The sequence below is a fragment of the Cyanobacterium aponinum PCC 10605 genome (genome assembly GCF_000317675.1).
Taxonomy (GTDB): domain Bacteria; phylum Cyanobacteriota; class Cyanobacteriia; order Cyanobacteriales; family Cyanobacteriaceae; genus PCC-10605.
Genome location: NC_019776.1, coordinates 1268771 through 1384113, shown reverse-complemented (window position 1 = coordinate 1384113; position 115343 = coordinate 1268771). Strand labels below are relative to the sequence as shown.

The 115343-nt window shown below is 34.1% G+C and carries 94 protein-coding genes and 1 tRNA gene (2 of these 95 running past the window's edge); 42 read left to right on the top strand and 53 right to left on the bottom strand.

Features of this window, described 5'->3' with window-relative positions; translation table 11 throughout:
• Positions 1-788 carry the 3' portion of an NAD-dependent epimerase gene (locus tag CYAN10605_RS05705; RefSeq protein ID WP_015218986.1) on the top strand. Its footprint begins 202 nt before the window's first position, so the window shows 788 of its 990 coding nt (coding positions 203-990); the start codon falls outside the window, past its left edge; it ends in the stop codon at positions 786-788.
• 140 nt (positions 789-928) lie between these two features.
• On the opposite strand, the gene cydB is transcribed toward CYAN10605_RS05705, so the two are convergent.
• The 7 genes from cydB to CYAN10605_RS05670 form a co-directional block, all read right to left on the bottom strand.
• A complete protein-coding gene (gene cydB, locus CYAN10605_RS05700) occupies positions 929-1930 on the bottom strand; it encodes a cytochrome d ubiquinol oxidase subunit II (RefSeq protein WP_015218985.1) in 1002 nt (333 codons plus the stop codon).
• Positions 1931-2216: 286 nt separating this feature from the next.
• The gene (locus tag CYAN10605_RS05695) at positions 2217-3647 is read right to left on the bottom strand and encodes a cytochrome ubiquinol oxidase subunit I (RefSeq protein WP_015218984.1); all 1431 of its coding nucleotides are present in this window, start codon (positions 3645-3647) and stop codon (positions 2217-2219) included.
• 152 nt (positions 3648-3799) lie between these two features.
• Positions 3800-4669: an ACP S-malonyltransferase gene (gene fabD / locus CYAN10605_RS05690; protein ID WP_015218983.1), complete on the bottom strand. Its 870-nt coding sequence runs from the start codon at positions 4667-4669 to the stop codon at positions 3800-3802.
• 143 nt (positions 4670-4812) lie between these two features.
• Positions 4813-5736 carry an ornithine carbamoyltransferase gene (gene argF / locus CYAN10605_RS05685; protein WP_015218982.1) on the bottom strand — a complete coding sequence of 308 codons (924 nt, stop codon included), beginning with the start codon at positions 5734-5736 and terminating at the stop codon, positions 4813-4815.
• 424 nt (positions 5737-6160) lie between these two features.
• Positions 6161-10333, bottom strand: coding sequence for a response regulator (locus CYAN10605_RS05680; protein WP_015218981.1), 4173 nt, complete (start codon positions 10331-10333; stop codon positions 6161-6163).
• Between the two features lie 246 nt (positions 10334-10579).
• Entirely contained in the window at positions 10580-12019 is a 1440-nt protein-coding gene (cysS, locus tag CYAN10605_RS05675) for a cysteine--tRNA ligase (protein WP_015218980.1), read from the bottom strand.
• Positions 12020-12414: 395 nt separating this feature from the next.
• Positions 12415-12876: a phosphate-starvation-inducible PsiE family protein gene (locus tag CYAN10605_RS05670; RefSeq protein WP_015218979.1), complete on the bottom strand. Its 462-nt coding sequence runs from the start codon at positions 12874-12876 to the stop codon at positions 12415-12417.
• A 617-nt stretch (positions 12877-13493) separates the two neighbouring features.
• Here CYAN10605_RS05670 and crtH point away from each other — a divergent pair.
• Both crtH and CYAN10605_RS05660 read left to right on the top strand, forming a co-directional pair.
• Positions 13494-14984, top strand: a complete 1491-nt coding sequence (gene crtH, locus CYAN10605_RS05665) for a carotenoid isomerase (protein WP_015218978.1) — start codon at positions 13494-13496, stop codon at positions 14982-14984.
• Between the two features lie 179 nt (positions 14985-15163).
• Positions 15164-16360, top strand: coding sequence for an ATP-grasp domain-containing protein (locus tag CYAN10605_RS05660; RefSeq protein WP_015218977.1), 1197 nt, complete (start codon positions 15164-15166; stop codon positions 16358-16360).
• 715 nt (positions 16361-17075) lie between these two features.
• On the opposite strand, the gene CYAN10605_RS05655 is transcribed toward CYAN10605_RS05660, so the two are convergent.
• Entirely contained in the window at positions 17076-18296 is a 1221-nt protein-coding gene (locus CYAN10605_RS05655; protein ID WP_015218976.1) for a GAF domain-containing sensor histidine kinase, read from the bottom strand.
• Between the two features lie 151 nt (positions 18297-18447).
• Here CYAN10605_RS05655 and CYAN10605_RS05650 point away from each other — a divergent pair, with 151 nt between their 5' ends.
• Positions 18448-19446 (top strand): beta-ketoacyl-ACP synthase III, encoded by a 999-nt coding sequence (locus CYAN10605_RS05650; protein WP_015218975.1) that lies wholly within the window; start codon positions 18448-18450, stop codon positions 19444-19446.
• Between the two features lie 220 nt (positions 19447-19666).
• Here CYAN10605_RS05650 and CYAN10605_RS05645 read toward each other — a convergent pair whose 3' ends face one another.
• Positions 19667-21133 carry a YcjF family protein gene (locus tag CYAN10605_RS05645; RefSeq protein WP_015218974.1) on the bottom strand — a complete coding sequence of 489 codons (1467 nt, stop codon included), beginning with the start codon at positions 21131-21133 and terminating at the stop codon, positions 19667-19669.
• 101 nt (positions 21134-21234) lie between these two features.
• Positions 21235-23094, bottom strand: coding sequence for a hypothetical protein (locus CYAN10605_RS05640; protein ID WP_015218973.1), 1860 nt, complete (start codon positions 23092-23094; stop codon positions 21235-21237).
• 400 nt (positions 23095-23494) lie between these two features.
• Here CYAN10605_RS05640 and CYAN10605_RS05635 point away from each other — a divergent pair, with 400 nt between their 5' ends.
• Complete coding sequence (locus tag CYAN10605_RS05635; RefSeq protein WP_015218972.1) at positions 23495-24133, top strand: response regulator transcription factor; 639 nt, start codon at positions 23495-23497, stop codon at positions 24131-24133.
• 233 nt (positions 24134-24366) lie between these two features.
• Here the strand turns inward: CYAN10605_RS05635 and cofH are convergent, their stop codons facing one another.
• Positions 24367-25473 (bottom strand): 7,8-didemethyl-8-hydroxy-5-deazariboflavin synthase subunit CofH, encoded by a 1107-nt coding sequence (gene cofH / locus CYAN10605_RS05630; protein WP_015218971.1) that lies wholly within the window; start codon positions 25471-25473, stop codon positions 24367-24369.
• A 554-nt stretch (positions 25474-26027) separates the two neighbouring features.
• Between cofH and CYAN10605_RS05625 the strand changes: the two genes are divergently transcribed.
• Positions 26028-27620: a PAS domain-containing protein gene (locus CYAN10605_RS05625; RefSeq protein ID WP_015218970.1), complete on the top strand. Its 1593-nt coding sequence runs from the start codon at positions 26028-26030 to the stop codon at positions 27618-27620.
• Positions 27621-27622: 2 nt separating this feature from the next.
• On the opposite strand, the gene tnpA is transcribed toward CYAN10605_RS05625, so the two are convergent.
• On the bottom strand, positions 27623-28051 hold the full coding sequence (gene tnpA, locus CYAN10605_RS05620; protein WP_015217945.1) for an IS200/IS605 family transposase: 429 nt from the start codon (positions 28049-28051) through the stop codon (positions 27623-27625).
• Positions 28052-28092: 41 nt separating this feature from the next.
• On the opposite strand from tnpA, the gene CYAN10605_RS05615 reads away from it, so the two are divergent.
• From CYAN10605_RS05615 to recA, 3 genes are all read left to right on the top strand, one after another.
• Positions 28093-29346, top strand: a complete 1254-nt coding sequence (locus tag CYAN10605_RS05615) for an RNA-guided endonuclease InsQ/TnpB family protein (protein WP_015217944.1) — start codon at positions 28093-28095, stop codon at positions 29344-29346.
• A gap of 20 nt (positions 29347-29366) precedes the next feature.
• On the top strand, positions 29367-32285 hold the full coding sequence (locus CYAN10605_RS17770) for a PAS domain S-box protein (RefSeq protein WP_015218969.1): 2919 nt from the start codon (positions 29367-29369) through the stop codon (positions 32283-32285).
• Positions 32286-32887: 602 nt separating this feature from the next.
• A complete protein-coding gene (gene recA / locus CYAN10605_RS05605) occupies positions 32888-33958 on the top strand; it encodes a recombinase RecA (protein WP_015218968.1) in 1071 nt (356 codons plus the stop codon).
• Between the two features lie 186 nt (positions 33959-34144).
• On the opposite strand, the gene CYAN10605_RS05600 is transcribed toward recA, so the two are convergent.
• The 7 genes from CYAN10605_RS05600 to CYAN10605_RS05570 form a co-directional block, all read right to left on the bottom strand.
• Positions 34145-35326 carry an RtcB family protein gene (locus tag CYAN10605_RS05600; RefSeq protein ID WP_015218967.1) on the bottom strand — a complete coding sequence of 394 codons (1182 nt, stop codon included), beginning with the start codon at positions 35324-35326 and terminating at the stop codon, positions 34145-34147.
• A 170-nt stretch (positions 35327-35496) separates the two neighbouring features.
• Complete coding sequence (locus tag CYAN10605_RS05595) at positions 35497-36135, bottom strand: histidine phosphatase family protein (RefSeq protein ID WP_015218966.1); 639 nt, start codon at positions 36133-36135, stop codon at positions 35497-35499.
• Between the two features lie 93 nt (positions 36136-36228).
• Positions 36229-37854 (bottom strand): chaperonin GroEL, encoded by a 1626-nt coding sequence (gene groL, locus CYAN10605_RS05590; RefSeq protein WP_015218965.1) that lies wholly within the window; start codon positions 37852-37854, stop codon positions 36229-36231.
• A 109-nt stretch (positions 37855-37963) separates the two neighbouring features.
• Entirely contained in the window at positions 37964-38275 is a 312-nt protein-coding gene (gene groES, locus CYAN10605_RS05585) for a co-chaperone GroES (RefSeq protein WP_015218964.1), read from the bottom strand.
• A gap of 155 nt (positions 38276-38430) precedes the next feature.
• Positions 38431-39810 carry a DUF1822 family protein gene (locus CYAN10605_RS05580; RefSeq protein WP_015218963.1) on the bottom strand — a complete coding sequence of 460 codons (1380 nt, stop codon included), beginning with the start codon at positions 39808-39810 and terminating at the stop codon, positions 38431-38433.
• Positions 39811-39812: 2 nt separating this feature from the next.
• Positions 39813-41246, bottom strand: coding sequence for a hypothetical protein (locus CYAN10605_RS05575; RefSeq protein ID WP_015218962.1), 1434 nt, complete (start codon positions 41244-41246; stop codon positions 39813-39815).
• A gap of 22 nt (positions 41247-41268) precedes the next feature.
• Positions 41269-41556 (bottom strand): hypothetical protein, encoded by a 288-nt coding sequence (locus CYAN10605_RS05570; protein ID WP_015218961.1) that lies wholly within the window; start codon positions 41554-41556, stop codon positions 41269-41271.
• 483 nt (positions 41557-42039) lie between these two features.
• On the opposite strand from CYAN10605_RS05570, the gene rpsB reads away from it, so the two are divergent.
• From rpsB to pth, 4 genes are all read left to right on the top strand, one after another.
• Positions 42040-42858 (top strand): 30S ribosomal protein S2, encoded by an 819-nt coding sequence (rpsB, locus tag CYAN10605_RS05565; protein WP_015218960.1) that lies wholly within the window; start codon positions 42040-42042, stop codon positions 42856-42858.
• 193 nt (positions 42859-43051) lie between these two features.
• Positions 43052-43711 carry a translation elongation factor Ts gene (gene tsf / locus CYAN10605_RS05560; protein WP_015218959.1) on the top strand — a complete coding sequence of 220 codons (660 nt, stop codon included), beginning with the start codon at positions 43052-43054 and terminating at the stop codon, positions 43709-43711.
• A 180-nt stretch (positions 43712-43891) separates the two neighbouring features.
• Entirely contained in the window at positions 43892-44800 is a 909-nt protein-coding gene (locus CYAN10605_RS05555; protein ID WP_015218958.1) for a hypothetical protein, read from the top strand.
• A 263-nt stretch (positions 44801-45063) separates the two neighbouring features.
• Complete coding sequence (gene pth / locus CYAN10605_RS05550) at positions 45064-45666, top strand: aminoacyl-tRNA hydrolase (RefSeq protein WP_015218957.1); 603 nt, start codon at positions 45064-45066, stop codon at positions 45664-45666.
• Between the two features lie 14 nt (positions 45667-45680).
• Here the strand turns inward: pth and CYAN10605_RS05545 are convergent, their stop codons facing one another.
• A complete protein-coding gene (locus tag CYAN10605_RS05545) occupies positions 45681-46049 on the bottom strand; it encodes a hypothetical protein (protein WP_015218956.1) in 369 nt (122 codons plus the stop codon).
• Between the two features lie 18 nt (positions 46050-46067).
• Positions 46068-46652, bottom strand: coding sequence for a Uma2 family endonuclease (locus tag CYAN10605_RS05540; protein ID WP_015218955.1), 585 nt, complete (start codon positions 46650-46652; stop codon positions 46068-46070).
• A gap of 475 nt (positions 46653-47127) precedes the next feature.
• Here CYAN10605_RS05540 and clpB point away from each other — a divergent pair, with 475 nt between their 5' ends.
• Complete coding sequence (gene clpB / locus CYAN10605_RS05535) at positions 47128-49749, top strand: ATP-dependent chaperone ClpB (RefSeq protein ID WP_015218954.1); 2622 nt, start codon at positions 47128-47130, stop codon at positions 49747-49749.
• A 180-nt stretch (positions 49750-49929) separates the two neighbouring features.
• Here clpB and CYAN10605_RS05530 read toward each other — a convergent pair whose 3' ends face one another.
• The gene (locus CYAN10605_RS05530) at positions 49930-50505 is read right to left on the bottom strand and encodes a Uma2 family endonuclease (RefSeq protein WP_015218952.1); all 576 of its coding nucleotides are present in this window, start codon (positions 50503-50505) and stop codon (positions 49930-49932) included.
• Positions 50506-50712: 207 nt separating this feature from the next.
• On the opposite strand from CYAN10605_RS05530, the gene CYAN10605_RS05525 reads away from it, so the two are divergent.
• Both CYAN10605_RS05525 and CYAN10605_RS05520 read left to right on the top strand, forming a co-directional pair.
• Positions 50713-51621 (top strand): PhzF family phenazine biosynthesis protein, encoded by a 909-nt coding sequence (locus CYAN10605_RS05525; RefSeq protein ID WP_015218951.1) that lies wholly within the window; start codon positions 50713-50715, stop codon positions 51619-51621.
• A gap of 30 nt (positions 51622-51651) precedes the next feature.
• A complete protein-coding gene (locus CYAN10605_RS05520) occupies positions 51652-52380 on the top strand; it encodes a Bax inhibitor-1/YccA family protein (RefSeq protein ID WP_015218950.1) in 729 nt (242 codons plus the stop codon).
• Between the two features lie 159 nt (positions 52381-52539).
• On the opposite strand, the gene rpmA is transcribed toward CYAN10605_RS05520, so the two are convergent.
• The 5 genes from rpmA to CYAN10605_RS05495 all read right to left on the bottom strand — a co-directional run bounded on the left by rpmA (position 52540) and on the right by CYAN10605_RS05495 (position 56041).
• On the bottom strand, positions 52540-52794 hold the full coding sequence (rpmA, locus tag CYAN10605_RS05515) for a 50S ribosomal protein L27 (RefSeq protein ID WP_015218949.1): 255 nt from the start codon (positions 52792-52794) through the stop codon (positions 52540-52542).
• Between the two features lie 65 nt (positions 52795-52859).
• Positions 52860-53243, bottom strand: a complete 384-nt coding sequence (gene rplU, locus CYAN10605_RS05510) for a 50S ribosomal protein L21 (protein ID WP_015218948.1) — start codon at positions 53241-53243, stop codon at positions 52860-52862.
• A gap of 183 nt (positions 53244-53426) precedes the next feature.
• On the bottom strand, positions 53427-54641 hold the full coding sequence (locus CYAN10605_RS05505; RefSeq protein ID WP_015218947.1) for a type II secretion system F family protein: 1215 nt from the start codon (positions 54639-54641) through the stop codon (positions 53427-53429).
• Between the two features lie 31 nt (positions 54642-54672).
• Positions 54673-55785, bottom strand: a complete 1113-nt coding sequence (locus CYAN10605_RS05500; RefSeq protein ID WP_015218946.1) for a type IV pilus twitching motility protein PilT — start codon at positions 55783-55785, stop codon at positions 54673-54675.
• 184 nt (positions 55786-55969) lie between these two features.
• Positions 55970-56041 (bottom strand) — tRNA-Cys (locus tag CYAN10605_RS05495).
• Positions 56042-56095: 54 nt separating this feature from the next.
• On the opposite strand from CYAN10605_RS05495, the gene CYAN10605_RS05490 reads away from it, so the two are divergent.
• Complete coding sequence (locus CYAN10605_RS05490; RefSeq protein WP_015218945.1) at positions 56096-56566, top strand: CYTH domain-containing protein; 471 nt, start codon at positions 56096-56098, stop codon at positions 56564-56566.
• A gap of 234 nt (positions 56567-56800) precedes the next feature.
• Positions 56801-57628: an urease accessory protein UreD gene (locus CYAN10605_RS05485; protein WP_015218944.1), complete on the top strand. Its 828-nt coding sequence runs from the start codon at positions 56801-56803 to the stop codon at positions 57626-57628.
• A gap of 252 nt (positions 57629-57880) precedes the next feature.
• Here the strand turns inward: CYAN10605_RS05485 and CYAN10605_RS05480 are convergent, their stop codons facing one another.
• Entirely contained in the window at positions 57881-58240 is a 360-nt protein-coding gene (locus tag CYAN10605_RS05480; protein WP_015218943.1) for a DUF3593 domain-containing protein, read from the bottom strand.
• 934 nt (positions 58241-59174) lie between these two features.
• Here CYAN10605_RS05480 and CYAN10605_RS05475 point away from each other — a divergent pair.
• Together CYAN10605_RS05475 and CYAN10605_RS05470 are read left to right on the top strand one after the other, a co-directional pair.
• Complete coding sequence (locus CYAN10605_RS05475) at positions 59175-60455, top strand: Glu/Leu/Phe/Val family dehydrogenase (protein ID WP_015218942.1); 1281 nt, start codon at positions 59175-59177, stop codon at positions 60453-60455.
• A 248-nt stretch (positions 60456-60703) separates the two neighbouring features.
• Positions 60704-61351: a phosphorylase family protein gene (locus tag CYAN10605_RS05470; RefSeq protein WP_015218941.1), complete on the top strand. Its 648-nt coding sequence runs from the start codon at positions 60704-60706 to the stop codon at positions 61349-61351.
• Positions 61352-61380: 29 nt separating this feature from the next.
• Here the strand turns inward: CYAN10605_RS05470 and CYAN10605_RS05465 are convergent, their stop codons facing one another.
• Together CYAN10605_RS05465 and CYAN10605_RS05460 are read right to left on the bottom strand one after the other, a co-directional pair.
• Entirely contained in the window at positions 61381-63657 is a 2277-nt protein-coding gene (locus CYAN10605_RS05465; RefSeq protein WP_015218940.1) for a GumC family protein, read from the bottom strand.
• 396 nt (positions 63658-64053) lie between these two features.
• Positions 64054-65973, bottom strand: a complete 1920-nt coding sequence (locus CYAN10605_RS05460) for a polysaccharide biosynthesis protein (RefSeq protein ID WP_051018102.1) — start codon at positions 65971-65973, stop codon at positions 64054-64056.
• A 573-nt stretch (positions 65974-66546) separates the two neighbouring features.
• On the opposite strand from CYAN10605_RS05460, the gene CYAN10605_RS05455 reads away from it, so the two are divergent.
• From CYAN10605_RS05455 to CYAN10605_RS05415, 9 genes are all read left to right on the top strand, one after another.
• Entirely contained in the window at positions 66547-68337 is a 1791-nt protein-coding gene (locus CYAN10605_RS05455; RefSeq protein WP_015218938.1) for an ABC transporter ATP-binding protein, read from the top strand.
• Between the two features lie 67 nt (positions 68338-68404).
• Positions 68405-69178, top strand: coding sequence for a sulfotransferase family 2 domain-containing protein (locus tag CYAN10605_RS05450; RefSeq protein ID WP_015218937.1), 774 nt, complete (start codon positions 68405-68407; stop codon positions 69176-69178).
• A gap of 27 nt (positions 69179-69205) precedes the next feature.
• Positions 69206-69916, top strand: a complete 711-nt coding sequence (locus CYAN10605_RS05445; RefSeq protein ID WP_015218936.1) for a sulfotransferase family protein — start codon at positions 69206-69208, stop codon at positions 69914-69916.
• 70 nt (positions 69917-69986) lie between these two features.
• On the top strand, positions 69987-70742 hold the full coding sequence (locus tag CYAN10605_RS05440) for a class I SAM-dependent methyltransferase (RefSeq protein ID WP_015218935.1): 756 nt from the start codon (positions 69987-69989) through the stop codon (positions 70740-70742).
• Between the two features lie 67 nt (positions 70743-70809).
• Entirely contained in the window at positions 70810-71955 is a 1146-nt protein-coding gene (locus tag CYAN10605_RS05435) for a glycosyltransferase family 4 protein (RefSeq protein ID WP_015218934.1), read from the top strand.
• Between the two features lie 35 nt (positions 71956-71990).
• Positions 71991-72776 carry a sulfotransferase domain-containing protein gene (locus CYAN10605_RS05430; protein ID WP_015218933.1) on the top strand — a complete coding sequence of 262 codons (786 nt, stop codon included), beginning with the start codon at positions 71991-71993 and terminating at the stop codon, positions 72774-72776.
• 21 nt (positions 72777-72797) lie between these two features.
• The gene (locus tag CYAN10605_RS05425; protein ID WP_015218932.1) at positions 72798-74261 is read left to right on the top strand and encodes an O-antigen polymerase; all 1464 of its coding nucleotides are present in this window, start codon (positions 72798-72800) and stop codon (positions 74259-74261) included.
• A 28-nt stretch (positions 74262-74289) separates the two neighbouring features.
• Positions 74290-75453 (top strand): glycosyltransferase family 4 protein, encoded by a 1164-nt coding sequence (locus tag CYAN10605_RS05420; protein WP_190275012.1) that lies wholly within the window; start codon positions 74290-74292, stop codon positions 75451-75453.
• A gap of 519 nt (positions 75454-75972) precedes the next feature.
• Entirely contained in the window at positions 75973-76722 is a 750-nt protein-coding gene (locus CYAN10605_RS05415) for a glycosyltransferase family 2 protein (protein ID WP_015218930.1), read from the top strand.
• Between the two features lie 800 nt (positions 76723-77522).
• On the opposite strand, the gene CYAN10605_RS05405 is transcribed toward CYAN10605_RS05415, so the two are convergent.
• On the bottom strand, positions 77523-78215 hold the full coding sequence (locus tag CYAN10605_RS05405) for a transposase family protein (RefSeq protein ID WP_015218929.1): 693 nt from the start codon (positions 78213-78215) through the stop codon (positions 77523-77525).
• A 5-nt stretch (positions 78216-78220) separates the two neighbouring features.
• Positions 78221-78895, bottom strand: a complete 675-nt coding sequence (locus tag CYAN10605_RS18790; protein ID WP_015218928.1) for a hypothetical protein — start codon at positions 78893-78895, stop codon at positions 78221-78223.
• 370 nt (positions 78896-79265) lie between these two features.
• Between CYAN10605_RS18790 and CYAN10605_RS05395 the strand changes: the two genes are divergently transcribed.
• Together CYAN10605_RS05395 and CYAN10605_RS05390 are read left to right on the top strand one after the other, a co-directional pair.
• Positions 79266-80237 carry a UDP-glucose 4-epimerase family protein gene (locus CYAN10605_RS05395; RefSeq protein WP_015218927.1) on the top strand — a complete coding sequence of 324 codons (972 nt, stop codon included), beginning with the start codon at positions 79266-79268 and terminating at the stop codon, positions 80235-80237.
• Positions 80227-81117, top strand: a complete 891-nt coding sequence (locus CYAN10605_RS05390) for a DUF2887 domain-containing protein (protein WP_015218926.1) — start codon at positions 80227-80229, stop codon at positions 81115-81117. Before CYAN10605_RS05395 ends, CYAN10605_RS05390 begins: the two co-directional genes overlap by 11 nt.
• 53 nt (positions 81118-81170) lie before the next feature.
• Here CYAN10605_RS05390 and CYAN10605_RS05385 read toward each other — a convergent pair whose 3' ends face one another.
• Positions 81171-81728, bottom strand: coding sequence for a manganese efflux pump MntP (locus CYAN10605_RS05385; protein ID WP_015218925.1), 558 nt, complete (start codon positions 81726-81728; stop codon positions 81171-81173).
• Between the two features lie 20 nt (positions 81729-81748).
• On the bottom strand, positions 81749-82528 hold the full coding sequence (locus CYAN10605_RS05380) for a photosystem II electron transport protein, Sll1252 family (RefSeq protein WP_015218924.1): 780 nt from the start codon (positions 82526-82528) through the stop codon (positions 81749-81751).
• 231 nt (positions 82529-82759) lie between these two features.
• On the opposite strand from CYAN10605_RS05380, the gene CYAN10605_RS05375 reads away from it, so the two are divergent.
• From CYAN10605_RS05375 to CYAN10605_RS05360, 4 genes are all read left to right on the top strand, one after another.
• Positions 82760-83785 (top strand): long-chain acyl-[acyl-carrier-protein] reductase, encoded by a 1026-nt coding sequence (locus CYAN10605_RS05375; protein ID WP_015218923.1) that lies wholly within the window; start codon positions 82760-82762, stop codon positions 83783-83785.
• A gap of 431 nt (positions 83786-84216) precedes the next feature.
• Positions 84217-85020 carry a carbohydrate ABC transporter permease gene (locus tag CYAN10605_RS05370; protein ID WP_015218922.1) on the top strand — a complete coding sequence of 268 codons (804 nt, stop codon included), beginning with the start codon at positions 84217-84219 and terminating at the stop codon, positions 85018-85020.
• 225 nt (positions 85021-85245) lie between these two features.
• Entirely contained in the window at positions 85246-86727 is a 1482-nt protein-coding gene (gene pap / locus CYAN10605_RS05365) for a polyphosphate:AMP phosphotransferase (RefSeq protein WP_015218921.1), read from the top strand.
• Between the two features lie 8 nt (positions 86728-86735).
• Positions 86736-87629: an NAD(P)-dependent oxidoreductase gene (locus CYAN10605_RS05360; protein WP_015218920.1), complete on the top strand. Its 894-nt coding sequence runs from the start codon at positions 86736-86738 to the stop codon at positions 87627-87629.
• Positions 87630-87805: 176 nt separating this feature from the next.
• Here CYAN10605_RS05360 and CYAN10605_RS05355 read toward each other — a convergent pair whose 3' ends face one another.
• Entirely contained in the window at positions 87806-89392 is a 1587-nt protein-coding gene (locus CYAN10605_RS05355) for an iron uptake porin (RefSeq protein ID WP_015218919.1), read from the bottom strand.
• A gap of 204 nt (positions 89393-89596) precedes the next feature.
• Between CYAN10605_RS05355 and def the strand changes: the two genes are divergently transcribed.
• Genes def through CYAN10605_RS05340 form a run of 3 tightly spaced genes read left to right on the top strand, consistent with a single transcriptional unit; the run spans position 89597 to position 91714 of the window.
• Positions 89597-90115 carry a peptide deformylase gene (def, locus tag CYAN10605_RS05350; protein WP_015218918.1) on the top strand — a complete coding sequence of 173 codons (519 nt, stop codon included), beginning with the start codon at positions 89597-89599 and terminating at the stop codon, positions 90113-90115.
• A 58-nt stretch (positions 90116-90173) separates the two neighbouring features.
• Positions 90174-91310: an LPS export ABC transporter periplasmic protein LptC gene (gene lptC, locus CYAN10605_RS05345; protein WP_015218917.1), complete on the top strand. Its 1137-nt coding sequence runs from the start codon at positions 90174-90176 to the stop codon at positions 91308-91310.
• A 32-nt stretch (positions 91311-91342) separates the two neighbouring features.
• Positions 91343-91714 carry a DUF4359 domain-containing protein gene (locus CYAN10605_RS05340; protein WP_015218916.1) on the top strand — a complete coding sequence of 124 codons (372 nt, stop codon included), beginning with the start codon at positions 91343-91345 and terminating at the stop codon, positions 91712-91714.
• Between the two features lie 311 nt (positions 91715-92025).
• On the opposite strand, the gene CYAN10605_RS05335 is transcribed toward CYAN10605_RS05340, so the two are convergent.
• Together CYAN10605_RS05335 and CYAN10605_RS05330 are read right to left on the bottom strand one after the other, a co-directional pair.
• The gene (locus CYAN10605_RS05335) at positions 92026-93495 is read right to left on the bottom strand and encodes a carotenoid oxygenase family protein (protein WP_015218915.1); all 1470 of its coding nucleotides are present in this window, start codon (positions 93493-93495) and stop codon (positions 92026-92028) included.
• Between the two features lie 402 nt (positions 93496-93897).
• Positions 93898-95040: a 5-(carboxyamino)imidazole ribonucleotide synthase gene (locus CYAN10605_RS05330; protein ID WP_370670893.1), complete on the bottom strand. Its 1143-nt coding sequence runs from the start codon at positions 95038-95040 to the stop codon at positions 93898-93900.
• 187 nt (positions 95041-95227) lie between these two features.
• Between CYAN10605_RS05330 and CYAN10605_RS05325 the strand changes: the two genes are divergently transcribed.
• Both CYAN10605_RS05325 and CYAN10605_RS05320 read left to right on the top strand, forming a co-directional pair.
• On the top strand, positions 95228-96661 hold the full coding sequence (locus CYAN10605_RS05325) for a MotA/TolQ/ExbB proton channel family protein (RefSeq protein ID WP_015218913.1): 1434 nt from the start codon (positions 95228-95230) through the stop codon (positions 96659-96661).
• A 67-nt stretch (positions 96662-96728) separates the two neighbouring features.
• Positions 96729-97181: a hypothetical protein gene (locus CYAN10605_RS05320; RefSeq protein WP_015218912.1), complete on the top strand. Its 453-nt coding sequence runs from the start codon at positions 96729-96731 to the stop codon at positions 97179-97181.
• A 392-nt stretch (positions 97182-97573) separates the two neighbouring features.
• On the opposite strand, the gene CYAN10605_RS05315 is transcribed toward CYAN10605_RS05320, so the two are convergent.
• Positions 97574-97843 carry a COG3415 family protein gene (locus tag CYAN10605_RS05315; protein ID WP_041922427.1) on the bottom strand — a complete coding sequence of 90 codons (270 nt, stop codon included), beginning with the start codon at positions 97841-97843 and terminating at the stop codon, positions 97574-97576.
• A gap of 159 nt (positions 97844-98002) precedes the next feature.
• On the opposite strand from CYAN10605_RS05315, the gene CYAN10605_RS05310 reads away from it, so the two are divergent.
• Complete coding sequence (locus tag CYAN10605_RS05310) at positions 98003-98221, top strand: hypothetical protein (protein ID WP_015218911.1); 219 nt, start codon at positions 98003-98005, stop codon at positions 98219-98221.
• Positions 98222-98499: 278 nt separating this feature from the next.
• Here the strand turns inward: CYAN10605_RS05310 and CYAN10605_RS05305 are convergent, their stop codons facing one another.
• From CYAN10605_RS05305 to CYAN10605_RS05235, 15 genes are all read right to left on the bottom strand, one after another.
• On the bottom strand, positions 98500-99429 hold the full coding sequence (locus CYAN10605_RS05305; protein WP_015218910.1) for a copper resistance protein B: 930 nt from the start codon (positions 99427-99429) through the stop codon (positions 98500-98502).
• Positions 99430-99575: 146 nt separating this feature from the next.
• The gene (locus tag CYAN10605_RS05300) at positions 99576-101426 is read right to left on the bottom strand and encodes a copper resistance system multicopper oxidase (RefSeq protein WP_015218909.1); all 1851 of its coding nucleotides are present in this window, start codon (positions 101424-101426) and stop codon (positions 99576-99578) included.
• A gap of 79 nt (positions 101427-101505) precedes the next feature.
• Positions 101506-101898 (bottom strand): type II toxin-antitoxin system death-on-curing family toxin, encoded by a 393-nt coding sequence (locus tag CYAN10605_RS05295; protein WP_015218908.1) that lies wholly within the window; start codon positions 101896-101898, stop codon positions 101506-101508.
• Entirely contained in the window at positions 101895-102119 is a 225-nt protein-coding gene (locus CYAN10605_RS05290) for an AbrB/MazE/SpoVT family DNA-binding domain-containing protein (protein WP_015218907.1), read from the bottom strand. Before CYAN10605_RS05290 ends, CYAN10605_RS05295 begins: the two co-directional genes overlap by 4 nt.
• A 54-nt stretch (positions 102120-102173) precedes the next feature.
• Positions 102174-103295 carry a quinone oxidoreductase family protein gene (locus CYAN10605_RS05285; protein WP_015218906.1) on the bottom strand — a complete coding sequence of 374 codons (1122 nt, stop codon included), beginning with the start codon at positions 103293-103295 and terminating at the stop codon, positions 102174-102176.
• Between the two features lie 206 nt (positions 103296-103501).
• A complete protein-coding gene (locus tag CYAN10605_RS05280) occupies positions 103502-105298 on the bottom strand; it encodes a hypothetical protein (RefSeq protein WP_015218905.1) in 1797 nt (598 codons plus the stop codon).
• A 35-nt stretch (positions 105299-105333) separates the two neighbouring features.
• On the bottom strand, positions 105334-107046 hold the full coding sequence (locus CYAN10605_RS17765; protein ID WP_015218904.1) for a 2OG-Fe(II) oxygenase: 1713 nt from the start codon (positions 107044-107046) through the stop codon (positions 105334-105336).
• A 31-nt stretch (positions 107047-107077) separates the two neighbouring features.
• On the bottom strand, positions 107078-107713 hold the full coding sequence (locus tag CYAN10605_RS05270; protein ID WP_015218903.1) for a 2OG-Fe(II) oxygenase: 636 nt from the start codon (positions 107711-107713) through the stop codon (positions 107078-107080).
• 13 nt (positions 107714-107726) lie between these two features.
• Entirely contained in the window at positions 107727-109187 is a 1461-nt protein-coding gene (locus tag CYAN10605_RS05265) for an MBL fold metallo-hydrolase (RefSeq protein WP_015218902.1), read from the bottom strand.
• A 156-nt stretch (positions 109188-109343) separates the two neighbouring features.
• Entirely contained in the window at positions 109344-109676 is a 333-nt protein-coding gene (locus CYAN10605_RS05260; RefSeq protein ID WP_015218901.1) for a Nif11-like leader peptide family natural product precursor, read from the bottom strand.
• A gap of 116 nt (positions 109677-109792) precedes the next feature.
• A complete protein-coding gene (locus CYAN10605_RS05255) occupies positions 109793-110131 on the bottom strand; it encodes a Nif11-like leader peptide family natural product precursor (RefSeq protein ID WP_015218900.1) in 339 nt (112 codons plus the stop codon).
• A gap of 126 nt (positions 110132-110257) precedes the next feature.
• On the bottom strand, positions 110258-110605 hold the full coding sequence (locus CYAN10605_RS05250) for a Nif11-like leader peptide family natural product precursor (RefSeq protein WP_015218899.1): 348 nt from the start codon (positions 110603-110605) through the stop codon (positions 110258-110260).
• A gap of 126 nt (positions 110606-110731) precedes the next feature.
• A complete protein-coding gene (locus tag CYAN10605_RS05245) occupies positions 110732-111082 on the bottom strand; it encodes a Nif11-like leader peptide family natural product precursor (RefSeq protein WP_015218898.1) in 351 nt (116 codons plus the stop codon).
• 128 nt (positions 111083-111210) lie between these two features.
• Positions 111211-111564: a Nif11-like leader peptide family natural product precursor gene (locus tag CYAN10605_RS05240; protein ID WP_015218897.1), complete on the bottom strand. Its 354-nt coding sequence runs from the start codon at positions 111562-111564 to the stop codon at positions 111211-111213.
• A gap of 403 nt (positions 111565-111967) precedes the next feature.
• On the bottom strand, positions 111968-112324 hold the full coding sequence (locus CYAN10605_RS05235; RefSeq protein WP_015218896.1) for a Nif11-like leader peptide family natural product precursor: 357 nt from the start codon (positions 112322-112324) through the stop codon (positions 111968-111970).
• Between the two features lie 508 nt (positions 112325-112832).
• Here CYAN10605_RS05235 and CYAN10605_RS05230 point away from each other — a divergent pair.
• On the top strand, positions 112833-115343 hold the 5' portion of the coding sequence (locus tag CYAN10605_RS05230) for a type 2 lanthipeptide synthetase LanM family protein (protein ID WP_015218895.1). It continues 846 nt past the right edge of the window; only the first 2511 of its 3357 coding nucleotides appear in the window; it begins with the start codon at positions 112833-112835; the stop codon falls past the right edge of the window.

Here is a 115343-nt window from a genome sequence, read left to right as displayed (position 1 = left end):
CTATAATGAACTTATTCAAGGAAAATAAAATTACCACTGTTGTCAATTTAGCCGCCCAAGCAGGAGTTAGATATTCTTTAGAAAATCCTCACGCTTATGTTGATAGTAACCTAATAGGCTTCGTTAACATCTTGGAAGCCTGTCGCCATCACAACATTCAACATCTAGTTTACGCTTCATCAAGTTCAGTTTATGGGGCAAATAAAAAAATTCCTTTTTCCACTCAAGATAATGTTGATAACCCTGTCAGCTTATACGCCGCCACGAAAAAAGCCAACGAGTTAATGGCACATACCTATAGTCATTTATACAACATACCCACAACAGGTTTAAGATTCTTTACGGTTTATGGTACTTATGGAAGACCAGATATGGCTTACTTTATTTTTACTAAAAATATTTTAGAAGGAAAAAAAATAAAAGTTTTTAACTATGGAGATATGCAAAGAGATTTTACTTATATCGATGACATTATTGAAGGAGTAGTTAGGGTTATGAAGCAAATTCCTACACCTCAAACAGATAATCCGAATAGTAAAGCACCTTATCGTCTGTATAACATTGGAAATAATAAACCCGTCAAACTCATTGATTTTATTACCACCATTGAAAAATCGTTAGGTGTCACCGCCGAGAAAGAATTTTTGCCAATTCAACCCGGAGATGTGCCTATAACTTATGCTGATGTTGATGACTTATATAAATCCGTTGGCTTTAAACCTTCTACTCCCATTGAAAAGGGTATTGATGAGTTTGTTAAATGGTATCGAGAATTTTATCAAAATTAAAAAAGGGCAAGGGGCAAGGGGCAAAGGAAAAATTAAGAATTAAAAATTAAAAATTAAATAACTCCTAACTCCTAACTCCTGCCACCTGAAACCTGAAACCTGAAACCTCTTTCCAAACTCAAACCTGATTACCATATCTTTTAATTACCTGTAATTTTGCCTCGAAAAACAAAGTAATTATAAACGTTATAAAACAGCATAATCGGAATTAAAAAACCGATAAAAGTCAACATAAAAACTAAAGAGCTAGGAGATGCTGCTGCATCAAAAATAGTTACACTTGGAGGGATTATGTAAGGAAATACAACTAAAGCTAATCCCACAAAAGTTAATAAGAAAATTAAAATTGTGTAAATAAATGGGGTAACTTCTCTTTTTTTAGCTAAACTCCTTAAAAGTAAAATCACCAGAATTACTCCTAAAATGGGAATGGCGCTAAATACATAAATAAAAGGTTTATCAAAGAGCCTATTTCTAGCAAAAATAGAGAATATAGGGGTTACAGTAGTAATTGCGATCGCACCGATAAGAGTAGTAATAGCGGCAATCTTAGCGGTTTTATAATGAGTTTCTTGAAGACTTCCCGTCGTTTTCATAATCAAATAACAAGAACCAATTAAAACATAACCCTGAATAAGAGTTAAAGCAACCACCACACTACGCCAGTTAAACCAATCCCAAGTCGAACCAATAAAATGTCCACTAGCATCCACATGAATACCCTCAATAACACCTGCAAGGGCGAAACCCTGCCCTAAAGTTGCCACAAAACTACCTATCCCAAAAGCCAAATTCCAGAATAACTTACGACGAGAATTTTCCCTAAATTCAAAAGAAACCGTACGCACCACTAACCCCAAAATCATAATCATAATCGGGATATAAAGAGCATTTAAAATGGTACTATAAGCGAGGGGAAACGAACCAAAAAGACTTCCCCCCATTAAGATTAACCATGTAGCATTGGCATCCCAGACATTACTTAAACTTGTCATTAAAACGCTACGCCTTTCTTCAGAAGAAGAGGTAAGAGAGAGAATCCCTACCCCTAAATCAAAACCATCCAACATCACATACATAAATAGAAATAAAGCAAGGATGGCAAACCATACCAATGGTAAAAGATAATTAAGTGATTCCATTTTTTTACTGTCTTAAGTGATTACAGATTTTTTACGATGTAGCTATAATAAGTGCGATCGCACCTTATAACTGAAGCTAATTAATAATTAGTAATTAGTAACAATGCACTTTAAGGGTGAGTTTCTCCCTAACACCCTAGGTAAGAGTCAAGAGGCAAAAGGCAAAAGGCAAAAGGCAAAAGTGTTTAATTAACTCCTAACTCGTTTCCCCTAATATCTCAATATCCCAACACCTGAAACCTGACACCTACCCTTACCCGATATTCTTAAACCAAACTGAGGTTAACTAAATAGGGCGACTATCAGGAATATGTTGAGCAGAATCTACTTCCACTGGTAAATCTTTATCATCTCCGGGTAGAGGTAAGTCAAATTTAGGTCCTTTAGCAATGATACGACTACCGAAATATAAAGCAGAAAAGAATAACACTGTATAGAGACAAATGAAAATAGTTAAAGAAGTTAAAACATCCCCGGCGGGTAAATTAGAAACCGCATCTGCCGTACGAATTTCACCATAAACAGTCCAAGGTTGTCTTCCTACGCAACGCACTATCCAACCAGACTCAACGGCTAAATACCCCAAAGGTGCGCACCACATCCAAGAAATCATTAACCATTTTTGTTGAATAATATTTTCCTCTGATAGTTTGCCTCTTAACCATTGAATGGCGCTCACAAGCATTACGCCTACTAAGACAAAGGCTATACCACTCATTAAACGGAATGAATAATAGATTAAACCCACCATGCGAGGACGATTTTCAGGAGTCCATTCTTTTAAACCTAACACAGGTTCACTCAAACGGGACTTAAACTCAAGAATGTAAGGAAAGGCATTGGGAATGGTAATTTCCCATTTATTATTCTCGGTTTTTTCATCGGGAAAAGCTAATAAACTCCAATCGGCTTTTTCCCCCGCAGGAATTGTTTCCCATTGTGCCTCCATTGCCGCTAATTTGGTAGGTTGATGATGATATACTTGTTCTGCACTTAAATGACCCACAAATATTTGTAAAGGTGTAATTGCGATCGCAACGGCTAATACTATTTTAAAAGATTTAGCAAAAAAAGCCTGATGACGCTTCTTGAGAATATACCATGCACTGATACCACCGATGACAAAAAGAGAAGTTTCAAGGGTAGCTAAAAACATATGAGATACACTCTTAAGCATAAAAGGATTAGCAATGGCCGCAAAATAATCTTTAACAATGAACTTGCCATCGACAAAATCACCCCCAGCAGGAGTTTGTAACCAAGAGTTAGCCGTTAAAATCCAGAAAGTAGATAGATTTGCACCAACTGCCACACAGATAGTAGCAATATAGTGAATTGTGGGGTTAACCCTTTGCCAACCAAATAGCATAATACCTAAAAATCCAGCTTCGAGCATAAATGCCATGGTTGCTTCAAAACCTAAAACACTACCGAAAAAATCTCCCACCGACTCAGAAAAAGGCGCCCAATTAGTGCCAAACTGAAACGCCATAGGCGATCCTGAAGCTACACCAATACCGAAGTTTAACACATATAACTTAGACCAAAAACGGGCATGATGGTAATAATCGGGGTTTTTCGTCTTTAACCATAAACCCTCGACAATCACTAAATAAATTGCCATACCTGTAGTTAAAACAGGCCATAACATATGAAAAATAGCAGTGAATGCAAATTGCATTCGAGAAAGAATGAGAGTGTCAGAAAGAAAATCCATAAAAAATAAAATTGTTGATTACATAGTTATATGGGATTATCTCTTTCATTCTATTGATGACTTCTCAACTTGGAAGATAATTAAAGAATAAATTAACAATAGGTCGAGTAAATAAAACCTTCAAACGTAGCACCCAATACCGTCAAACCCATTTAAAGATTTTCTAAGCCATTTATATTAACTAAACTTACATCTTTGACACTACGCTTAAATAAACCCGTTAACACCTTCCCCGGCCCAATTTCTATCACTTCTTGAACACCTAATGAGGGCATTTGTGCCATAATTTCACGCCATCGCACTCCCCCTGTCATTTGTTGTTTTAATCTTTCTTTAATTTCTTGTCCATCAATACTAGGATTGGGATCAACATTTGCTAAAACAGGTATTTGAGCGTCTTTAAACTCCGCTTCGTCTAAAACTTTGGCAAATTCTGCGGCGGCTATCGCCATTAAAGGAGAATGAAACGCCCCCGAAACTTTAAGAGGTACGGCCAATTTAGCTTTTACGGCTTCTACTACTTCATCAACGGCATTAGGTTCTCCAGAAATAACCACCTGACCATCGCTATTATCATTGGCTAAAACGACATTTTCTGTATTTTCTATGGTTTTCTCAAGGATTTCTCTGTTAAATTTCATTAAAGCTACCATTTTGCCTCCTTGGGCTTGATCCATAAACTGCGATCGCATCTTCACAAGATTTAAGCCTGTAGCAAAATCATACACATTGGCGGCATAAAGAGCCACATATTCCCCTAAACTATGTCCTGCGACAAAATCGGCATTTTTGCCTTTATCCTTCAATAAATCGACTAAAATTGCTTCTATGGTATATAAACACGGTTGGGTATAAAGAGTACGAGAAAGAGTTTCTTCATCTCCTTGACACCTCTGGATAATAGACCATCCCAATATTTCCTCTGCCTGTTTAAATTTATCCTGTGCCACTTCAATTAAATCCATCCCCATGCCTTGAGTTTGTGAACCCTGCCCGGGGAATACCCATGCTGTTTTAGTCATTTATGATACATTTTTCTAAAAGTTCCAAGTCGATATTATACTTTCAATCGTCGATAGTAAATAGATTTCAATTAGCAATTAATAATTAATTAAAACCTTCAAACTTGCAACCTGACACCCGAAACCTGACACCTGAAACCTCTTTAATCACTCAATCCCAACAAACAAGCCATTAATGCCTTTTGAGCGTGCATTCTATTTTCTGCCTCATCCCAAATGCGAGATTGATTACCCTCCATCACCTCTTCCGTAATTTCTTTCCCTCGGTAAGCAGGAAGACAATGTAAAACAATCGCCGACTTATCCGCAATACCTAATAATTCTTCATTAATTTGATAAGGCTGAAATATAGGCTCTCTAGTAGCGCTTTCTTCTTCTTGTCCCATACTAGCCCAGACATCAGTATATAAAACTTGAGTATTTTCCACTGCTTCTTTTGCATTATGAGTGATTACTACTTGCTCTGATTTTTTTGCCAAGGCTTGAGCCTGTTTAATAATGTCTTTATTGGGTTCATATCCTTCAGGAGTCGCAATTCTGACATTCATCCCCATCAAAACTCCCCCTAAAAGCAAAGAATGAGCAACATTATTTCCATCTCCTAAATAAGTCATTGTTATTCCTTCTAAACTACCAAAAGACTCCTCAATAGTTTGTAAATCCGCTAAAATTTGGCAGGGATGTTCTAAATCTGTCAGAGCATTAATAATAGGAATATCACTATAGTCAGCAAAAGTTTGTATATCTTCTTGAGCAAAAGTGCGAATGGCTAAAATATCCAAATAACGATCCAATACTCTCGCAGTATCTTGTAAAGGTTCTCCTCTACCCACTTGAGTGCGACTGGGATTTAAGTCAATAACATTACCCCCCAATTGATACATTGCCACACTAAAAGAAACCCTTGTGCGAGTGGATGCTTTATAAAATAATAGTCCTAAAGTTTTATTGGTTTGAAACTGTTTTTTTCCACTTTTTAAATCGGCGGCTAAATCTAAGATGGTTCTAATTTCTTGTTGATTTAAGTCAGCAATACTCAATAAATCTCTACCTTTTAAATTGACCATACTATATATTTTTATCTAAAAATGATTCCCATATCTTAACCCACTGTGTCAGAATCATAAATAGTGGAAAAGACATAATTTGCTCGATTTTGTTAGGATTTCCGCAAATAAGATGTTGGAGAAAAATGAGTAATGAATAATGAGTGTTCGGAGTTTTTAATTATTAAGGCTCTCTTACTACTCGTCGTGATAAATTGTTAGTTGGAAAGGGAAACCCCTCTGTATCTCCCCTCATCTCCTCATCATCCAAACACCTGCAACCTGCAACCTAACACCTAACCTTATCGGATATTCTTAAACCGAACTTAGGTTATTTATTATTAATTTGTCATAACTACTGTAGAAGAGCCATTCTTAATTCTTAACCTTTGCCCCTTGCCCTTTTTACTTTGCCCATTGTCCATCCTAAGCGACAATTTGATATTTAAGTCAGATTATTTAACTCTATTTTCATATATTTTTCTACCTCCTGATATTCTTTGACAATTGTCGGGATTAGTTGGGGTATTAACTCAAAATTTTCTTCTACCACCGACATTTCTAATTGCTTACATAATTGGGAAAAATGTTTTGCCCCTAAACTGGCACTACTAGATTTAAGACTATGGGCATTAATTTTGATTTGTTGGTAATTTTGATTTTCCAATCCATTCAGTAAGCCTTGAATCAAACTAGGACTTTCTTCTAAGTAAGTATGTACTAATTCAGCGAAGACTATGGGAAAATCATCTTCTCCTAACATTTCTTTTAGTTCATTAATTGCTTCTCTGTCTAGTTGCACCATATGATTTTGATCATTCTTTTTTGTTTCAATTTTAGGGTTAATTTCTGAATTAGGATAAGTTTTTCGTAAATTTTTCAGCTTTTCCATTAATTTTTCTACTCTCACGGGTTTAGATAAATAATCATCCATTCCTGCGGCTAGACAAATTTCTCGATCGCCCTCCATGGCATTAGCCGTCATTGCTATGATATAAGGGGGAATACCCTGAAAATTACTATTAGGAGAATTCCACAGGGTGCGAATCTGACGAGTAGCAGTCAAACCATCCATTTCTGGCATTTGCACGTCCATCAAGATTAAATCATAGGATTGACGATTCAAGGTTTCCATTACCTCCAAACCATTAGCCACCACATCTGCCCGATAACCTAGACGTTTGAGAATGTTAGTAATTACCTTTTGATTAACAATATTGTCCTCTGCTATAAGAATTTTTAATGGGGCAATACCAGCAATATCTTCAAAGGGAGAGGAAAAAGAAGAGGAAAATAAGCGGGGATAATTACGATTTTCTTGACAAACGTTAATAAAAATATCTTCTAACAGAGATTGTTTGATGGGTTTCGTGAGAGTTGCCGCCCAATCCACTTCTTGTAAAGACTTTTGTATCTCTGCACTACCGATGGAACTAAGTAAAATCAAGGGCAAATTCTGACAATGGGGCAGTAAGCGAATTTGTTTTGCTAAAGTTAAACCATCCATCCCCGGCATCTGCATATCTAACACCGCTAAATCAGGTTTTTGCTCATTTTTTAGGGCTAATAAAGCCTCTCTACCCGAAGCGGTAATAATGGTTTTCATGCCAAGATTGTGACACTGAATCATCAACACTTGACGATTAATTTCATTGTCATCAACAATTAAAATTACTTTATCCTGAAGAATATGGGAATAAGAGGGATTTTCTTGATTTACTAACCAACTAGATACTTTCGTATTGATGGTAAATGAAAATATAGATCCTAAATCACTTAATGAAGAATTGGGCTGATAACTTGAAGGAAAATCTCCGGCAATAACTCCTTTGCTTTCTACCCATATTTGTCCCCCCATCATTGTAACTAATCTATTACAAATAGCTAGTCCTAATCCAGTACCGCCATAATGTCGAGTAGTAGAAGCATCCACTTGGGAAAAAGGTTTAAATAATTTATTCATACGACTGCTAGGAATACCGATACCCGTATCTTTCACAGAAAAAATTAACTCGTATTCAAGGATATTTTCTTTAATGGATTGACGACTAACCCCTACAGAAACAACTATTTCTCCTTCGTTGGTAAACTTGACAGCATTATTTAATAAATTCACTAATATTTGTCTTAAACGAGTTACATCCCCCATGATGGTTTTAGGAATATCCGGGGCAATAAAATAAATTAACTCTATACCTTTATTAATTGCTTTTGGGGCTAATAAGTCTAGTGATTCTTCGATAACGTTGATAATGGATAGAGGTTGATATTCTAATTCCAATTTGCCTGATTCAATTTTGGAAAAATCTAAGATGTCATTGATAATAGTTAATAAACTATCGGCACTGGTGCGAATTATTTCTGCAAATTCTCTTTGCTCATTATTTAAAGGGGTGTCTAATAATAAACCAGTCATACCGATTACCGCATTCATAGGAGTGCGAATTTCATGACTCATAGTGGCTAAAAATTCACTTTTAGCTTGATTAGCTTTCTCAGCTTGTTCTTTTGCTAACTGTAACTCTTGCTCTGCCCTGATTTTATCACTTATATCTGTTATAGTTCCGACTAATCGATAAGCCTCTCCTTGTGCATCATTATCTCTTTTTCCTTTGGCTAAAACCCAAACATAATGCCCTTGTTTATGCCTTAAGCGATGGGTATTTTGATATAAGTTTGTTTCCTGATTCAAATAGGCGTGAATATCATGTAAATGTTTTTCTAAATCATCTTCATGAATGCGTTTGAGCCATGTTTCTAAGATTGGAGGTAGTGGTTCAGATTCATAACCAATTATACGCATCCAAGCGGGGGAATAATATACTTCATTAGTGTTTAAGTTCCAATCCCAAATACCGTCGTTTGTACCAGAAACGGCTAATTCATAACGTTCATCTTTTTCTCTAAGTAAAGATTCGATCGCCTTTTTTTCTTCTATTTTTGCTTCTAATTGTTGAGTTTTTATGGTTAATTCATTAGTTCTTTCTGTCACTTTTTTGGTCAAATTTTGTTCAGAATCTTTTAATTGAGCAAATTTTTCTTGTAAAGCACGAACCATTAACTTATAATTCTTTGTCAATATTTCTATTTCTGCAACATCTGTTTCCGGCCAAAAAATATCTTCATTGTTAAATATTTTATCGGGTAAATTTGTGGAAATTTTACCTAGTTTTTCTAATGGTTTAACTAATTTTTTACTAATACTGTCAGATATAAATAAGGCTATTATTGTAATAAAAAATAAAATTCCTAATGATTTTATGTATATTATGTTTAACCTTTCTATATAAGGAGTCGTGGATATTTTTACTAGTATTGTCCAAGGAGTTTCTTCGTTAATGGGGATTTCATAAATATAAAATGATTGACTCCATCTAGTCATTATAGGCATACCTGGATATATTGGTAGCCATTGAGAAAAACCATTTTCTAAATCGATAATTTCATAGTTACTTTCATTTATATTTTTAATATTTCCATTCCCAGTATTACTGGCAATTATTTTTTTATTTTCATCCAGAATTAAAATTTCAGAAATACTTTCTTTATTCATAAAAATTTCAGCAATGTCCTTATTTGTTATGGAAGAATATATAATTCCCTGAAATTGATTATCTTGATTGGTAAAAGGATAAACTAAAGAAACATGATTATTTAGAAAAACAAAGTCATAATGAATGTTAGTAAAATGAAAATTAGCTTGTTTTTGTGCTTTGATAAATTCTTCTGTGTTAGCTATGTTTGTTCCAATTAAGGGTTTTCCGTATTGATTTTTTATAGGGCTGGATGCAACGATATTTCCATTGCGATCGCTCACATATAATAAACCTATATCATCAATTATTGCTCTGGTATTATTGAGTTTTTCCGATAGCAAATTCAAGTCATTAAAAACAGATGAATTATTTGCTAAATTACTTACAGCTCTAACATGAATATTTTGCCAATAAATCAAATTATCTCGCCATTGATTGGCGGTAGTTTTTAAATCAGATATGATGATGCTCTCAATTTCATTAATGGAATTATAGCTATTAATAACAGAAATAATTAATGTCGGTATAAGAACAAAACTAACAAGTAAATTAAATAAATTTTGCCTGAAAAATAGATTATGATTTTTTTTGTTTATGTGGAAAAATTTGCTGGGTAAATAAATAGAATAACTATAAATAAGTGTGGCGATTAAAGCATTAAAAATTCCATTTATTGACTGTTTTAAAATAATTAAAATTGTTCCTGTCAAGGAAACATCAAGAATAAAACCATAAAAAAAAGCAATGAGAGGAATCCCAAGAAAAAGCCAATAAAGAATATTAATTAAGACCAAATTTCTATTATAACGACGATGGTAAAAATAATTAACGAAAATAGCCTCTATGGTAAAAATAACGATGGCGTAAGGGTGTCCCCATAAAAAATAGGTTTCAATACTACTAATAAAACCTGCAATAATTCCCTGCCGAAAACCATAAAAATAAGTAATTATCCAAACAAAAATGCTGCCAAAAATAAAATCCACCCCAAAAAACAAAGGCAATTTGAAATAATTACCTAAATAAGCCAATATCACAAGAAATATAAGGGCTATGTCAATAGTTTTTAGCTTTTTAAGCATGGTTTTATTAAAAGAGATTTAAAAGAATAAAATTAGGTAGCTAGTATCATTATTGAGTTTTTTAGTATGTCATTAAAATTCAAATTATTATTGTTCAATCTTGCTTAGTTTTAATTAATCAATTTTATCAGTTTTTTCTATCAGCTTTTTTTATTCCTCATTTCTCACTATTATCTTCACCTAAGTTAAAGATGAAATTTTCGGGGTAGATTAATCCTTAAAGAATTGACAATACCTTTGTCAAAATTAATCTCTATGCCATTTTGTCTCCCCTTTGCCCACATCTACAAGGGTAACTCCTTTCTCTTTCAGTAAATCTCGGATGCGATCGCTCTCTTGATAGTTTTTATTTTGACGTGCTATAGTTCTTTGAGAAATTAAATCTTCAATTTCTTGATCACTAATTTGAGAATAGACAGAAAGAGATTGATCAAACTTCGCTTCTAAACCCAGAACTTGAGCCAAATTAACTAAAGTATGCCATTTACGCTCCAAATCCTCTGAATTTTGACTTATTCTACCTTCATGACTTAATAAATTTCCCTCTTTGCGTAACTCCTTAGCTAACTCAAATAAGACGGCTAAACCCGAAGCAAAATTAAAATCTTGATCCACCGCCTGAGAAAAATCATCCTTTACAGAAGGGATTTCTTGAATATGTCCTTCTAATGTCCAATCTAAATCCTTGCCATACTTATAGCCAAAATTTAAACCTTCCATTAAAGTGTGCCAACCATTTGTTGCCGCTTCCATCGCCCCATCAGTAAAATCAAGAGGTTTACGATAATTCGCCTGAAGAATAAATAAACGCACCGCCATGGGGTCATATTTAGCCAATAAATCCCTAATAGTAATAAAATTACCCAAAGATTTAGACATTTTTTCTCCTTCCACCTTAACCATGCCATTATGTAGCCAATAACGAGCCAAAGGTTTACCTGTTACCGCCTCCGATTGGGCTATCTCATTTTCATGGTGAGGAAAAATTAAATCACTTCCCCCCACGTGAATATCAATAGTTTCACCTAAATTATCCCTAACCATCGCCGAACATTCAATATGCCACCCCGGGCGCCCCTTACCCCAAGGAGACTCGAAACTAGGCTCATCAGGTTTAGCACTTTTCCAGAGGGCAAAATCAGAAGACTCCTGCTTAATCTGATCTTGAATATTAACTCTACCACTTGCCCCCGCCTGTAAATCATCTAAGTTTCTCCCAGACAACTTACCATAACTTTGAAACTTACTTACTGAATAATAAACATCCCCTTGAGCCTCGTAAGCAAAACCTTTCTCCTCCAATTCCCAAATTAACCTTTTAATTCCATCAAGAGTATGAGTCGCACGAGGATAAGAATCCGCTTTTTGTACATTCAATTTTTCCATATCCTCAAAATAGGCTTGAATAAAACGTTCAGCCACCTCTTCCATAGTTGTATTTTCTGCCTTTGCTCGATTGAGAATTTTGTCATCAATATCCGTAAAGTTTTGAATGTATTTAACTTTATAACCTCTCCAAGTCAAATAACGTCTCACTACATCCCAAATGATACAAGTACGAGCATGACCTAAATGACAATAATCATAAGCGGTAATTCCACAGCAATACATCGTTACTCTTTCTGGATTAGAAGGCTTAAATTCTTCTTCTTGCTTGGTAAGGGTATTATATAAAGTTAAACTCATCGGTTACAAATTATTAATTAATATATATATAGTTAAGGGGTAAAAGTTGAATTTAATACTCAGTTTCTGGTCATTTGTTTACCTAGAAACCAGTAAATATTAAACAATAGACATCTCCAATAATAGACATTTTAAGGGCTGAAGCCCTTACTACGAGCCAACGAAAAATAATTTATGGAGAGGTCTAATATAAATTTAATTGCCAATAAAATTTGTCTAATGTTCTGAATATTTTGAACACATTGAAATCCCCATATAGACTAAATTCAATTATAAGGCAATGATGTATTGCTAACCTCAGTTCTTGAGCAATACCTTTCGATTTGGGTAGGTTTCAAGTTTAAGGTAATAGGTTTCAGATTTACAGCTATTTTCAGTTCAAACAACTAATAAATTTAAACTTTTCTTTTGTGAATATAACAAATTATTCCATAACTTAACGCTAAGCAAAGGGTTGCAAAACCAAGAGCTATTAGATCGACTTTATCATATTTGCTAGTATCAAAAATAATAATTTTTCTTGCCACTGCAATTAAGGCTGTTGTTAATACCAACTCCAACTGCACGACGTGCTTTCTTATATAAACAGTTATATTTTCTAATAATTCTAGAGCAATCAACACATTTAGAAAAAAGCCAAAAATTTCAATTAAAGTAACATTGAAAAAACCGACAGGCTCTTGCACAAATAAATCTTGAGATAGGACTAAAATTAAATCAAAAATAGAAACAAAGATAACTATTATTAAAGCAATAGAAAGAACCTTAGAGACTAAATTTTCGGTAATATGAATTAGCTTCATGAAATTTCTATCTTTGAAAAAATCATTTAGCCAAGAAATTATTTTATTTAACATTTGATGATTACTTATTCAAACTAATTTTGAGGAATATATAAACAATTTAAAATAGTATATATTGATTAAAGTTTATTAAAATCTAAGACAAAACTTATTTTACATGATTTATCTTTTATTTCCTTGTATTGATTGTTAAAAACTGTACTTTTTTGATGGTAAAGGATGGTAATTAGTTCAATTGACTGATAAATGTTCATCCAATATTTCCTCAAAACCTACCACCTGAAACTCGAAGCATCCCTAAAATAATATTTTGCTCAACAACTGAGGTTAATATAACCTGAGTTTGGGATAAATTTTTATCTATCCATAGAGTGATGACGAAAAGGGCAATCATTTGAGTTCAGAGTTAGTTAGGGGCGAATGGCCGTTCGCTCTTACAGAAGTTCGGAGTTAAGATAAAAAAGAAATTTCCCGTAAGATTTGAATATATTCAACCCCTACCACCTGAAACCTGACACCTAACCTTATTCGATATTCTTAAACCGAACTAAGGTTAATATTGTTTTTGAGAAGTGAGAATTTAGGGATAAATACGGCTTTTTTTGAGACCATAAACCGCTAAACTGGTAAAAGGGAGATTAGAGGGAAAGTTTTAAGATCGAACAGAAAGTATGAATCAGTATGATGTAATTGTAATTGGTTCGGGTATAGGTGGTTTAGTGACAGCCACTCAGTTAGCCGCAAAAGGAGTTAAAGTTCTGGTGTTAGAACGTTATCTCATTCCGGGAGGTAGTGCAGGGTATTTTGAGAGTCAGGGTTATCGCTTCGATGTTGGTGCTTCAATGATATTTGGTTTTGGCACTGAAGGCACAACAAATTTGTTAACTCGTGCTTTAGATGCTGTCAATATGAAAATGGAGACTATCCCTGATCCAGTTCAAATACACTATCATTTACCCAATAATCTCGATTTGAAAGTGCATCGGGACTATGATTTATTTTTAGAGGAATTATATAACTATTTTCCTGACGAAAAAGAAGGGATTAGAAAATTTTATGATGAGTGTTGGGCTGTTTTTAACGCTCTTAACTCCATGGAATTGCTTTCCTTAGAGGAAATTCGCTACTTAACTCGTGTTTTCTTCCAAAAACCCCTTGCTTGTTTAAGTTTAGTTAAATATTTACCTTTAAATGTCGGTGATGTTGCTCGCAAGTATATCAAAAATCCTGAGTTATTAAAATTTATTGATATGGAGTGTTATTGTTGGTCTGTTGTACCGGCTGACTTAACTCCGATGATAAATGCGGGAATGGTATTTTCTGATCGGCATTATGGTGGAATTAATTATCCTAAAGGTGGAGTAGGCAAAATCGGGGAAACTTTGGCAGAAGGTTTAGAAAAGCTAGGGGGAGAAATAAAATATCAGGCGAGAGTTACAGAAATCATTGTGGAAAACCATGAAGCCATTGGGGTGAGATTGGCAAATGGAAAAGAATATTATGCTCAAAGAATTGTATCTAATGCTACCCGTTGGGATACTTTTGAGAAGTTGATAGAGAATAAAAAACCGAAAAAAGAGGTTAAGTGGCAACAGAATTATCGTCAATCTCCTAGTTTTTTGAGTTTACACTTGGGAGTTGAAGCTAAAGTGTTAGAAAATAATCCTGAATGTCATCACATTATTTTAGAGGATTGGAACAACTTAGAAGCTGAACAGGGAACTATTTTTGTTTCTATTCCAACTCTCCTCGATCGCAGTTTAGCACCATCAGGCTACCATATCATTCATACTTTTACCCCCAGTTCGATGGATTATTGGCAAGGATTAACCCCGAAACAATATGAATTCAAGAAAGAAGAAGCGGCAGGGCGTTTAATTGAACGTTTAGAAAAGATTTTTCCCGGTTTAGATGCGGGGTTAGACTATATGGAAATTGGCACTCCTCGCACTCATAGACGCTTCTTAGGAAGAATAAACGGTACTTATGGGCCTATTCCTGCCCGTCGTCTTTTAGGTTTATTATCAATGCCTTTCAATCGTACTTCTATTAAAAATTTATATTGTGTGGGAGATAGTACATTTCCGGGGCAGGGTTTGAATGCGGTTGCGTTTTCTGGTTTCAGTTGCGCCCATCGTATTGCTGTGGATTTGGGATATTAGATTCAATTAGGAATTAGGAATTAAGACAAAGCAATTAGTGAATAGTGAATAGTGAATAGTTGATAATTACTCATTACTCATTACTTTCTTCTAAAACCTGAAACCTGAAACCTTTTTCCTAACCCCGAACCCAACTACTCGGGTTAAAATGAAACTATTTTCTATGGATTGTTTCTTTAATGGACTTATTAGAATATCAAGCTAAAGAATTATTTTCCCAAGTTGGTATCCCAGTATTACCTTCTCAGTCAATTGCTGACCCTAGTGAATTAAAAAATTTACATATTCATTACCCCATCGTCTTAAAATCTCAAGTTTTAGTTAGTGGTAGAGCTAAATTTGGGGGTGTACGTTTTGTTGAGAATACCATAGATGCGATCGCCGTTGCTCAATCTTTATTTAATTTATCCATAGAGGGAGAATATCCCAAGGTAATTTTGGCAGAGAGTCGCTATGATGTGGAAAACGAGATATTTTTGGGGATTATGTTTGATTATGTCCTTAAAAAACCTGTTTTAATGGGGTCTTCTCAGGGAGGGATTAATGTTGAAATTCTTTTAGATAATTTACAAACTTGTGTGATTGAAGAGGAGTTTTTGCCATTCCATGCCCGTCATTTAGTTATGAAAATGAATTTGAAAAAAAAAGCGATCGCACCAGTCACCGCCATCATTGAAAAAATGTATGATTTATTCATCCAAAATGATCTTGATATTATAGAAATTAATCCTCTTGGGGTGAAAAATAATGGTGAAGTAATGGCACTAGATGGCAAAATTAGAATTAACGATGATAGTTTAAACAGACATCCTAATTTATTAAAATATTTAAACAAAGATCAATTTTTATCCACAGTTTATTCTTGTTTAGAAATTAATAATAAAAGTGATATTGTCATTATTTCTGATAGTATTGATGAGGCTATTTTTATTTTAAATCACTTAGAAGGCAAAAATATTTTTACTCAAAAATTATATGTTCTAACTCATAAAAATCAACAATTTTGGACATCTAATATAAATCAAGTTTTTAGACAAATTATTGAAAATACATCGGTAAAAAAAATAATAATTACTCATTCCAATCAAGATAATTTTGTTGATGCTTTAATCGAGGAAATCAAAAAATCTCACCAAGAAGAAATTAACTATAAAGAGTTAATATCTCAAGATAGAGAAGAAAGACCAACGGGTACTCGCCTATGGAACGAAACACCAAAATCAAAACAAAAAACAAATAATTTGTATAGATGTATTCAATGGTCTATCAGAACCTTTTCTCCTCATTTATTGTCAGAGCAAGAATCCTTAAATTTACTACCAATTAAGATCGATAATAATTTAGATAAAATCTTACAAATAATCCTTAAAGATTAAAATAAACTGTTCTATCAGTTTGAGTATGTAAATTATTAGTTAGGGTAGGCTGAAAGGCAAACAGGGTTTTTTCATTCTCAAAAATATCAATTTTTGAAACTAACAAATAGTAACAGATACCTTAAGGGGGGACAATAACTCTAAAAACCTTATAGGTAGCAGGTAGCAGGTGTTAGGTGTTAGGTTTTGTCTCCACTAATATTTATCATTATCTCTATTTACTCAATGGTTCAAATAATAGGCAAAACTATTGGATTATCAACATTTTGAGATAATATGTCTGGCTATTTATTTCGTAAATACAAAATACTGCTCATGTATTTAAAACCTGCAACCTGAAACCTGAAACCTAAAACCTACCCTCACTGCAGTTTCATTGTCTCCCCGTCAGAACAGATACAGGAGTTTTTAAGTGTTAATTAATCAATTATTAAGAAAAAACGCTCCCCTCTACTGTGGGAGAGGGGTTGGGGGTGAGGGCAAGATAATTTTGCCCTGACTTTGAAAAAACCCTGAACAGGCAAGAGGCAATAGGGGATTATTAAATAATAATTTATAAACTTTTAGTTTTTATTTTACTATAAACACTATTCAATAAAGGTTATAGAAGTTATTTTCTCTTAATTTATCATAACCATTGTAGAAGAACCAAAATTATTTTTCCAGTTAAGCTAAGACCCATTAATTTAAATTTTTATTAATTCTTAAAAGAGCGTTAATTCAATGGAATAGTAAAAGAAAAAGTTGATCCCTGATTGATTTGAGATTCAACCCAAATTTGACCTCCATTTTTTTCGACGAACTCCTTACATAATAATAAGCCTAGTCCTGTGCCTATTTCTCCTGATGTTCCTTCCGTTGTTTGACAGCAATCAATTTTAAATAAATTTTCCAGTTGTTTTTCTGTCATTCCTACCCCATTATCAATAATATTTATCTGTATTTGAGATTCTTTTTCTTCCAATTCAATGGTAATTTGCCCTCCTGAAGGAGTAAATTTAATACCATTAGTTAATAAATTTTGGATAGTAGAAACTAACATATTATAGTCCCATTTCACTGTAAAATTATTAGTTGAAAAATTAGTGTTAATTTGAATATTTTTTTCCTTCGCCATTGGGTTAACAATTAATAAAACTTCCTCAATTAATTTATTAAGATTTAATATTTCGGGATTAATCTGCATTTTCCCTGTTTCTAACCTAGACCAGTGTAAAAGATTTTGTAATAATTTAAAGGCATTTTTCCCAGAATTATATATTTCCCCTGCCAATTCTTCTATCTCCTCTTTTGTAAGTTCTAAGGCATTATTTTTAAGAACCTCAGCGAATCCTAAAATTGTGTTAAAAGGGGATTTTAAATCATGAGCAATAATAGAAAAAAATTTATCTTTACTAGCATTTAATTCTTTTAATTCTTGAGAGTAATTCTGTAGAGTTTTCATTGCTAATCTTAACTCTAACTGGGTAACAACTTGTTTTGCGAGTATTCGTAGAGAATTTAATTGTTCCTCTGTTAAACAACGTGGTTGAGAATCAATGGCGCATAATGTCCCCAATGCAAACCCATCTGGTGTAATTAAAGGCGCTCCTGCATAAAAACGGATATGAGGAGGGTCTTCTAAAACTAAGGGATTATCGGCAAAGCGTTCATCTTGAGAGGCATCTTCAACAATAAATATTTCTGTATCGAGAATGGCGTGGGAGCAAAAGGCTATATTTCTGGGGGTTTCTCTTGGCTCTATGCCTTTTTTTGATTTGAACCACTGGCGATCGCCATCTATGAAACTAATCAAAGCGACAGGAGTGCCACAAATGGCGGCGGCTAATTGAGTAATCTCATCATAGGCTTTTTCAAATTCCGTGTCCAAAATATCGTATCTTAATAGGGCTTCAATTCGCTCAGACTCGTTGTTAGGTAAGGGAGCGATTTTCATTAGCTTTAACTTTTCCTAGTTATCAAAATCCATCTAAAACCATTTTATCGCTGTTGTGAAAGTAGGGTGGTATGATAGTCTAAATAATTAATATAAAACCATAATAATCGATAATTAATAATTAACATCATCGCAAAAAAGGAGAAAATCATTGGAGCAAATAAAACGAGGGGTAACGATCATCAGTAGCGGTTCAGCCACTAGCCCACAAATCCTAGATAATCACGATTTAAGCAAAATAGTTGATACTTCTGACGATTGGATTAAAACTCGTACAGGTATTCAAAAACGCCATATTTGTTCCTCTGAATCTCTTTGTGATTTAGCGGTGAAAGCCGGGGAAAAAGCTATTCTCAATGCGGGTTTAACCTCCGAAGACATTGATATGATTATATTAGCAACTTCAACTCCAGATGATCTGTTTGGTAGTGCTAGTAAAGTTCAAGGAATGTTAGGGGCTTCCCGTGCTGTTGCTTTTGATTTAACTGCCGCTTGTTCAGGATTTGTTTTTGCTTTAAATACTGCTTCCCAATTTTTACGCAATGGAGTTTATCAGAATATCCTTGTGGTGGGTGCTGATTGCTTATCTCGTTGGGTTGATTGGAGCGATCGCACTACTTGTGTCTTATTTGGTGATGGTGCTGGGGCAGTAGTCTGTCAAAGTAGCGAGGAAAAAGATAACCTGTTAGGCTTTGAAATGTGTAGTAACGGAACACTTAACGGTTGTCTGAATCTTGCCTTTACAGGAGAAACTCAAAAATTAGGTAATAATCATCAAGTTACTCAGGGAAAATATAACCCCATTACGATGAATGGAAGAGAAGTTTATCGTTTTGCCGTCAATAAAGTTCCCGAAGTCATAGAAAAAGCTCTTTACAAAGCAGACTTAACCACAGAAAAGATAGATTGGTTGATTCTTCATCAGGCAAACCAAAGAATACTCGATGCAGTAGCCGAAAGACTTAATATCCCCAAATGGAAAGTAATCTCAAATCTGAGCGAATATGGCAATACCTCCGCCGCATCTATTCCCATAGCTTTAGATGAAGCCGTTAGCAAAGGAAAAATTAGAACGGGGGACACCATCGTTACCTCTGGATTTGGTGCAGGTTTAACATGGGGAGCAACAGTTTTTCGCTGGGGATTTTAAATAGCTTCAGTGTTTGGAGTTCGGAGCTATAAAATAGGTTTCAGGTTTCAGGTTGCAGGTGTCAGGTGTTTTTTATTATTTATAATCAACTATAACCTATTTACCTTTGCCCTCCCCCCTCTCGAGGGGGGATAAAGGGGGGTTTGCCCTTTGCCCTTTGCCCTTTGCCCTTTTGGCAATCCTAAGTAAAACTAAGGTAATACCGAATATTTATTTGCCCTTATCCAATACTCTTAGGCTGAACTGAGGTTAGTAATAAAGATGTCTTTTTAACAAATTGATTCAAGAAATTATTTTCTTTATTCTGCTCAAAAATTAGTTGTATTTTCTCTTTTAATTTACTAATATTTATGTTGTCATTAACAGTAAAGTCCGCCACTTCATAATATTCAATTAAACTCAAAGCACAAACACGAGTTAGATAGGCGGCACTAATACCTTGAATTAATCCCCCTGCGACAAAGGTTATCATGTTGGTCTTCAAAATAGCACTAATGGTTTGACTAGAAATTTCCACAATGCCTAACTTAAGCATTACTTTAGCCAATGTTAAAGATATTTGTTGTGCTTGATTGAGAGATAGAGGATGTTGATAAATTTTACTTAAATCAACTATCATTTGAGCATTAATAGCCGCAGTTGCTAGTAAGTCTAAGCTCGAAACGGGATTTGCAAACGTAGCTGTTGCCGCAACCATTTGATATTTTTCCACCACTTTCAAACTTTTGTTTTTTCTGATAGCGTTTAATTCTTCTCTTATCTGTTTTTCTACGTTAATTGCTTGTCTGTAGGTTGTGGATAATGTTAATTTACCTAATTCTTTTTCCGTTAATATTAAGAGAGTTTCGATAAGTTTTTCATGATCTGCATTGAAAGTTTCTTCCCATTCTTTATAGGTACTATTTTCTTCATATCTTCTTACCTTGATAGTTTGTTTTTTACTGGATATGGGGATGATATATTTTTCTTCTATAACTGAATCAAGAGCTTTTTTAAGACTATTCAAAATTAGTTTCTTTTCTTCTTGTAAAGTGTAATTAATATCATCAAAAACTATAATTAAATTCTGTTGTTGGTTTTTACAGTAAGAAATTATTTCCTTTTGGGATTGGGTTAAATCTTCACTAATAATTAATAACAATAAATCATATTCCAAAACTAAGTTAGTTAAATTATTTGCGTTATTAAAAGTTTCTAAAACATCATTTATTCCATGAAAATTAACTAGAGTTTTAACTTTTTTCTCTATATCTTGAGACAGAGCAAAAGAATTAGTATTTTGACTTAAATTTAAAATGGCAATGTTAAGATTATTCCGAGGAAATGACTGTTGGATAGTATTTAATTGTTGCTGAAAATTGTTGATTTTTATATTAATTTTTGCGTCTTGATTATCCTTCTCTTCTATTTCATTTAGTTCACAATTTAAGGCTTCTATTTGATTTTTGATAGATGCTATTTTTGCGGTTAAATCATTGATGGTAATATCTAACAAATTAAGCTGATTAACTGATTTTTTCCGACCAATTTGTTGTAAAAAATAAGATAAACCACCAAGACAAATTAAGCTAAAAATACTGACATTCCCGATTTCATCCCAATAATTAGTCAATTTTTGTCCTATCCATAGTAGAAAGGAAAGACTAATGCCTGCAACTAAAATCGGTTTTTTGATTAAAATATTCATAATTTCTAGCTATTAATAAATAGTCGCCGATGGTTAATCATTGTATATATTACACGGAAAAAACCCTCAATAATGACTCTAATTGTTAAAAAAAATTAATCTTAGTAACTTGTTTCTTGTAAGGGAACTTCTTCAATATTAGAGGGATTTTCACCGTTAAAACCCGGAAATAAATTTCTTTTCCAAGTTTTGATTCGTTGTTGAGCTGTATTATAAGCAGGAGTGCCTCTCGGTATCATTTGGGCGATGTTTATAGCATCTTCTAAAGCCGACAGGGAGTAAGTTTCAGCAATTCTCATCGCATTATTAAGTAGTTGTTCTGACCATTGTTCAACTGCCTGACGACTTTGGTATCCCACAGAACTATTAGAGGGGATTCTACGGGCTATATTTATGGCTTGGAGTAAGGATTGAGGATCGCTGTTTTGTGCTATTTGATAAGCATTTTCTAAGTCTTCTTGGGCATTTATTTCTCGGCGCCAATTACGAATATTGGTTTGAGCCTCGGAATATAAAGCTCTGCCTCTACCTATACGACTGGCTACATTTATGGCTTGTTGATAGTTGTTGTTGCTACCAAGTGCGATCGCCTGATCTAGTATGGGACGATCTTCGACTCTTTCTATATTACGACGCCATTGACGAATTAGATCACTAGCTTCACTGTATAAGGCTCGATTGGATTTGATTTGAGTGGCTGTATTGATAGCATTTTGCCATGATTGAACATTGCCACCCTCAGCTATTTGTCTGGCTTGAATCAAAATAGGGCGATCTTGTATGACTTGTATTTCTCTTTGCCATTTATTTATTTCTCGCCTAGATTCTCGATAAAGGGGATTTTCTGAGCCAATTAACTCTGCTTTGGCGATCGCAGCGTTTAAATCTTCTATTTCTCCAGATCTCGCTATTTCTCTGGCACTAGCAAGATAAACCAAATCTTCTTTTTGGGCAATCCAATTTTGTATTAATTCTCGACTTTGAAGATATAGCTTACTATCGCTAGGAATTTGTTCGGCTTCGGCAATGGCTAATTCCATAGACGAAACTGTGCCAAGATTAGCATTTCTTCCTGCACTGGCTAAAATATTCCAATCTCTTGCCTGATTTTTAAGACGACTTTTTTCAGGAATTTGACTGGCTAGGTTACTGAGATTATTCCAATCGTTATCTACTAAATATTCTTCTACTATGACCACAATTTTATTTTCTGCTTCTTCGATTAACTTATTTGCTTCATTGTAGGAATAGCTAGTTGCTGGAATGATGGATGCTATTTCAATGGTTTTGAGCAGATTATCAACTCCTCCTTGTCTTAGGGCAACATATGCACCATCTAATTGTTTGCTTTCTTCTCTAGCAAGATTAATGGTTTTGACAATTTCTTGATACTTGGTGGTTTGCCAGTATTCGTTATCTACATTCAACAAGTTAACGGCTTCTAAGAATGCCTGATTCCACTGGGATTCTCTTAATTTTGCTTCTACATCTTCCTGGATTTTTTCCGCACTTTGCCAAATTTCACCCCATTCACTGATTTTTTCCTCTATCATGGTGCGATTTGCCACATCTTCGGGTATTTTACGGGCAATTGCGATCGCTTCTTCTAAATTTCCTTGATCAAATTTACTTTGTGCCAGAATCAAAATATCATTAGACCATTCACTAATGTGACGATTTATTTCATTTCTTAAAGGATGATCTTCCGATAGTACCTGCAAAAGTGCGATCGCATCTAATAAATCATCAACAGTATTTTTTTCCGCTTTCAATTGGGCACAGTAGATACGATTAGTAGCGGAACTAAAAAAAAGGGAAACCTTACTACAACTAGGATTAGTGGGCAATCGCAACAGTACAGAAGTAGCGGCGAAACCGATGCCTCCGAAAGTCAACGCTAAAATCAGGCTTAAAAATTGCCATGAGACTTTCCAGTTACTACCCTCAATTTTTGTAGTCATAATCAGTTCTTAAAGAATTAAGCTATTGATTGTTCAGCTTTTAATTTTCTTAGCACATCCTAACATGAAAACGAATGAGAGGAAATAGGGATAACAAATAGTTAACCTCAATTCGGTTTAAGAATATTGGATAAGGATAGATGTCAGGTTTCAGGTTGCAGGTTGCAGGTGTTAGGTTTAAGGGAGTAATGAGTAACGAGTAATTATCAACTATTCACCCCAACACTATTTACCTTTGCCCCTTGCCCTTTTTTCCATCATTCATAGATGAAAATTTATCCCTAACTCAGGTTAAAATGGTAAAAGAATATGTGTTTCATAAACATCCTTGGCCATTTTCAGACACATCACAACTTTGTCTTGAAGATACTAAAAATGAAGAAAACTGATTACGAAAATCATGAAAGACTCAGAAACTAAAAAATTACTCCTTATAGATGATGATCCTAACCTAATTCTATTAGTCAAAGACTATCTCGAATTTAATGGTTATGAAGTAATCACAGCTAATCATGGTAGAGAAGCAATAAAAATTCTTGAACAAGACACTCCAGATTTAATCATTTGTGACGTGATGATGCCTGAAATGGATGGTTATAACTTCGTTCAAGAAATCAGACAAAATCCGAGTTTAGAATGGTTACCTGTTATTTTTCTCTCAGCAAAAGGGCAAAGTAAAGACAGAATTAAAGGCTTAACTCAAGGGGCAGATGTTTATATGGTGAAGCCTTTTGAGCCTGATGAATTAGTCGCCCAAGTAAAGTCAACACTAAATCAAACAATGCGCTTAATGGGAAGCAGTCAGAAAAAAATTGACCCGGCTCTAAGAATTCAAGTACCAAAAAGTGTAGAATTAACCCCCACAGAAACTAGAGTTGTAAATCTGGTGGCTAGAGGTTTGTCTAATAAAGAAATCTCTCAAGAATTAGGTGTTAGTCAAAGAACTGTAGAAAGTCATGTGTCTAATATGTTAAACAAGACAGGTTTACATAATCGCACAGAATTATCTCGCTGGGCAATTCAAAATGAGTTAGTCTAATTTTTCTCACACCAAGGGCAAGAGGCAAAGGTGAATAGTGAATAATGAATAGTGAATAGTTGATAATCAAAAATTAAAAATTAAGAATTAAAAACTCTGAACAATCATTGCTCCTGTACGGGCGAATGGCCATTCGCCCCTACTTCCCCCTATCCCCTCATCCCTCCATCACCTACAACAACCTGACACTTCTTTCCTAACTCCGAACTTAGGTTCAATTAGATATTCTCCTTTCAAACTAAGGTATAAAGGGTATTTCTTTGACGGAAAGGGCGATTAATAGATGCGATCGCATCTTGTATTTCTTTAACTTCCAAACAAGTACCACCTTTTGCACCAGCCATAGTGGTAATATGCTCTTCCATAAGAGTACCACCAATATCATTACAACCCCATGAAAGAGCTTCTATTGCACCATGTAAACCTAATTTAACCCAACTGGGCTGATGATTGGGAATAATATCACCGAGAAATAAACGGGCAACGGCTGTTAATTTGAGAGTGGCCTCTAAATCAGGTTGAATTTTACCGACTCTTTTTCTTAGGGGTTGAGGAGCGTATTCCCCCACAAAGGGCAACAAAATAAACTCTGTAATTCTGGCAGGATAACCTTTTTCTAAAGCTAATTCTTGAAGCGATCGCACTTTTGTCAAATGTAACATTTCCTGCTCATAAGTTTCAATATGACCACATAACATTGTGCTAGTAGTGTATAATCCCCAACGATGGGCTTTAGAGATAATATCCATCCATGTCTGACTATCTATTTTTTCAGGACAAATAATTTTTCGCACAGTATCATCTAAAATTTCAGCCGCTGTACCGGGTAACGAATTGACTCCTCCATCACGTAAAGCAACAATTACATCATCATAAGTTAAACCATCCTCACGGGCGATAAACTGTATTTCTTGGGGTGAAAAAGCGTGTAAATGTAGTTGAGGAAAAGATTTTTTGATTGCACTAACAAGTTTTAAATAGTATTTCAAACTGCTACCATCAACCTTTGCCAAAGGATTTAAACCCCCTTGCATACAAATTTCCGTTGCTCCCTTTTCCACCGCTAACGTTGATTTAGCAATAATATCCTCAATTTCTAGCCAAAAAGCCCCCTTTTCTCCTTGATCACGTCGAAAAGCACAAAAACTACAATGTTGTTCACAAATATTCGTAAAATTAATATTACGATTAACTACATAGGTTACTGTATCTCCCACTTGTTGATGTCTCATTTCATCAGCAGTATTTTGTAACCACTGTTTATGCTCCTGAAGATTTGATTGAAGTAAATTAACACCCTCGGAAAAGGAAATAAAAGGAGAAACCGTCTTTAAAATCATAAACTTGATACCAGTGAAGATAAGCAATCAGATAAATCAATAGACTTCTTTCAGAAGTCAGGAAAGAAGAAACAGGGAACAGTGATAAGATTCACTATGAAAATGTCCACATTTTATTTTAATTTCTATTTTGCAAGAGGTCTAATAAGCTAGAACGCATCTAAGTCGTCAAGGGGTGGTAGGCTGATGAACAACACAGGTAACGAGCAACAGGCAACAGATAAGCGGTTGAATCATTTTAAGAATTAATAAAAATTGAAATTCATACTTCTTAGCCTACTCTCATAAAAATAAAGAGAAAAAACTTAACTGCCCAAATTATATACTTTTTTTGTCCATATTTTTTTATCTTAATTCTAACCCCTAATTAGGTATGATCATGTATTTTCATTGTTTGAAAAAATAGAAAATTAAGTTTTCTTTTCTGAATTATATTTTTAGATCACACCAAGACAATCCTACGTTATAGTTGTTCAACTTTTTACAATCAATCAAGTATCTACTATAATATAAATTAATGATAATCCATCAAAAAATCATGGAGCGAGAAGAGAATGATGGAGCAATTTTATTTGGTCATCCCAAATATTTCTTTTGAAAATTATAATTACTTTGAAGAGTTATTAGCTAATTTATCTTCTTTATTTTTAGCTCAAAATATCTCTATAATTATTACTCAACATGGTGCTTCTTCATTCTCATATGGTGATGGTTATGATTTAGATTCTTTTATAGACTGCAATAACTATCAGTTAGTCAAACCAACAACCTCTAACTCTATAGAAGTGGGCAGCATATACTTATTGTCCAATAATCATAAATACGTCGTTAAAGATGGTGTTTTAACAAGACTTAATGCGGAAGAAGCGATCGCACTTCCTTTTAATTTTCCCAATGATATTCTTTTAGATTCTTTCGCCCAAGAACAGGCTATTAACACTTTTGCCATAAAACTATCATCCCAAACCGAAGACGGCAAAAGGGGACTACAAATCCTTAAAAGTGCAGGAGGAATTATTTTTAATCCTTCCCAATCCCCTCAGCAAATAGCCACAGAAATTAAGCAAATTATAGAAAAGAAGCGATCGCCGTTTCCTCAAATATCCCAACAAAAACCGTTTAAATCCAAGAACAAAATATCTCGGAAATACTTTCAGGAGAATATTCTGCGAGACACAGATAACATCTTAATTGCAACAAATATCAATGGTATTATTACCGACTGGAATCATCGAGCCGAAGAAGTTTACGGCTACGGTAAAGATGAAGCTATCGGTCAACCAGTAGGTATTATCTACTATGACTCAGAAACACCAACAAAAGATATAATTCCCGTCTTACTGGAAAGAGGAAATCATCAACTAGAACTTGCCTGTCGCCATAAAAATGGTAATGTCGTTCACGTAGAATTACGTTTATCCGTAGTAAAAGACAAACAGGGTCAAGTTATCGGCTTATTGGGGGTGTCAAAAGATATTACCCAAAAAAAACAAATAGAATTAGAAAATCAAGAACTGAGAGAACGTCTTAAATTTATATTGGAGAACACTCCCGCCACAATTTATAGCTCACAAATTGAAGAAAACTATCAATATACTTATGTTAGTAAGGGCGTAGAAAATTTATTAGGCTATTCTCCTCAATATTTACTAGAGAAAAAAGATTTTTTACAGGAAAATATTAATCCCCACGACGCTTCAAGAGTCTTTGCAGAAATTACTGATTTATTTGAACATGGATACCTGAAACGAGAATATCGCTTACGTCACAGAGAAGGGCACTATGTTTGGGTTAGAGACGAATTAGTTTTAATTAGGGATGATTCTGGTAATCCAATGGAAGTTGTGGGCCACTTCACTGATATATCAGAAAGAAAAAGACAGGAGGCAGAAAAGACGAAGGTTATCGCAGATATTAAAGATCTTTATAATAACGCTCCTTGTGGTTATCATTCCCTAGATCGAGAAGGAAAATTTATTCGAGTTAATGACACAGAATTAACATGGCTTGGTTACAGTCGAGAAGAAATGATTGGACAACCTTTTACTTCTTTTCTGAGCGAAAAAAGTCGTATTATTTTTGAACGTCCGTTGCGGCAGTCCCCAATCTCAGCTGTAAGCGGATTGGGGAAGGATAGCAACACCTAATTTTATTTTCCCCCTTCCTGATTTTTTATATATTCTTTGAGCTTTTCGATAGTCGCACCACCCGTACTAGCTACGTAATAAGAACCAGACCAGAAAGACACTTTCCCCCAATAGTATTTTTTTACTTCTTGAGGAAATTCCTTTTTTAGCATTCTAGCCGTTGAGCTTTTTAGACAAGCGACGACTGTGGAGATAGCATTTTTAGGATGCAAGTCTAGCAAAATATGTACATGGTCTGGTTCACCGTTAAATTCTAAGATAAAGCAATCTAACTTTTTTGCTACTTGTTCTAACATTTCTCCTAGTCTTACAATCATTTCTTTTGTTAATACTTTTCTCCGATAATGAGTGACAAAAACTAGATGTAAGTGAACGCTAAAAACACTATGAGAGCTTTTTCTGGGTTTCAATACACAATCCCCCAACTGCATGATATAATAACGAATATCTTAGCAAAACTTTTTGATTATAGATGGCTATAAAAAGAGTTACATTTAGACTATATCCGAATAAAGCTCAAAACGAGAAAATGCACTATTGGCGGAGATTGCACAAGGATCTCTATAATGCGTGTATCACTCATCGCAGGGAGCAATATAAGCGATATGGTAGAAGTGTGACTTATTTTGAGCAACAAAATTCTTTACCTGAGTTTAAAGAAGTATGGATAGAATACAAGAAGCTAGGTTCTCATGCTCTCCAAGCAACGGTAAAGCGTGTTGACTTTGCCTTTCAGCGATTTTTTAAACTAAAGTCGGGTTATCCAAAGTACAAGTCTGCTAGACATTACAGAGGATGGACATATCCTTGTAAAGCAGGATGGAAGGCTCTAAGTAACGGAAAGCACGGTAGGCTTAAAATCTCAAATTTAGGAGAAATTAAGATGCGTGGACAAGCTAGAGATTGGGGTGAACCTAAAACCTGTACGATTCTGTACAAACAAGGAAAATGGTACGCATCAATCACGGTAGAGTGTATCCCTACTCGCTATCAAACGGATAAGGGAGTAATAGGGCTTGATTTTGGGGTAAATGATGCTATAGCAGATTCATCGGGGAATTTTATCGAAAATCCTCGATTTTTAAAAGAATCTCAACAAAAAATCAATAAAGTTGCAAAGAAAGCTAGGAAAAAAAGAAATCCCCGTAAAGGGATAAAAGCCTCTTGTAGATGGAAAAAGTCTGCTAAAGCCGTAGGTAAAATTCAAAGTAAAGTTGCTCGTCAACGGCACAATTGGCATCATCAAGTATCGGTAGAAATCGTTAGCCGTAATAGCTTCATCGGTACAGAGCAACTTAACATCAAGGGAATGACCAAAAAAGCTAAAAAAGGTAGTAAACGTAAAAAGCAAAAAACAGGACTTAATCGCTCTATCTTAGATGTAGGGATAGGAGAACTCAAGTCCATGATTGCTTATAAGGTAACAGAAGCAGGAGGAATGTACATAGAAATTCCTACTCGCAAAGTAAAACCCTCTCAGACTTGTCCTAAATGTGGACATCAAAAGAAAAAATCTTTATCTGAGAGGGTGCATAAGTGCGAAAACTGTGGATTTACTACTAATCGTGATACTGCTGCCGCTATGGTCATCGAAAATTACATCAGGGGTATGGAACGTGCCTCTTTAGACGCAGAGTCGTCAAGCTCTACCGAGTGTGGAAACATGAGGCAAATTGGGGCGAAGAAGCGTCAGAAACGCATTTCTCAGCGTAGCGGAAATGCGTAGTTCATAATATTTTCCGTCTAATGCAACAAAAAGAATGCTTAAACGACATCAAAGATACGGAATTGGAAATGATTATCAAAGATGGTACTATTCTGCCTGTTTCCATTAGCACTAAGATAATCACTGATGATAATGGTAACTATATTCGTAGTCGTAGCACCATTATTGATATTAGTGAACGCAAACGAGCAGAGCAAAAAATTATTGCCTTGAAAAAACGTTTTGCTTATCTTTTAAACTCCTGTCCTGCTGTTATTTACAGCACAAAACCCAATAATAATTATCAATGTACTTTTATTAGTGAAAGAGTTTCCCAAGTTTTAGGATATAGCCCCCTTGATTTTACTAATCACCCTACCCTTTGGCTAGATTTACTCCACCCTGAAGACAAAAACAGAGTTTTTGCTAATATTGAACAAGTATTTATTTCTAATTCTATGACCCACGAATATCGTTTGCGTCACAAGGATGGTCATTATGTTTGGATTTCAGATGAATTAATTGTTATTCGGGATAGCGAAGAAAAACCCATTGAAATCTTAGGTTACTTTACAGATATTAGCCAGAGAAAACAAACTGAACAAGAACTCTTTGACAGTGAGGCAAAATTACAAGCAATTCTCAATTATTCTCCTTCTGTTATTTATGTTAAAGACTTACAGGGAAAGCATATTTTAGTTAATCAAGCCTTTTTAGATTGTGCAAAATGTAAAGCTGATGATATTTTAGGCAAAACAGATAAGGCAATTTTTCCCCCAGAAATGGCGAATGTCATTATGGCAAATGATCAACAATTAATTGAGTCTGGTGGAAGGCTACAATTTGAAGAAACAGTATTATCTGATGGTGAAAAACGGCATTTTTTATCGAATAAGTTTGCCCTTCGGAATTTAGCGGGAGAAGTATATGGTATTTGCGGAATTTCGACAGATATTACAGATAGAATTAATACAGAAAAAGCTCTCCAAGAATCAAGAAATTTACTGGACACCATCTTAAAAACTTTACCCATTGGGGTTTTTTGGAAAGATAATCAGTTAGTTTATCAGGGAATGAATTCTGCGGCCGCACAGATTTTGGATATTGATAATCCTGAAATGATAATTGGTAAAACCGATGCAGATTTGCTCTGGGATGAAATTACTGTTCAAAAGATTCAAGAAGAAGATTTACAAGTGATCGGATCTGGAGATAGTTTTTTATTCAAATTACAGAATGTTTCTTTAGTTGATGACACGAATATTTGCTTAGAAACCAGTAAAGTACCTCTACGAAATCTTCAAGGACGATTAATTGGTGTTTTGGGTATTGTTCAAGATATTACTAAGCGTCTGAAAGCAGAAAATCAATTAAAAGATTTAACCCATCGCCTCCGTATAGCTCTGAAAGCAGGAGCTTATGGCATTTGGGAGCTAGATCTTAAAAGTTTTAGTTTACACTGGGATCAACAAATGTATGAAATTTTTGGCATGGGTGAGCGACAATCTTCTCTCACTTACGCTGATTTCATTGCCTGTGTGTATCACGAAGATATTTCCCTCGTCGAAAATAAATTTGCTTTGGTTTTACGAGAAAAAAGAGATTTTTCTGCCCAGTTTCGCATTCTTCGCCCTGATGGTGAAATTCGTTGGATAAAGGCGATCGCACAAATACAAAGGGATAGGGAAGGAAATCCTGCTACTCTGGTGGGGATTAATAGCGACATAACAGAAGAGAAAAAAGCTCAAGAAGAATTATGTCAAAAAAATGAAGAATTGCAAATAGCGACAGAAAAAGCAGAAATAGCTAATAGATCTAAAAGTGAGTTTTTAGCCAATATGAGTCATGAATTGCGAACTCCTCTCAATGCGATTTTAGGCATGACTGAAATTTTGCAAGATCAAGTATATGGTGAGATCAATCCTCGACAAAGTAAAGCACTTAAAACCATTGAAACCGCAGGTTCTCATTTACTTTCCTTAATTAATGATATTCTCGACCTTGCCAAAATTGAATCCAATCGAATGGAGCTAGACATAAAACCCTTGAATGTCAAACAAATATGCTCTTATAGTTTATCTTTCGTTAAACAACAAGCCCTGAAAAAAAATATCACAATTACTAGCCAGATTCCTGAAAATCTAACTCCTTTTATGGCAGATGAAAGACGTACAGGTCAAGTTTTAATTAATTTACTTAATAACGCTGTCAAATTCACTCCAGAAGGGGGAAAAGTTACTCTTAAAGTGTCAGTAATTTCAGAAGAAGATAAAGAGAGAACGAAAAACTATTTGCGTTTTGCCATTAAGGATACGGGAATTGGTATTAAAAAAGAACATATAGGTAAACTGTTTCAATCTTTTGTACAATTAGATGCTTCATTAAATCGTCAGTTTGAGGGTACAGGCTTAGGATTAGTTCTAGTGAAACAAATTCTTGATTTACATGGAGGAAAAGTAGGATTAAGCAGTGAGTTTGGGGTTGGTAGTTGCTTTATGGTCGATTTTCCCTATGAAATTAATCAACTCGATACTAATATTTCTTCGCAAAAATCAAAAGATTCCCTTTCACAAAACTCTCAAGGAGAAAATAATCAACAAATATCTATCTTATTAGTGGATGATAATTGTCCTAATCTGCTTACCACTTACAGTTATTTAGAAGCTAATGGATTTTCTTTAGTCTGTGCCAATAGCGGAGAAGAAGCCTTAAATATTCTCAATACTCACTATCCTGATTTAATCATTACAGACATTCAAATGCCAAATATTTCGGGCATAGAATTAATTAAAATCATTCGCCAAAATCCCCTTTTAGATCAATGTAAAATAATTGTGTTAACTGCCCTAGCCATGAAAGGAGATGAGCAAAAATGTTTAGAGGCAGGGGCAGATATGTATTTAAGTAAGCCGATTCGGCTAAAAGAATTAAATCTCAAAATTCGAGAATTATTAACTTAACTTCTGTTCGATATACCTGAGTTCGGGATAAATTTTCATCTATGAATGATGGAGAAAAAGGCAAAGGGCAAGGAGAAAATTTAAAAGGACAATGGGCGAAGGTAAATAGTGAATAGTTGATAATTAAGAATTAGGAATTAAAAACCCCGAACACTCATTATTTATTACTCATTACTCGTTACTTATTACTTTCTCTCAACACCTGCAACCTGCAACCTGAAACCTGACACCTACCCTTATCCAATATTCTTAAACCGAACTGAGGTCGATATGAAACTTTTGAGTTAAGGGACAAAGAAAAAAGGTCAAAGGGCAAGGGGCAAAGGTAAATAGTTTATAGTGAATAGTGAATAAATTTCAGTTAAAAATTGAGAGTTAAGAGTTAATTTCCTCCTCTCACCCTCTCCCCTCATCCCCCCATAACATCTAACTCAAAAAAAGAACCATAAAAATCTTTTGCTTGGGAAAAAATAAGCTAAGATAGAAGGACAATACCTATGTACCAAATAAGATAAAATTCAAAAATATTGAGACTGAAATAAAGGTCACATAGAGAAAAAAATTACATTATCATTGAGAGAGTTAGACAGCAGAAAAAACCTATGGCTACAAGTACAATGGCTCAAAACCCCGATAAGGAAAAAGCATTAAACCTCGTCCTCAATCAGATTGAGCGTAGTTTTGGCAAAGGCTCAATAATGCGTCTTGGAGATGCCGCAAAAATGAAGGTAGAAACCATCTCTAGCGGTGCTTTAACCTTGGATCTCGCCCTCGGTGGCGGTTTGCCTAAAGGTCGTATTATTGAAATCTATGGTCCTGAAAGCTCAGGTAAAACAACCCTTGCCCTTCATGCGATCGCAGAAGTTCAAAAAGCTGGTGGCATCGCCGCCTTTGTAGATGCAGAACACGCATTAGATCCTACTTACTCTGCCGCTTTAGGAGTGGACATTGACAATTTACTTGTAGCTCAACCTGACAACGGTGAATCTGCTTTAGAAATTGTCGATCAATTAGTACGTAGTTCCGCCGTAGATATTGTTGTAGTTGACTCCGTTGCCGCTCTTGTGCCTCGTGCAGAAATAGAAGGAGAAATGGGAGATTTACAAGTAGGCTTACAAGCTCGTTTGATGAGTAAGGCATTAAGAAAAGTTGCGGGAAATATTGGTAAATCTGGAGCAACAGTCATCTTTTTAAACCAACTACGTCAGAAAATCGGTATTAGCTACGGCAGTCCAGAAGTAACTACAGGAGGTACAGCTTTAAAATTTTATGCTTCTGTCCGTTTAGATATTCGTCGTATTCAAACCTTGAAAAAGGGTAGCGAAGGGGAATACGGAATTCGGGCAAAAGTAAAAGTGGCTAAAAATAAAGTTGCTCCACCTTTTCGCATAGCTGAATTTGACATTATTTTTGGGTCTGGTATTTCTCGTATTGGTTGTTTGTTAGACTTAGCCGAAAAAACCAACATTGTTAACCGAAAAGGGGCATGGTACAGCTATGAAGGTGATAACATTGCTCAAGGTCGAGATAATGCCGTCAAATACTTAGAGGAAAATCTCGAAATTGCCGAGGCCATTGAGGAAAAAGTCAAAGCTGAATTAGAGATTAATAACGTCAGTTTCGGAAGTTCAGGGGATGATTCCGATGATGATAATTTTGACATGGATGAGTAGTTGACAACTCTCTGGGCAAAGAGCAAAACCCCCTTTATCCCACTTATTTAGGGGGGAGGGCAAACCCCTCTGTGTCTCCCCTTTTAAGGGGAGAAGGGCAACTGACGTTAAATATATTCAACCCACACCACCCCAAAACCCTAAGCCCCGAACCCCGAACCCCGAACCCCGAACCCTGAACTCTGTTTATCCTTTAACACAAATAACTTGCTTTAAGGTAGCCACGATTTCCACTAAATCGGTTTGCTGATTCATTACTTCTTCAATGGGTTTGTAGGCACTAGGAATTTCATCAATAACCCCACTATCCTTACGGCACTCAATACCTTCAGTTTGTTGAATTAAATCGGCAACATCAAATTCTTTTTTTGCTTTCGCCCGAGACATTTTTCTTCCTGCCCCATGACTACAACTACAAAAACTGTCATGATTACTCTTACCTTTGACAATAAAGGACTTTGCTCCCATTGAACCAGGTATGATACCATAATCCTCTTGAGTTGCCCTTACAGCACCTTTGCGGGTAACATAAACATCTTCACCAAAATGAATTTCTTTTTCTGCATAGTTGTGATGACAATTAACCTTTAGTAAAGGTTTACAAGGTTTACCTCCTGCTAAGTATTTTTCAACAATACCTTTAAAGCGACTCATCATCACATCCCGATTAAAACGGGCATAGTTTTGAGCCCATTGTAAATCTCTCCAGTAAGCATCAAATTCGGGAGTATTCGCCACAAAATAAGCTAAATCAGGATCAGGAAGTTTTAAACCTGCTAATTTAGCCAACTCTTTCCCTGTATGAATATGACATTCTGCCAGTTTATTGCCAATATGACGAGAACCAGAATGTAACATTAACCATACTTGCTCATCGGTATCTAAGCATAATTCAATAAAGTGATTTCCTCCTCCTAAAGACCCCATTTGTTTAAGGGCTTTAGTTTCTAATCTTTGCACCCCTGAATGTAAATCACTAAAATTTCTCCATCCTTGCCAATTAGTTACTTTTGTTTCTACTTCCTTATTTTCATTAAAACCTACAGGGATAATTGCCTCTATTTCCTGACGAATTTTTTTTAATTTTCCTTCCAATTGATTTGCCTGAAAAGGTGTTTTAATCGCACACATTCCACAACCAATATCAACTCCCACCGCCGCAGGTATAATCGCATCTTTCGTGGCAATAACCGAACCCACTAAAGCCCCTTTTCCTAAATGTACATCAGGCATTAATGCAACGTGCTTGAAAACAAAAGGTAAAGAAGCCACATTTTTCGCCATTTGCATTTCTTGACTGGCTAAATCATGACCAGCCCATGACAAAACGGGTTTAGGAGTTGATAAAGTTAAAGGTTTATAAGCCATAATCGACCTATGATAAAAGTTATTTTTCTTTTATTGTAATGCTAGATTTAGTTTTTGATATTCAGTTCACTTCACTCCATTCGTTTAATAAACTGTACTATAGTCAAAAACCTATCTTCTTAAATCTCCTAAGCTCAAACTCTCAACTAAGCTCAAACTCTCAACTCTGATTAAGTTCCTTTTCTAGCGTGTAATTCTGGACGTAAATGGGTGCGATCGCACAAAGTATCTAAACGAGGACCTCGATCCGTTAAAGTCACCGTTGTCACAGAAGCCACAGGCATCGAGATGCGATCGCGATAACGTCCAATATCAATTCCTAAAAGAGAGCATAACATAATCCTAATAGTAGCTTTATGAGAAACAATTAACACATTACCAGTAGGGTAATTACGTTCAATTTCTTCTAACACTTCATTGCTACGACGAGCAATATCAATTCCTTTTTCACCCCCTGTCGGTGCATTCCAACCCGGATCTGCTAACCAACGCACATATTCGTCGTGATAGAGTTGATTAACCTCATCTGGGGTTTTTCCCTCCCAATTACCGTAAGCAATTTCCCTCAATCCATCCCGTTGTTGAATTCCCATACCGATAGTTTTAGCTAAAGGAGTAGCAGTTGCGATCGTCCTTGTGAGGGGACTAGAAAAAATACCCTGCCAAGGAATGCTTTTATAGGCTTTAGCAAAGTCTTCCGCCATAAGATAGCCTTCTGGAGTTAAATCTAAATCCAAAACACCACAATAACCCCCTGTCGTACTGGCAGTTGTTTCTCCGTGCCTCAAAAAATAAATAATTAAGCTCATCTCTCTGGTAGTAATTAATCATGATCTAACTTCATTTTAAGCATAAAAAAAGTGGGCAATGCCCACCTCAGACTTATTTAATTAAGTTAGATTTTAGTAGTCAAAGTCACCAGCACCAGCAGGAGCCGCAGGTTTGTCTTTTTCAGGTTTGTCAACTACGATACACTCGGTAGTTAATACCATACCAGCGATCGAAGCTGCGTTTTGAATAGCAGAGCGAGTTACTTTAGCAGGGTCAACAATACCAGCAGAGAACATATCCACATACTCATTGTTAGCGGCATCATAACCAGTGTTAAAGTCTTTTTCTTTAACTCTTTCAGCTACAACAGCACCATTTTGACCTGCGTTTTCCGCAATTCTTTTTAAAGGAGCGGTTAAAGCACGAGCTACGATTAAAGCACCAGTTAATTGTTCTGCGGTTAAATTAGCATTTGCCCATTCTTCGAGAGTAGGAGCTAAGTGTGCTAAGGTTGTACCACCACCGGGGACGATACCTTCTTCCACTGCGGCTTTAGTCGCATTGATAGCATCTTCTAAACGTAATTTACGATCTTTCATTTCGGTTTCGGTAGCCGCACCAACTTTGATTACTGCTACACCACCGCTTAATTTAGCGAGACGCTCTTGTAATTTTTCTTTGTCGTAGGAAGAGTCAGATTCTTCAATTTGACGACGGATTTGCTCACAACGAGCTTTTACTTCTTTTTCGTTTCCTTCGGCAACGATGGTGGTGTTGTCTTTGGTGATGCTGATACGACGAGCTTTACCTAATTGATCAATGGTGGTAGTATCAATTTTTAATCCTGCATCTTCGCTGATTAATTGTCCACCAGTTAAGATGGCAATATCTTCTAACATTTGCTTACGGCGATCGCCAAATCCGGGAGCTTTTACTGCCGCTACGTTTAAGACACCACGAAGACGGTTAACAACTAAGGTTGCAAGCGCTTCTTTTTCGATGTCTTCAGCAATAATCATTAAAGGTTTGCCTTGACGAGCAACTTGTTCTAAAACGGGTACTAAATCTTGAACTAAGGTGATTTTTTTGTCGGTTACTAAGATGTAAGGATCATCTAAAACACACTCCATGCGCTCGGTATCGGTTACGAAGTAAGGAGAGATGTAACCTTTGTCAAAACGCATACCCTCGGTGATTTCGAGTTCAGTTTCCATGGACTTACCTTCTTCGAGGGAGATAACTCCTTCTTGTCCAACTTTGTCCATTGCTTGAGCAATCATTTCACCGACTTCGGTATCGTTACCCGCAGAGATTGCACCTACTTGGGCAATAGCTTTGCTATCTTCTACTTTACGGGCGTGTTCAGCAATTTTAGCCACTAAATGTTCAGTAGCTTTGTCGATACCACGTTTTAAAGCGATGGGGTTAGCACCGGCGGCAACGTTACGTAAACCTTCTTTAACAATAGCATGAGCTAATACGGTTGCAGTGGTAGTACCGTCACCAGCTACATCGTTGGTTTTAGAAGCGGCTTGACGAATTAAAGAAACACCAGTATTTTCGATGTGATCTTCTAATTCGATTTCTTTAGCAATGGTTACACCGTCGTTAACGATTTGAGGTGCTCCAAATTTTTTCTCTAAAACAACGTTACGTCCTTTAGGACCAAGAGTTACAGCTACAGCTTCAGCTAATAAGTCAATGCCTTTTTCGAGAGCGCGACGGGCTTCTTCGTTGTAAATGATAGATTTTGCCATAATTGATTCTGTTTCGTTTCTAACTAATTTTTGTGTAATATTTGAAAATAAATAATGTTGGTACTTGATTGATTCTGAGATTCGTACCTTAACCTCATTTACGATAAAACTAGGAAACTACAGCGAGAATGTCTTTTTCGGAGAGTAAAACATAGTCATCGCCACCGAGTTTGATGTCAGTACCAGCGTATTTGGAGTAAAGTACTTTATCGCCTACTTTAACTTCCACAGGGGTACGTTCACCTTTATCATTTACTTTACCTTCCCCAACGGTAACAACTTCACCTACTTGGGGTTTTTCTTTGGCGTTGTCGGGTAAGTAGATACCACCAGCAGTTTTTTCTTCTGCTTCACTTACTTTGACAAAGACGCGATCGCCCAAAGGCTTAACAGTGGATACATTGATGGAAATAGCTGCCATAGATTGTTTACTCCAATTTCTCAAAGATTAGTTATTTTGAGGGTCAGAGCTTAGTTTTTAGCGCTCTCACCTTACGAGTGCTAATTTAACCGAAATTCATTAGAGATAGCAATAGGTTGTTTTGTACGGGTTTCCGAACGTATTTTTAATGACACTTATACCTTGAATGTATCTTCTATATAATTATTATTACAACTGACTTGAATCTTAAAAGTTTCTCCTTCATCTGCCCAAAATTTATACTGAATAGTATTATCGCCCTTTTCACTAATAATTGCTTGAAAAAGATCTTCATTTTCATCTAATATTTTCAAAGATAAACTTTCTGGTAAATTATCCTCATTACTTAAAACGGAAACTCTCACAAAAATACTAATTTGCCCAAAATTTCTGGGTAAAATATTAATTAATAAACCATAATTTTTATTTTCTTCATTGAAATTGATTAATTTTCCATATCCTTTAGAACATAAAGAATGATTTGCTTGTAAAGACTCTAAAGCGAAAACACTACTCCAAAGAATTTCTTCGTCATTAGTATTATTAATTAGGTCAACTAAAACCCTAATAAATTCCTGTTGTAAATTTTCCCTTATTTGCCAATTAGGAATAGTGTTTAAAATTTCTAATATTTGTCCATAATTATCATTTTTGACTAAGACATTTAAACCCTCTTGGGGTGAAATAGAGCGAAAAGCAGGAGACATCTTTAAATCGAAATCAGTCTCAAAATTATCTTTGATAAAATCTTGTAAACTTTGCCATCCTTTTCTCAAAATATTCTCTGTTTTGTTTTTCAATAAATCGCCTAAACTTATACTTTGACGATGGGAATATAATTTATAACGGGCATCAGCAATACTAACTAAACTCAACCAATCACTAAAATCAAGACTAAGACGTGGAAAGAAACTATTTTCCAACTCTGTAATTAAATTTTTTTGTATTTGAGGTGATAAACATTTTAATGGAGAAACTTGAGGGATATTTTCCCAACTATATTCATACTCCAGAGCCATTAAATTTAAGTCAGTTTCCAAACATTCATAGGGTAAATTAACTGTATGGTTTAAATTATCTGTTTCCCCATTTTCTTGCAAATTATCGTAGTTAATATAACCCCAAAAATCTAAATAATTTTCCTCTAAGTTAACTCCCACTATCACATAATAACTACCAACCCATTCAGGAATTTTTAACCATTCTTTAGGAATAGAAATACTAACTCTATCTTGGGTTTCCGTTGGTATTAAAACTAAGCGATTATTATTCACATTGATCGCATTACCATTAATAAACTCCCAAATAGTGATATAGTCAATTATGTTGTTTGTGTCTGTAATATTAATATTACAAACTAAATTTAGCCATTGAATAAAATATTTACGAGAAAGAAGATTAATATAACCACAATGACGATTAATTTCGGTACTTAAATTTTTAACCTCCTGCCATGTTTGACGTTTAATATTTTCATCTAAGGCAATTTTTAATTCATTGGCGTAGCAGTCGGAAATAAAGTTTATGATATTCATAATTAGTTAATTCTATTAAAATAATTTTCACAAAATTTTTGAATTTGCATATTGATGTTATTATCAATCATAGATATTTTAGGAATAAAAATATTTAACTTATTTGCCAGTTTTTTTCTAACATTATCGATGATAATTTCATTATTATGATTAAAGGAATTTTTATTTTTATTGCTATTTTTTGTTTCCTTAAAGTATTGTTGTTCTAAATATTTTTGCTGTTCCGAATTAAGATTTTTATAACATTGATCAATTAATGTAAAAATATCATCTTCTATATACTCTTGAATACAAGCATCTAAAAGAGAGATAAGAGGTTTGATTTCCTTCGCTGACGTTTGATTTTTAGGAAGATTTTTTATTTTTATAATTTCATCAATAATTGATTTTTTTATACTGTTAATTTTGCGAGATAACTGATATTGTTGTTTAATAAAATCAGGATAACTTTGATTGATTATTGTAATAATTTCTCCTTGAGTTAGATTTAAACTAAAAATGAAATATAAAATTGCTTGATTAATACTTTCTTGGTTTTGAAAACTATTAATGATTATATTTTTAATTTCCTGACTTTCCTTTTCTATTGCTAAATCATCAATATAATTATCAGAATTTGCTTCTATTAGAGAGTGGTCATTTTCTTCATACATAACAGTAATTGGATTTGTGGCTAATCTTGCCATTTCAATACAAAATTTGAGTTTTTGTTTTAATTCATCGGGAGTAATTTGTGTTTGATTAAGTTGTTTAATTTGTAAATTGTATTGTTGAACCATTAACTGTAAATGTGTCGAATTTGGCTCTGATAATACTTTATTTTTTCTTATGCCACAAGTTTGATAATTATCAAGATAGCATTGCCAAGCTAAAAGACATTCTTGCAATTTGTTATCTTTTAAACCTCCTTGAATTGTTAATATACTTTCTGCTCGTTTGATTCCTATTTTTGTCAATAAACCCCAGTCACTTAATAATTTCCATTGGCGATTACGATAAACAGTATCTTTAATAATAGTGTTTAATCTTGTTTGAGCATAAGTTGTGATTTTCGTCCCATATTTAACTTGATAATTTTTTAGTAATTTTTCTGGTTGAATTAATGCTAGATTCCCCGATGAAAAACATTCTTCTAAAGTGAGTAATTTTAATGTTAAGTATAGACGCTCATAAATTATTCTCGCACTCCATAAACAAGTTTCTTGTAGGTAAGCAGAAAGGTGATTTTGTTTGATTTTATCATGCTTATTTAAAATAGAAGATAAAAAAGAACGGGCTATCTTCTCACAAGATTGCTTTTTCTTCTCAGCAACAATTTTTTCTATATTTCGCTTTAATAATAAATCTGTTTGCCAGCAAAAAAATTGATTATTCTCATCAGGAAAAAAGACAAAAGTAGAGAATTTATTAACAGTACTATTTCTTGTTATTCTCATAGCTAAAGTTATCCATATTTTTTCAACGAATTAAATGACGGGTATAGTTATCGCCAATGGGAGAATAGGATTTTTGTTGAATACTTGCCTGTTTCCTTTGTTCATTGATAATTTGCTTTTCTTTTTGATTGGCTAATTGGCAAATATTAACGGAAAAAATACGGTCTTGATAATATTGAAAACGTCCTGTTTTTGTAAATGTAAATTGACGACCAAAAATATGATTTCCTTTTATATCCCAGACTAAATAAAGTTTTCCTTTAACTTTGACAGCGTCTCCTATGTGTATTTGCTTTCGATTATCTTTCATTATATGTTCTTAATCTTAAAAAAAATTAGGTTTCTTAATTAGTACATCCAGTTAAAAAACGATAATTATGCAAGTCAATATTTTTGTTTTTGGTATTTTTTTATAGACAGAATAACTACATTTATCTAATATTAACAGTGTTACGGATGTTGTCATTGTAAGGTAGTGCTTTGCTTTCATATAAAATACAGCCATGCAGTCACCGAAGGTGCGGCTACGCCGATCGCATTTTTGATATTACGCTTAATCTTATTGGTGATTACATCGCCAATTTTCCCTATAACTAACTGTTAAATGAGATGACCCTAAAAAGATCTTAACTTCCATCAAGAAAATAAAACAAGGGGTAAATCTGGAAAAAAAAAAAGACAATGATATACTAGAAAAGTTGTCAAAATTCGCACATCTAAGGCATCGGGTGTTTCTAGCCAAAGAAATTAAACAACCTTAGATGGAGGATTAACCCGAAAAAAGGAGAAAATAATGTCTGTAGTCAGCTTAAAAGAGCTTTTAGACTCAGGTGTCCACTTTGGGCATCAAACCCGCCGTTGGAATCCAAAAATGTCACCCTACATCTACACTGCTAGAAATGGGGTACATATTATTGATTTAGTGCAAACCGCGCAATTATTAGAAGAGGCTTACGCTTATCTCAAAAAAGCCGCCGAAAACGGTAAAAAAGTTTTATTCGTAGGTACAAAACGTCAAGCCGCAGGAATCATCGCTCAAGAAGCCGCCCGTTGTGGAGCTTTTTATATCAATCAGCGTTGGTTAGGTGGTATGCTAACTAACTGGGAAACCATTAAATCCCGTGTTGGACGTTTAAAAGAATTAGAAGAATTAGAAGAAAGCGGTGCAATTAATTTACGCCCTAAAAAAGAAGCCTCTGTTCTTCGTCGTGAATTAACCAAGTTACAAAGATACCTCGGCGGGATTAAAGATATGCGTCGAGTGCCAGACATTGTAGTAATTATCGACATTCGTAGAGAGCATAATGCCGTTAAAGAATGCGAAAAATTAGGTTTAAGCGTTATCTCCATGTTAGATACTAACTGTAATCCTGAATTGGTAGATTACCCTATTCCTGCTAACGATGACGCTATTCGCTCCATCAAATTAATTATCGGGAAATTAGCCGATGCGATTTATGAAGGGCGTTATGGTAAAGCCGCCGCAGAAGGTAAATTAGATGAGTTTATGGAATCTGTATCTGCGGAAGCTGAATACGACTATGATGATGACGAAGATTATGACGATGAAGATTATGAAGACGATAGCGACTCTGAAGGCGAAGAAGAGTAGTTATAATATTATAATCTGAGTACACTTCTAAATTATCCTCAACTATTTTTTCTTAAAAGTTATCAATCTTCCCCAATAATGGTGGGCAATGCCCACCTAGTCATCTAGTAATGATTTTCCTAATTTTCATCTGGGGCAAATCATGTCATTATTATTGATGGTCAGTTATTAAATTTTTATACAAAAAAGTACTATGGCAGAAATAAGCGCAAAACTGGTAAAAGAATTAAGAGATAAGACTAATGCAGGGATGATGGATTGTAAAAAAGCCCTTGCAGAAAATGATGGTGATATGGCTAAAGCCATGGAATGGTTACGCCAAAAAGGTATTACTTCTGCGGAGAAAAAATCTGGTAGAGTTGCCGCTGAGGGTATTGTAGAAAGCTACATTCACACTGGTGGTAGAATCGGAGTTTTAGTAGAAGTTAACTGCGAAACCGACTTCGTTGCCCGTCGTGAAGATTTCCAAGCCTTAGCGAAAAACATTGCGATGCAAATTGCGGCTTGTCCTAATGTTGAATATATTAAAATTAGTGACATTCCTGAAGATGTAGTTGCTAAGGAAAAAGAAATTGAAATGGGTAGAGAAGACTTAGCAAGTAAGCCTGAAAATATCCGTGAAAAAATTGTTGACGGTAGAATTAATAAGCGTTTAGGTGAAATGTGTTTGCTTTCTCAGCCTTACATCAGAGACCAAGGTATTACCGTAGAGGAATTAATCACCCAGCAAATTGCGAAAATCGGTGAAAATATCCAAGTGCGTCGTTTCCAACGCTTTATCTTAGGTGAGGGCATTGAGAAAGAAGAAACTAATTTTGCTGAGGAAGTTGCCGCTCAAGCTGGTATGAAGTAATGATTAATAAGTAATGAGTAATAAGTAATTTGATTAGGGAGAAGGAGAGATGAGTGGAGAGTGGAGAGGGGTAAGCTAACTCTTCATTCTTCGTTTCTGGTTGTTAATTACTAATTATTAATTCCGAATTGCCTTCTCTTAATTCCTAATTTCTGATTGAAATAGATTGCAAATGAAATAATGACTAGATCAATTAAACAATTAAGAAATGATTTGGGCATTTTAAATGTTAAAATCAAGGATTTAGCGACAGAATTACAAAGTTTATATCAAGATTATTTTCCTCAGTTAATTGCAGTTGTTAAACGTCAGTTAATTTTAGCCACTTATCAAGTTTGCACTCAAAAATATCCCTCCGCTTTTTTAGCTTTAAGTTATCAGGATAAAGTTAATTTACAGAAACATATTAAAGATTTACATTCATTTTTTCCTAAAGATTTATATGGGAAAATTTCTGAGATAGAAATAATAGATAATATTTTTTTACACAATTTAAAGAGTCGTATCTTAGCATCTGTTCCTTATCAAAATGATGTTACTTTATTAACTGAATCAAAAGAAAATGAAACAGAAACTTTTGATAAAGATAATATTTTAGAAGGTAATCATCAAAATGATAGTCTCTTAAAAGATGATAATTTATTAGAAATTTGTCCTGAAAATCTTATTCAGTTACAGGTGGAAGTAGATGATGCGATCGAAGAGTGTTTGATAAAATTATCTCATCAGGTAAATAAGTATTTACAGGAAATTGGAATCTTGCCTAAAAACATTCCTGCTAAAATTTTAGAAGTTGCCCTACAAGCGGAAGAAAATACATCTTTAATTAGTGGTGCGCCAAATCTGTTAAGTCTTTTGATTGAAAAAGATGATAAATCAGAGGATGTGAATATTACCCCTGTTGTGGCATTATGTTTAAGAATTAATGAAATTGAATTTAATGATCCTTTATTAAATCAGAATCGGCAAAAAATTAGTAGAATTTTTCAAAGTTTAAATAACCTTGATGATGAGTACCAAAATAAATATCAACAGTATCAAATTGCCTTAGCAGAATCCGCTTGGAGATCGAGTTGGATTGATGATTAAATAGGGAAATAAAATAGGTTCTCTTACTTTAAGTATGTAAATTATTGCTTAGGAAAAGGTGTCAGGTGAAATAAAAACTGTTAATTAATAAAAAATTTGTTTTTGTCATATTTTATCTCATATTTTATAAACTTTTCTAAAATTTGATCATGACTACTGTAGAAAAGCCATAAAATAATTAATGATTTAAGATAAAAAATCAGTAGATTAGCTTACGAAAATTATTCATATAATTCATAGATTATAGTTTAAAATTTTAGACCATGAATGAAAAAAAATTGGTTATTCCCGAAGTTATTATTGGTTTAGGAAATCCTGAAAAAAAATACGAACAAACTAGGCATAATATCGGCTTTGAAGTAGTGGATTTTTTAGCGGATAAATGGGGGGGAAGTTTGCAAAAAAATACGAAATTTAATGCTTTATTTTGTGAAGTTGTTACTCCCAATCGGCAGAAAATTAAGCTAGTTAAACCTTTAACTTATATGAATAAATCGGGGCAGTCGGTGAGGGCGGTTTTAGACTGGTATAAGCTGACTAGAGAATCCATTTTAGTGGTTTATGATGATATGGATTTGGAGTTTGGTAGAATTAGATTGCGTTTATCTGGTTCTGCAGGAGGGCATAATGGGATGAAATCGATTATTTCTCATGTAGGAGGTCAGGATTTTCCTCGTTTTCGCATTGGTATTGGAAAATCTGGTCATAAAGACGCTACTATTGGTCATGTTTTAGGCAAGTTTTCCGCCGAAGAAAGAAAGGAAATGAATAGTTTAATGTTGTTAGTATATGATGCGATCGCATCTAGTTTAACAGATGGTGTTGAAAAAACTATGAGTCTTTATAATAAAAAATCAATTATTTAACTAAAAGCAAAATACTAATTAGAATTTAACAAAAATCTTTGGATTGTGTATTTTAAAGCAGTAATCCATATAAATAATAAGCACACAAACCATAGCTGTATCAGAATAATTTTAAACCAATTCTTGCTTGAATTTTGTAATAAAGCAATCCAAAACTGTGGGCTAGAAACTACAATAGAAAAAAGAATAAAAAAGATTGCAGAAATTAACATTAAAAATGTAATAATAGCAGGAATTTCTATCTTATCTTTAGAAGATATTAAAGTAAGATTTATAGGGATATAAATCTCTATCAATGCCATAAATAAACTACCATGATGATCTCCAACTACTCTTACTTGAAATTGAGAAAGTTTTAACAAAATTTGATAGATAATTTCCATCAGTTGCTATCGACAATTTTAAATACTTTCAACAAAATTAACCCCTTCATAAATATCAGAAAAAGATAGTTCAAAATCAATTTTACCTAATTTTAACACCTGATTTTCTCCTAAATACTCCTTAAATTTCCATTCTCCTTCAGATTCTTTGATAAATTGTTCCACAGAAAAACTATACTGATCTATTAATATATATTCTTGAAAAGATTTAATAGAACGATAGCTTTTAAATTTCTCTCCCTTATCATAATTTTCCGTTGAATTTGATAAAACTTCAATAATTATGAGGGGATTTGTGATGGTTGTTTGTTTATCCCCTTCATAGATTGGTTGATCTTGAATAATCATAATATCAGGGTAAGTATAACGTCTCTGGAGAGGAATAGAAAGACGCACATCATTGATATAAATATCGTAATTTTGTCTTCTGAAAGCAGATTTAAAATAAAAATAAAAATTACCTGCTATTTTGTTGTGATTAGTTGTGCCTCCTGTCATGGGGATAATTTCTCCATCATGGTATTCGCTTTTATATTCGGCGGTTTCTTCTAACTCAAAATATTCTTCTACCGAGTAACAAGTTTTTTCTAGTTGAGCAATCATGGTTTTTTCTTATTGATAGCTGTTACGTCATTATAGATTAATTTTCCGCTTATGCTTTATTTCTTATGATGTCTATTTCTTCAAAAATCCCTAACTCAATAGGTGATTTAATCCCCACTAAATTAGTAGAGTATTCCCAACTAAGATAATATTTATATTGTTTTATAATCATGTTTAGATAACTGAATAATATAATTGTTGTAATTTTACTTATTAAATAAACCTCAGTTCGGTTTAAGAATATCCAACAAGGTTAGGTGTCAGGTTGCAGGTTGCAGGTTGCAGGTGGTAGGGGTTTTTAGCAAGGGGCTTAAGCCCCTTGTTTAAGTCAGTTCGGATTAAGGCAATTTTATCGTTGTTTCTAAGAAGCTATAAGGTTTTCTGACTAGGAGAAAATAATGCTTTCAGCTTATCCCGAACTCAGGTTAAATAAACAAGCTATTTTTATCATTATTCTTATTAGGAAATAAAAAAAATGCAACCAACAAATCCACAACAATTTACAGAAAAAGCATGGGAGGCAATAGTCAAAACTCCCGACATTGCCAAACAAAGTCAACACCAGCAAATTGAGTCAGAGCATCTGTTAAAATCTCTTTTAGAACAACAGGGATTAGCTACAAGTATCTTTAATAAAGCTGATATTAGTTTAACTCGTTTGCGCGATCGCACCGATGAATTTATCAATCGTCAACCGAAGGTTAAAAACGTTTCTGACTCGGTATATTTAGGAAAAAGCCTTGATACTCTTTTAGATAGGGCAGAAAAATACCGCAAAGAATTTGAAGATGATTTCATTTCCATTGAACATATTATCTTAGGTTATGCCCAAGACGAACGTTTTGGGAAAAATTTATTAAGAGAATTTAATCTCGATGAAAATCAACTAAAAACTATCATTAAAGAAATTAGAGGAAGCCAGAAAGTGACCGATCAAAATCCTGAAGGAAAATACGAATCTTTGACTAAATATGGTCGAGATTTAACAGAATTGGCAAGACAAGGGAAGTTAGATCCCGTTATCGGTAGAGATGATGAAGTCCGTCGTACTATTCAAATTCTGTCCCGTCGCACGAAAAATAACCCTGTGTTAATTGGTGAGCCGGGGGTAGGAAAAACTGCGATTGTAGAAGGATTAGCCCAACGTATTATAAACCGAGATGTACCCGAATCATTGCTCGATCGCACTCTTATTGCCTTAGACATGGGTGCATTGATTGCAGGGGCGAAATATCGAGGAGAATTTGAAGAAAGACTCAAAGCCGTCTTGAAAGAAGTTACCGAATCCGAGGGTAATATCATCCTTTTTATCGATGAGATACATACCGTTGTCGGTGCAGGAGCGACTCAAGGGGCAATGGATGCAGGAAACCTCTTAAAACCGATGTTAGCAAGGGGAGAATTACGTTGTATCGGGGCGACAACTCTCGATGAATACCGTAAATATATTGAGAAAGATGCAGCACTAGAAAGACGTTTTCAATCGGTATATGTAGGCGAACCTAATGTCATTGATACTATCTCTATTTTAAGGGGATTAAAAGAACGTTATGAAGTACATCATGGGGTTAAAATTGCTGACAATGCCCTCGTAGCGGCGGCAATGTTGTCGAATCGCTATATTACAGATCGCTTTTTGCCAGATAAAGCCATTGATTTAGTGGATGAATCGGCGGCAAAGTTGAAAATGGAAATAACTTCTAAACCCGAAGAATTGGACGAAGTCGATCGCAAAATCCTCCAATTAGAGATGGAAAGATTATCATTGAAAAAAGAAGATGATCCTGCATCAAAAGAGAGATTAGCAAAGCTAGAGCAAGAATTAGGAAATTTGAAAGAGCAACAATCAGCTTTTAATGCTCAATGGCAGTCTGAAAAGGATATTATCGATGAAATTCGCAATTTACGGGAATCGATAGAAAGAGTTAATGTGGAAATTCAACAGGCGGAAAGAGATTATGATTATAATAAAGCCGCCGAGTTGCGTTACGGCAAATTAAACGATTTACAACAGCAAATCAAAGATAAAGAAACTGCCCTAGCAGAAAAACAAACTACAGGTAAATCCCTCTTGCGGGAAGAAGTGGAAGAATCAGACATTGCGGAAATTATCTCAAAATGGACTGGTATTCCCATTAGTAAATTAGTTGAATCAGAAAAAGAAAAATTATTGCACCTTGAATCTCAACTTCATGAGCGAGTAATTGGGCAAGATGAAGCAGTTATCGCTGTTTCTGAGGCTATACAACGCTCTCGTGCTGGTTTAAGCGATCCTAATCGCCCTACCGCTAGTTTTATCTTTTTAGGTCCTACGGGTGTCGGTAAAACGGAATTAGCGAAGGCTTTAGCTGGTATTCTCTTTGACACTGAAGAGGCGATCGTGCGTATTGATATGTCTGAATATATGGAGAAACACACTGTTTCCCGTTTAATGGGAGCGCCTCCGGGGTATGTAGGTTATGAAGAAGGAGGGCAATTAACCGAAGCCATTCGCCGTCGCCCTTACTCGGTGGTATTATTTGATGAAATTGAAAAAGCCCATCCTGATGTGTTTAACGTCATGTTGCAGATTCTTGATGATGGCAGATTGACGGATTCTCAGGGACGCACTGTGGACTTTTCTAATACCATTATTATCATGACCTCCAATATTGGATCGCAATTTATCCTTGATGTGTCAGGGGATGATAGTAAATATGAACAGATGCGTAGCCGAGTAATGGATGCGATGAGAGCGAATTTCCGTCCAGAATTCCTTAACCGTATTGATGAAATTATCATCTTCCATAGTTTGGAAAAATCCCAGCTACGTCATATCGTTAAATTGCAAGTTGCCCGTTTAGAAACTCGTTTAGCAGAACAAAAATTATCTCTCTCTTTATCTGAATCTGCTTTAGACTTCCTTGCAGAAATTGGCTATGATCCTGTTTATGGTGCTAGACCTCTCAAACGTGCAGTACAAAAATACTTGGAAACTGCGATCGCAAAATCTATATTAAAAGGTGAATTTAAAGACGGAGACACCATTTTTGTGGATGTAGAAGACGAGAGATTGAGTTTAAAGCGTTTGCCTGATGACTTATTAATTAAATCTTAATTGATGGGGTGGGTGTTACTCACCCTACTTTTTTATCGGGGTGTATAATAGCGTAGTTGTATCATGTTTATCACGTTTATCATCAACAATTATAATAGTAAAGGTTATATTTTGATGTAAAAAAAATGTTGCCTGTTGCCGATTTTCACTTAAATCAAGTTATTATCTTCCAAAATACATTTAAAACTTTAACCAACCAAAAATATCTCCTAAAGTTAAGCTAAAATCAGCCATAAAATCAGGCATAGGTAAAACATCGCTATCTAATTCGAAATAAGACACTTTTTGTAGAGAATAGACAAAGATAATTTTTTCTTCAGGATCAATTATCCATGCTAATTGACAACCAGATTCGAGACAACGTAAGATTTTTTTTATGATAAGTGTTTGACTTTGATCAGGAGAAAGAATTTCGATCATCCAATCAGGAGGAATAGAAATCGTGTTAGTAAGTTCGCCATTTTCATCTTTAGGGATGTGATTATAAGTTAAAACCACAATGTCTGGCACGATGGATTTATCGTTAAAAGTACATCGTAATTCAGGAAAAGCTAAAGCTATTTTGGATTCTTCTACTACATCGTTAATAACTTTAGTTAATTTACCTTGAATACGGCTATGTTTTGCTTGGGGCATGGGTTTTTGTGTAATTTTATTATCAAAATATTCTCGGACGGGTTTTGTTTCTGGAAGTTGTAGAAATTCCTCTAAACTTATAGTTTGATTGGTAGTTTTATTCGTGATTAATGTCACCATGGAAATATATCCCCCTCGAATGAATTTACTTCTTTTCATTCAATCATATAGCTATGCTAAATAAGTTGTTGAATGAGTATCAATAAATCCTAATTGAGATAGTAAGTATTGCCCCACTGACTTTCAGAGTTCTATAGTTTGTAGTAATGGCTTTAGCCATAAAAAATTTAAAAATCAGACCTGTTATTAATTACCATAAATTTCTGAATGAAATATCAGTTTTATACCTTAGACGTTTTTACAAATCAACCTTTTGCGGGTAATCAATTGGCGGTTTTCCCCCATAGCGAAGGTTTATCTTCCGACATAATGAGAAAAATAGCCGTTGAGTTTAATTTTTCAGAAACAGTTTTTGTCTTTCCTGCCTCTAATTCTCAGGCAGACTATCAAGTCAGAATCTTTACCCCAGGTGGAGAAATACCCTTTGCTGGACATCCAACCATTGGTACAGCTTTCCTATTAGCTCATTTGGGCATGGTTACTCTCAAATCTTCTGCAACACAAATTATTCTTGAGGAAAAAGTTGGTCTTGTACCCGTTAATATTTATACGGACAATGGTATCGTTAAATCATCAGAATTAACTGCTCCTAATCCTCCCGAATTTTTCCATAATATTCCTTCAAAAAAAGCCTTAGCAGAGGTTTTATCATTATCTGAGACAGACTTACATTCTGATTTTAGTCCTCAAGCTGTTTCCTGCGGTTTACCTTTTATGATTATTCCTCTAAATAGTCAGAAAGCGTTATCAGAAGCAAAAATAAATTTATCTCATTGGGAAAAAACCCTAAGAAATACTCTTTTCCCTCATGTTTACCCTTGCTACCCTGTCAGTAAAAATCTTTGGCGAGTGAGAATGTTTGCCCCTGCTTTGAATATAATAGAAGACCCCGCCACAGGCTCGGCGGCAACGGCTTTTGCGGCTTATTTAGTTCAATCTCAACAGGAAACTGATGGTAGTTGGCAGTGGTTAATTGAACAAGGTATCGAAATCGGAAGAAATAGTAAAATTACGGCGATCGCTACTAAACAAAAGGGCATAATAAAAGATATAAAGGTAAAAGGAGAGTGTGTAATTATTACAGAAGGTTATCTCCACTTGAAAGAAAAAATATAAAATTAACGAATTATTAAATAGAGAGAATTTATGGCAACAACCAGTAACTTTAGAAATGCAATCAAAAAGGCTCAAGGTCAAGCCCTTGTAGGACCTAATGTTATCAATAAAGCCTTACCTTATCTAGGTGGAGGTTTAGTTTTAACCGCAGTAGGTGTTTATGGCGGTTTAGGAGTAATTCAATCCAACCCCGGTATATTCATGCCTACCTTTTTTGGGGCAATGATTGCCGAGTTAGTTTTATTTTTCGTAGTTAGAGGCATCGCAGAAAGGGCAGATAATGGCACCGCCTTACCTCTTTTAGCTGTCTATAGTCTTCTTTCAGGATATACCCTCAGTGGTATTGTTTTTGTTGCTTTAGGTACAGCAGGAGTAGGACTTCAAGGAGTGGGCATTGCCGCCTTGGGATGTGGTGTAACTTTTGTGATTGCCCGAAATGTTGGTTCTAACTTAGGTGAAGAGGATGGATTAGCCCTAACTAAAACAGTACAGCTTGGTATTATGGGATTATTCGTCGTAATTCTGTTGCAAGTTGTATTGGGATTTTTTGGTGTTTTTACTCCTAGTTGGTTGGAAGTCGGTATTTCTGGTTTAGGAGTGTTGCTTTTTGCGGGAGCGTCTGTAGTTGACTTTTATCTTCTCCCTCGCGCTTATCGGGATGAGCAATACTTATGTGCCGCCCTTTCTATGTATCTCACTTATATCAACTTATTTATCTTTATTTTACGTTTATTAATTGCCATAAACGGCAGAGATTAATTTTCTGTTCTCATTTGTCGTATTTTTAGGAATAAGTTTTCTGGTTAGCAGTAAGTAAACAAACCAGTTAGAAATAAAAAAATAAGGGGCTTAAGCCCCTTTCCTTTACTTATTCTTAGTGGAAACTAAGTTTTAGTTAGTTCACACTCAATCGTAAATCTAAACAGGATAGACGCTTACTTTCTTACGACTGGTGGTTTTATTTTCAAATTTAACAACTCCTTCAATTAAGGCAAAAAGAGTATCATCTTTACCGATACCAACATTATTACCAGGATAAACTTTTGTCCCACGCTGACGCACTAAAATGCTTCCTGCGGTTACTGTTTCTCCACTATAACGTTTTACACCTAGACGCTTGGAATTAGAATCTCTTCCGTTTCTAGTACTACCAGTACCTTTCTTATGTGCCATTTTAAATACTCCTAAGCAAAATTTAAGGTTAAATAAGATTAAATATTTTTTTATTGTGCTTTATTTTAAGCCTCGATCGCAACTTCTGTTTCTACAGATTTAGATTCAGAGGTTTTTTCTGCAATTACATTGCCACCAATACGAATAGAATCGATCATTAAGCGTGTTAATTCTTGTCTATGACCTCTTTTTTTGCGAGTTTTCTTTTTGGGCTTCATTTTGTAGACCAAAACTTTTTTGCCCCGACGATGATCAATGATTGTACCGCTTACTGTCGCACTTTCCACGTAAGGTTGTCCTACATGAATATCATTGTCATGACTAACTAAAAGTACCTTATCGATGGATACTTCGGTTTCTGATTCTTGATTGATTCTGTCTATATCGTAAAATCTGCCTGGTTCAACTTTAAGTTGTTTTCCACAGATTTCAATTACTGCGTAAGTCATATTAATTTCCTTTATATACTGCCGTACAGGTAGCAGAGATTTTATTTAGTTCTGCTTTATAAATGCCCTTACCTGATCCGAACAGGTTGCAAGACACAGACTACCATTATACCATAATAAGATAATGAGTGTGTAGGTAGTTCTAACAATTACTAATTTCTAATTACTAACTCTTAATTGTTGTTATCCTAGTTGATCGAAAATAGAGAACATTGGCAAATACATCGATAAAAGAATTGTACCGACCATACCCGCAATTAAAACCATCATTAAAGGCTCGATGACGCTGGTTAATGCCTTAACTGCTTGTTCTACTTCATCTTCATAAAAATCTGCAACTTTCATCATCATTGCATCTAATTCCCCCGTTTCTTCACCAATCATCATCATTTGAATTGCCATAGAGGGAAAAACCTTTCTTTCCGAGATCGCAACACTTAACATACCTCCTTCTAAAATAGAATCTTTTGCAGCGCCAATGGCATTAGAAATTACTTTATTAGGGATAGTCTCTTGAGATATTTCTAAACATTGTAAGATGGGCACACCAGAACGGGTTAAAGTACCAAAAATACGACAAAAACGAGCAACAGCACTTTTTTCATTTAAGTCCCCAAAAATAGGAGCTTTAAGTGCGATCGTATCTATTTGTAAACGTCCAGCCGGAGTTTTATAATATTGACGGAAGGCAAAAACAACCCCAATAATCACACCCACGGGAATAATTGCTTTCCAGCTACGCAAAAAATCACTAAGAGTAACCATAAATTGAGTCAAAGCCGGCAATTCTGCACCCAATTGGTCGAAAATACCAGCAAATACAGGAATCAAGAAAATGGTCATACCCAAAAAAGCAATCACCGCAAAAATACCAACAGTGACAGGATAAGCCATTGCTGATTTAATTTGGTTTTGCAAACGAGCAACATCTTCGAGAAGTTTAGCAAGACGATTCATGACTTCGTCTAAAACCCCCCCTGTTTCTCCTGCTTCTACCATACTCACATATAGCCTATCAAAACAGTCGGGATGCTTTGCCATTGCTTCAGATAAATTAACCCCCTGTTGAACATCCTCTCCAATAGTAGTTAGAGCCTTCTTAAACTTAGGATTTCCTGATTGCTCTGCCAATACTGACAAAGAGCGAACAATTGCAACCCCCGCATTAACCAATACGGCAAATTGACGGGAAAAAATAGCCTTATCTTTAACAGAAACCTTACTTAATGCCGCTTCAATAGAAGCTAAATCAAAGTCCATTCCTGCTTTGCGAATTTTGCCCACTGCCGCATAACGTTTGCGAAGAATACGACGAGCTTCATCTTGAGAATTAGCAACAACCCTTTCCTCTAAAACATTTCCTGTTTTATCTTTAACTTGAACTATAAAAGTAGCCATGATTTAATCCTTCCTTTCATTCAAACAAATATTAACGACGTTTGCTAGGAGTAACCATCCCGCTATCCATAGAAGAACCTAATAAGCGTTTCAATTCATCTGGTTTACTGCTCTTGGCAAGGGCTTCTTCCACTGCAATTGTACCTGTTTTCACCAAATTTGCTAAAGCCTGTTCCATGGTTTGCATTCCTAATTTACCCCCTGTTTGAATCGCAGAATAAATTTGTGGGGCTTTTGCTTCTCTAATTAAGTTTGCGATCGCAGGTGTCACAATCATGATTTCTTGAGCCATTGCCCTACCAAATTCGCCCGGTTTGGGATTTTTCTTTTTAGCCAAAGTTTGAGCAAATACTGCCAATAAAGAGTTAGATAACATTGCTCTAATTTGGGCTTGTTCTGCCGAAGGAAATACATCAATAATACGATCAATTGTTCCCGCCGCAGAGCTAGTATGTAAAGTACCAAAGACAAGGTGTCCAGTTTCCGCCGCCGTAATCGCCAAGGAAATAGTTTCTAAGTCGCGCATCTCACCCACTAGAATAATATCTGGATCTTCCCTTAACGCCGCTTTTAAGGCATTGGCAAAACTTTTAGTATCTTCTCCTTTTTGACGTTGGTGAAATAGACTGTTAATATTGGGAAAAACATACTCGATCGGATCTTCTACTGTTAAGATGTGTTCTGCACGAGTGCGGTTAATTAAGTCCAACATTGCCGCTAAAGTAGTAGTTTTTCCAGAACCTGTCTGCCCCGTCACTAAAATCATACCCCTAGGGCGTTCGGACATCTCCTTGACAATATCTGGTAAGCCTAATTGATCAAAATTGGGAATTTTGGAAGATAAAGCCCTTAAACAAGCGGCATAACAACCCCTTTCCTTATAAACATTTACACGAAATCGAGCCAAGCCTTTTACCCCGTAGGAACAGTCTAACTCCCATTCTTGCTCTAATGTTTTACGTTGAGTATTATTGAGCATACTAAAAATTAATTTTTGGCACTCTTGAGCATTAAGGGGTTCATCTCCAATGGGGGTTAGTTTACCGCTAATACGGAAATAGACGGGGGCTCCTGCCTGAATGTGCATATCTGACCCCCCTAACTCTACTAACTGCTCCATCAAATCTTCAATCATTATCTCCATAATCGCCTTCTCCTTTACAATAAGTCCAAGTTTATTTTTCAATATAACCCAACAAACTTAGATTACTTATCATTTCTACACAACTATTAATAAAGAAAGAGTTAGAGGTTCAGGATGCAGGATTTGGAGTTCAAGGTTTAGAGGTTAGAACCTAAGAGTCTATAATAAAATAGTCTTACTTAAGAGGCGACGCCCAGATTCGAACTGGGGGATAAAGGTTTTGCAGACCTCTGCCTTACCACTTGGCTACGCCGCCCTGATTTTTGATACTTTGTTAGTATAACATTAATTTATTTTTCTTGGCAAGAAAATGGGTATCGAAATTGAGAGAAAATTTTTAGTTAACCTGGATAAGTGGTTTCCCCCTGACAATGGTTTGGTTTATCGGCAGGGATATATTTATACTATCAGTGGTAATACTGTGAGGGTTCGGATTGTTGGTGCGCAGGGTTATCTCACTCTTAAGGGTAAAACAAAAGGTCAGACGAGATCAGAATTTGAATATTCTATTCCTGTGGAAGAAGCTGAGGAAATGTTACAAACTTTGTGCGATCGCCCCTTTATTGAAAAAATACGCTATAAAATACTTGTAGGTAATTTAACTTGGGAAGTAGATGAATTTTTAGGGGAGAACAAAGGTTTGACAATGGCAGAAGTAGAATTGACCGAGGAAAATCAAGATATTATTCTCCCTGAATGGATAGGAGAGGAAGTAACTGACGATTTGCGTTACTATAACTCTTATCTAGTCAATAATCCTTTTTCACAATGGAGGACATAACAATTCTATTTGAGTTGTGTAAATTGTCTTATGGGAAAAGATAAGAGGGTAAGGGGCAAAAGTGAATAGTTGATAATTAAAAATATTACTCCGAACTCCAAACAATTTTTTAAGGGATAATTGCTATCAACTAAGCTAAGAGAGCAAGAAAAATACAATAATTAGAATAGAATAAATGGTATTTTTATTAGTATAAAAAATTCTTAATAATTTTTAGTAAATAGATATTAATTAATGAAACACTGGCAAGGAATAATAAATCTGGTATATGAACATCAAAAACAAGAAACGACAATAAAATCAGTATTTAGTCAAGCACCTTTTAAGTTTCAAAATTCTTTTTATCCTGAAGGGAAATCCGTTTGTCACAGTGTTATTTTACATACTGCTGGAGGAATAGCTGGAGATGATATTCTCTCGCAAAATATTTGTCTAGCAAATAGTTCTCAGGTTTTAATAACGACCCCTGCGGCAACAAAAATATATGGTTCTAAGGGAAAAAAAGCTATTCAAGAAGTAAAAATTAAGCTGGAAAAAAATGCTTATTTAGAATATTTACCACAAGAAATGATTGTTTTTAACAATGCTAATTTTGAGCAAAAAATGAGAGTTGATTTAGAAGATAATGCTAGTTGGTTAGGATGGGAAATAATTCGTTTCGGTAGAAGTGCAAGGGGGGAAATTTTTAGTGGGGGTAATTGGTTAAATTATTTAGAGATTTGGCGAGAAAACAAACCGATTTGGATTGATAGGCAATATTTTATGGGAAATAGTCCTTTATTTTACGCTTCCAATGGTTTAGGGGGAAATCCAGTGGTGGGTAATTTAGTTTATATAGGGTCAGAAAATATTGATCAATATATTTCCAATTTACGCCATTTGATAAAAGAAAAATATGACGAAAATATAGGAATAGGAATAACTGCTTTACAACAGGGGTTATTGTGTCGTTATATGGGTGATTCCGTCAGTGCCGCTAAAGAATACTTTACTCTTATTTGGCAATTTTTAAGAGACAAAAAGGGTTTAGATGGTACTTTTAAATCCAGAATATGGCAATGATAAAATAAAATTAATAGTCTTTTTTAAGAGTTAGTAAGAAGTGTAAATTAATAAGTTATTCTTAGCTTCATAAGCGGGATTTTTCAGATCTTTTACAGTAGTTATGATAATTTAATAAAAAGTAAGAGCTTCAAATTATTATCACAAAAGTAATTGATTAAAATTTTATCTTTTACTATTTAAAATCCCCTGTTGCCCCTCAGCCTAATTTAATCAATAATTTACATACTCGAAATAAGAGAGCCACTAATTTTACTGAGTATTGTTTTGATTTTCTGCGGTAATTACCATTTTACGAAATCCCAAAACCACGAAAATATTTGATAAAGTTAAGAAAAATTCTGCCCCTCCGTGTAACCAGTCAACATTAGCGAGAGTGGTATGATAATGATTTTCAGCATACAGCCCGGCAGGAATAGTAATAGCAACAAAAAGGAGAAGAAGATAAAAACCAATTAAAGCTAATTTGGGTACTTTTCCTGATTTAGTGAGAAACCATAAAAAGCCTAGATAAGGAAATAAGGATATAGCAAATAAGTTTTCTTTACTGAGAAGATTGTTTATGATGCTTTCCATGTTGGGAATAATTTGATATTTGACGACTCTCACCATTAAATCAAAGATTGTAATAGAAAATTCTGAACTGCAATTACTTGCAATTCTCCCCTCTCTTACGGGGGTTGTTATGCTGACTGGTACTTACCTTACTGGGTCGTATATCCATCTAGGAAACCTAGACACCATGACGATTCATGGTTAACCGCAACTTTCGAGGTGACCCCCTGTAGGTGGACGTTAACTCCACACAATCAATTATATCATAACGTTGACCCCTACTCGTTATTTAATGGGAATCTTACGTCAACGAGATAAATTTATTGGTTGAATTGATGCTAGATTTTTAGTTTACAGTATTTTGACAGTAACATCAGTTATTGAAATTGTTTTAATTTTTCTTTCTTTTGCAAATTTTTGTAATTCTTGGGACTTTTGATAAGCAGTTGTTTCAGGTTGAACTTTTTCCAAATCATTGGTAATAGCTTGTAGTTGACTAGCGATATAATTAGGCTGATTATTGTTACTTTTTAGTAGTGTTTCTACTCCTTTTTCTGCTTGATTTAAGTATTCTAAAGATTCTGTTTCTTTTGTCTCTTGGATTTTTATTTTTGCTAGATTAGTTGTATAGTTACTTAATAGTTTTTGGGTTTCTAAATAATCTGTATCTTCTAAAGGAATAGATTTTAAATAATAAAGGGATTGTTGCTATAAATTGCTACATTCTTGCCAAGTAATGGTTAAATGAGGGGGATTTTTACATAATTTCATGGCGGAAGTGGCAAACTCTTTGACTACAGCGATTTTAGTTAGAATGAGATCGCATCTTCTAATTGTACTTGAAACTTATTGGAAATTTATTTAATAGCTAGGTAATCTAATATAAAACAAAGCCCTTTACTTTAACATAACTGGGGAAATTTACTCCGAATTTACAACGAACTGGGGTTATTATAGATTTATCCATGTTAAATTTGGTAGATCTAAATTTATGTCCTCTCTATTTGCCGATGCAAGTCTCAGATTGGAAAAAGCCTTACAATATGTCACTATTTCTGAGGACGCAAGTGAAAGATTAAAGTATCCTAAAGCTAGTCTTAGTGTTTCTATTCCCGTGAGAATGGATGATGGTTCTTTAAAAATTTTTCAGGGTTATCGGGTTCGTTATGATGATACAAGAGGCCCGGGAAAAGGAGGTGTTCGTTATCATCCTTCTGTGTGTTTAGATGAAGTACAGTCTCTGGCTTTTTGGATGACGTTTAAGTGTGCCTTACTTAATTTACCTTTTGGAGGTGCGAAGGGAGGAATTACCGTTAATCCAAAATTATTATCTAAAGCTGAATTAGAAAGGTTAAGCAGAGGTTATATAGAGGCGATCGCAGATTTTATTGGGCCAGATGTGGATATTTTAGCCCCAGATGTTTACACCAATGAGATGATTATGGGGTGGATGATGGATCAATATAGTATTATTCGCCGTCGCATTTCCCCCGGGGTAGTGACAGGAAAACCTTTAACCATGGGAGGTTCTCAGGGAAGGGATACGGCCACAGCCACAGGGGCTTTTTACGTCATCAACAGCGTTTTACCTCAATTTAATCAAAAACCTGAAACAACAACGGTTGCAGTACAAGGATTTGGTAATGCAGGAGCGGAAATTGCCCATTTATTGGCTAAATCTGGTTATAAAGTGGTTGCGGTTAGCGATTCTCAGGGGGGGATTTATTCTCCTCACGGATTAGATATTTCTAGCATCAGAGAATACAAAAGAAAGCATCTTTCCATAAAAGGAGTCTATTGTCATAACACCGTTTGCAATATAGTTGAGCATGAAAACATTACGAATGAACAACTTTTAACCCTTGATGTGGATGTGTTGATTCCTGCGGCATTGGAAAAACAAATAACCGTAGAAAATGCTTCTGGAGTAAGGGCAAAATTTATTTTTGAAGTGGCAAATGGTCCGATTACTTCCGAGGCGGATAAGATACTAGAAGCAAAAGGTATTCATGTTTTCCCCGATATTCTGATTAATGCAGGAGGAGTTACAGTTAGTTATTTGGAGTGGGTACAAAATCGCAATGGCTTATATTGGACTTTAAAAGAGGTTCAAGAAAAATTAAAAGAAAAGATGATTGAGGAAGCAGAAGCAGTTTGGAAAATTCATCAAGAATTAGGGGTTTCTTTCCGCACTTGTGCTTACATTCATGGTTTAAATCGTTTAAATATGGCTATGTCCGCTAAAGGTACAAGGGATTACTATATGAGTTGAGAAAAATAAATCAGGTCTTTTACTCTTTGGCAATAGTTATGATAATTTAATATAAAATAAGGCTCTTCTACAGTAGCTATGATCAATTAATAAAAAATAATTGCCATAAGCTGTGTAAAACAAGAGATTAATAATAAAAAAAATTAATTGTTATAAGTTAATATTTATTATTTAACCGTCAAACCTGCCACCTGACATCTGACACCTTTTCCTAACCAATAATTTACATGACGAGCAGTAAGAGAGCCATGATTGATTATATTTTCGTGTGTGATGGAGAAGAGTTAAAAGCCCTTCAAAAAAGTTTGTTTTCATCTGATTTAAAGAGTAAAATTTTTCCTATTCCCATAGGAATTAATCCAGTTAATAATCTCTTAAAAAATAATCGAATCCCTAGAGAAAAATCCATTCTTTTAATCGGTTTGGGAGGAAGTTTATCCCCTAATTATTCAGTGGGAGATGTGGTTATTTATGAAAGTTGTTGTTATTTAGATGATGATAATTTAGTAACTAAAAATTGTGATTCACAGTTAAATAAGTATTTAAGAGATAGGTTAAATTGTCCTTTGGTAAAGGGATTAACTACTGACACATTAATTAGCCAATCCAGTCAAAAAAAGAGTCTGTTTCAAAAAACCAGTGCTTCTATCGTGGATATGGAAAGTTTTGCTCTTTTAAATTATTTCCAGTCGGTTTCGGTGATTAGGGTTGTTAGCGATAATTATGATGATGATTTACCTGACTTAAATTCAGCTATTACTTTTGATGGCAAATTGAATAACAGGAAAGTTGCGATCGCATTTTTAAAAGAACCTTGGAAGGCAGTAAAATTAATCAAAAATGCCCTCATTAGTTTACGAAAATTAAGTGCGATCGTACAAAGGCTCAAAAACTAAAAATTTCTATCCTTAATTTTTAAATACCCCTAACGCTCATCATTGTAATAGTTCTTGTAATTGTAATAACCATAATAAGCACCCCCCATATAATTTTTAACACCATTAGCCACCATTCCCAAAACTGTCAACTTAGAAACCTGTAAATCATTAATTACCTGTTGTACATTAGGACGACGAGTTTTACCCATTCTGACTACAAAAACTAAACCATCTGTAAGAGGAGTCAATATTTTACCATCAGAAAAACCCATCAAAGGAGGAGTATCATAAATTACAAAATCGAAATCCTGCTTAAATTTCTGCATCAAAGTTTGCCACTTACGAGAAGCGATTAGGCGAGTAGGATTAGGCGGTTTTGAACCCGCAGTAATAACAGAAAGACCATCATCAAAAGACTGAATAACATCTTCAGGAAGTATATCTTCAGCGATTAAATTACTCAAGCCAATTTTATTTTTGATCCCCAAATAAGTATGAATTTTTGGTTTCCGCATATCCGCATCCACAATTAAAACTTTTTGCCCTAAAAGTGCCGCCGCCTTTGCTAAAAATAAAGATGTAGTTGATTTTCCTTCACTAGCCTCTGCCGCACCCACCACAATCGAACGAATAGAAGTATCTGAACTTAATAGATTTATATTAGTGTATAAAGAGCAATAGCTATCCAAACTAAAAGTAATCGACTCATCATCAAAGATACTTTTACGACTCAAACTAGGAATGCTATCAGATCGTTTTTTCTTCTTGTCAGTAATTTCTGTTAAAAACTTGTTGTGGGGTATCACTCCCAATAAAGGTAAATTAACACTACTTTTAACATCTTCTACTGTATGGAAAGAGGAATCTAACTTGTCAACTAATAAGCCCAACATGGCCCCGGAAAACAAACTAGCAATACTAATTAATGCTATTTTTCTCAATGTGCCAGATACATCTTCAATAATAGTTTCATTTATGGGGGTAATTAATTTCCAAGGAGAAGACTGCCTTGCAACCTCTATTTGTAAATTTTCGTTCAGCGCTAAAAGTCGATTTAAACTCTCGTTTGCCGTAGTTAATTCTCTTTGAAGTTGAAAATACTCTTTGTTAGTAGTAGATAAATTTTTGATTTGAGAATTAAGTCTTTCCCAAGCCTCATCTAAACCTCTTTGTTTGGCTTCCAAAACTTGAATTTGATTATTGACATCAAAAAACTGCTGAGTAGTTTCTACATTATTAGAAACAGAAGTTAAAAAATCGAGAGAAAGATTAGAGTTTCCAGAGCCTAGAATTTTGCGAGTTTCCCGATTCAACAAAGCAACTAATTCATCTTTTTTTGCCACTAACGCTTTCACACTGGGATGTTCAAAACCAAAACGCAAACCTTCTAAAGCGATTTGGGTTTCAGTTTCCTTAATTTGCTCGATTAGCTTTGTGTAGTAAGGTTCTGTATTAAGACGAGATACGATAACCCCTTGTTGCGGTGTTAAATTTAATTTTTGTTCTAACTCTTGAGCTAATTTTTTCATCCCATCAAGTTCTATTTGAACCTTTTCACTTTCTTCTGCCAGAAACGTTGCTTGAGTTGTTAAGGCTTCGTTGCGAGAATTTGGATCGATTAAGTTATTATTTTGTTGGAAATTTTCTAACTGTGACTCTAAAGCGGCAACTTCCAAACGAACCCTAGTAATTTGTTCTTCACTAAAATCAATAGCTTGAGAAAGATTACTTACGTATTCTTTTGCTTGGTAATCTAAATAACCATCAACTATTTGATTAAGGATAAAAAGTATTTTCTCTTCAGACTTATCTTTATAACTAACCTCAATAATTTTAGTATCTCCTGCCTGTGTGACATTCAATTTTTCCCTTAAGTTTTCTTGAGTTTCATCTTCGGGGGGTTGATAAATTATCTCTGGATAACGGGTTCTGATTTGTTCTACGATAGAATTCATTACAGAAGGACTTTTTAAGACATCAATTTGACTTTGATAGTCTAACTCATTGCCTTTTAATGCTCCAGGTCCTGCTATATCACTTAAGAAACTTAAATCAGCATTATCCTTATTTAAGGGTTCAACCAAAAGTTTTACTGAGCCCTGATAAACTGGCGGTTTTGACAATACCCATGCCGACAGACTTATCGCTAAAGCGGCAGTTGTACCCATGATAATTAGTCCTCTTCTCCTGATTAGTCTCAGTAGCTCACTTATATCTATTTCATCGTCGTCATCAATATCATTCGAGTTCAAATAAACTAATTTATTGGGAGGTTGATTTTGTGGAACTAAGTTTTCAGGGTTATTAGGGTTGTTCAGAAACATAATTAGAATTATATGTAATAAGATTTATTTTGATTAGATTAGTTACTTATATTTGTGTCATAAAGTTACTGTATATAACGATGCTTTGACTATTGGTGAAAATACCTACCACTTTATACTTAAATTGTCTTATGGAAGGATGGACTTACTTTGTTTCTGAATTAAAACAGTATTTGCCATAGCCCACTAATGTGCGATCGCACATTATTATTCAAAGTGATCACCTCTCAAAGTAGTCTTTTCTTCCTGATAAATAATTATATAAAATTGGTCTGAGGATCAAATAAAAAATTATTCTTAATTTGCATCTTAAAAAGAGCTTTCATGACTTTTTTTTGATTGAAATGTGTGATTTAACCACAAAAATGGTTTCTTATACATACTAAATAATAAGTTTTAATTTAACAACTTTAATTTTTCCTTTTCCCTTTGCGGTTGATATTCAGGAACGAGAATTTTAAGTAATCTGACAACTTCCTCGCAGTTCCCTTCTTGCGCAAAACTTAAAAGATTATCCAAATGAGGCTTAAGAGTTTCCCATTCCATCATCGGTTCGGAACCAGAAAATATTTGAGGATGTTGAGTAGGACTACTCTTGTCTGTATCTATTAGCAATTCCTCATACAACTTTTCCCCTGGTCTTAAACCCACGATTTGAATAGGAATATCTTTTTCTGGAATCATGCCACTTAATTTGATCATTTTCACCGCTAAATCATAGATTTTAACAGGCTTACCCATATCTAATAAGTAAATCTCCCCTCCTTTTGCCATGGCACCAGCTTGAATGACTAAACTGACGGCTTCAGGAATGGAAATAAAATAACGAGTAATATCTCGATGGGTAAGGGTAATTGGTTTTCCTTCGCTAATCTGTTTACGAAAACGGGGCACAACAGAACCGCTACTTCCTAATACATTACCAAAACGTACCATAGTCATAATAGTTTTAGTGCTTTCTCTGGCGGCAAAAGCCTGTATAATTAACTCGGCGACTCTTTTGCTCGCCCCCATAATGTTTGTAGGTCTAACGGCTTTGTCAGTAGAAATTAAAACATAATTTTTTACTCTACAATGAACAGCACTTTGAGCAGTTACAAAAGTACCAAAGACATTGTTGTATATACCTACACAAGGGTTGATTTCTACCAAGGGAACGTGCTTATAAGCGGCCGCATGATAAATGGTGTCCACTTGATGTTTGAGGAGAATAGTTTTAAAATAAAGCTCATCGGTAATAGTTCCCAAATATGTATAAATAGGCACATCAAAATCTGTAGCTTTTAATTCCAGATCGATAGTATATAAAGCAAATTCACTCAACTCAAATAAAATCAGCGCTTGGGGTTGTAACTGAATAATTTGCCGACACAATTCAGATCCGATCGAGCCTCCTGCACCAGTTACTAAAACTACTTTATTTGTGATATTAAGCCCCAGTAAATTTTGTTTAGGATTAATTTCTTCCCTGCCTAATAAGGATTTGACATCAATATTTCCCAATTGGGGTGGCGAACCACCTTGAGAAATCAAATCTTTCATATTGGGAATCGTTTTAAACTTAACAGGTAAGGATTGTAACCCTTCAATAATTTCCCGTTTTCTTAATGTTGTTAAGTTAGGAATGGCGAAAATAATACTATCAATGGGTTGTTGTCTGATAAGATTAAACAAATATCTCGGACGATAAATAGGCACTCCAGAGATGATCCTTCCCTCTAATTCAGGATTATCATCGACAAAAGCAATTAGTTCATATTCAGCTTGGTATTCAAGGCTTTTAGATAGCTGATAACCAGCAGAACCCGCCCCATAAATAACGAGTTTTTCTTTTCTTTCTTGGTTAATTTCATAGTAGCTATTTAAAGACTTAATTAGGGAATAAACGGTAAAGCGTAGTAAAAGTAAGCCAATAATTGTGGTGAGTCCATCCACAACTATTACTGATTCAGCAATATACTCTGAAGCAAAGAGAAAAATTAATAAGATGCCAAATAAACTACTCAAGATAACTGATTTCGTGATAGTTGATACCAATCCTAAGTCAGTGTATCTAACTACGGAACGATATAAACCTGACAATCCTAAAAATAATAATTTGATAGCAATATAAATCAGCAGTAGCGGCAAAAAACGGCTAGATAAAAAAATACCCTGAGAAATACCATAAAAGTTGCTCAGGGCGAATAGCAAAGACAAAATACATACAATCGTATCTAAACAAAAAAGTATTAGTCTTCGGTGCGATCGGGATATATCATTATATTTTGGACTATAACGAAGAATAGCATTTGTAAACATTTTTATTGAAGTCATGGATATAAATTTGCAGGACTGAGAAACTAAATAATCACTTTTTAGCATTGGTGATTAGGTATTGAAACTAAATATAACTAAAAATATATATGATTTTGATTTGACTAACTGATACCTTGTCCAATTTTTTAACTATTTCAATTATTTTAATGTTTAGTGATGCACCGCAAGATAATTATTTTGTAGGTAATGGTTCCATAAAAAATAACTTAAGTATAGCTTATTCCCTCAATTTTCTACCCAAAACGGGAAATCTAAATACTAGAATCGATATTAATTTGTGAGAAAGCAAAAGACAATGCTTTAGTAAATTAAGCTAAACAATATCGATATTTTATTTATGTATCCGAAATCAAAACAATTTTTGTAGGAATAGTTTATAATCTCCGATATAAAGATAAATTTCAAAATAAAACCGAAATATGCACAAAAAAAAATAATAAGTCTCTGTTTATGAAGATTAGTTAAAGATTAACAACAAATATTATCTTAATCAAAAATACCTATATATTTTTAGATCATAATTTCATGATACAAAGCAAAAAACCATTAATAAAAAGGAATGATTCTTTGATGTCTCAATTAAAGGAGTTATGGACTTATCTTCCTCCCCGTCGTCAAAGGCAAATGTTTTTGTTGCTTATTTTAATGCTATTATCCTCTCTTGGCGAAATGGTAAGTGTAGGTTCTATATTTCCTTTTCTCAGTGCATTCAGTAATCCAGAAAATATCCTTAACAATCCAAAACTAAAACTAATTTTTGATGTTTTTTCCATTGAAACACCCATTGAATTAATTACCTTATTAGCCACAGGATTTATTTTGACGGTAATAATAGCGAATGGAATAAGATTAATCACCGTTCATTTTAGAATTCGTTTTGCGTCAGCAGTAGGTGCGGATATTAGCAATCAAATTTACCATAAAACTTTACAACAATCTTATATTTTCCACGTTTCACAAAATTCCAGTCATTTAATTCAAACAGTAACTGTCGATACAGATAATCTTACTCAAAACGTATTAATTCCTCTTGCTACGTTAATTAATAATGCTTTCATTATACCTGCTCTCATAACCACTTTTATTTTTATTGACGGCACTATTGCTTTTGGAACTGCTATTCTTTTGGGGGGAGCTTATATAATCATTTATAGAACTCGTCGCAAATTATTAACACGAAATAGTAAAATCATAACTGAGGCGGGACAGAAAAAGATAAAAGTGGTTCAAGAAGGAATTGGGGGAGTTAGAGATATTTTATTGAGTCATAATCAAGAATTTTTTGAAAAAGTCTATCAAAAATCTGAGTATTCCTTGAAAAAAGCTAAAGCAACTAATAATGTTATTGCTCAGTCTCCTAAATTTTTCATTGAAGCCTTGGCGCTATCTGCCATTGCTTTATTAGCATTAAGTCTAGGGAAAAATGGCGACTTTAGTAGAGTTATTCCCATTTTAGGTAGTCTTGCTTTAGGGGCGAAAAAATTATTACCTACTTTACAGGAAACATTTAATTCTTTGGCAAAAATTCAAGGTTCAAAAGCATCTATCACAAGGGTTTTAATAGGTTTAAGAAGACAAGTTAATAATCAGCTGAAAATTTCTGCTATTCAATCACTGACTCCCCTTCCCCTTAAAAAGGAGTTGAAATTGGAAGAAATTTGGTTTCGTTATTCCGAAGAAACTGATTGGGTTTTACAAAACTTAAATTTAACTATTCAAGCAAAAACTACTGTTGCATTTGTAGGTAGTACTGGCAGTGGAAAAAGCACCACTGCAGATTTAATTTTAGGGCTTTTACAACCTCAAAAAGGAAGTATTCTGGTGGATGATTTACCCTTAGAAGGAGAAAGGTTATATCGGTGGCAAAAAAATATTGCCCATGTACCTCAATCAATTTTCCTGTGTGATGGTACAATTGCAGAAAATATAGCTTTTGGAGTTCCCCATGAGAAAATTGACTTAGAACAAGTCAAAAAAGCCGCTAGACTAGCTCAAATCGCTGAGTTTATTGAATATTTACCCGCTCAATATGATACCTATGTGGGGGAAAGAGGAATCCGTCTCAGTGGAGGGCAACGTCAAAGAATTGGTATTGCTAGGGCTTTATATGGAGACGCTTCTGTGATAGTATTTGACGAGGCAACCAGTGCTTTAGATAATGCCACAGAAAAGGAGGTTATGAAAGCGATCGAATCTTTAAGTCATAATTTCACCATCATTATGATTGCCCATAGACTGAGTACCGTAGAAAAATGCGATCGCATTTTTGAATTAAGTCAAGGACAAGTAATCACAGAAGGTACATACCAAGAATTGCTTGATAAATCAACTAAATTTAGACATATGACAACAGCAATCTAAGTTCACCATTTTTAATCTAAATTCACTGTTTTAATAGTCCATGTGTTAAAGTTTTATCTAAATCAATATGATTATCAGTCATAAACATAAATTTATCTTTATTCATTGTCGAAAGGTTGCTGGTAGTTCAATCTCTGCATTTTTATCCAACAAGTTGGGTCGCTTTGATCTCCAAATAGGAGCATGGGGTGATTCCTTCGACTTGGGGGTTCTACCCAATCTGAGATGTTTTCTAGACCTACTCTATCCATTATCTACCGTGAAAATGATTGAACGTATAATGGTTGAGCCTAGTACCCTGTTTCAGAAAAAAAAATTAATACTAGCTATTAATGCGGCTCAGAAAGAAAAATACAAAAAATCATTGGGAAATAATCCGCCTCACCCAACAGCTTCTTGTATTAAGCATTACAACCCGGAAGCATGGAAGAAATATTATAAGTTTTGTTTTGTTAGAAATCCTTATGAAAGAGTTGTCTCTGATTATCTATGGCGTACTAAAACAAAAAATGTTCACAATGTAAGTTTCCTTGAATATTTGCGTATCCTCGATGACGATTCCAATCATCATAAGGTAAAACCAGTCAATTATGATAATTGGTCTATGTACACAATTAACAACACTGTAGTTGTTGATTTCATAGGTCGTTATGAGAATCTAACTGATGATATGGCGAAGGTTTGCTCTGTTTTGAACATTCCTTTTTCTCCTAATATGTTTCCTCAAGCAAAAAAAAATAATCACAGGTATGATTATCGTAAATGGTATAAAAGTGAGGAATGTGCCTTGGTAGAAAAAATTTTTGCTGAAGAAATCAACTATTTTAATTATAAATTCTAAGTTATTTTTTGTGAGAATGTATTGCTTATGAATTCTAATACTTATAAGATTTTCGGGATTGGACTTCCTCGCAGTGGAACTTCAAGTTTAAATCAGGCTTTATCTATTTTGGGTTATAAATCCCTACATCATCCTACCTACTATATAATGGACAAACTGAATGGATCTTTTTCTTTTGAAGGTGATTGGGATGCCCTAACCAATTTTGGGGAGCATTTTTATCCCCAACTCGACGAACTATATCCGAATAGTAAATTTATACTGACTACAAGAGACAAGGAAAAGTGGCTCAATTCTTGTCGTTGGAAATATCAAGAGCCTTCAAATAATTTAGGCAATGCTATTCGTATTAGTATCTTTGGATGCGACCGTTTCCATGAAAGTACTTATTCATATATTTATGATCAACATACTAGAAATGTCATTGAATATTTTAAAAATAGACCAAATGATTTGTTAGTGGTTGATTGGGGCTTAGGTCATGGCTGGAAAGAATTATGTTATTTTTTAAACAAACCAGTACCAGAAACTCCTTTTCCCAATAAAAATTCTAAGCAGGAGATCATTTTATTAGATAGACCGATAAACTACAAAGTTAAAAGAAACACGGGTTTAAATAATATTCCTAACTATTTTTATTCCGAAATTTTAAGCCAAGCATTTTTGGGAAATAAATTGGCAAAAATTATGGTTGAATTTGTCAAGAAAAATAAATTTAACAAAACAAAAAAAAGATAGTATCATTTCAATAACATTGCCTAAAAAATAATTGTGGTGTCAATGTTGGCTTTGAGAGGAATCAAATAAAATGCAAAAACGAAGAATCGATAGTTCAATTTTTTTAGCGATATTTAATGACCTTAATATAGAAATTTCCAGTCAATCAAGAATTCTCGATTTTGGATGTGGGAATGGTAATACTGTTAAAGAATTATTAGACTTGGGATACAATGCTAAAGGTTGTGATTTCAAATTCAAGGATGGTGAACACGTTGCTTTTTTAAGCAAACAAGGGTATATTAAACTAATTTCAGATAATCCTTATAAATTACCCTATCCTGATAACACGTTTGACATACTAATTAGCAATCAAGTAATGGAACACGTCAAAAACTACGGTGAAACTTTAGCTGAAATTTATCGAGTTCTTAAGCCCAATGGTGTTTGCTGCCATATTTTTCCCTCAAAGTACAAAATAATAGAATCCCATGTTTATGTCCCATTTTCTTCTATTATTCGTAACCAATATTATCTTTTACTCTGGGCTTTTTTAGGGATTCGTAAGTCAACTCAAAAAGGGAAAAAACCACAAGAAATAGCGAGGGAAAATCAAGCTTATTTATTGTCTAATACTAACTATTTAAGTATTTCACAAGTTATTAAAGAATTTAATTCTTTATTCAAAAATATCTACTTTGTAGAAAAATACTATCTTAAAAACAGTCCTAGCCAAAGAGGTAGAATTCTCTATAAATGGGGAGAAAAAATTCCCCTGATTTTTCTATTATATCGTTTTTTTATGTCTTATATCATAATTGCTAGTGACGAAAAAATTTTGTCGTAATATAAAGTATTTTTTACTATCTTGGCTTAAAAAGGCTACATATAACAACAAAATAAACAATAAACTTATGGGTGTTAAATTTAAAAACAACAAATTGAGAGTTCTTCATGTTATTGCTGCATTAGAAAGAGGGGGAGCAGAACGTCAGTTACAGATAATTGTTAATAATGCTGATCGCTCCGTATATAAAATGGGAATATTATTTATTAGCTATGGTTCTGAAATTCCAAATATAAGAGATGATATTGATCTTTTACAAATAAAAGATTATTATAAGATAAATTTATTTAGGCATTGGGATTCAATACGCCAATCAATAGTTTCTTGGCAGCCAGATATTTTGCATTTGTGGCTACCGGAAATTATGACAATTCCTTCAGCTATAGTAGGCAAATTATATAGTATTCCCATATTAAGTGCACAAAGGAGAAGCATCAATAATAGTGGTAGTATGTATCAATGGATTAGAGATCGTAGTCGTTACATACAACATGTTTTAGCAGATCGATTGGTCACAAACTTTGATACAATTAATGAACCTTTGTTTTATCGTATTCTTTTCCACCGAAAAAAAGGTATTACAATTCCCAATTCCATTGAATTAAAATTGACTTCCAGTAACCTTGTCTTTCCGGACTTGTTGGATGAGCAAAAAATTTTTAAATTATGGTTTACTGGGAGATTCGTCAAACAAAAATGTTTGCCCTTACTTATTGAAGCAATAGGAATATTAAAAAAAGAAAATTATCCAGTAGTATTGTTTGTTTGTGGTCATGGTTCTGAGCGAGAAACACTGATTCTGAAAAAGTTAGTAGAAAAACATAAATTAGAAGATTCAATTATTTTTTTGGGTTATAGAAAAGATTGGCATATTTTAGTTAAAAAAGCTGATCTTTTAGTTCTACCAAGTATTAGAGAAGGAATGCCAAATGTGATGTTAGAAGCCATGGCTTTGGGAATTCCCGTTTTAGTATCGGACATTTCAGAAATAAAAGCTTTAGTTGAGCATAAAAAAAATGCGTATCTTTTTCACGTTAACAGGTTAGACTCTTTAGTAAATTCTCTTAAAGAATTATACTCTTTAGGAGAGTTGCGTAAATACATAGCACAAAATGGACAAGAATTTGTTCAACAGCTTGTAAATCATAGGAACATGGTTAGTTCTTATGAAAATTTGTATCAAGAATTACTTATGTCCAAAAAAAAACCCTAGGAATATTACAAATAAAAACTAAATCAAATTAATTTATGAACTATTTTTCTCGTCAACAATTGTTTTCAAAAATTTATTCTCATGCTGTTGGTGTTTTAGGTTTTAAGAATCAAGATGTCATCTTAACCTCCTTTCCAAAGTCAGGAAATACATGGGTTAGATTTTTCTTTTGTAATCTAATTAGTTTGATTTATTGGGATGGTAAGATTGTGAACTTTAAGATTTTAGACGAAACGATGCCAGAATTTGGTGTCAATAATCTATTGAACCCATGGAAATACACGAAATTACCACGAATTATTAAAACCCATAAATCTTATCTTCCTTTTTTTTCGGATAAAAAAACCATTCTGATCATGAGAGATCCAAGAGATGTTATGGTTTCATATTATTATTTTGCTTCCAATAAAAAAACTACTAATTTCGATGGCTCATTTTCAGAATTTATTAGAAATAAAAAATTTGGTTTACAATCGTGGTTTCGTTATCATAAGTCATGGGAACATATAAATAAAGAGACTATTTTTTATGAAGAGTTAAAAAATAATGATAAGAATGAGTTTTTTAGAATGTTAAATTTTTTAGAAATATCTTTACCTGAGTCGATTATTTCTGAAGCAATTATTCTTTCTCGTTTTGAAAAAGTAAAACATAATGAAGAAAAAACAAAACACTATAAAGAAAAAGAGAATAAAGAAGGATTTGCTTTTACTAGAAAAGGTTCAGTGGGTGATTGGATAAATTATTTTTCGGAACAAGACTTATCTTATTATCATGGTCTAGCTGATCAATATTGTCTGCAAAATTTTCGTTATTCTTAATAACGTTTTTAACAGTGATTTATGAATAAAACGATTAAAAAAATTTGTTTTCTTATCTATTTGTCCGAACTTCTACTATTGATTACGTTTGTTCTACTTAATCAAAAATATGACGTGGCAAATTTTAGAGATTATTGTTTATTCAGTGTGATTTTTTGTCCTTTGCAAATTTTCTTTTTACTGATTGCAACTAGGATAAGTGTTTTATCATTCCCTAGTGTATATCTCTTCATTACTTATCTTTTTACCAATTCTGCCTTTATTCTTTATCTATTTTTAGGTTCTTTTGGCTTAAGTGCATTAAGGTTGGTTAACTATGAATATTTATCAATGAGTGTACCTTTAGTTGCGATGGCTTTTGTGTCATTTTCATTGGGGACTTTGACATCAAAAACATCAAAACAGATAATAAAAAAAAGTATGGTATCTAAGTTATTTCAAATTAATAATTATCAAAGGAAATTTCATGAGTATTATTTATCTATAATTTGTGTGTTCATTATCTTATTTTGTTTAGGATTTATCGGTTTCCTATATTTACAAGGAAAAGGATTAGCAGTTATGATTCAAGGCGGTTATCATGAATTTGCAAGAATTGAGAAAAATGATTTTAGTCAAAAATTTTTAGTTGCATCTTTAACTTGGTTAATTCCTTGGTCAACCCTTGCACTACTCGCCATAAGCTCTAGTAGTACAAAATCCATCAGAATGAGTTTTATTTGGATTTTTATTTCCTGTGCTTTATTATTGATTACAGGAGATAGAGGAGCGGCTTTACCAATTCTATTGATATACATACAATCTTATTCTATAAGTGTGTCTAAATTTAATTGGTTGAGATGGTCATTAATTCTGATTTTTATTTTTTTGTTAGTTCCTCTTGTTCAAGTATTAAGGGGAATTCCCGTTTCACAATGGAATTTTATCCTTTTACAAGATATTATTCTAAATTCGGATAAGTATTTTTCGACCTATTTACAAGCATTTTTTGAACCTTTTTCGTCAACTATTGAAACTTTAATGGGGACTCTCATGCAGATTAATTTTATGGAAGATTATAGATGGGGAATTGATTATCTACTTTCAATATTGTCCGCAATCCCATTCAATTCTGGGATGGCACCGTCAAATAGTCAGTGGGTAAAAGAATATATCGCACCAAACACCGTCGCTGGAATTGGTTTTTTGGCAATTGCAGAATCTTACCTAAATTTTTCTTGGATAGGTATAATAGTCGTATTCACTTTTTTAGGAAATTTAATGGGAAAATATTGGTCTCTTTTAAGAAACAAAATGTTAACGACGATAGACTTGTCAATGATTTTAATTGTTTTTTATTCTATGACTATTTGGGTTAGAAATGAGTTTTCTCTGGTTTCTCGTACCATTTTGTGGTCTTGGTTTTTGATTTATATTTCTCCCAAGATTTTATCATACTTTCTTGGGAAAAAATCCATAAAATATCCCTTGAATGATCGCGTCTAATTTTTTTTTATCTTTGTCTTTGAATATTATGAATGAAAATATATTGTTAATTGGTTATTCTTCTCAAAATATGGCTTCAGGTGTGTCTTTAAGTTTTGATTCTCTTATTGATGGGTTTAAGCTAATAGATTATCAACCTGAAGTCATATATATCGTTGATTCTCGGAAATCTGCTACATACGGTAGTTTTTCTCTCACTCGTGTCAAAGACTCCCTAAAAGCTATTTTTGAGGCGTTGCAAAAAATTCCCAATCAAGAAGTTATTTATATGACAATTTCCTCATCGAAATTGGGTTTTATTCGAGACATGATGATTATTTGGTTTGCTTGGTTTTTTAAAAAGCGAGTTATTCTACATCTTCACGGTGGAGGTTACAAGGATTTTTATCTTGGTCAATCATCTTTATTTCAAAAATTAATTCGTTCTACTTTGGCGAAAAGTACTCATATCGTTGTTTTAGGAGAGTTATTACGAGACCAATTTTATTTCGTTCCAGATATTGACGGAAAAATAAAATTTATACCCAACGGTTTAACAACAAACTTAAATACTAATTTAGCAAAGGTGAAATCCTTGCCATCGACGGATCAATGTCTTCGATTACTATATTTATCCAATTTAATTCCTTCTAAAGGCTATCTTATTTTGCTTGATGCTTGTATCAAATTAATTAAAAATCATGGTATTAGACTAATCTGTGATTTTTGCGGAGACTTTTCTTTAACAGTCGTTGACGATAAATCTTTGGATGTAAAAAAACAAAAAGAAGACTTTTTTTTCAAAATAAAACAAGCTGGTTTAGAAGATTATATTATCTACCATGGCAGGGTATCAGGGGAAAAAAAAGAGAAAATGTTAAGAGAAGCTAACTTTTTTGTTTTGCCAACATTTTATTCGTGGGAAGGACAACCCTTAAGTATAATTGAAGCCCTTGCTTTTGGAACGCCTATTATTAGTACTTATCACAAAGGAATTCCTGAACAGGTGAAGGATGAGTATAATGGTTATTTAATAAAAACTAATGATCCTCAGGAAATTATTGACGCTATTTTAAAGGGAATTAAATCACCAGATAATTACAGTACACTCAGTAAAAATGCTATTAAACACTTTCAAGATCACTTTACTAGAGAAGTTCATTTAAAACGCTTAATATCTTTAATTTGCGAAGATGATAATATTAAAATATAAGGTTTTGTTTATATTGATTCATCGAATTTATGCCCTCTCTTATCATTATTAGTCAATATTTTTATCCTAGTGAAGTCTCTAATTCTCAGTTATTAACTGACTTAGTGGAAAACTTATAGTAATTTCAAATAAGAAAGTTACATTTAATTTGTGCAATAATCACGGATATTTTATCTAAAGATGTTCCTGAAGGGGCATATAGTTTAACGTTGTGAGAGAAATCAATATTTATTTAATTATATTATTGTTACAATCTTAATTAAAACTACTATATTTACTAAAGATTTAGAAACTAAGGTTTATACGGGTACTCCTTCTAATTCTGAAAAATCAAAACCCCTCATTGAGAATTGTTCAATCGCACCTATTGAATTATTCAAATGAAAAAAATATGAGTTTGCTATCACATATGGTTTAGATAAAAAATTTATGGTATTTCACTCAGGAAATATTGGTCGTTTTCACTATTTTGAAACCATTGCTGAAAAACTAAAGTATTAAATAAAAAAGATATTCATAATGAAAGTTTCTATTATCACGGTTGTTTATAACAATAAATCAACAATTGAATGTGCCATAAACTCGGTTTTATCTCAAAACTATCCCAAAGTAGAATATATTATCATAGACGGGCAATCAACAGATGGTACTATTGAAAAAATAAAACCTTATCAAGATCGTATTGATCATTTTATTTCAGAACCTGATAAAGGAATTTATGATGCAATGAATAAAGGACTGAAATTAGCAACGGGTGACATCGTTGGTATTCTTAACTCAGATGATTTCTATGTCAATAATTCTATTATTTCTAGGATAGTTTCCTACTTTGAAAAGACTAGAGTAGATTTAGTTTTTGGTGATATTGTTTATGTTAACTCTCAAAATTTGGACAAAATCACAAGATATTATAGTTCTGCAAACTTTACCCCTAAAAAATTTGCTTGGGGTTGGATGCCAGCTCATCCTAGCTGTTTTCTCAAAAGAAATATATATGAAAAATATGGTTATTTTAAAACAGACTATCAAATTGCTGCTGATTACGAAATCTTAACTAGGTTTATTGCTAAATATAATATTCGTTATGCTTATATTCCTGAAGTTTTTGTAAAAATGAGAACAGGAGGAAAGAGTACTGCTAATTTAAAAAGTAATTTAATTCTAAACCAAGAAATTGTTAAAGCTTGTCGAGAAAATGGAATAAAAACCAATATATATAAGGTTTTTCTTAAATACTTTACCAAAGTTTTTCAATTAATTAAAAGATAAAAATCTTAGTCCTTATTTAGTTTTGCTAAAGTCGATTGCAGCTAAAAATTTAGAGGTAAAAAACTTAGAATAATCGGTTTTGAATAGTGCAAAAACAAAAGAAGATTTCCAACGATAATTTACCTTGGTCTTTTATTATAGCGCCGCTAGAAATTATCAACGACAAAAAGCAAAAAGGTTTAATTTGTAGCAACAAATTAAACAGGATTATGAAAAATTACTAACATAATTATTAAAAAATATCAACCAAAAAAAATTATTCAATGGGGTTCATTTTTGGAGTCAAAATACTTTTTCAAAGCCTTTGATATTGATTTAGCCGTGGAGGAAATTGAATCCATTAAATGTTTACAAATGTTAGGAGATTTGGAAGATTTAACAGATTTTTTTCTTGATTTAATTCGTTTCAAAAAATTATCCTGTCGAGGCGACAAAGAACTCAAAAAGCTTATTATATAAGCCTTATAGCTCTCATCCCTTGATGATAATACCGGCTTTTCTGAGGAAATAAAGAGGTCAATTCTTGCCATTGTTCCTCAAAAACTGAGACTCCCTGAAGAAAATTTAGCCCATTAAAACCAATGAAGAAATCACTATATCTTTTATAACTTCTTCCTTTTTCCTTCAGTCCAACTAAGTATTCACTTATTCCTTTTCTTTTTATTTCCTCACCGCTAAATGTTGACCAACTATATACTAATAGACATCTCCAAAAATTTATAAACGTTTTACCATAAATGTTTAGAGGTTTTTTTTGATAGGGCGATCGTTTCTTTAAAATCCTATTACTTCGTCAAAAATTAAGAAAAACTCAATTTAGACGAAAAAATATGGGTTAATAAAACATCTATTACTTCTCCTATTTCTTTTTTTTTCTGATATTTAATTATTAAAGTTTTCATTCTTAATCTTACCAGTCCACATACGCTTAAAAAAACTGATTCATATTCTTCTTTTTTTAATCTAAATCTTTCTCCCATAACCTTAAATACTTTTATTATTCTAATTAAATGTTCTACAAATATTCTTTCTGAAGATATTTCTTTGTTTTGCTCTTTTTCTTCCTGAGTTAATTCCCCATTTTTAGGTTTCTTTTTAGGAGTTCTTATTTGCGGTTCACCTACATAAGCTTTATCCCCACTAAATTTTTGTTTTTCATCAAATTTATTCGCATTTTCTCGCCAAATAGTTATGTCAGCTTTCCGACCTTGCTCTCCTGCTACTACATCCACAATATCTTCTCCTCTTGGTAAACAAATTATCTGGTTTTTAAAAGTATGCTTTTTTTGCTGTTCATAGTCTAAACTTCTTTCTATTTCTTGTTCTTCGCTATCTACAATTAATTCATAATGAGTCAATATTTGCTCCATTTCTTCCAGATTTTCTTCGGACTTTTTTACCTGTTCTAACAGAGAACATGGCAGTGCAGATTCCATACATTTTTGCCATTTATGAAAAATATTATGAGCGGTACTTTCACTAATTTTAAACATTAGTGCTAATAATTGAAAATTAAAATAATTTTGGTGAATCCTAGTTCATCTAATTGTTCTTTTAATTGTTTTGATACATCCCAAGAATCGAGAGTAATAGGATATTTACTAATATTGATATTTTCTTTGAGACATTCTTCTTTAATTTCCTTTAACATCGCAATTAAAATACTTGGTTTATGCGTATTTTTTCTTCCCTGTTTGGAGCAATATTTTAATCCAATGGGTATTGCTTTTCCATTGATTGTTAATATGATTCCTAATATATTTTGTCCATTTACCACTTTTTTCCAACGTCCACTATACCAAGTAAATGTACAGCGTAACCTCTTTCCTACTCTGTCAATAACACTATCATCTACAGCAAGTGTTATCTTTACCCTTGACTGTGTAGAATTACTCTTTTTTTCAATAATTTGTAACTGTTCTACTGCCACATTGACCATCAATAATTTTAAAACTTTTTGGAGCTTGTATAATGTCCATGAAGAAATTTCTGCATATATTTTTTGATGATTAACTCCTAAGAAATCTGCCAATTGTTTAGGATTAAAATAGCCATAAGCATGACTGATTGCTAAAATCATAATAGCTTCAAATGCTTCAATTTTATGAGAGCGAAATAATCTATTAAATCTGACAAAGAAAATCTGAATTATGCTAGATAGATGAAATTTCATGATTTAGGAAAAATATTTTGGGCATTTTCATTTAAGCATACGGTTTGATTCTTAACACTTTCAGCTTTTCAGCCATTTTCAGAATTGTAAGTATATGTTCCTTCAGGAACATCTTTAGATGAAATTATTCGTGATTATTGCACAAATTAAATGTAACTTTCTTATTTGAAATTACTATACTATTTTGATTAATGATTATGATTAGCTAAAACTGGATTATCTTAAAAAAGTTTATGAGAAATTAGTGCCTTTAATTTGTTTAGAATTGGAATCCTACATTAATTTTTTAATGAAATTAATTGATGGTGAGTAATTATTTTTTCCTTGATTTAAGTTAATATTTTCTTATCTCATATAACAAAAAAGAAATATGTCACAATCTATACTTATTACTGGTGCGACTGGATTTGTCGGACAATATCTCGTTAAGGAATTAGTGAAAGATAATTGTAGCATGTCAGCAATAATTCGCAAAGCAGAGGATAAAAATAAGTTACCTGAAAATGTTAACTCTTTTATTGTTAATTCTTTGAATGATACCTTACCTTCAGACTTTTTACAAAATCAAGAGGTTATTATTTATTTAGCAGCTAGAGTGCATCAAATGAACGATCGCACCTTCTCATCTCTTGAAGCATATAGAGAAATTAATACTTACGCTCCAATTTCTTTGGCAAAACAAGGGGTTAAAAATGGAGTTAAACGCTTTATTTATCTTAGTTCCATTAAAGTTAATGGCGAAGGTACTTTCAAGACACCCTATAGAGAAGATGATAAACCAAATCCAGTTGATCCTTATGGGCAAAGTAAATGGGAAGCGGAACAGGAGTTACTCAAATTAGCAGAGAAAACAAGCTTAGAAGTAGTAATTATTCGCCCTCCTCTGGTTTATGGTGCAGGAGTTAAAGCCAATTTTCTCCAACTAATGAAAATTATTAGTAAAGGTTTACCCCTTCCGTTAGGAGGCATAAATAACTCTCGTAGTCTTGTTTACGTGGGCAATTTAGTTGATGCTATTATCACTTGCATTGACTCCCCTCAAGCTCAAAATCAGACTTTTATCGTCAGTGACGGAGAAGATTTGTCAACCCCTGAGTTAATAAGATGCATTGGGAAAGCCATGAATAAAACTCCCTTATTATTACCTATACCTTCTAGTTTGATAAAAATAGGAACAAAATTACTAGGAAAAGGAGAAGCGGGCGATCGCCTCTTAGGATCATTGCAGGTGGATAGTGGTAAGATTAGAAAAATCCTTAATTGGCAACCTCCTTATACCGTAGATGAAGGGATAAAAATGACAGCGGATTGGTTTAATGAAATGATAAAAAATGAAAACTGATAAACTTTTTTACCAAATATTTATTAATCAACCTAGTTTAATTAACGAATTATTACCTGAAATTCCCAGTAACTGTCAATTTGAATATACAGCACCAGTCGTTAAAGATACAGAATTTCGTTTAGACGGACTCTTAACTCCTTTATCTGATGATAAAAATATTCCATTAGTCTTTTTAGAAGCACAAATGCAAAAAGATATAAAATTCTATCATCGATATTTCGCAGAAATATTTCTCTATTTAAGTCAATATGAAATCAAGAGACCATGGAAAGGTTTATTAATACTAAAAAACAAAAATAATGATTTAGGTTCAGAAGTTCCTTATCAAATATTATTGAATAATAATATTACTAGATTATACTTAGAAGAATTATCAAATATAGAAAAATTAAGCCCTAATTTAGCTTTACTCAGATTAATTGTTAGTCCAAATTCTGAGATAAAACATTTAGGAAATCTTGTGTTAAGTAGTGCTAAAACAGAAGAAGACTTCCAGAGACAATTCACCTTAATCGAAGCTATACTAAAAAGTAAATTACCGCAATTAAAAACAGAGGATATATTGACTATGTTTGATTTAAAAACTGCCACTATGCCCAAATTAGATGCCTACGAAACCTTAGTCAAATACTGGCAAGATAAGGCTAAAGAAGAAGGGATACAAAAAGGTTTAGAAGAGGGCATACAAAAAGGTTTAGAAGAAGGAGAAGCCAATTTGCTGATTCGTCAATTAAATCGCCGTTTCGGTAGTTTAACTGAAAATCAAAAACAGAAAGTGCGATCGCTCTCTATTCCTCAATTAGAATCTTTAGCAGAAGATTTATTCGATTTTGAAAATATATCTGATTTTGAAAAATGGTTAGAAAAAGTGAGCTAACTATATTTTTAGTCTGTTTAAAAAACAAAAAATGTTGAAATGAATATAAATTTCTAAAGATGTTCTAATAAAATTTTAAAACCAATGCCTATCAGTACAAAACCACCAATTATTTCCGCTTGTTTCTCAAATAAATGACCGAATTTACTTCCTAAAAATACACCTGAAAAAGAAAGCAAAAAGGTGATAATACCAATAATGACGGCGGCAGTAATAATGGGAGTTTTAATCACAGAAAAACCCAAACCTATAGCTAAAGCATCTATGCTGGTAGCAATGGCCAAGGTTAACAAAACATATAAGTTGCGGAAGTCTGTACCTACTTCTTCTTCATCTTCTTCTTGCCAAGCCTCATAAAGCATTTTACCACCAATGATGCTTAATAAACCAAAGGCAATCCAATGATCAAAACTAACAATAAATTCCCGAAAACTTAACCCTGCAAACCAGCCAACTAAGGGCATAAAAAACTGAAATCCGCCAAAAAACGTACCGATAATGATAGCATCTTTCAGAGTTACTTTTTTGAGGCTAATCCCGCTACCCACAGAAACAGCAAAAGCATCCATTGCCAGTCCAAAAGAAGTCAAAAAAATAGTAATTAAACTCATTAAATATCTCTAAATAAATCCTATACAAACCTTGTTAAATTAATGCGATAACGTTCTTTCTTAGTAAGTGCGATCGCACCTATTTCTAATCTACCCTTACCACGAAAAGAGACTAAATCGCCATCTTTGACATTATAACTGGGTTGTGTAATTTCTTTCCAATTAACCCTTACATCTCCATTATTAATCGCATCGGCCATTTTACTGCGGGAAATGCCAAAACCAAAAGATGCGATCGCATCCAACCTTAAAGAAGCCTCTACCGTAGTCATTTCTTTCTTTTTCGGAGGGCGAATTTTTAAATCTGATAAATCTATCTTACCAGTTTTTACTGGTACAGAACGCACTTGAGTCAAAGATGTTTCCAGAAACTCCCCTATTTCGGGAGTAACGATAACCTGCGCCCCTCTTTCACCCAAAACAATAATATCACCAATTTTATCTCTAACAATACCCGTACCTAAAATCGCTCCCAAAAAATCTCGATGAGTAGCCGTATCAAAAAGAAAATTACCAGCGACATCTAAAGCCATTAGAGGAATCTCGGCCACACCAGCATAAACCTCCTCTCGATGAATCCCCACCCGTTGCCTTTCCGCTTGAGGATAGCCCCCCCAACAAACTATTTTTACCTCTGTCAGAGAAGCAAAAATTTCATTAACCTCTGCCAACACAGGAGGAGAAAGAAAATCTGTCACCACTAACTCCCACGTTTTAACCGCCTTTTCAGCCTTATCAATCACACGGGCAATATCTTCTTTATTTTCAACTCTCTTTAATAATTCTTCTCTAGGCAACATAATTCAATTAGTAATTAGCAATTAGTAATTATAACCTGCTAGGAGATGACAGTTATTTATCATTAGGCATTCATTGATTAAGTTTTGCCCTGTCACTATCAGAAATCAGCACTCACCACTTTTTTTTGTTACATTTTTTAGTAATATGATAAAAAGTCTTAACTTATTCTTAGCTTTTATTGACTTTCTGTATTTCAAAAAAAACATTATATTAAAGTAAAATATTATTAAATGTTTGGTCTCATCGGTCACTTAACCAACTTAGAACACGCTCAAAAAGAAGCTCACAAACTGGGCTACTCTGAATATGCCAATGAAGGATTTGAATTTTGGTGTTCTGCACCTCCCATATTAGTGGATGAGTTTCAAGTCAAAAGCGTCACAGGGGCAACCATTGAAGGCTGTTATATCGAATCTTGTTTCCTCCCAGAAATGTTAAACAGTCGTCGCATCAAAACTGCAATCAGGAAAATTTTAAATGCGATGGCATTAGCTCAAAAACACAACATAAATATTACTGCTCTCGGTGGTTTTTCTTCCATTATTTTTGAAGAATTCAATCTTAAGGAAAATAAGCAAGTGCGTAACGTAGAATTAGAGTTTGAACGCTTTACCACTGGTAATACTCATACAGCTTATATTATTTGTCGTCAAGTAGAACAAGCCAGCGCCCAATTGGGTATTGACTTGAGTAAAGCAACGGTGGCTGTATGCGGTGCTACGGGTGATATTGGCAGTGCTGTTTGTCGTTGGTTAAATCAAAAAACTGATGTTGCTGATTTACTCTTGATTGCCCGTAATCGTGAGCGTTTAGAGCTTTTACAATCTGATTTAGGTAGAGGTAAAATCATGGGCTTAGAAGAAGCCTTACCTTTAGCTGATATAGTGGTTTGGGTTGCCAGTATGCCCAGAGGGGTAGAAATTAATAACGAAACCTTGAAAAAACCTTGTTTATTAATTGATGGCGGTTATCCGAAGAATTTGGGTACTAAATTTAATCATCCTGATATTAAGGTATTAAATGGCGGCATTGTAGAACATTCCTTAAATATTGACTGGAAAATTATGGAAATTGTCAATATGGATATACCCGGGAGACAAATGTTTGCTTGTTTTGCTGAGGCTATGTTGTTAGAGTTTGAGAAATGGCACACTAATTTTTCTTGGGGAAGAAACCAAATTAGTGTCGAAAAAATGGAACAAATCGGCGAAGCCTCTGTTAAGCACGGCTTTAAACCTCTTTTAACTTTTTCCTAACAGAAATTTTCGACTTTAGGAAGTTTCAGGTATTAAGTATCAGGTGACTGGATATTAGGTTTAATTTTTTTGATAGGGGTAAAAAGCAGGGTTTTTTCAAAGTCAGGGCAAAATTATCTGGCCCTCACCCCCACCCCCTCTCCCACAGTAGAGGGGAGCGTTTTTTCTTAATAATTGATTAATTAATACTTAAAAACTCCTGTATCTGTTACTATTTATTAGTTTCAAAAATAGACATTTTTGAGAATGAAAAAACCTTGGGTAAAAAGCAGTTAGTGAATAGATTTCAATTACAATTAGCAATTTAGACAAAAAACTATTGCAACAGTTAATTTCTTCCTAACACCCCAACTCCTGACTCCTGATTACTTCCCCCAACCCACTCTCTGTATCCCCATTTATTACCTTATCCCTCATGAGAATCAATTTTTATGGATAAGTTTACTAATTCGACATTTAAAATCTTTAGTTTTATCTTATTATTTGGGGGATTAATTATTATTTTATCTCCCTTTATTTTTATTTTATATACTTCTTTTTTTTCAACAGGAACTGAGTCTAAATTTACTTTCCAATATTATCAGTTGGCATGGGAAAAAGGCAATTTTTTATTAGCTTTTGCTAACTCTGGATTGGTTGCGATCGCATCTGTTTTTTTTCAAGTAATTACTTCCACTTTGGCAGGTTACGCTTTAGCTAGACTAAAATTTAGAGGAAAAAACTTTATTATTTTACTTATTATATCTACATTAATTATTCCTTTTCAAGTATTAGTAATTCCGATTTTTTTAATCTTAAAATGGGGACATTTAATCAATACTTATTGGGCGTTAATATTGCCTTCTGCCGCCAGTGGTTTCGGTATTTTTTTGATGCGTCAATATTTTATTTCTATTCCCGTGGAATTAGAAGAAGCGGCAACCCTAGATGGTGCAAACTCCTTACAAATTATCTGGCAGATTTTATTCCCTTTAGCAAAACCGGCGATAATAACTCTTTCCCTATTTACCTTTATCGGGGAGTGGAATGATTTATTTAAACCTCTAGTATTTACTAACACCCCTAACTTAACCACAGTACAATTAGCCTTAGCATCCTTTCAAGAACAATTTACCAGTAATTGGTCGTTACTCATGGCGGCGGTAATAATTGCTACTATTCCCGTCATTATCTTATTTATCTTCGGTCAAAAACAGTTTATTCAAGGGGTAAGTGATACGGGAATTAAAAATTAAGAATAGTGAATAGTGAATAGTGAATAATTAATAATTAAAAACTCATTACTTGTTTCCCCCTCTCACCCCATCACCTCATCACCCTTTCTCTCTAATCATGACTGCTTACTTTCTTCCCAACACCTGAAACCTTGATTTGTTTGTGTTAAGAATTAATTAAGAATGAATTAGTATCAACAAAATAAACTATATATTTGAAAATAGAATGTAGAATAAAGTTTTTAAATGTTAGATAACCTTGATTTAAGTAACTCTCTTGATAAAGATACCTACCGCTACAAAATAGAAGAATTAATGCGAGAGTTGCGATCGCTCCAAAATATTTGTTGGTTACAAAAAATGCCTATCATCGTTGTTTTAGAAGGGTGGGCGGCCGCAGGAAAAGGGGAATTAGTAAAGCAAATGACAAACTACATGGATCCTCGTGGTTTTACGGTTCATCCTATCTTTTCACCCTCAGAGCAGGAAAAACAATACCCCTTTCTTTGGCGTTTTTGGCAGAAACTTCCCCCAGTAGGGAGTATTGGTATTTTTTACCATAGTTGGTACACCCACGTGTTAGAAGACAGGTTATTTAAGCGCCTAGAAGATGAAAGAGTGCCATTGATAATGAGGGATATTAATGCTTTTGAAAGACAGTTGGTAGAAGATGGGACGGTAGTTGCTAAATATTGGCTTCATGTTAGCAAAAAAGAACTTAAAAACCGTCTTAAAAAATACGAAAAAGACGAACTAGAATCGTGGCGAGTGCGCAAAGAAGACTGGCAACAAGTAAAAAATTACGAAGAATATAGTCATTTAGCGGAGGAAATGTTGATTTATACTAGCACTGGATTTGCACCATGGGTTTTAGTGGAGGCAGATTGTCAACGTTGGGCAAAAATGAAGGTTTTAACGCAATTAGTTGCTACTATCCGAGAAGGTTTAGCCAAAAGAGAAATTATCACCGCAACCCCATCTTCTGCCCCCCAAAGTCAATTATTACCCACTGAGCCTGATTATTTAGGGCAAACTGATTTAACTTTACACTTGCCAAAGGATGAATATAAAACTAAATTAAAAAAATATCAAGTGCAACTCAGACAATTACAAAAAGATATTTATGAACATAATATCGGGGTTTTACTATTATTTGAAGGTTGGGATGCCGCCGGGAAAGGAGGAGCGATTAAGCGTGTTACCGATATTTTAGACCCCCGTAGTTATGAAGTTCACACCTTTGCCGCCCCCACCGATGAAGAAAAAAAACATCATTATCTTTGGCGTTTTTGGCGTAGTTTACCAGCTTTAGGAAAAATTGGTATATGCGATCGCAGTTGGTATGGTAGAGTCTTAGTAGAAAGAATAGAAGGATTTGCCACGGAGATAGAATGGCGGAGAGCCTACAGAGAAATTAATGAATTTGAAGCTCAATTAGCTACATCAAACTATATTGTTTTAAAATTCTGGCTACATATCAGCCCAGAAGAACAATTAAACCGTTTTCAAGATCGAAAAGAAGACCCCTATAAACGTTATAAACTAACAGAAGAAGATTGGCGCAACCGAGAAAAATGGGATTTGTATGATGTGGCAGTAAATCAAGCGATCGCACGTACTAGCACAGCCCTTGCCCCTTGGACAGTTGTACCCGGGAATGATAAATATTATGCTAGGGTTCATGTATTAGAAACTGTAGTCAACGCCATCAAAAATAAGATTAGTTAGTGTTAATCATGAATCATCAACTAGCATTTTTAGGATTAGGAGTAATGGGAGCACCAATGGCAAAAAATTTAGCGAATGCCCCATGTCAGATTAAAGTGTGGAATCGCACTAAAAATCGCCCTCATATACAACCTCTATTACAAGAATCATCTTTAACAATGGTTGATACCATTGCCGAAGCAGTAGAATCCGCCGAAATAATTTTTACTTGTTTAGGAGATGTGCCAGATGTGGAAGAAGTTTTATTGTCAGAGTCAGGGGTAATTAATTTTGCTCCTCCAAACAGCTTAGTTGTTGACTTTAGCACCATTGGCTCAACGGCAGTGAAAAACATTGCCAGTCAATTAGAGAAAAAACAAATTCGTTTCTTAGATGCCCCTATTTCTGGTGGGGATATAGGAGCTCAACAAGGCACTTTAACAATTATGGTAGGGGGAAAAGAAAAAGACTTTAGAGAATGTTTACCCTATTTAGAGATTATGGGAAAAAATATTACTCACTGTGGGGATGTAGGCAGTGGACAAGGGGTAAAATTATGTAATCAGGTTTTAGCTAGTTTGCATATGGTAGCCTTATGCGAGGCGATGAAATTAGCCCAAGTTCAAAACATAGATCCCAACTTGATTGTAAAAGTTTGTAGCACGGGAGCGGCTGGTTCTTGGGCATTGAGTAATCTAGGCAAAAAAATTATTGAGGAAGATTTTGAACCCGGATTCATGATTAAGCATATATTAAAAGACTTACGTTTAATACAAGAAACTCTTCAAGATAGGCATTTACCCGGCGTAGAGTTAGCTAATCAGTTATTTCAAGTTAGTGCTGAATTAAATGAAGGAGAAGGATATAATCAAGGCGCTCAGGGGATGATTAATGCTTACCAAAATCTGGAAAATTTTAATTAACCTGAGTTATGGACTTAGGAAAATGGAAAGGATAAAGATGATTAGTGAATAGTGAATAATTAAAAACCCCCAATCCCTAACTCATCTCCCTTTCTCATTACTTATTATTTATTGCTTATTACTCTCCAATACCTGAACTCATCTAGGCTATTAGTATAAGGAGCGAGTAGGGGCAATTAAAAGGTAAAGGTTGTTCTAATAGTACCTATATAAATAGGATCATTTCTGCCACTATTTTGATTCGGTGCCGCTAAAACAATTAAACCGGGAGTTAGTGTAATATTATCCGTCAGAGGATATTTATAAGAAACTTCCACGTGTAAAGGAGTATCGTTGATTAAGCGAGGATTTTGAGGTACATCTAAACCCCCTAAATAGGGTTCAGCACCAACGATAATTGCCCCCATGCTTCCTTCTTTTCCTAAATCTGGGAAGGCTAAAGCAAGGGCATAGTTCCAAATTTCTCCTTCACCCAAGCCGATTAGTTTGGCGGAAGTATAACCCCCCCAAGCCCGAAGACTGAAATTAGGAGTAATATCAAATTGACCTTGTAAGCCATAGGAATTGCTAGAAATTGGTCGGTTAGGAACTCCTAAACCTGTTAATTGTAAGTTGGCAAATCTTGTTCCCGTACCTCCGAAGGAAAATGCGGAACCCACTCCGTTAGGATCATAGCCGTTTAAATAGCTAAAACCAAATTTAATTCTGTCAGTGGGTTTATAGACTAATTGCCCCATAGCGGAGTAATTACCATTGAATAAACCTCGCCCCTCGGAAGGGTCATTTCCTCCTCTTGCTAAGTAACCTGCGGATAGTTCAAAGTTAGTGCCTAGTTTGTATCGGAAACCTACTCCTTGACCACCTAAACCAAGACGATATAAGGGGTTTCTTTCTGCAAATCGAGACAATGCACCGTTTGCTCCTCCTCCTGCTTCTAAACCGGGGTTAAAGGTGTCTGCGTAGAAGTGGTGTCCCCCTAAACTTGCCATAACAAACATTCTGAGATTGTCGTTAATAGGAAAGTAGTAATGAAGACGATCGATTGTAACGTCATTGTTTAACTGTCCATCATAAGCAAAACGCCCTTCATCGGTGAAGGTTTGACCCGCAAAAGATGCTCCTAAATTACCCGCCGTTAAGCGAGTGAATAACACATCTTTACCTGTAAAACTGGTGGCTAATTGAAGTCTTACTCTAGTAGTTAAAACTGCCTGAGTGTCTAAATCTTCGCTAATACCAGTATTTGGATTAGTAACTTTATCACCAAAGGCTTGAGCAAGGGTAAAAGTAACTTCTCCTCCTAGTTTGGTGGTAGTAGAAAATTGATGATCTTCTAAAAATGCCACTCTTCCTTCGAGGTTGTCAACTCTTGTACCAAGGGCGGCTAATTCTGTTTCAAATTCTGCCATCAAGCGTTTGAGGGTTTCTATATCTTCTTTTAACACGCTTTCACTTTGGGCAATAAGTCTTTCCATTTGTTGCATACAAGCGTTTAAACCTGCGGCAAACTCGTATCTACTTAAGGCTCTATTTCCTCGGTAGGTGCGATCGGGATAGCCAACAATACAACCATAACGCTCAACCAAACTTCTTAAGGCTTCAAATGCCCAATCAGTAGGAGAAACATCTCTCAATTGTGACACGGAATTAATTTGTGCCATCGAATCTGGTTCATTGAAACTGTATAGAGTTTCTTGGGTAATAGCGGGATTTGCTAAGACACTTAAAACTGTGGCTAGGCAATAGATATTTTTTTTCGACATTGAAGACCTCACACCAGTTATTTAAGAAAAAATTAAGAAATAATTAAGAGAAGTATAAAAAGAAGTTTGGAAAAATTTGTGTTGCTCGATACCAATAATAGTCAGGTAATGCGGTTGGTTTATACATTCAGTTGATGTGATTAGGGAAAACGATATACTAGGACAGATAATTGGTTGTTAAATAATGGTTTTCAAAATGTGATTATGATCAAGGAAATTTTACAAATAGGTGAACCAGTTTTAAGGGAAATTGCACAAGAAGTTGAAGATATTCACTGCCAAGAAACACAAAATCTCATCGATGAATTATTAGATTTAACTCTCAAGTCTCACGGTGTTGGCATTGCTGCCCCTCAAGTGGGAATATCAAAAAGAATCATTGTCGTGGCTTCTCATCCCAATATTCGTTATCCTGACGCACCTTATATGTCACCGTTTGCCATGATAAATCCCTTGATTGTTAGCCATTCTCAAGAGATAGTGATAAAGGAAGAAGGATGTTTAAGTGTTAGGCAAAAAAGAGGCATGGTTGCCCGTTATCGAGATATAGAGGTAGAATATTTTACCCGTGATGGTCAATGGCATCGAAAACAATATAATAATTTTATCGCTAGAATTATTCAACATGAATTAGATCATCTTAATGGCATTCTTTTTGTGGATCATCTTCAAGAGGATTTGATGTCGGAGGCACAGCTAAAACTGGATAAATCTTTGATATGAAATTTTCAGTTTTGATTTATTTTTAGTTAACAATTTTAAGGCTTATTGAAAACAAATAATGTTCATTAAAAAATCTTTTGCTTTTCTTTGCTTGTGCTTTTTCTTAGTTAGTTGTCAGGGAAATAGTCAACCTCCTCAAGAAGTTAATGATAATGAAGCGAATAGGGAAGTTGAACAAGGTTTAGTTCTTTACAACTCTACTATTGAACAGTCTAATGCTGATGGTAATACTCTTTGGAGAATTAGTACGGAAAAAGCAATTTATGCTCAAGATAATCAAAGTGCAAAAATCGAAGAAATAGTAGGTAATTTATTTGAAAATAATGAGATTATTTTGAAAGTGAAAGCCGATAGAGGAGAGGTAACAAAAGAAGGTAAGGAAATTTTTTTAGAGGGCAATATTTTAGTTATTGATCCTCGGAATAAAGCTGAATTTAGAGGAGAAGAAGTAGTTTGGAAACCAGAGGATAATTTTTTGGTTGTAACGGGAAAAGATAAAATTAAGGCTAGTCATGAAAAATTAGTGGTGACGGCAAAGGAAGGAATATATAATACTAAAAATCAGGTTTTAGAGTTAAGTAAAGATGTTTTCGCAACCACAAATAAGCCAACTTTACAATTAACTACGGAACATTTATATTGGCGAATCCCTCAAGATAAAGTGATTGGTAATAAGCCTTTAAATATGATTCGTTTTGATGAAAAAATTATCACGGATAAACTAAATAGCCAACAAGTAGAAGTTGATTTGAATAATAGCGTAGCCGTCATAAGTGGGAATGTGGAGTATCAATCTATTAAGCCTTCTCTGCAAGCGGCAACAAATCGTGTTGTTTGGTATTATGGCGATCGCATCATGGAATCTAATCAACCAACTAAGTTGATACAACCAGACAAAGGAACTACTTTAACCGCCAATTTTGTTAAATTTAACTTGGAGGAAAATCAGGTTTATTTACAAGAAGGAATTTACGGAGAAACAAAAGATAAGGAGTCAGAAATTTATGCAGATAAAATGCTTTGGAATGTGGATAATGAGGAAATTAATGCAGAAGGAAATGTTTATTATAGTCAATTAAATCCCGATTTAAACTTAAAAGGTATTAAAGCATGGGGCAATCTCAGAGATAAAAATATTACTGTCCAAGGAGATAATAGTACCAGAGTGATTACTAATATTTATCCCGAAGAATAATTTTTTTGTAGTTTATTTTATGTATAAAAATTATGAAATTATCTCGAATTTCTTTATTAATATTAGGTGCATTTTTTCTGTATGGTTACTTCACCAATCCCAGTGAACAAAAATTTAATGAATTCATTACTGAAAATACTCAAGGCTCATTAAAAGATCAAATTTGTAATGCTAATAAATCCGAGGATATATTAAGTAATTTAAAAAGTCTAACTTGTAACTTTGTTGCGGATCAAAGTTCAGGTGCGATCGAACAATTTTTATCAGAAAATACCATCAGAAATAACTATCTTATTTTTAGTATTTATCAAGTTAAAACTCCTGTATATAAAAGCCAAACTTTAGGAATATTTAATCAATTTTTTTTACTTTATCAATCCTCTCCCATAGACAGCAAAAATTAAGACAACCTCAGTTCGGTTTAAGAATATCTGATAAGGTTAGGTGTTAGGTGTCAGGTTGCAGGAACAGCAGGTGGTAGGGGTTTTTAGCAAGGGGCTTAAGCCCCTTGTTTAAGTCAGTTCGGATTAAGGCAATTTTATCGTTATTTCTAAGTTATTTCTAAGAGGCTATAAGGTTTTTTGACTACGAGTTGGGATGCTTTCAGCTTATCCAAAACTCAGGTTAAGACAGGGCAACAGGGAATGGGCAAAAGGCAAAAGTGTTTAGTTAACTTCCCCCTAACACCCGAACTCAGAACCCCGAACTCAATTAACTAGCTTTTGCTTTTCCAACTACCATGAAGTCCATAGGGTATATGTTGTTTTAAGTGCAAAGTAGCCACAGGAGAAGAAATATCTTGACCATCAAAAATAACTAAATCAGATTTATGACGACTAGAATCATAGATAAGATTAAATACCCAGCCATCATCTTCCGATTGAGGATTTGCTTTCGGCACAAAAACTGGTTCACCGGCAAAACCTTTCGGAGCAAAAGAATAGAACTGTTGTTCGTTAGTTTGCAAATCTAATTTGAGTAAGGCTTGTAAAGGAGCATTACTTGTGGGATGATGAGCAGAACCAATAAACAGATAACGATAATCTCTGCCTACTTTATTGGGGTGAATGCTGGGAAATTCTACACAACGAGGATCAATTAATTTTTTCGTAACTTTACCATCTTGTAAGTTAAGTTGAAAACGCCATAGTTGACCGGGTGCTAGTTTATCAAAATCTACTTCTTTGTAGCTAGTATCTGGATCAATTTGACTCAGTTTAGCGTAACAGATAGAATCAACGACAATTTCTTGCTCATTTACTTCAAAGGCATTGGCGTGATGAAAAATAAATCCTGCCTCTGTTTCCAAGGTAATCACATCTTTATGGGGTGCATTACGAGGGATAAGAATAATTTTGGTGGGTTGATTGTCTAAAAATTTTACGCATTCTCCTGCACCTCTCAAACCGAAAAGGAAAGGAAAAGGATTATAAGTAGTAGGATTTTGGAAAAAGATACAGTAGTTAGGAGTAATTACAAAATCGTGAATAAATGAAAAACCGTCAATGATATGACTATATTTCTGTAATAATTTGCCTTTTTCATCCAATTCATAGATAGTAATGGTGCTAGAAAGTCCAGTTTTAACACCGAAATTAACTAAAGATGGTTTTCCATTGTTAAAACTAGAAGCTGGATCAATTCTAGGATGAGCAGAAAACACCTCTCCAGCCTCTAAAATGCCATCTAAGTTATCTAAGCCGACAGTTTCAAGGTTTTCAGGATTAAGGTGATAAGGATGGGCGGCTTCCCACAAAGCAAGAAGTTTACCCCCCCAGTGAAGAACATTGGTATTGGCGATATTCTTAATTTTGAGGTCAAATAAGTTTGCTAACCATCCTCCGGGTTTTTGGCTACCAAATACACCTCGGTAAAGCATTTTACCAGCTTTTTGTTCTTCTAAAAATTCTTTGGTTTTAACGAATCGATTACGAAAAAAACACTTACCTTCATTAAAAGTAAAAGCGGTAATCATACCATCACCATCAAAGGGATGTTGTAAAGGTGTTCCATATACATCTAAAAATCCAGGTCCATTACGATATAGTGTACCTGATAATTCTTGGGGAATTTCTCCTTCTATATCTTCAATCCAATATTCTAATTCTTGTTTTTGAGATTCATAACCTTTTCGCCAGTCTTCTAAGCTATATGGTTTTTGAATTGGTTTTTCTAGCTGTTGCATTGTTATATTTGTAAAATTACTTAATATTTCTTTACATACAGCTTATTATAACTGACAGCTAAATCAAGAATTAGGAAAGAGGCAAGGGGCAAACCCCTCTTTATCCCCGGGGCTGTTTCATTTTCGAGAAAGAAAAAGAGCGGGAGATAGGGGGAGAGGGAGATGAGGGGATTTTTGTTCATAAAGTTTTAACTAATAGAAAAAAATCCTTGTATATTTTACTCTTACTTAATCTCAGTTAACCTAATTTTTTATTTTGAAACAGCCCTGCCCTTTATCCCCCCTCCCCTTCTCTTCACTTATTATTTTCTCCCAACACCTGACACCTAACCTTATCCGATATTCTTAAACCGAACTGAGGTTAAATAATTAATAACACCGAACCCTAAATCCATCCTCTCATTACCTCTGGGGATACCAAATAGATTCTACTTTTTCGATCATCATTTGGGCTTGGTGATACATTTTTTCAGGGGATTTTTCGTCTAATAATACTGTTACATGACCTAGTTTTCTGCCTTGACGAGATTCTGTTTTACCATACCAGTGTACAAATGCTCCTAGTTGTTCTATTTCTTTTCTTTGGGGTAAATATTCACTTTGAGCGGATTCATAGCCCAATAAGTTAATCATGACTGCACCTGAGCTTTTTAATCGAGTATTGCCCAATTTTTTTCCCGTGATAGTCTGTAGTTGCATGGCAAATTGGGAAGTTTCACAGGCATCTAGGGTATAATGTCCAGAATTGTGGGTGCGAGGGGCAACTTCATTAATTAACACCTCTCCATTATTCTTCATGAATAATTCTATTCCTAATATTCCCACATAGTCTAAACTTACTAATAATTTAGATGCGATCGCACTTATTTTTTCTGTAATATCCTGATTAATTAAAGCAGGGGCAATCACCCAACGGCAAACCTGATTTTCTTGATAGGTTTCTGCTACCGGATAAACTTTAATCTCTCCAGTGGCACTTCTTGCCGCCATTATCGCTAATTCTTTCTCAAAGGGGACAAATTCTTCTATCAATAATGGTGTTTGTTTAAATTTTTCCAAAGCTGATTGTAATTCCAGAGGAGATTTGACAATTACAGTTCCCTGTCCATCATAACCATGACGACGAGCTTTTAACACTAAAGGAAAAGAAAAACTTTGAAAATCCGAATCCGACTCATACAGAGAAAAACGAGGCACGGGAAAACCCTGTGATTGAAAAAATGACCTTTGATCAAATTTATCTAATAAAGGGGAAAGACTTGTAAGACGAGGATAAAAACACACACCTTCGGTCACCAAAGACTGTAAACCCTCCAAATCCACAAACTCATTTTCAAAAGTTATTACATCACAATATTTTGCTAACTCTGCTGTTGCCGACACATCATCAACTGGGGCAAAAATAGTTCTTTCCCCTAAACACACCGCCGAATCAGTCTCATGAGGAGTTTGAATATAAATTTTAATATTTTCTTGTGGTGCAACAAGAGCCATCATCCATGCTAATTGCCCACCTCCAATTACCCCAACATTCTTTGTCATTATCAATTCTCTTACTTTTACGCTACTATTTACCTATCCAAATTATTATCTCTGATTTACTATCTATAATCAAATCAAATCTTTCTTTAAACATTAAGAAAAAATCACTCTTCATCAATAAAATTTATTTATTATTTGAAATATTCTAATGTAAAATATACTCTCAACTAAACTATTAATATTCGCAATCATGGGTCAAAAAAATAATAACCGTCAAGAATTAGACATTAATTTTCTTAATACAATAATTGCCGCCTTAGTCCTCACAATATTAATTTATGTTTTAGCTTTACCCTTTCAAGAAACTTATGTGGGAATGCTGTTATTAAAAAGAGGATTTACTCAATTTTTAACCGTTTTTTGTGCTTTTTTAGTTATTACTATTACCGTTGATAAATATCTGAAAATTAGCAAAGAAAATAAAGTTTTTAAAAAGTTAGGAATCCCCGAAGAATTTTCCTTTGAAAATCATCAATCAGTGCAACTTCTCCATCTTCAAGAAGACTTATCTCGCACCTCCACCATGATAACTAATCGCTTAAGGAGAGTTATTAATGCCTATATCAACTCAGGAAGTAGAAAAACCGTTACAAATTTTGCCCTTGATGATTCATCATTTTATCTAAGTGCCTCTGAATCTTCCTACGCAGTGCCAAGAATTTTAGTCTGGGCTATCCCTCTATTGGGCTTTATTGGTACAGTATTAGGCATCAGTAGTGCGGTGAATGGTTTTACTGGCTTTTTGGAAAATACCGCCGAAATAGACCAGATAAAAGAAGGCATCGGCACTGTTACCAGTGGTTTAGCGGTGGCTTTTGATACCACCCTATTGGCACTATTGTTATCTGTGGTTGTAATGATTCCCCTTGTTTTAATTGAAAGAATGGAATCAAACTTACTTTTAGCAACAGATATTTATATTAACGATTATATTTTACCTCGTTTAAATGAGAAACAAACAGGCGAGAAAAATGACCTCAATACAGAAGTTATTGTTAATACAATTAATACAACCCTTGAGAAAAAACTGCCGACAAAAGAAGAATTAATTAAACCTATAAAAGAAGCACTTCCCACTCCAGAAGAATTAATTTCTCCCGCTCAAATTTATGCTCAAGAAGCCGCTAAAAATTTAGTAACAGAATTTGTGAATCAGTTTCATAAAATTTATGAACAAGAGCAACAATTACTTAATACAATTAAAGAAGTCAATGCCGTTATTTTAGAAGATAGAAACAAATTTATTCAAACCTTCGGACAACAAAATGACTTAAATCAATCCATAATTACTAACATAAAAGAATTAGTGGATTTAGTCCAAAAAAATAATGAAACTAACAGTCAAGGTTTAGTAGAAGCATCTCAAGCTATCAGTCAACAATTAAATAAAGCCGCCGTCAGTTTAGAAGAAAAAGTTACTTCTTTAGAAGCATCTAGTGCGAGAATTGCTGAGTTAAAATCTTTACAATCTAACCTAGAAAAAATAGTCGAAGTTTTACATAATGTCGGTGATATTGAAAAAACATTAGTCAATATTCAAGACAAAATTACAAATATTCAACCTACATTACAAGACTTAAGTAAACCTAGGGTTATTCGTTTAGTGGAGCAAATTGATAACTAAAATTAAGAATGAAGAATTATAAAAATTAAGAAACTTTAAATTATCCTTAAATATTCAAAATATCACCATGTCTAGGACTAGAAAATCTCATAAAAAAATAGAACTAGAATTATTTCCATTTCTCTCGGTTTTAGCTTGTACTATTGGCAGTTTAATTTTATTAATTATTGTAGTCAGTACTCAGACTTTAGATTCTAACCCAGAAGTTAAGATTATTGCCCAAGCGGAAGATGGTGCTAATCAACAAAAACAGCCTCGTTATATAGAATGTAGAGAAGATGGGGTAGTTATATACCCTAGTGAAGAATTTATTCCTACAAATCAACTGGAAAATTCTAATTCAGCTTTTTTACAATTAATTAGAGATGTTAGGGAAAAACGAGATCAAGAATATATTATTGCCGCAATTAGACCTAAAGGAATAGAGGTTTTTGAAAAAGTGAGAAGTATTATTGAAAAGGAGGAAATTGATATTGGTTATGAACCCATTGAAGAAGATTGGACTCTAAAAGTTAATTAATATTGATTCTATTACAGTAGTTATGATTTGACACTCACCCGTTAAATCAAAGATTGTAACGAGCGATTCTTACCTCACAGACACTTAACTAGACTAATCAAATCTTGACTAATCCCCGTCAGTACGTCTCCGTAAGCATTTTGATTTACGGTATGCCCTACCGCTATTAATTCTCTATTTTTAATTACCTCTGCACTCACAACATCTCTTGGTGCTGTATAACCACAATATTGACAATTGTGTATTCTTTCTTTTAAATGCTTTTTGCCTGACAGATATTCTTACCTTTGTTTCTGGGACAGTCCATCACCACTCTTTCCCCTATTTTTTCTCAACCATAAAAACGAGTCATCCCTAAATTTACCCCTGACTCGCCTACATAGACTAAGTAGTTAATATCGACAAAATCGAGCCACCCCCGATATTCGTGTCGTTTTTTTTATATCATCTCTTTGTTGCTCACTGGCGGATAGACTTTTTTTTCTGGTAATATTTAATTTTTGGACATATCGATACATGGTTGGTTCACTGACTTTTACCCCAGTTTTCTCTTTGAACAATTGGCATAACTCTGAAAAAATCAGATCGGGCTTTTGTTGAATTATTTGTTCAATCAAAGCAAAACCGTGATTGTCTATTTTCTTTTTTTTCCCACCACTCATAGATAAAAATTTATCCCGAACTCAGGTTATATTAAGTTCGGATGATCACTTAAGATAATTGATCAGATTGATTAAGATAGAGAAAAATTCTTTTTCATAGTGATTTCATAATTGATAGTTACAATAACGATTATTATTTAGTAAAAAGATTTTCAAATCATGAGTAAATTGTTAATTAGTTTGTTATTTTTTACAGGATTAATATTTAATTTTACTCTTAGTATTTCTCCTGTTTTTAGTCACGAAGGATATTCTCATTTTCGAGAAAAATATAAGTCTCCATATGAAATAAATAATAATAGATTTACGAAAGATAATGATGATAAAAAAGAAGAAAAAGATAAAGAAGAAGATCATAAAGGGCATCATCAACACTAAAATAAAGAGTAGGTTGAGCTAGAAAACCAAATGAACCAGAGTTCGATGAAAAAAGTATTGAAGAATAGGAATTTGATACCTATAATCAACAAAATTGTCTTCTAAAAAATCACTAATTTTGGGAAAAATTTACTTAAAATCAATTTAAACTGAATTTATCTCAATAGTACATACCTTTACTCGTTTACTATTTCCTGTTACCTACCTTAATCGACAATTTTATATCGAACTTAGTAAAGTGAGATTTGTATCTTATACGATGTTTTTCATGGATTAATTTAAAATATTAATCTCACTCCTGTTACGAATTTAATATCATCACTACTTTCCCCCTCTTCCTCCGCAAATTTAGCAGTATCATCAAATAATTTATTCCAACTAACACCAATATAAGGGGCGAATTCACGATTAATTTCGTAGCGTAATCTTAAACCTAATTCTAAGTTATTAAAACCGCTACCAATACCAAATTCTTCTACTTTTTGTATGGCTAAATTTGTTTCTATTTTCGGTTGTAAAACTAATCTTTGGGAGAGTAATAATTCTTTTTCGGCTTTAAATCTTGCAGAAATATCTCCTTGATGACTAATAAATAAAGCGGTATCAATTTCTACAAAGTAAGGTGCTAATCCTTCAATCCCAATGACGGCAAAACCTCGACTATTTCCTTTCTCTCCGTATAGTTGATCATATCTTAAACCTGTTTGAAAATCGAAATAAGGAGAAATCATTTTACTGTATAAAAGTTGCAATTCTGCTTCTCCATTACCATCATCAAAACTAACATCACCTTCGGTTTTTACCCATAATTTTTGATAGTCTCCCCCTATCCATCCTTGAATATCCCAATTAAAAATATTTTGACTATCATTAACTTGATATTCTAATTGATCAAACAGGATTTTATAAAAAATTTGATTATCGTCGATGGGATCACCAAAATCATTTTCTTGATTATTATTGTTGTTATGATTATGTTGAGCAAAAGTAAAGTTTTTTTCTTGATTTAAGTATTGGTCATCTTTAAATTGCTTAAAAAATTCTTGTTTTTCTTGGTAGTTATTTTCATCAATAAAATTATTAACAATTAATGGCTTTTTAATAATGGTTTCCTTTATTTCTTGGGCTTTAATTTGATGAACAAAATTAGTTAAAATTAAACAGGATATAAGACTCGATCGCACTATAAATTTACTCTTATATAGCATTGATATAATTAATTATCTAAATTTTTTGATTAAGTTTGTAGTTACCTCTTTAGAGGTAAAATAAGGAGACATAAAGGAAGAATGCTCACCCTAATAAAAGGCATGAATTTTTTTATAAAAATTTTAGGCTTTAATACTATTATTTTTTAGGAAATAACATTAATAGTCCGAAACATTCCCACATCCATGTGATACATTAAATGGCAATGAAAAGCCCATTTTCCTTTTGCATCAACGTCAATTTCTGTGGATAATTTCTCGGCTGGTTTGACAATAATTGTATGTTTTCGTGGTTGATAATCGCCGTTGCCATTAACTAATTCCATCCACATCCCGTGTAAATGTATGGGATGTTCCATCATGGTATCATTGACAAATGTTAGTCTTAATCTCTCTCCATAATAAAAGTCTATTTCTTTGTCTTCTGAGTATTTTTTACCATTAAATGACCACATATAACGCTCCATATTTCCTGTTAAATATAGGGTTATTTCTCGATCGAATTTTCTTCTGTTTTTTAAGGGTTTTACACTCTTTAAATCCGTATAAACTAATACTCGATGTTTGACATTTTCTAAGCCAACTCCTGCTTCATTTAAACGATTTTTTACCATCATTGGCGTTGCGGCGTTACCGATACCATTATTATCCTCCCCCCTCGGTTGCCATGAAAAATCTAAGGTTTCTTTCTCACTTATATTATGGCTACTATGATCACTATGATCCATATTCGACATATCATGATTACTATGATCACTGTGACTCATATTTGACATATCATGATCTTGATGCTGATTATGGTTACTACCATCGATCGATGGGCTTTGATGATTGCTATGATTAGATGATGAGGAATTATGGTTACTGTGGTCTTGACTTGATGAAGATGATTGATTATTATGACCACTATGAGCATTATGATCCATACCCATATCATCCATTGTACGCAAAGGGCGCTCTCTACGAGGAGGAATTTCGGCTGATAACCCTTCTTTTATCCCAAGTGTACCTCTAACATAACCACTTCGATCGAGACTTTCCGCAAATATAGTATAAGCCTCTTGGGTATCTGGTTCAACAATCACATCATAGGTTTCGGCTACCCCTATCCTTATCTCATCTACTGTCACGGGTTGCACATTCTGCCCGTCTGCTTGTATAACTGTCATGGGTAGATTCGGGATTCTCACATCAAACAATGTCATGGCTGAAGCGTTAATAAATCTCAGTCTAACTTTTTCACCCTTGTTAAAAATACCCGTCCAATTATCATTACTGGTTTTACCATTCATCAAATAAGTATAAGTCGCCCCCGTCACATCGGCAATATCCGCAGAATCCATCCGCATTTGTTTCCACTTCCAATCTTGCGCTAAATTAGCTACCGTGCGTCTTTGATAGTTATAATAGGTGGGCATCTTTTTCAAATTGGCGAGGATGGCGTGGGGATTCTCAAAACTCCAATCTGATAATATAATTACATAGTCTCGATCGCATTTATAAGGTTCAGGTTCAAGAGGGTCAATAATAATAGCACCATACATTCCTAATGGTTCTTGCATATTGCTGTGGCTATGATACCAGTAAGTACCACTTTGGTTAACAGGGAATTGATAAGTAAAGGTTTCCTTTGGTTTTATGCCCCGAAAACTTACTCCCGGTACTCCATCCATATTTGCTGGTAAGATTAAACCATGCCAATGAATAGAAGTATCTTCATTTAAGTTATTCTTGACGTTAATGGTTACGTTTTGCCCTTCTTTAAGTCTGATGGTGGGAGAGGGTAGGCTACCATTTACCAGTTTACCACTAGAGGAGCGATCGCTTATCTTAACTTTTGTTTCTGCTATCACTAAGTCGATAACATCCCCTTCTAAATAACCGTTGGAGTTTATATTCTTTGCGGATGCGGGTAGAATCTGATGTAAAACAACGCTGGTGGCAATACCCCCCGTCAACTGCAAAAAATTACGCCTATTTAGACTATACTGGGTCATAATAAACTTTTTCCTCATTTTTACCTAATCTTCCATACTATGGTGACAGGAGAATATGAAATGAGGATGAAATGATGCTTTAATTATTCATCTGCTTACTTTTCTTTACGAACCATTGTTGTAATTCTTCCTCGGTAATTCTGCCACTAGCTAAGGTTTGGATGATATGTACTACTTCCACTTCAGAAGCAGTAAAGTGAGAACCATTGAGCATTAAAAAGGTTACTCCACTAATAAAACCTGTTCTTTTATTACCATCAATAAAGGGATGATTTTTAACTATGCTAAAGGTATAAGTAGAAGCTAAGGATGAAATATTCGTAATTTTATGATAGTAATATTGATTTTGTGGACGTATTAAGGCAGACTCTAATAAACCCTTATCCCTTAAACCATCTGCCCCTCCATGTTCGCTAATTTGTTCTTGATGAATGGCTATAACTAAGCGCATTGATAACCAATGAATACTCATTTGGCTAATTCTCGTAAAGCGTTACGATATTGTTTCATTATCTCTCGTGCGGTTTCCATTTCCTGTTCAAATTCGGGATTATAGGGGGTAATTTCAAATCCGTTAGGAGTGGGAGTCAGATAAAGATTATCGCCTTTTTCTACGTGCATTTTGGCTAATACTTCTTTGGGCAAGATAACTCCTGTAGAATTACCAACGGTAGTTACTTTTAGTCTGAACATTGTCTTATTTTATATATTGTTATAACTAATATTATAACTGGTAGCTTAGTTAACTTAGTCATAACAGTAAACGACTTTGCCAAATCTGTCTTTAGCGTTATAGGTGCGTTCAAAAAATTCTGCTACTTGATTCCCTGTGAATACTGAGTCAATATTTACTTTGAGTTTTCCTGAAACATAATCTGCGATCGCATCTTCTAAATCAGAAGTTAAACCGATACAATTACCCATAATCTGAATGTTATTGATCATCATATTAACCATAGTGCTAGGAGTTAAACCAATAGAATTAAATTCTTCTCCCGTTAAATGAGAATATTGATTATATAAGCCACAAGTGATATATCTACCCCAAACATTGAGAGCGGGAATTAATTTATCGCAATGAACATCAAAAAAAGGATCGATAATACCATCAAAACCAGTAATTTCCTGTTTTAAAGATGCAATAGTTTCTTCACTCATTAATTTAGGGGAATTAGGGTCAATCAACACAACTTTTTTTACCCCCATATCTAATAACTCTTGTTCAAATTTACGAGAAGTGGTAGAAGCATAAACATTGACATTATGTTTTTGTAAACCTTGAATCGCAAATAAAGATGTATTGGATTTGGCGGCAGTTACTAAGACGTTTTCCCCTTGAGAAAGAGTTAATCTGCGAATCATACTATAAGTGGTTTGCGCCCCAATACTAAAAGCGGCGGCTACTTCATCAGGCATTTGAGGGGGAATTTTCATCAATTTAGCTCGATGTAACACTCGATACTCTTTTGAACCGTGATTAGTGGGAACTCCTTCAAATAGTCCTTTCACCCCAGAATCAGGATAGGCATTATTATTAATGATGCGATCGCCTCTTTGTAAATCAGTAACATTAGAACCAAAATCCACCACCTCCGCCACCCAATCTGAGCCAACGGCATTAAAACGATTATCAACCCCCGCCGTGGCAGTTTGTAAAATCAAAGTTTTATCTCGATAGTTGCAAGAAAAACCTTTAATTTTGATTAAAACATGATCTTGATATTCAGGATGACTAGGATCAAATTTGATAGCTTGAGTATGGATTAAACCACAATTAACCCTAACCCCATTCATCTGCAAAGATTGCACAAAACTAGGACTAGCAATGATATTTTTAACGTTATTTCCGCAAATTGCAATTGTTCTCATAGAATTAAACCTGAATTAGATATAAAATTGTCACTTAAGGTAGTGAATAGTGAATAGTTAATAGACTTCTCCAAAAATATTTTTAATTGGCTCGTAGTAAGGGCTTCAGCCCTCGTTTTAGCAATTAATGGAGATGTCTAATAGTTAATAGTGAATAATTAATAATTCCTAACTCCTCACTCACCTCTCCTTTGCCCCTTGCCCTTTTAACTTTGCCCCTCCAATAAATAAGGTGGTAAAGCAAACTTAGCAATATACTCGCAATGACTTTGACACTGATAACGGGGATGAATATAGTCTTGATAATGACTTAAATCTAAATAACCGTCTTCTAAATCACATTTTTCAGCTAACGCAAGAGCCATTGTTGAATGAGTAATTAAGCGGTATGTATCCAAATAAAGAGAAATACCATGATACTCCTCTCCTATTTTGCGAATTTGTTTTTGATTGATACCAGAAGGATTTTTCGTAAAACTTTGACCCATTAATAAGGTGAAAAACTCCTTTTGAGAAGTAATTTCTGAATCAATTTTTAAACTAGAGTAAAAGGGAATGGTTAGAGTTGTTTTTGCTTCTATTAGCTCTAATAAACGTAACTGCATTACTCGAATTGTTCTACTTCTTACCCCTAACTCCGTTAAAGTTAAAATAGCCAACGCCGTAGAAAAAGCGACATCATACAACCCAAAAGAATAATCCTCATTTATACTAGCGAGAATTTCTGTTATTAATTTTTGTCTCAAAATGTCTCCTTCTTCTTCATCTGTAATAGCTTGTGCTAAATACCAATCGACTAGATAAGGATTCGCAAAATATAAACCACTACGATGCTCAAAACCAGATAATAAATAATCTAAAGGGGTTTTACTCTCTAATCCTGCCCTTTTTCTTAGACTTCTTACCATGCAGGTAGTGGCATAATCACCTTGACACCAATGGGCGCAACTGTCGTCATAAACCATCTTACCCTCTTGTTTTTCTTCAGACCAAAGTTGAGGATAGTAACCGCCCTTACCATCTGCAAAAACTTCCAATGCCTCTACCGACTCAGGTAAATTAAAACCTTGTAAAACCAAAGCTGAATCCGTTGCGGTAACTAATCTTTGACTATGAAAAGCCCAGAGTTTGCCTTCTTGTTTACTAAGCAAAAATTTCTCTAATTTATCTTTTGAGTTAATTGTATTTTCATCCGTAGCAAGATTTAAGGCTCTTAAAACAAACCCTAAAGGCACTAAATCGCCATAGCCAAATAATGGTTGCGGTGGAGGAGGTTGACACACCATCGCTAAGGGTTTTTCCTCTAACTGATTAACAAGGTTTGCTAAAATTGTTAAGTTGTAATTTTTACCCCAATTACTGCGTACTTCTGAGGCTTTCCATAACCCTTCTTCTAAAGGTGGATCAATATTTCCATGTTGTAAGAAAAAGAGGTTACAATGTGCAGTTCTACTAAAGTGAGATAGAATCCCTGCATGAATATGAATGGGTAAACGATTTTGAAATTTTGCTAAGTAGTAAGAGTTTTTTATCTCTCCTGAAAGAAACTTAACTCCTACTGCTTTTAAAAGAGGATAATGGTCAAAATTGGGTTGATGGTCAAATATTGCTTGAGCTTGTCCATAACCTTCTGCGATTTTAACATGAAGTAAAACGGGAGAGTAAGGGTTTTGTTCTCCTAATCCTAGGCAATCGGCTTCATCAACGGAGAATAAATTTAGCTGAGGCGAAAATCTGGTATATAAATTATCCTTGATATTTTCTTTTGACCAACGTTTTCCAGATACAGGATCAAATAATTGAAAATTATCCCCAGATGCTAAAAATCGACCTTCGCTAGTTAAAACCACGTGAGAATAAGGCTTTAAATCCACATCTTCGGGCAGATGATACATTGCCTTAATAGTATTATGATCGGTTAAAGGTTCGATCGCGCTGATGTTAAATAATACCATCCATTCAAGGGAATGGGGGAGAGTTTGTAAAATTTCTGATACTTGCATAGTTAATAAGTAATAAGTATTATAAGTATTAATGGTTAATTTTTTCTCCAAATCCAACCATTGACGGTAAAACGACTGTGGGCAAAATCTTGAGAAGGGCAATTTACTGGCCTTACTTCGTGCATATATTGACTAAGAAAAAAGACGATACTATTATTAATAGGCTCAATAGTTTTAATACTATCTGGTTTTAAATTTTCGGGGCTGGTGCTGTTGTAAATTTTTAATTCACCTCCTGTAAATGGTTGTGGTTCTTGACACAAATAATATACAAATGTAAGCACTCGTCCTGAGCTTTCTAGTGTGCCGTTATCGTTATGAAGTTTGAAGTAATTATGATCATTATGGGCTGTAATTTGAGCTTCTATGTGGGCAACAGGAAAGGGCGGAATGCCTAGTTTATCTATCACATCAGGTAAAATGGAGGAGATGCGATCGCGCATTATAGTTTCCCATTCAGGGAAATCAAATAATACTGAAGAAAGACGATAATTTTCTTCTTTCCTGCCTAAATTTTGATAATCTTCATGAAGAGTAGCTGATTGAAATTGATTTTTATTACGAATAATAAAGTTTAATAATTGTTTATTTTCTTGTTCGGACAGAAAATTATTTATCTGAATACTATTATTTTTAAATTCCTTTGATTTTTGTATTCTTTGCTGATCAATTAGAGTATTCATTACCGCTAAATAGGCTTTAGCTTCTAAACATTTATTCTCCTGATAAACTACTTTTATATGATGCAAACTTTTAAAGAAAATTCTTTGATATTGAGAGCCAATTAAACTCGACAATTTAGATAAGTTTTTGGGCCATAATTCAGGGTAATCTTTCTCTCTTATATATCCCGTATAATTGAGTAAAGCATCTTTTTTTTCTGGAATTACTAACCCTTTTTCTAATAAATATTCTAAAAATAATTGCCATTTAGGGTTAAGAGAAGGTTGTCTTTCTAAATAACATTCTAAACCAATTTTAGGAGCTATTTCGCTCCCTATATCTATATCTAAATCGATGCGATCGCAGTATTGAGCTAAATCATTTAAAAGACTTTTTAATTCATTAACAGAACCAATCCAACCAATTTTTTGTAAAAATTCAATAACTTTTGTGTGAGAAATATCACGGATACAAACCCGAATAAAATCGCTTTCCCTTGCTAACATTAAACCTATTTGAAAAACATAAGCACCAGAAGGCAATGATTGTAAACAAGTTAATAATTTTGCCTGAATTTCAGGATTAATGGATTTTCCCCTTAACAAATTTAAAGCCGTATCACAAACCCACTTAATCGCCTCATCCGCTTGATTAGCATAAATAGCTTGAGGAGCAAAAAAACAACTGGGAATCGGGATATTATCTAGTGTCTCATCAATATCAAATTCTAACCAAATATTATTAATTTTCTCCGATAAAATCGAACCCTTATCATTCCATAATTGACCAAAAATATTAACATTTTTCCAAACAGGATGAATTAACAAATTTTCCGATAATTGAATAGAATATTCTTTATCCCCTAATACTTTTTTTCCTGTTTCTGTAGCATCTGCACACAAAAGAAAATCACAATGAGCTTTTGGTGTTCCTAAACGAGATTCAAAGCCAAAAAAAGTAGTTAAAGCACTAGGAAGATATTGAGCAACTTTACTAATATTTTGCCAATTATTCTCATCAATAATATCAGTAGAAATAGTTGGTCTAATTAAATTAATATAATCATTTAAAGAGTTTTTAATCATAATTTTAAAAAATAAATAATAAAAAACTATATTATTCTTGACTTGATTTAATATCAAGATCTGGAATTTTTGTTAGTCTTTCTGGCGGTAAATTATACTGCTCACAAATTAAACTTATTCTTGGTTGAGAGCTAGTTACAGAATTGACAGAATGAAGTAAATTACCAATAAAATAAATTAAATTATTTCTCTGGGGTTTTATCTTTGCTACTTGTTTATTTTCTGATTCTAAAATTAATTCTCCTCCTCGCAAATCATCGGGTATTTTTACATATAAAACACTAACTAATTGAGGAACAAGCATAACCATTTCATAGGAAGAAATACTGCAATCAATATGGGGATCAACTCGACTACCGTTGTCTAAAATTAGGGCATTGAGATAGAACGCATTACAAGGCCTTTTTAAGGCAGTGTTTAAGTAAGTTTTAAAAAAAGGAAATTCCGTTTCTACTTTGTCAATACTGCTACTTTTAAAAACTACGGAAAAACCTCTAGTTTGTTCAAAATTTTCACTTAGTTGATTTTTTGCTAAGTAAGGAGATGATAGAATTGATTTTTCTAATTGTTCAAGATAATCAATAGAGAATAAATCTGATCTTTGAGCGTAATATTTAGGCTCTTTTTTCGGACTTAAAAAATTAGCAATAGTTTTACTTCTGCTCATATTAACTAATTATCTAAAGATTGATAAAAATGTTTTCTTCTATTTTGCTTGTGCCATTAATTACAAATTGATCCCCTATTTTCCACGGGATAACTTGAGTAAGACAATCTAAATTATGCAATTCTTCTTTTACGTCTTTAATTAAAGTAGCATCATGGATTCCTGACTCTCCCAATTCTGCCCAACTGTCTGCATAAGGTAAGCAATATTTTGCCCCAACAATTGAACAAATTTTAGCAACTCCTTGAGGTCCTAAAAGGGCGATATGTTCTCCTTCTTTTTTATTGGTAACAGAAAAAATTTGAGGATTACTGAGCAAATTGGCGACAATATCTATTCCCCACCCTGATAAATCAGTACCAATGGAGTTATAAGACAAGGGTTGAAAATTGCTGAGGACATGATCCAATGTGCCAAATTTTTCTTTGACATATTCTGCGACTTCTGCCATGGTTCCCATATCGTCATCGCCAGAATCGATTAAAAACCAAGATTTATAGTATTCCGTGTTAATTAAGTAAGTATTTCCCCAGTTGCGCAAATCAGGGTGTTTTGGTTGGTTAAATTCCGGTACTAAAGGTTGTTCGCCATAGAAGGGTAATACATTAATTTCTATATCCCCCACTAAAATCGTTTCTGCATACCAATCAACAGCCATAACATTAGTAAATCCTAAACTTTCAAGTCTGGCTTTCATGTCTTCGCACATAATTGATCCCCTTGGCACTTTTGGTACAATGATGGGAATTTCTGGGGGAAACATCATCAAAGTGGGATAATGCCAATGATCATAGTGGGGATGAGAGATCAAAATAGCATCAACATTGTCACCCAACATGGCACGACTAATATCTTTTTTCAGGTTGGGAATGCCATAGTTAGAGTGAAGATGAGGATCTACTAAAATACCTGTGGTTTTGGTGCGGTAAAGTAGGGCGGCGTGTTGCAAACGAAAAACTCCCGGAGTTTTTAATTCAAGGGATTTTGGTTGATTGGGTTTATTTTGAACTACTTTTGTATTGATTAATTTATCTAAAAAGTCGATCATGGGTTGTTCGAGTTGCCCACAGATTTGCTCATAGGAGAGATTGGATTGACCACACAGATAAAATAATTTATGAATTGCGGGTAAGGTGGATTGATCATAAATTATTTCTGAGCCATATTTTTCTAAGAATAAAGGATAGCGGGTGTTCCCGTATTGCAAAGACAGGATCGGACTTTTTTCAGGAAACAAAAATTGTTCTTTAAGAGAAAAGGTTTCTGCTGGATTATCTAATTCAAACTCAAAAAGTTTTTCTGCTATTTTATGATGCTTTTTTGCACCGATGACAATAGCTTGATCTAGGCTGTTTAATTGGACAAATTGATTGAGTATTTCTTGAATAAAGGGTTGAATTACATAACAGAGGCGATCGCAACTGTTGAGAGCAAGAATTTGAGAACCGTTGGCGAAGGAAATTGCACTGTCCATAATATCAGAAAAGGTATTTTAAAACTCTTTAATAAAGTTTTGTGAGAAACAATAAATATTTGTTGGGTAAATTTAATTCTTATTAATAGATAAAACTTCCAAAGTACCGAAATACCCCGGAAGTCTATAGTTTTTAACTATGATGAAAAGGTATTTCTACCATTTAATTTTGGGAATTAATGCGGAGAAGATAGTGGAAGCAGCACCGATCGCAGCTACAGTAATTGCAACTACTTCACCACCAGCAACAGCCTCTAATTCTTCATCGGTTAACTCACCAGATTCTTGACGCTCGACAGCTTCTTCTTGACGTTTTTGAATTTCAGCCCATAATTCCTCTGGTGTAATGTCATAACCATACTCGTTAGCTAGTTTGGCGGCATCTTCACGGTCATTTTCTGAAGTTTCGAGAATTGTTACTAATCTTTGTTGTAACTGCTCGTTTTCAGGAACTGCATCGAGGAATTGAACTACGGCTTCTTGACTCATTTTGTTACCTCCCCTAAGGGTTTTTACGTAAGTTTATTAAAACTTTAAAAACGATGATAAATACTGGAGAGGCGATCGTCAATAGATAAAAGTTCTGAAAAGTTCGGTACTTTTTCCTACCATTTAATATTAGGAATAGCAACACCAGCAGTGACCGAAGCGGCAAAACTAGCGGCGGTGATAAGAACGCTTCCCACCACAAACTCTCCCCCAGCTACGGCTTCTAATTCTTCATCGCTCAATTCTCCAGACTGTTGACGGGCTAAAGCATCATTTTGTCTTTTTTGGATTTCTGCCCAAAGTTCATCGGGAGTAAATTCATAATTTTTAGAGTTAGCTAAATCAGTAACTGCTTGACGATCATTTTCAGCTTCTAGGGCTGTGGCAAGTTCTTTCTGCAACTCTTCATCAGTTTGAACTTTGTCTAAGAAAGCCTCTACTGCGGCTATGCTCATGATTAAATCTCCTAAAAACTTTAACTGTTAATAATGAAAATCAACATTTGATTGTTGAATATATAAATAGGTGGCAAAAAAAGATGAAAAACCTATTAATCTGGATAAATGGCAGGTCAAAAACCTTTACCATTTTATTTTGGGTGCGATTCCACCACCAATTGTCCATCCAAGACCAGCCGCTCCAACAACGGTGGCAACTACTGCAGTAGCAACGAACTCACCACCTGCAACGGCTTCCAATTCTTCATCTGTTAATTCTCCAGCCTCTTGACGGGCTTCCAAATCCTGTTGACGTTTTTGGATTTCTGCCCAGAGTTCATCGGGGGTAATATCATAACCGTATTCATTCGCCAATTGAGCGGCATCTTCACGATCATTTTCTGAAGATTCGAGAATAGCAACTAATTTTTGCTGTAGTTCTTCATTTTCAGGAACAGCTTCCAAAAACTGTATAGCAGCTTCTTGACTCATTATTCTTCCTCGATATAATGTTAAGTGAATATTACTAATGTAGATTATTAGCAATCCATGGGTACATACTAGAAACTATTTCTATGGGAGTCAATAGAGAAAAGTTCAGAAAAGTTCAGTATTTTGTTACCATTTAATTTTAGGAGCTAGTATTCCCACAGCGATACTGCCACCAACAGAAACAGTCATAGCAACAGTTGATGCGATCGTTGCTACAAGTAGTTCTCCTCCAGCCACTGCCTCCAATTCCTCATCCGTTAATTCACCAGCCTCTTGACGGAATTTAGTTTCCTGTTGACGTTTTTGGATTTCTGCCCAGAGTTCATCGGGGGTAATATCATAACCATATTCATTAGCTAACTGAGCGGCATCTTCACGATCATTTTCCGAAGATTCGAGAATAGTAGCTAATTTTCTTTGTAACTCTTCATTTTGGGGAACTGCATCTAAAAAACTAATAACAGCTTCTTGGCTCATAATTTTCTACCTCTTTATTCACTAAATATATAAACGGAAAGGTACTACTGACAGAAAAATAACTGAACAGTAACACAGATATGAGAAATTTGAAATTCTCTATTGCCCACTCTTAAATTATTCAAGTCCTACCATTTTGGTTTCGGAAAAGGGTTTGAAATAGAACCCGGCATATTGTAAGTGTTTATTGTAAGAGGTTGAAAAATACCGACGGTGATGCTAGGAATAGAGCCTCCAGCAACACTTTCTAATTCTTCCTCGCTTAATTCTTCGCTTTCTGGGTTCTGTGCAAACTCTTCCTGCCGTTGTTTTGCTTCCTCCGACAGTTCTTCTGCCGTGACATCAAACCCGTATTCCTGAGCTAATTTAGCTGTTTCTTGGCGATGGTCAATGTCTTCTTGAAGAATGGAAACCAATTTTTGTTGTAGCTCATTATCTTCAGGAATTCTAGCGAAAAACTGCTCTACTGCTTCTTTACTCATTATTAGTCAGACTCCATATGAGAATGAAAATTGATGTTAATTAATTGTTTTGAAAAAACAACTATTACAGGCTAAGGCAATATAATTTTTATGAAACCACAAATACACAAAAGTTCATAAAAGTTTAGAAAACTTTAGAGTGTGGGTTAATCATGGTATGAAATGCACTGAAATTATGCCAAAAATTGAGACATCAAAATATTATCACTATTGCCTATTCCCCACCTAAATGAGAAATCATATACAAAATAAGCAACGCCAACTTTAGAATTTTTACTGGTCAAAAAATTTCCAAAATTAAACCGTCACTGAAAAGGAAAAACCTAAACAGCAACGGAAATATAATGAAACTAAAATTGTCTATCTATTGTGTCTGTTTATTCACCCGTGAATCATAAAACTCTTACCATTTTGGTTTAGGGAAAGGAATAGGTCCAGGACGTGGGGTTGGAAAAGGAAAAGTGCCTGGTATAGGCGAGGGGAAGCTAAAAGTACCGGGGAAAGATAAACCACCGGCAACGCTTTCTAATTCTTCCTCACTTAATTCTCCACTTTCCTGGCGCTGTGCAAATTCTTCCTGTCGTTTTTTGACTTCTTCCGAAAGTTCTTCGGCTGTAATATCAAATCCATATTCTTGTGCTAATTTAGCAGTTTCTTGACGATGATCAATATCTGCTTGAAGAATAGATACTAATTTTTGTTGCAGGTTATCATCTTCAGGAATTTTTGCAAAAAACTCTTCTACGGCTTCTTTGCTCATATTAGTTGACCTCTTGTAAAAATAAATTGGAAAATTTTTATGATTTTCGTTGACTTCAAGTAACTGTCATTAAGGTAATATAATTTTTCTTATAATGTCTATACATAAAAGTTCATAAAAGTTCAGGAATTTATTCATAGCTTGTGAACAAATATGGCATTCCTTTTATTAATGAGTTAAGCTGAACTCAAGATGAAAATATTACCTCATTTTAGTTTTTTATAGTTTCTATACCAAGTGATTTTATCGATAAAGTTTTATATATAACTATGTTATTTTCATAAAAATTAAATATTTTCAATGTTCATTATTATCAAAATATATTGATTTACTAATTGGTTTTTCTAAATAACAATTAACGTAAAATTGTTATATTAACAAATATCATAACCTAAAAAAAATATAAATATAAAGACAATTTTTTGATTAAATTTATTTTTTTTAAAAGGATAAAAAATAGTTAATAACTAAATAAAATAAGGAATAAATTTTTTAAATATTGCTACCTATGAAACTGGAAAATCATCATTTAGAAACAACATTGAGCTTTATTCAAAATCAAGCTAGTTCAATTAATGAAAGGTTAACTTATCATTGGATTCCCAATATTTCAAATTTCTGTCAATCTCAGGTAGAAGAAAATTTAAATTTATGGTGTCACATCGTAGCAAAAGGCAATAAAGAAAAATTTAAACAGCGTTTGGCTTTTGAAGGCTTCACATTAGATAAAATTTCATTGATTTTGGCTGAAGGAACTTTTTCTCCTGACACCCCTTTACCTGAATGGTTGATTACTCTAAAAAAAGTTATACAAAAAGCTGAAAATTTAGAATTATCGCAATTACCTGAGAATATTGTTAATTCGACTAAAATTCCTTTTGAGCCTATTTATACTCCCTTTATTCAAGTGGCTTGGGATAAATTACGTCAAAGAACAAAATCTACTTTAGATTTGTTAAATAATGATTCTTTGGTAGTTTTAGAACAACAGTTAATTAATCAACTTGCCTATCTTTGTACATCTGTTTTATTGGAAGAATTTAAAAATTTTCGTTCTTCAGGAAATGAAATGAAGGAGTTTATTTTAACTCAGATAAAAGAAAGTAAAAGTAATAATAAATATAAGCAATTTTTAGATAATTTACTATCAGATAATCTGATTTCTTTTTTTGAAAAGTATAGCGTTTTGGGAAAATTGAGTGCTATATTAATTAATTATTGGGTGGAAGCTAATCAAGAATTTATTACTAGGTTAAATAATGATTTACCAGAAATAGAAAGACTTTTTTCTTCGGATAAACCTTTGAAACAAGTTATTGATATTCAGGTTGGTTTATCGGATTCTCATGAAAGAGGAAGGTCTGTTATAGCATTAAAATTCGACACAGGACTAAAGTTAATTTATAAGCCTAGAAATATCCATCTTGATGTAAACTTTTACCAATTTTTAAACTGGTTTAATCAAAAGTCTAATCTTATACCTTTAAAAACAATTAAAATTATCCATCGTGATAATTATGGTTGGATTGAGTTTTTATCATCATTACCTTGTAACAGTGAGCAAGAGGCAAAAAATTTCTATTATCGTTATGGAATGTTGGTATGTCTTACCTATACTTTAGAGGGTTCTGATTTTCATTTTGAAAATTTAATTTCCCATGGTGATAATCCCATGTTGATTGATTTGGAGGGATTATTACAGCCACGAACTAAGGCAAATAACGATGATAATGGTATCAGTTTAACAGAAGGAGCAGAAAGTTCGATCCTGAAGGGATCTACTGCGCAGCACGCATCTACTGCATCTGTCGGAAAATTAATTCAAGAGTCTGTATTTCGCACTTTTTTGATACCAATTGAATATAGTTTTCTCAATGATGATGTCAATGTTAACGTTGGTGGATTGGCAGTAGAAGAAGAAAAGAAAATACAACAAATTGCAATTAACAATATAAATTCCGATGCCATGAATTTGGGCTTGAAGGAAGTAGTTTTTACACAGAGAAATAATTTACCAGTCCTGAATAATGCTATCCTTTCTCCTAAAGATTATTTAGAAGATATAGTTCAAGGATTTAAAGAAACTTATGAGTTTTTGCTGAAAAAGAAAAAGTTATTATTGAGTGAAGAAAGCCCTTTTTTATTGTTAAAAAATCAAAATACTCGTTATTTATTTCGCAACACAAACACATACAACACAATTTTATCTAATTCTTATCATCCTAGTTTACTTAAATCGGGTATCAAGCGAAGTATTGCCCTCGATGTTTTAAGTCGTGCTTTTTTAGGGATGAAAAATCCAGAGAAGTTATTACCCATATTAAGAACAGAATTAAGAGAAATGGAAGATTTAGACATTCCCTGTTTTACCTCCAATACTTCGATAAATGGGGTTTATGTGGGCAAGGGAGAAATGGTAGCAGATATGTTTGAAAAGCCCAGTTTTGAATCTTTGATGACTAGATTTGAAAATTTCAGTCATAAGGATTTAGAGCAACAAGTACAAATGATTCGTAGTGCTTTTTATGCCCAATTAGTTAAACAGCCTCAACCTATTTCTCTTATTTCTACTGATGACTACTCTCAAAAACAGAATTTATCTTTATCTGACTCTACTTCTTTGAATCAAGAGTTATTATTCAGGCAGGTAGTTAAAATTGCAGAAGATTTAGAAAAAAATGCGGTCGCACTAACCACTTCTTCAGAAGCCCAGAGAAACTCTTTGATGTCAACCGATGAAGGGATAACATGGCTCAGTTTAGAGTATCGAGCAAAAACTAATGGTTTCCGTTTCCCGGGGTTAAATCCGGGCTTATATGATGGTAATTCAGGAATTGCTCTTTTTCTTTCTGCCTTATATAAAATTACACAGGATGAGAGATGGAAAAATTTAACCGATAGAAGTCTCAAAACTATACAAAACAATATTCGACAACTAACGAAATATCCTAAAATTCAAGAAAGACTGGTCAAAAAAACGGGTATTAGTGGCACAAGGGGAATTTGCTCAATAATTTAT

Bases quoted from the DNA above. Each gene is read 5' to 3' on its own strand.
- CYAN10605_RS05290 (WP_015218907.1), bottom strand. From the start codon at position 102,119: ATGTTCAGACTAAAAGTAACTACCGTTGGTAATTCTACAGGAGTTATC.
- CYAN10605_RS05545 (WP_015218956.1), bottom strand. From the start codon at position 46,049: ATGGAAATTATCTATCAAATTTTGTTAAAACTTTCTCAATTTCAAGTA.
- CYAN10605_RS05660 (WP_015218977.1), top strand. From the start codon at position 15,164: ATGGACTTATTAGAATATCAAGCTAAAGAATTATTTTCCCAAGTTGGT.
- CYAN10605_RS05420 (WP_190275012.1), top strand. From the start codon at position 74,290: ATGAATGAAAATATATTGTTAATTGGTTATTCTTCTCAAAATATGGCT.
- CYAN10605_RS05480 (WP_015218943.1), bottom strand. From the start codon at position 58,240: ATGGTGAGAGTCGTCAAATATCAAATTATTCCCAACATGGAAAGCATC.
- CYAN10605_RS05520 (WP_015218950.1), top strand. From the start codon at position 51,652: ATGGCAACAACCAGTAACTTTAGAAATGCAATCAAAAAGGCTCAAGGT.
- CYAN10605_RS05300 (WP_015218909.1), bottom strand. From the start codon at position 101,426: ATGACCCAGTATAGTCTAAATAGGCGTAATTTTTTGCAGTTGACGGGG.
- groL (WP_015218965.1), bottom strand. From the start codon at position 37,854: ATGGCAAAATCTATCATTTACAACGAAGAAGCCCGTCGCGCTCTCGAA.
- CYAN10605_RS05265 (WP_015218902.1), bottom strand. From the start codon at position 109,187: ATGGACAGTGCAATTTCCTTCGCCAACGGTTCTCAAATTCTTGCTCTC.
- CYAN10605_RS05375 (WP_015218923.1), top strand. From the start codon at position 82,760: ATGTTTGGTCTCATCGGTCACTTAACCAACTTAGAACACGCTCAAAAA.
- CYAN10605_RS05635 (WP_015218972.1), top strand. From the start codon at position 23,495: ATGAAAGACTCAGAAACTAAAAAATTACTCCTTATAGATGATGATCCT.
- groES (WP_015218964.1), bottom strand. From the start codon at position 38,275: ATGGCAGCTATTTCCATCAATGTATCCACTGTTAAGCCTTTGGGCGAT.
- CYAN10605_RS05625 (WP_015218970.1), top strand. From the start codon at position 26,028: ATGATGGAGCAATTTTATTTGGTCATCCCAAATATTTCTTTTGAAAAT.
- recA (WP_015218968.1), top strand. From the start codon at position 32,888: ATGGCTACAAGTACAATGGCTCAAAACCCCGATAAGGAAAAAGCATTA.
- cysS (WP_015218980.1), bottom strand. From the start codon at position 12,019: ATGAGTTTAACTTTATATAATACCCTTACCAAGCAAGAAGAAGAATTT.
- CYAN10605_RS05370 (WP_015218922.1), top strand. From the start codon at position 84,217: ATGGATAAGTTTACTAATTCGACATTTAAAATCTTTAGTTTTATCTTA.
- clpB (WP_015218954.1), top strand. From the start codon at position 47,128: ATGCAACCAACAAATCCACAACAATTTACAGAAAAAGCATGGGAGGCA.
- CYAN10605_RS05680 (WP_015218981.1), bottom strand. From the start codon at position 10,333: ATGCTTAAAAAGCTAAAAACTATTGACATAGCCCTTATATTTCTTGTG.
- CYAN10605_RS05395 (WP_015218927.1), top strand. From the start codon at position 79,266: ATGTCACAATCTATACTTATTACTGGTGCGACTGGATTTGTCGGACAA.
- CYAN10605_RS05450 (WP_015218937.1), top strand. From the start codon at position 68,405: ATGATTATCAGTCATAAACATAAATTTATCTTTATTCATTGTCGAAAG.
- fabD (WP_015218983.1), bottom strand. From the start codon at position 4,669: ATGACTAAAACAGCATGGGTATTCCCCGGGCAGGGTTCACAAACTCAA.
- CYAN10605_RS05320 (WP_015218912.1), top strand. From the start codon at position 96,729: ATGTCTAGGACTAGAAAATCTCATAAAAAAATAGAACTAGAATTATTT.
- lptC (WP_015218917.1), top strand. From the start codon at position 90,174: ATGTTCATTAAAAAATCTTTTGCTTTTCTTTGCTTGTGCTTTTTCTTA.
- CYAN10605_RS05285 (WP_015218906.1), bottom strand. From the start codon at position 103,295: ATGAGAACAATTGCAATTTGCGGAAATAACGTTAAAAATATCATTGCT.
- CYAN10605_RS05580 (WP_015218963.1), bottom strand. From the start codon at position 39,810: ATGAATATCATAAACTTTATTTCCGACTGCTACGCCAATGAATTAAAA.
- CYAN10605_RS05335 (WP_015218915.1), bottom strand. From the start codon at position 93,495: ATGCAACAGCTAGAAAAACCAATTCAAAAACCATATAGCTTAGAAGAC.
- CYAN10605_RS05310 (WP_015218911.1), top strand. From the start codon at position 98,003: ATGAGTAAATTGTTAATTAGTTTGTTATTTTTTACAGGATTAATATTT.
- argF (WP_015218982.1), bottom strand. From the start codon at position 5,736: ATGGTCAATTTAAAAGGTAGAGATTTATTGAGTATTGCTGACTTAAAT.
- CYAN10605_RS05475 (WP_015218942.1), top strand. From the start codon at position 59,175: ATGTCCTCTCTATTTGCCGATGCAAGTCTCAGATTGGAAAAAGCCTTA.
- CYAN10605_RS05280 (WP_015218905.1), bottom strand. From the start codon at position 105,298: ATGCAAGTATCAGAAATTTTACAAACTCTCCCCCATTCCCTTGAATGG.
- CYAN10605_RS05540 (WP_015218955.1), bottom strand. From the start codon at position 46,652: ATGATTGCTCAACTAGAAAAAACTTGTTACTCGGTAGAAGAATATTTT.
- CYAN10605_RS05575 (WP_015218962.1), bottom strand. From the start codon at position 41,246: ATGAGAATAACAAGAAATAGTACTGTTAATAAATTCTCTACTTTTGTC.
- CYAN10605_RS05235 (WP_015218896.1), bottom strand. From the start codon at position 112,324: ATGAGCAAAGAAGCCGTAGAAGAGTTTTTTGCAAAAATTCCTGAAGAT.
- CYAN10605_RS05340 (WP_015218916.1), top strand. From the start codon at position 91,343: ATGAAATTATCTCGAATTTCTTTATTAATATTAGGTGCATTTTTTCTG.
- CYAN10605_RS05405 (WP_015218929.1), bottom strand. From the start codon at position 78,215: ATGTTTAAAATTAGTGAAAGTACCGCTCATAATATTTTTCATAAATGG.
- CYAN10605_RS05245 (WP_015218898.1), bottom strand. From the start codon at position 111,082: ATGAGCCAAGAAGCTGTTATTAGTTTTTTAGATGCAGTTCCCCAAAAT.
- CYAN10605_RS05600 (WP_015218967.1), bottom strand. From the start codon at position 35,326: ATGGCTTATAAACCTTTAACTTTATCAACTCCTAAACCCGTTTTGTCA.
- rplU (WP_015218948.1), bottom strand. From the start codon at position 53,243: ATGACTTACGCAGTAATTGAAATCTGTGGAAAACAACTTAAAGTTGAA.
- rpsB (WP_015218960.1), top strand. From the start codon at position 42,040: ATGTCTGTAGTCAGCTTAAAAGAGCTTTTAGACTCAGGTGTCCACTTT.
- CYAN10605_RS05430 (WP_015218933.1), top strand. From the start codon at position 71,991: ATGAACTATTTTTCTCGTCAACAATTGTTTTCAAAAATTTATTCTCAT.
- tnpA (WP_015217945.1), bottom strand. From the start codon at position 28,051: ATGCAGTTGGGGGATTGTGTATTGAAACCCAGAAAAAGCTCTCATAGT.
- CYAN10605_RS05260 (WP_015218901.1), bottom strand. From the start codon at position 109,676: ATGAGTCAAGAAGCCGTAGTTCAATTCCTCGATGCAGTTCCTGAAAAC.
- CYAN10605_RS05530 (WP_015218952.1), bottom strand. From the start codon at position 50,505: ATGGTGACATTAATCACGAATAAAACTACCAATCAAACTATAAGTTTA.
- crtH (WP_015218978.1), top strand. From the start codon at position 13,494: ATGAATCAGTATGATGTAATTGTAATTGGTTCGGGTATAGGTGGTTTA.
- CYAN10605_RS05695 (WP_015218984.1), bottom strand. From the start codon at position 3,647: ATGGATTTTCTTTCTGACACTCTCATTCTTTCTCGAATGCAATTTGCA.
- CYAN10605_RS05295 (WP_015218908.1), bottom strand. From the start codon at position 101,898: ATGAGTATTCATTGGTTATCAATGCGCTTAGTTATAGCCATTCATCAA.
- CYAN10605_RS05250 (WP_015218899.1), bottom strand. From the start codon at position 110,605: ATGAGTCAAGAAGCTGCTATACAGTTTTTGGAAGCTGTTCCTGAAAAT.
- CYAN10605_RS05390 (WP_015218926.1), top strand. From the start codon at position 80,227: ATGAAAACTGATAAACTTTTTTACCAAATATTTATTAATCAACCTAGT.
- pth (WP_015218957.1), top strand. From the start codon at position 45,064: ATGAATGAAAAAAAATTGGTTATTCCCGAAGTTATTATTGGTTTAGGA.
- CYAN10605_RS05570 (WP_015218961.1), bottom strand. From the start codon at position 41,556: ATGAAAGATAATCGAAAGCAAATACACATAGGAGACGCTGTCAAAGTT.
- CYAN10605_RS05445 (WP_015218936.1), top strand. From the start codon at position 69,206: ATGAATTCTAATACTTATAAGATTTTCGGGATTGGACTTCCTCGCAGT.
- CYAN10605_RS05355 (WP_015218919.1), bottom strand. From the start codon at position 89,392: ATGTCGAAAAAAAATATCTATTGCCTAGCCACAGTTTTAAGTGTCTTA.
- rpmA (WP_015218949.1), bottom strand. From the start codon at position 52,794: ATGGCACATAAGAAAGGTACTGGTAGTACTAGAAACGGAAGAGATTCT.
- CYAN10605_RS05500 (WP_015218946.1), bottom strand. From the start codon at position 55,785: ATGGAGATAATGATTGAAGATTTGATGGAGCAGTTAGTAGAGTTAGGG.
- CYAN10605_RS05440 (WP_015218935.1), top strand. From the start codon at position 69,987: ATGCAAAAACGAAGAATCGATAGTTCAATTTTTTTAGCGATATTTAAT.
- CYAN10605_RS05325 (WP_015218913.1), top strand. From the start codon at position 95,228: ATGGGTCAAAAAAATAATAACCGTCAAGAATTAGACATTAATTTTCTT.
- CYAN10605_RS17765 (WP_015218904.1), bottom strand. From the start codon at position 107,046: ATGATTAAAAACTCTTTAAATGATTATATTAATTTAATTAGACCAACT.
- cydB (WP_015218985.1), bottom strand. From the start codon at position 1,930: ATGGAATCACTTAATTATCTTTTACCATTGGTATGGTTTGCCATCCTT.
- CYAN10605_RS05470 (WP_015218941.1), top strand. From the start codon at position 60,704: ATGATTGATTATATTTTCGTGTGTGATGGAGAAGAGTTAAAAGCCCTT.
- CYAN10605_RS05425 (WP_015218932.1), top strand. From the start codon at position 72,798: ATGAATAAAACGATTAAAAAAATTTGTTTTCTTATCTATTTGTCCGAA.
- CYAN10605_RS05670 (WP_015218979.1), bottom strand. From the start codon at position 12,876: ATGTTAAATAAAATAATTTCTTGGCTAAATGATTTTTTCAAAGATAGA.
- CYAN10605_RS05595 (WP_015218966.1), bottom strand. From the start codon at position 36,135: ATGAGCTTAATTATTTATTTTTTGAGGCACGGAGAAACAACTGCCAGT.
- CYAN10605_RS05655 (WP_015218976.1), bottom strand. From the start codon at position 18,296: ATGAAAATCGCTCCCTTACCTAACAACGAGTCTGAGCGAATTGAAGCC.
- CYAN10605_RS05305 (WP_015218910.1), bottom strand. From the start codon at position 99,429: ATGCTATATAAGAGTAAATTTATAGTGCGATCGAGTCTTATATCCTGT.
- CYAN10605_RS05240 (WP_015218897.1), bottom strand. From the start codon at position 111,564: ATGAGTAAAGAAGCAGTAGAGCAGTTTTTCGCTAGAATTCCTGAAGAT.
- CYAN10605_RS05490 (WP_015218945.1), top strand. From the start codon at position 56,096: ATGGGTATCGAAATTGAGAGAAAATTTTTAGTTAACCTGGATAAGTGG.
- CYAN10605_RS05460 (WP_051018102.1), bottom strand. From the start codon at position 65,973: ATGACTTCAATAAAAATGTTTACAAATGCTATTCTTCGTTATAGTCCA.
- CYAN10605_RS05415 (WP_015218930.1), top strand. From the start codon at position 75,973: ATGAAAGTTTCTATTATCACGGTTGTTTATAACAATAAATCAACAATT.
- CYAN10605_RS05435 (WP_015218934.1), top strand. From the start codon at position 70,810: ATGGGTGTTAAATTTAAAAACAACAAATTGAGAGTTCTTCATGTTATT.
- CYAN10605_RS05255 (WP_015218900.1), bottom strand. From the start codon at position 110,131: ATGAGCATAGCCGCAGTAGAGGCTTTCTTAGACAAAGTTCAAACTGAT.
- CYAN10605_RS05640 (WP_015218973.1), bottom strand. From the start codon at position 23,094: ATGACTACAAAAATTGAGGGTAGTAACTGGAAAGTCTCATGGCAATTT.
- tsf (WP_015218959.1), top strand. From the start codon at position 43,052: ATGGCAGAAATAAGCGCAAAACTGGTAAAAGAATTAAGAGATAAGACT.
- CYAN10605_RS05360 (WP_015218920.1), top strand. From the start codon at position 86,736: ATGAATCATCAACTAGCATTTTTAGGATTAGGAGTAATGGGAGCACCA.
- cofH (WP_015218971.1), bottom strand. From the start codon at position 25,473: ATGATTTTAAAGACGGTTTCTCCTTTTATTTCCTTTTCCGAGGGTGTT.
- CYAN10605_RS17770 (WP_015218969.1), top strand. From the start codon at position 29,367: ATGCAACAAAAAGAATGCTTAAACGACATCAAAGATACGGAATTGGAA.
- CYAN10605_RS05315 (WP_041922427.1), bottom strand. From the start codon at position 97,843: ATGAGTGGTGGGAAAAAAAAGAAAATAGACAATCACGGTTTTGCTTTG.
- CYAN10605_RS05525 (WP_015218951.1), top strand. From the start codon at position 50,713: ATGAAATATCAGTTTTATACCTTAGACGTTTTTACAAATCAACCTTTT.
- CYAN10605_RS05465 (WP_015218940.1), bottom strand. From the start codon at position 63,657: ATGTTTCTGAACAACCCTAATAACCCTGAAAACTTAGTTCCACAAAAT.
- def (WP_015218918.1), top strand. From the start codon at position 89,597: ATGATCAAGGAAATTTTACAAATAGGTGAACCAGTTTTAAGGGAAATT.
- CYAN10605_RS05645 (WP_015218974.1), bottom strand. From the start codon at position 21,133: ATGAATATTTTAATCAAAAAACCGATTTTAGTTGCAGGCATTAGTCTT.
- CYAN10605_RS05385 (WP_015218925.1), bottom strand. From the start codon at position 81,728: ATGAGTTTAATTACTATTTTTTTGACTTCTTTTGGACTGGCAATGGAT.
- CYAN10605_RS05380 (WP_015218924.1), bottom strand. From the start codon at position 82,528: ATGTTGCCTAGAGAAGAATTATTAAAGAGAGTTGAAAATAAAGAAGAT.
- CYAN10605_RS05505 (WP_015218947.1), bottom strand. From the start codon at position 54,641: ATGGCTACTTTTATAGTTCAAGTTAAAGATAAAACAGGAAATGTTTTA.
- pap (WP_015218921.1), top strand. From the start codon at position 85,246: ATGTTAGATAACCTTGATTTAAGTAACTCTCTTGATAAAGATACCTAC.
- CYAN10605_RS18790 (WP_015218928.1), bottom strand. From the start codon at position 78,895: ATGAAATTTCATCTATCTAGCATAATTCAGATTTTCTTTGTCAGATTT.
- CYAN10605_RS05455 (WP_015218938.1), top strand. From the start codon at position 66,547: ATGTCTCAATTAAAGGAGTTATGGACTTATCTTCCTCCCCGTCGTCAA.
- CYAN10605_RS05615 (WP_015217944.1), top strand. From the start codon at position 28,093: ATGGCTATAAAAAGAGTTACATTTAGACTATATCCGAATAAAGCTCAA.
- CYAN10605_RS05485 (WP_015218944.1), top strand. From the start codon at position 56,801: ATGAAACACTGGCAAGGAATAATAAATCTGGTATATGAACATCAAAAA.
- CYAN10605_RS05270 (WP_015218903.1), bottom strand. From the start codon at position 107,713: ATGAGCAGAAGTAAAACTATTGCTAATTTTTTAAGTCCGAAAAAAGAG.
- CYAN10605_RS05555 (WP_015218958.1), top strand. From the start codon at position 43,892: ATGACTAGATCAATTAAACAATTAAGAAATGATTTGGGCATTTTAAAT.